General features: G+C 32.1%; 75 protein-coding genes, 2 tRNA genes and 3 pseudogenes (1 of these 80 only partly in view). 53 read left to right on the top strand and 27 right to left on the bottom strand.

The window, feature by feature from the left end:
- Positions 1-3,505 precede the first annotated feature (3,505 nt).
- Both WOVOC_RS01840 and rpmG read right to left on the bottom strand, forming a co-directional pair.
- The gene (locus tag WOVOC_RS01840) at positions 3,506-3,781 is read right to left on the bottom strand and encodes a helix-turn-helix domain-containing protein (RefSeq protein WP_014869208.1); all 276 of its coding nucleotides are present in this window, start codon (positions 3,779-3,781) and stop codon (positions 3,506-3,508) included.
- Positions 3,782-3,805: 24 nt separating this feature from the next.
- Complete coding sequence (gene rpmG / locus WOVOC_RS01835; protein WP_014869207.1) at positions 3,806-4,006, bottom strand: 50S ribosomal protein L33; 201 nt, start codon at positions 4,004-4,006, stop codon at positions 3,806-3,808.
- 147 nt (positions 4,007-4,153) lie between these two features.
- On the opposite strand from rpmG, the gene WOVOC_RS01830 reads away from it, so the two are divergent.
- From WOVOC_RS01830 to WOVOC_RS01765, 13 genes and pseudogenes are all read left to right on the top strand, one after another.
- On the top strand, positions 4,154-5,926 hold the full coding sequence (locus WOVOC_RS01830; RefSeq protein WP_025264143.1) for an Rne/Rng family ribonuclease: 1,773 nt from the start codon (positions 4,154-4,156) through the stop codon (positions 5,924-5,926).
- 87 nt (positions 5,927-6,013) lie between these two features.
- Positions 6,014-7,933, top strand: a complete 1,920-nt coding sequence (gene dnaK / locus WOVOC_RS01825; protein WP_025264142.1) for a molecular chaperone DnaK — start codon at positions 6,014-6,016, stop codon at positions 7,931-7,933.
- 295 nt (positions 7,934-8,228) lie between these two features.
- Positions 8,229-9,653, top strand: coding sequence for an Asp-tRNA(Asn)/Glu-tRNA(Gln) amidotransferase subunit GatB (gene gatB / locus WOVOC_RS01820; RefSeq protein ID WP_025264141.1), 1,425 nt, complete (start codon positions 8,229-8,231; stop codon positions 9,651-9,653).
- 1,263 nt (positions 9,654-10,916) lie between these two features.
- Complete coding sequence (gene rplU, locus WOVOC_RS01810; protein WP_014869203.1) at positions 10,917-11,225, top strand: 50S ribosomal protein L21; 309 nt, start codon at positions 10,917-10,919, stop codon at positions 11,223-11,225.
- Between the two features lie 3 nt (positions 11,226-11,228).
- Entirely contained in the window at positions 11,229-11,498 is a 270-nt protein-coding gene (rpmA, locus tag WOVOC_RS01805) for a 50S ribosomal protein L27 (protein ID WP_014869202.1), read from the top strand.
- 9 nt (positions 11,499-11,507) lie between these two features.
- A tRNA-Ile gene (locus WOVOC_RS01800) sits at positions 11,508-11,584 on the top strand.
- 2,335 nt (positions 11,585-13,919) lie between these two features.
- Positions 13,920-15,101: a methionine adenosyltransferase gene (metK, locus tag WOVOC_RS01790; RefSeq protein WP_014869201.1), complete on the top strand. Its 1,182-nt coding sequence runs from the start codon at positions 13,920-13,922 to the stop codon at positions 15,099-15,101.
- Between the two features lie 1,278 nt (positions 15,102-16,379).
- The gene (locus WOVOC_RS01785) at positions 16,380-17,207 is read left to right on the top strand and encodes a cytochrome c oxidase subunit 3 (RefSeq protein WP_025264140.1); all 828 of its coding nucleotides are present in this window, start codon (positions 16,380-16,382) and stop codon (positions 17,205-17,207) included.
- Positions 17,208-17,251: 44 nt separating this feature from the next.
- Positions 17,252-17,687 (top strand): annotated as a pseudogene (locus tag WOVOC_RS04980) (crossover junction endodeoxyribonuclease RuvC).
- Positions 17,688-17,723: 36 nt separating this feature from the next.
- Positions 17,724-18,008: a BolA/IbaG family iron-sulfur metabolism protein gene (locus tag WOVOC_RS01780; RefSeq protein ID WP_014869199.1), complete on the top strand. Its 285-nt coding sequence runs from the start codon at positions 17,724-17,726 to the stop codon at positions 18,006-18,008.
- A gap of 7 nt (positions 18,009-18,015) precedes the next feature.
- Positions 18,016-19,215, top strand: coding sequence for a cystathionine beta-lyase (metC, locus tag WOVOC_RS01775; RefSeq protein ID WP_025264139.1), 1,200 nt, complete (start codon positions 18,016-18,018; stop codon positions 19,213-19,215).
- 16 nt (positions 19,216-19,231) lie between these two features.
- On the top strand, positions 19,232-20,629 hold the full coding sequence (locus WOVOC_RS01770; RefSeq protein WP_025264138.1) for a UDP-N-acetylmuramoyl-L-alanyl-D-glutamate--2,6-diaminopimelate ligase: 1,398 nt from the start codon (positions 19,232-19,234) through the stop codon (positions 20,627-20,629).
- Positions 20,630-20,799: 170 nt separating this feature from the next.
- Positions 20,800-22,071, top strand: a complete 1,272-nt coding sequence (locus WOVOC_RS01765; protein WP_029784313.1) for an MFS transporter — start codon at positions 20,800-20,802, stop codon at positions 22,069-22,071.
- A gap of 720 nt (positions 22,072-22,791) precedes the next feature.
- Here WOVOC_RS01765 and WOVOC_RS01760 read toward each other — a convergent pair.
- From WOVOC_RS01760 to WOVOC_RS01745, 4 genes are all read right to left on the bottom strand, one after another.
- Positions 22,792-23,208 (bottom strand): nucleoside deaminase, encoded by a 417-nt coding sequence (locus WOVOC_RS01760; RefSeq protein WP_025264136.1) that lies wholly within the window; start codon positions 23,206-23,208, stop codon positions 22,792-22,794.
- 10 nt (positions 23,209-23,218) lie between these two features.
- Entirely contained in the window at positions 23,219-24,853 is a 1,635-nt protein-coding gene (locus WOVOC_RS01755; RefSeq protein WP_014869194.1) for a CTP synthase, read from the bottom strand.
- A complete protein-coding gene (secG, locus tag WOVOC_RS01750; RefSeq protein ID WP_025264135.1) occupies positions 24,853-25,173 on the bottom strand; it encodes a preprotein translocase subunit SecG in 321 nt (106 codons plus the stop codon). The genes WOVOC_RS01755 and secG overlap by 1 nt, the downstream gene beginning before the upstream one ends.
- Positions 25,174-26,071: 898 nt before the next feature.
- Positions 26,072-29,452 (bottom strand): UvrD-helicase domain-containing protein, encoded by a 3,381-nt coding sequence (locus WOVOC_RS01745; protein ID WP_025264134.1) that lies wholly within the window; start codon positions 29,450-29,452, stop codon positions 26,072-26,074.
- 84 nt (positions 29,453-29,536) lie between these two features.
- Here WOVOC_RS01745 and WOVOC_RS01740 point away from each other — a divergent pair, with 84 nt between their 5' ends.
- From WOVOC_RS01740 to pstB, 6 genes are all read left to right on the top strand, one after another.
- The gene (locus tag WOVOC_RS01740; protein ID WP_025264133.1) at positions 29,537-30,403 is read left to right on the top strand and encodes a 4-(cytidine 5'-diphospho)-2-C-methyl-D-erythritol kinase; all 867 of its coding nucleotides are present in this window, start codon (positions 29,537-29,539) and stop codon (positions 30,401-30,403) included.
- A gap of 3 nt (positions 30,404-30,406) precedes the next feature.
- Positions 30,407-30,772: an Mth938-like domain-containing protein gene (locus WOVOC_RS01735; protein ID WP_029784312.1), complete on the top strand. Its 366-nt coding sequence runs from the start codon at positions 30,407-30,409 to the stop codon at positions 30,770-30,772.
- 1 nt (position 30,773) lies between these two features.
- The gene (locus tag WOVOC_RS01730) at positions 30,774-31,583 is read left to right on the top strand and encodes a metal ABC transporter permease (RefSeq protein WP_025264131.1); all 810 of its coding nucleotides are present in this window, start codon (positions 30,774-30,776) and stop codon (positions 31,581-31,583) included.
- Between the two features lie 297 nt (positions 31,584-31,880).
- Positions 31,881-32,879: a DNA polymerase III subunit delta gene (holA, locus tag WOVOC_RS01725; RefSeq protein ID WP_025264130.1), complete on the top strand. Its 999-nt coding sequence runs from the start codon at positions 31,881-31,883 to the stop codon at positions 32,877-32,879.
- 1,218 nt (positions 32,880-34,097) lie between these two features.
- Positions 34,098-34,892 (top strand): 4-hydroxy-tetrahydrodipicolinate reductase, encoded by a 795-nt coding sequence (gene dapB / locus WOVOC_RS01720; RefSeq protein WP_014869187.1) that lies wholly within the window; start codon positions 34,098-34,100, stop codon positions 34,890-34,892.
- Positions 34,889-35,647, top strand: coding sequence for a phosphate ABC transporter ATP-binding protein PstB (gene pstB, locus WOVOC_RS01715; RefSeq protein WP_025264129.1), 759 nt, complete (start codon positions 34,889-34,891; stop codon positions 35,645-35,647). Before dapB ends, pstB begins: the two co-directional genes overlap by 4 nt.
- Positions 35,648-35,654: 7 nt before the next feature.
- Here pstB and WOVOC_RS04170 read toward each other — a convergent pair.
- The 3 genes and pseudogenes from WOVOC_RS04170 to hemJ form a co-directional block, all read right to left on the bottom strand.
- Positions 35,655-36,719 (bottom strand): annotated as a pseudogene (locus tag WOVOC_RS04170) (1-deoxy-D-xylulose-5-phosphate reductoisomerase); the annotation flags it as partial.
- A gap of 71 nt (positions 36,720-36,790) precedes the next feature.
- On the bottom strand, positions 36,791-37,300 hold the full coding sequence (locus tag WOVOC_RS01705; RefSeq protein ID WP_025264128.1) for a hypothetical protein: 510 nt from the start codon (positions 37,298-37,300) through the stop codon (positions 36,791-36,793).
- A 95-nt stretch (positions 37,301-37,395) separates the two neighbouring features.
- On the bottom strand, positions 37,396-37,827 hold the full coding sequence (gene hemJ / locus WOVOC_RS01700; protein WP_014869184.1) for a protoporphyrinogen oxidase HemJ: 432 nt from the start codon (positions 37,825-37,827) through the stop codon (positions 37,396-37,398).
- 55 nt (positions 37,828-37,882) lie between these two features.
- On the opposite strand from hemJ, the gene pdhA reads away from it, so the two are divergent.
- On the top strand, positions 37,883-38,866 hold the full coding sequence (gene pdhA, locus WOVOC_RS01695; RefSeq protein ID WP_025264127.1) for a pyruvate dehydrogenase (acetyl-transferring) E1 component subunit alpha: 984 nt from the start codon (positions 37,883-37,885) through the stop codon (positions 38,864-38,866).
- Positions 38,867-39,140: 274 nt separating this feature from the next.
- Here pdhA and WOVOC_RS01690 read toward each other — a convergent pair whose 3' ends face one another.
- The gene (locus WOVOC_RS01690; protein WP_025264126.1) at positions 39,141-40,067 is read right to left on the bottom strand and encodes an RluA family pseudouridine synthase; all 927 of its coding nucleotides are present in this window, start codon (positions 40,065-40,067) and stop codon (positions 39,141-39,143) included.
- A 269-nt stretch (positions 40,068-40,336) separates the two neighbouring features.
- On the opposite strand from WOVOC_RS01690, the gene WOVOC_RS01685 reads away from it, so the two are divergent.
- Positions 40,337-41,632 carry a Na+/H+ antiporter NhaC family protein gene (locus WOVOC_RS01685; protein ID WP_025264125.1) on the top strand — a complete coding sequence of 432 codons (1,296 nt, stop codon included), beginning with the start codon at positions 40,337-40,339 and terminating at the stop codon, positions 41,630-41,632.
- Positions 41,633-41,676: 44 nt separating this feature from the next.
- On the opposite strand, the gene argS is transcribed toward WOVOC_RS01685, so the two are convergent.
- The 3 genes from argS to ubiE all read right to left on the bottom strand — a co-directional run bounded on the left by argS (position 41,677) and on the right by ubiE (position 49,180).
- The gene (gene argS, locus WOVOC_RS01680; protein WP_025264124.1) at positions 41,677-43,383 is read right to left on the bottom strand and encodes an arginine--tRNA ligase; all 1,707 of its coding nucleotides are present in this window, start codon (positions 43,381-43,383) and stop codon (positions 41,677-41,679) included.
- Between the two features lie 1,790 nt (positions 43,384-45,173).
- Positions 45,174-46,880: an ABC transporter ATP-binding protein gene (locus tag WOVOC_RS01665; RefSeq protein WP_025264122.1), complete on the bottom strand. Its 1,707-nt coding sequence runs from the start codon at positions 46,878-46,880 to the stop codon at positions 45,174-45,176.
- 1,601 nt (positions 46,881-48,481) lie between these two features.
- Positions 48,482-49,180, bottom strand: coding sequence for a bifunctional demethylmenaquinone methyltransferase/2-methoxy-6-polyprenyl-1,4-benzoquinol methylase UbiE (gene ubiE, locus WOVOC_RS01655; RefSeq protein ID WP_014869176.1), 699 nt, complete (start codon positions 49,178-49,180; stop codon positions 48,482-48,484).
- 1,188 nt (positions 49,181-50,368) lie between these two features.
- On the opposite strand from ubiE, the gene atpH reads away from it, so the two are divergent.
- The 5 genes and pseudogenes from atpH (at position 50,369) to WOVOC_RS01630 (ending at position 54,961) form a co-directional block, all read left to right on the top strand.
- Positions 50,369-50,935: an ATP synthase F1 subunit delta gene (atpH, locus tag WOVOC_RS01650; RefSeq protein ID WP_025264121.1), complete on the top strand. Its 567-nt coding sequence runs from the start codon at positions 50,369-50,371 to the stop codon at positions 50,933-50,935.
- Positions 50,925-52,466, top strand: a complete 1,542-nt coding sequence (gene atpA / locus WOVOC_RS01645) for a F0F1 ATP synthase subunit alpha (RefSeq protein WP_025264120.1) — start codon at positions 50,925-50,927, stop codon at positions 52,464-52,466. Before atpH ends, atpA begins: the two co-directional genes overlap by 11 nt.
- A gap of 9 nt (positions 52,467-52,475) precedes the next feature.
- Positions 52,476-52,970 (top strand): transcription elongation factor GreA, encoded by a 495-nt coding sequence (greA, locus tag WOVOC_RS01640; RefSeq protein ID WP_014869173.1) that lies wholly within the window; start codon positions 52,476-52,478, stop codon positions 52,968-52,970.
- 3 nt (positions 52,971-52,973) lie between these two features.
- Positions 52,974-53,604, top strand: a pseudogene (gene ribB / locus WOVOC_RS04165) (3,4-dihydroxy-2-butanone-4-phosphate synthase).
- Positions 53,605-53,680: 76 nt separating this feature from the next.
- Positions 53,681-54,961, top strand: coding sequence for a M48 family metalloprotease (locus WOVOC_RS01630; protein WP_029784311.1), 1,281 nt, complete (start codon positions 53,681-53,683; stop codon positions 54,959-54,961).
- Positions 54,962-54,989: 28 nt separating this feature from the next.
- Here the strand turns inward: WOVOC_RS01630 and WOVOC_RS01625 are convergent, their stop codons facing one another.
- A complete protein-coding gene (locus tag WOVOC_RS01625) occupies positions 54,990-55,337 on the bottom strand; it encodes a TrbC/VirB2 family protein (protein ID WP_014869171.1) in 348 nt (115 codons plus the stop codon).
- A gap of 101 nt (positions 55,338-55,438) precedes the next feature.
- The gene (fabG, locus tag WOVOC_RS01620) at positions 55,439-56,173 is read right to left on the bottom strand and encodes a 3-oxoacyl-[acyl-carrier-protein] reductase (protein ID WP_025264118.1); all 735 of its coding nucleotides are present in this window, start codon (positions 56,171-56,173) and stop codon (positions 55,439-55,441) included.
- A gap of 307 nt (positions 56,174-56,480) precedes the next feature.
- On the opposite strand from fabG, the gene WOVOC_RS01615 reads away from it, so the two are divergent.
- The 6 genes from WOVOC_RS01615 to dapA all read left to right on the top strand — a co-directional run bounded on the left by WOVOC_RS01615 (position 56,481) and on the right by dapA (position 67,356).
- Entirely contained in the window at positions 56,481-57,920 is a 1,440-nt protein-coding gene (locus WOVOC_RS01615) for an HlyD family type I secretion periplasmic adaptor subunit (protein WP_242368935.1), read from the top strand.
- Positions 57,921-58,770: 850 nt separating this feature from the next.
- Positions 58,771-59,778 carry a tRNA (adenosine(37)-N6)-threonylcarbamoyltransferase complex transferase subunit TsaD gene (gene tsaD / locus WOVOC_RS01610; RefSeq protein WP_025264116.1) on the top strand — a complete coding sequence of 336 codons (1,008 nt, stop codon included), beginning with the start codon at positions 58,771-58,773 and terminating at the stop codon, positions 59,776-59,778.
- A gap of 172 nt (positions 59,779-59,950) precedes the next feature.
- Positions 59,951-61,696, top strand: a complete 1,746-nt coding sequence (locus WOVOC_RS01605) for a type I secretion system permease/ATPase (RefSeq protein ID WP_025264115.1) — start codon at positions 59,951-59,953, stop codon at positions 61,694-61,696.
- A 4,083-nt stretch (positions 61,697-65,779) separates the two neighbouring features.
- Positions 65,780-65,853 (top strand) — tRNA-Arg (locus tag WOVOC_RS01595).
- 69 nt (positions 65,854-65,922) lie between these two features.
- Entirely contained in the window at positions 65,923-66,399 is a 477-nt protein-coding gene (gene ssb, locus WOVOC_RS01590; protein WP_025264114.1) for a single-stranded DNA-binding protein, read from the top strand.
- A 9-nt stretch (positions 66,400-66,408) separates the two neighbouring features.
- Positions 66,409-67,356 (top strand): 4-hydroxy-tetrahydrodipicolinate synthase, encoded by a 948-nt coding sequence (dapA, locus tag WOVOC_RS01585; RefSeq protein WP_014869165.1) that lies wholly within the window; start codon positions 66,409-66,411, stop codon positions 67,354-67,356.
- A gap of 678 nt (positions 67,357-68,034) precedes the next feature.
- On the opposite strand, the gene hemB is transcribed toward dapA, so the two are convergent.
- A complete protein-coding gene (hemB, locus tag WOVOC_RS01580; RefSeq protein ID WP_014869164.1) occupies positions 68,035-69,039 on the bottom strand; it encodes a porphobilinogen synthase in 1,005 nt (334 codons plus the stop codon).
- 1,000 nt (positions 69,040-70,039) lie between these two features.
- Entirely contained in the window at positions 70,040-71,287 is a 1,248-nt protein-coding gene (locus WOVOC_RS01575) for an IscS subfamily cysteine desulfurase (protein WP_025264112.1), read from the bottom strand.
- A gap of 879 nt (positions 71,288-72,166) precedes the next feature.
- On the opposite strand from WOVOC_RS01575, the gene acnA reads away from it, so the two are divergent.
- The 6 genes from acnA (at position 72,167) to ubiA (ending at position 84,175) form a co-directional block, all read left to right on the top strand.
- Entirely contained in the window at positions 72,167-74,791 is a 2,625-nt protein-coding gene (gene acnA / locus WOVOC_RS01570; RefSeq protein WP_025264111.1) for an aconitate hydratase AcnA, read from the top strand.
- A gap of 111 nt (positions 74,792-74,902) precedes the next feature.
- Positions 74,903-78,043 (top strand): bifunctional proline dehydrogenase/L-glutamate gamma-semialdehyde dehydrogenase PutA, encoded by a 3,141-nt coding sequence (gene putA / locus WOVOC_RS01565; protein WP_025264110.1) that lies wholly within the window; start codon positions 74,903-74,905, stop codon positions 78,041-78,043.
- A 1,023-nt stretch (positions 78,044-79,066) separates the two neighbouring features.
- On the top strand, positions 79,067-80,629 hold the full coding sequence (nusA, locus tag WOVOC_RS01555) for a transcription termination factor NusA (RefSeq protein WP_025264109.1): 1,563 nt from the start codon (positions 79,067-79,069) through the stop codon (positions 80,627-80,629).
- A 9-nt stretch (positions 80,630-80,638) separates the two neighbouring features.
- The gene (gene infB / locus WOVOC_RS01550; RefSeq protein ID WP_025264108.1) at positions 80,639-82,957 is read left to right on the top strand and encodes a translation initiation factor IF-2; all 2,319 of its coding nucleotides are present in this window, start codon (positions 80,639-80,641) and stop codon (positions 82,955-82,957) included.
- A gap of 9 nt (positions 82,958-82,966) precedes the next feature.
- Positions 82,967-83,314 (top strand): ribosome-binding factor A, encoded by a 348-nt coding sequence (locus tag WOVOC_RS01545; protein ID WP_014869158.1) that lies wholly within the window; start codon positions 82,967-82,969, stop codon positions 83,312-83,314.
- 3 nt (positions 83,315-83,317) lie between these two features.
- The gene (gene ubiA / locus WOVOC_RS01540; protein WP_014869157.1) at positions 83,318-84,175 is read left to right on the top strand and encodes a 4-hydroxybenzoate octaprenyltransferase; all 858 of its coding nucleotides are present in this window, start codon (positions 83,318-83,320) and stop codon (positions 84,173-84,175) included.
- A 574-nt stretch (positions 84,176-84,749) separates the two neighbouring features.
- On the opposite strand, the gene WOVOC_RS01535 is transcribed toward ubiA, so the two are convergent.
- The gene (locus WOVOC_RS01535) at positions 84,750-86,558 is read right to left on the bottom strand and encodes a peptidylprolyl isomerase (protein WP_025264107.1); all 1,809 of its coding nucleotides are present in this window, start codon (positions 86,556-86,558) and stop codon (positions 84,750-84,752) included.
- Positions 86,559-86,877: 319 nt separating this feature from the next.
- Here WOVOC_RS01535 and WOVOC_RS01530 point away from each other — a divergent pair, with 319 nt between their 5' ends.
- Positions 86,878-87,501: a cell cycle transcriptional regulator TrcR gene (locus WOVOC_RS01530; protein WP_014869155.1), complete on the top strand. Its 624-nt coding sequence runs from the start codon at positions 86,878-86,880 to the stop codon at positions 87,499-87,501.
- A 200-nt stretch (positions 87,502-87,701) separates the two neighbouring features.
- On the top strand, positions 87,702-89,117 hold the full coding sequence (rho, locus tag WOVOC_RS01525; protein ID WP_014869154.1) for a transcription termination factor Rho: 1,416 nt from the start codon (positions 87,702-87,704) through the stop codon (positions 89,115-89,117).
- A 170-nt stretch (positions 89,118-89,287) separates the two neighbouring features.
- On the opposite strand, the gene WOVOC_RS01520 is transcribed toward rho, so the two are convergent.
- The 4 genes from WOVOC_RS01520 to WOVOC_RS01505 all read right to left on the bottom strand — a co-directional run bounded on the left by WOVOC_RS01520 (position 89,288) and on the right by WOVOC_RS01505 (position 93,060).
- On the bottom strand, positions 89,288-90,751 hold the full coding sequence (locus WOVOC_RS01520; RefSeq protein WP_025264106.1) for a leucyl aminopeptidase: 1,464 nt from the start codon (positions 90,749-90,751) through the stop codon (positions 89,288-89,290).
- Between the two features lie 59 nt (positions 90,752-90,810).
- Complete coding sequence (locus WOVOC_RS01515) at positions 90,811-91,461, bottom strand: protocatechuate 3,4-dioxygenase (protein WP_025264105.1); 651 nt, start codon at positions 91,459-91,461, stop codon at positions 90,811-90,813.
- Positions 91,462-92,035: 574 nt separating this feature from the next.
- Positions 92,036-92,164, bottom strand: a complete 129-nt coding sequence (locus WOVOC_RS01510) for a ribosomal protein bL36 (RefSeq protein WP_025264104.1) — start codon at positions 92,162-92,164, stop codon at positions 92,036-92,038.
- Between the two features lie 62 nt (positions 92,165-92,226).
- Positions 92,227-93,060, bottom strand: a complete 834-nt coding sequence (locus WOVOC_RS01505; protein ID WP_014869151.1) for a pyruvate, water dikinase regulatory protein — start codon at positions 93,058-93,060, stop codon at positions 92,227-92,229.
- Between the two features lie 157 nt (positions 93,061-93,217).
- Here WOVOC_RS01505 and ccmC point away from each other — a divergent pair, with 157 nt between their 5' ends.
- Positions 93,218-93,940, top strand: a complete 723-nt coding sequence (gene ccmC / locus WOVOC_RS01500; RefSeq protein ID WP_025264103.1) for a heme ABC transporter permease CcmC — start codon at positions 93,218-93,220, stop codon at positions 93,938-93,940.
- A gap of 1,649 nt (positions 93,941-95,589) precedes the next feature.
- Here the strand turns inward: ccmC and WOVOC_RS04645 are convergent.
- Entirely contained in the window at positions 95,590-95,763 is a 174-nt protein-coding gene (locus WOVOC_RS04645; RefSeq protein ID WP_155981146.1) for a hypothetical protein, read from the bottom strand.
- A gap of 1,009 nt (positions 95,764-96,772) precedes the next feature.
- Here WOVOC_RS04645 and WOVOC_RS01490 point away from each other — a divergent pair.
- The 12 genes from WOVOC_RS01490 (at position 96,773) to WOVOC_RS01435 (ending at position 110,124) form a co-directional block, all read left to right on the top strand.
- Positions 96,773-98,638, top strand: coding sequence for a WD0745 family porin (locus WOVOC_RS01490; protein WP_025264102.1), 1,866 nt, complete (start codon positions 96,773-96,775; stop codon positions 98,636-98,638).
- A gap of 863 nt (positions 98,639-99,501) precedes the next feature.
- Positions 99,502-100,089 carry an NADH-quinone oxidoreductase subunit J gene (locus tag WOVOC_RS01485; RefSeq protein ID WP_025264101.1) on the top strand — a complete coding sequence of 196 codons (588 nt, stop codon included), beginning with the start codon at positions 99,502-99,504 and terminating at the stop codon, positions 100,087-100,089.
- Positions 100,080-100,388, top strand: coding sequence for an NADH-quinone oxidoreductase subunit NuoK (nuoK, locus tag WOVOC_RS01480; protein WP_025264100.1), 309 nt, complete (start codon positions 100,080-100,082; stop codon positions 100,386-100,388). The genes WOVOC_RS01485 and nuoK overlap by 10 nt, the downstream gene beginning before the upstream one ends.
- 4 nt (positions 100,389-100,392) lie before the next feature.
- The gene (gene nuoL, locus WOVOC_RS01475; protein WP_025264099.1) at positions 100,393-102,249 is read left to right on the top strand and encodes an NADH-quinone oxidoreductase subunit L; all 1,857 of its coding nucleotides are present in this window, start codon (positions 100,393-100,395) and stop codon (positions 102,247-102,249) included.
- Positions 102,250-102,252: 3 nt separating this feature from the next.
- A complete protein-coding gene (locus tag WOVOC_RS01470; RefSeq protein ID WP_025264098.1) occupies positions 102,253-103,695 on the top strand; it encodes a complex I subunit 4 family protein in 1,443 nt (480 codons plus the stop codon).
- On the top strand, positions 103,692-105,086 hold the full coding sequence (locus tag WOVOC_RS01465; protein ID WP_025264097.1) for an NADH-quinone oxidoreductase subunit N: 1,395 nt from the start codon (positions 103,692-103,694) through the stop codon (positions 105,084-105,086). The genes WOVOC_RS01470 and WOVOC_RS01465 overlap by 4 nt, the downstream gene beginning before the upstream one ends.
- 1 nt (position 105,087) lies before the next feature.
- On the top strand, positions 105,088-105,879 hold the full coding sequence (locus WOVOC_RS01460; RefSeq protein WP_025264096.1) for a biotin--[acetyl-CoA-carboxylase] ligase: 792 nt from the start codon (positions 105,088-105,090) through the stop codon (positions 105,877-105,879).
- A complete protein-coding gene (locus tag WOVOC_RS05010) occupies positions 105,876-106,013 on the top strand; it encodes a CcmD-like small membrane protein (RefSeq protein ID WP_014869142.1) in 138 nt (45 codons plus the stop codon). The genes WOVOC_RS01460 and WOVOC_RS05010 overlap by 4 nt, the downstream gene beginning before the upstream one ends.
- Positions 105,997-106,383 carry a cytochrome c maturation protein CcmE gene (gene ccmE, locus WOVOC_RS01450; protein WP_014869141.1) on the top strand — a complete coding sequence of 129 codons (387 nt, stop codon included), beginning with the start codon at positions 105,997-105,999 and terminating at the stop codon, positions 106,381-106,383. The genes WOVOC_RS05010 and ccmE overlap by 17 nt, the downstream gene beginning before the upstream one ends.
- Positions 106,384-107,913: 1,530 nt before the next feature.
- Positions 107,914-108,096 carry a 50S ribosomal protein L32 gene (gene rpmF, locus WOVOC_RS01445; protein WP_025264095.1) on the top strand — a complete coding sequence of 61 codons (183 nt, stop codon included), beginning with the start codon at positions 107,914-107,916 and terminating at the stop codon, positions 108,094-108,096.
- Positions 108,097-108,113: 17 nt separating this feature from the next.
- On the top strand, positions 108,114-109,151 hold the full coding sequence (plsX, locus tag WOVOC_RS01440; protein WP_025264094.1) for a phosphate acyltransferase PlsX: 1,038 nt from the start codon (positions 108,114-108,116) through the stop codon (positions 109,149-109,151).
- On the top strand, positions 109,144-110,124 hold the full coding sequence (locus WOVOC_RS01435; RefSeq protein WP_025264093.1) for a beta-ketoacyl-ACP synthase III: 981 nt from the start codon (positions 109,144-109,146) through the stop codon (positions 110,122-110,124). The genes plsX and WOVOC_RS01435 overlap by 8 nt, the downstream gene beginning before the upstream one ends.
- A 14-nt stretch (positions 110,125-110,138) precedes the next feature.
- Here the strand turns inward: WOVOC_RS01435 and WOVOC_RS01430 are convergent, their stop codons facing one another.
- From WOVOC_RS01430 to WOVOC_RS01405, 4 genes are all read right to left on the bottom strand, one after another.
- Positions 110,139-110,510, bottom strand: coding sequence for a hypothetical protein (locus WOVOC_RS01430; RefSeq protein WP_025264092.1), 372 nt, complete (start codon positions 110,508-110,510; stop codon positions 110,139-110,141).
- Positions 110,511-110,634: 124 nt separating this feature from the next.
- Positions 110,635-112,458: an aminopeptidase P family protein gene (locus WOVOC_RS01420; protein WP_025264091.1), complete on the bottom strand. Its 1,824-nt coding sequence runs from the start codon at positions 112,456-112,458 to the stop codon at positions 110,635-110,637.
- 8 nt (positions 112,459-112,466) lie between these two features.
- Entirely contained in the window at positions 112,467-114,392 is a 1,926-nt protein-coding gene (gene mnmG / locus WOVOC_RS01415) for a tRNA uridine-5-carboxymethylaminomethyl(34) synthesis enzyme MnmG (RefSeq protein ID WP_014869136.1), read from the bottom strand.
- A gap of 921 nt (positions 114,393-115,313) precedes the next feature.
- On the bottom strand, positions 115,314-115,343 hold the end of the coding sequence (locus WOVOC_RS01405; protein ID WP_014869135.1) for a deoxyguanosinetriphosphate triphosphohydrolase. The gene runs 1,170 nt beyond the window's last position; the window shows 30 of its 1,200 coding nt (coding positions 1,171-1,200); its start codon lies off the right edge, out of view — the gene reads right to left on this strand; it ends in the stop codon at positions 115,314-115,316.

Below are 115,343 nucleotides of genomic sequence, written 5' to 3'. Positions count from 1 at the left end.
ATGATACTTTAGTACATATGTTGCTTGTTCTAATATTATAAAGGATTATCTTATCAATAGGTGTAAGGATTATTTATTTATTCAGTTTCTCTTTTTCCAATGATCATGATGCAGCAGCCAAAGCCTAAGAATTTAGTACAAAACATCTTGCTGATCAGGTAGTAGCTTATTTTTTAAAGCTGAAAACTTGAGAGACAAATTGTGAAACCTTGAATTTAACACAGGTAACTTAGCTACACAATTATGCTGACAATTTTAGGTAGCAAAATACAATGATGAGTTCAAAGGAAGAGCTTTTGAAACAAGAGTTAATTACCTTTGCTACATGCAACCTGTTTTTCCTAACACATCAAGATTACGTATTATACTCAGTATGAATAACACTAAAAGTAACGTAAATTATTCAATAAATATTCTTTCAAAAAACATAAACTACAACTTTGTATTTCGTCATGGATATGATGATTGGTCACAAGTTTTTCTACCTTCTTATAAATGAATGATTTTTTTAAACTTTCCACTATCGTTTAAATCTTAGTTCTTTTGAAAAAGAAAATCTAGATCTGTCAGAGGATAGTATATCTATTAGTATTAGGTATGTTCTCAGACTAATGAAGCTAACCTCCTTAAGTGGAAAGTTGAATATATTTACCAACGTTCAAGCTTTTATCAATTTTCTGAGATTTGACTTTGTGATTACGCAAAAATCACAAATAGATTAAAAGCAACGATACAAAGCTTTAAGATGGATACGTGTAAGCAAAAAATTACACATTTTCTCAATGTGGCTGCAAAAGAAGTACATATAAGGTAGTTTTTTAGCAAAGCAAGCTCATCCTATTATTGAAAATTTGTTTTTTTGGATTTTATCCACGATATGCTTGAGATTTGAAAACAGATATAGAACATGTTGCAAAGAGAAGTTGAATTCATCTTAGGCAAGATAGAAACGCTAGATCTTAGTTTTCACGCCTTGTCATTTTGAACTTACCACTCCAGTAAATAAGAAGTTTAAAAAATAGTAAAAAAATCATACAGTAATCCAGATGTTTTCGCTTTCCTTTTACATTTACTGAGTAGTTCATCCAATAAATGAACTAGAATTTTTATGAAGTCCTCATTTACCTGTACTAACTTATTAGTATTTACCTAAACAAGAATTGGAAAGCTATCTACCTTACCTAGAGCTAAAAGGGTGTTTTTTTAATTCATAAGAATTTACATTGTATTTTCCAAGCACAAGTGCATTTATCAGGTATCTTGGAAATTTGTGACAAATTTGGTAATTAAATAATTCTTTTGCCTGATCTGAAAAGAATAATTCAAAGACTATGCAAATAAGGTCAATGCTACTTATAAAATATTTTCTTTGAAATTTTGAGTAAGTGCGGATATTTCAAAAAAAAACAGGCTAGTGTTAGTAAAACTATTGTAAGCAATTATCTTTGCTTGTAAGTTTGATATTTATATTTCAAAATTATCTAGACTGAAGCTATTCTAAGTACAATATAGTGATCAAATAAGCGGCTTGATTAACGTAAATATTAATAAAAAAGTTTCATTCATAAAGAATATCTATCTTCTCACTTAGCAACATTGTTTAGCAATGGATAATATCGATATTGATAAGATTAGGTTTGCTTAAAATACATAACTTAATTATAGAAGGTGCTAGAGAAATTTTAGTTAACAGAACTCTATGCTGATGATTGATCTAATCAAAAAAACTTATCATTCCGAGAGTTCTAGTTGCCAGATCTACACTTTATACAGTCTAATCACCGTTGCTAAATCTGAAAGCTCTACGTGCTAGAAATGCTCCTATTCTAGGAATGGTTCTAAACGGATCACCTAGTTTCATGGATAATTTTGAAGCATAGAATTGTCATGACGGAGTAAAGGTCTTAAAGCATCAGTACTTAAATTATAGCTGATCAATAACGAAACATCTAATGCAAATACCTCTCTCGAGTAAATTAAAGAGCCGTTTCATGGTTAAATAATGATGAATTTAAGCAAATATAATAAAAAATTACATGGTATCCTTTTATAGTAACTGAACTTCCAATTGCGATTAAGAAAACTAGTGAATCACATCCATGGTGATAAAATAGTAAGTTACATCCGAATCTGATTTCCATTTGGTAAGTAAATTTGCACACTCATGCTCACTACAGACTGTCGAAGCCATATATCAACAGAGTATAACTTTTGAGTATGTAATTTTGCAAGATTCACCCATAACCATTATAGTAACTCTTCGCGAAAAGTTGAAAACTTTATGCATTTTTAAATCCATTATTTTCTGTTTTTAAAGAGCCTTTTCCTGGAACCTGAGACGGAGATGAAGGAATAGAAAATAAAGAAAAACATTCCTTTGAATGTGCTAAGGAGTTACTTATACACCGGTTCTCGCAAAATTGCTGTATTAGCCTTTAGTACAGGAGCAGTGGTATAAAAATATGCCGTCCAGAGTTTATTGAAAAAGTTGTTAAATTAGTACTTAATATGGAATCTTAACAATCTATGACAAAGTTATAACTGGCTTTAGATAAACGGTACTTATTTTATTTTCGAACAAGCTTAAATCATATAATGCTTTTTATGTACCTTCAAAGAATTATAACTGGAGATTTTCTTCTACTTGTTCTTACAATTACTATCGAAAAAGTCTACTCAGCGTTTTTAAGTGAGCCTTTTATTGAGGCATTTACTCATGATCACCCTTACACTGCTAATTTCTTGGTTTGTGCAGTTACAATTGTTTCTTTTTCATAGGATTCATAATATATTCATATATCCAAAAAGGAACTAGTAAATATTTATCAAAAGCTTGTAGAAACATTCAGCATGTACGTAGTACTGATGTGTAATAGCAACTTTTGATGTTTATGATATGCAAGTACTGAAGATAAAATTTTCAGGGCGAAGGCTTTTAATTAGTCCTTTATAATTCGGTTTATTTATTATCATCTTTTCAATAACAACTTTAGGACTTGGAGAAGCTTCTAATAATATTAGAAGTATCACCTTCACTAAGTACATCTTAATTCTAGTTTATATCTTCAAGAAGTAACGCACGGCAGTATATAAAAATAGAAAAACTATATATAGAAATTTAATTAAAGCTAAAGATAATAAAAATCTTTTACTGACTCAATTTATCCTGTAAGTTTTTTATAAATTTATCAACTAGTATATGCCTTTACATAAAAAAAGGTTGATAAAGAATGTACCCAGTAAACTAGTTTTATCAAGCTAACAAGCACGTGTAAGAAAAGTTCGTTTTTTACGTTATTAACTCACTCAAGCTAAGGTATATCAGCAAAGTATTCAAACAAGTTATAGAGCTGTAAATGTATCCCGTTTTAAAATATAATAATACAGTGTTCTTATATGCTTGATCTATTGTTAGTAACCTAAAAAACTATTAAGTATAGATTTTGGAAATTCTTGTTAGTATTATCGGCATATCTTCCTAAATAAGAGCGAATAGGAAACCTTATTATATAGATTTAGAACTATACCTTATTTCCATATCTATATCTTGACCAAGTGCAACTAGTAAGTTAAACAGGTACTCTAAAGAAAACCCTTCGATTTTTGACTTATTAATTTGAGATACTTTAGGTTGATCAATTTTTAGAGCAGTTGCTGCTTTTTTTTGTGTTCTATATTTCTTACTTATTAGCTGTGCGATAACCTTCATTAATTTCAGTTTTGTGTCTTTTATGTCACCCAACTCTATCACTATTGGATAACTTAATTGTAAATTTTGCATGACAAAAAACTTCCTTATAGAAAACTACTTTAATTTTTCTTCCTTAAACAATACATGCTTTCTGGCTACTGGATCATATTTCCTAAACTCTAGTTTTCTAATGAGCTTTTTTGGATTACGCTTTTTTGTGTAAAAATAGCCCGTTAATTTTTCTTCACCGGTACTTGTTTTTTTAATTGCACTACTAACTAGCTTAACAAGCAAAGAAACATTCTTTTTTGCCATACTTAATAAGTATAAGTTCCTTTTAAGTTTATTACAAGAAACACTAAAAGTCAACTATTTTGTATCCTTTAAACAGTATAGATCGTAAGATTCTTGACAATCTACGGTATATTAATAATATAGAGTTAAGTTTAGAATGAAAGGCAAGTGGTAAATAATAGTAAAAGGTTACTATTGATAGAAAATTCTATCTGCTCTGATGAAGTAAGGGTTGCTTTATCAGTCAATAATAAGGTTGTAGAGTTTGAACAAGAATTTAAAGAGAAAAGGCAGTTAAGAGGAAATATATACGTTGCTTATGTAAAGCGTATAAAGCCTTCTTTGCAGGCTGTATTTATTGAATATGGAAAAAATAAGCAAGGGTTTTTATCTTTTTCCGAAATATCTCCAGATTATTTTAATATTTCAGAAAAAGAAAAGGAAGCTTTTTTTGAAAGTTGTTCAAATGGTGATTACACAGAGGAAAATAGTAGTGTATCAACAAATGTTTCTTCAGATTCTGCAGCTAATAAAAATATTAATGAATCGAGTAGTAGCTTTGTAAGGGAAGTATCTTTGTATAAGAAGTACAAGTTACAGGATGTTATTGCGGTTAATCAAAAAATATTAGTTCAACTGACTAAAGAGGAACGAGGTAATAAGGGAGCTTCATTTACAACTTACATAACTTTAGTGGGTAGATACTGTATTTTCATGCCCAATTCCATGAGCAAAGGTGGAATATCTCGCAAAATTGAAGATGCCAATATCAGAAAGCAATTAAAGGACATACTTGATTCAATAAACTTGCCAAAAAAGTCATGTTTAATAATAAGGACCATTGGCTCAGGAAAAAGTAAAAAAGAAATTGAGCAGGATTATAATTATCTATTTTCACTGTGGCAGAACATTCAAAAAAATGCTTCCTCTACAAATGTTCCATCGTTGATCTATAACGAAGCAGACTTGATTATGAGATCTATTCGTGATTTTTGTAGCAATGATGTGGAAATTATAGTATCTGGAAAAGAAGCTTTTGAAGTAGTAAAACAATATACTGAAAATGCATTAAAGGGTAGTAAGTTACGCTATAGGCTGTATAGAGGTTTTGTTCCGATATTTACTTACTACGGAATTGAGGATCAAGTTTCTGAGCTATATAGCAATAGGGTAAAATTACCATCTGGTGGGTCTTTAATAATAACTTTAACTGAAGCGTTTGTTTCAATAGATGTAAACTCGGGGAAAATGATGGAGGAAGATAGTATAGAAGAAACAGCTTATAGAACCAACATGGAAGCAGTACCTGAAATATCAAGACAAGTAAATTTAAGAGGCTTGTCAGGGTTAATAGTAGTAGATTTTATTGGTATGTTAAAATATCAATATTGCAGAGCTGTTGAATTTGCCGTTAGGCAGGCATTTAAAGATGATAAAGCTAAAGTTCAGTTTAGCTATATAAATGACTTTGGTTTAATGGTATTTTCAAGGCAAAGGATTAAACCAAGCATACAGGAAATCAATACTATAGAATGTTTACACTGTAGGGGAGTTGGTAAAGTAAAATCAAATGAAGTAATTGTTGCATCAGTATTAAGAGAATTACAATATGTTGCTAGTAGAAACCGAAATGGATCATTTGATTTATTGGCACATAGCTCAATTATTACACACATTTTTAATAATAAGCGTGATACAGTTTCTACGATTGAAAAAGAATTCAATATTAAATTGAACGTTAATGCTGATAATAATTTAAGTGTAGATGCATTCATTTTAAAACGAGGAGATAATGTTAATTTAAATGATTGTAAGCCACTGCAAAATTCTGGTTATAAAACCGAGGGTAACGACAATGAGAAGGTTAATTACTCAGGTGGATTGCAAAATAACTTTTGGTTAACTAGATGGCTTTCACGTCTTTTGAGCTCTAATAGCTAACCAGAAATCCTGAGTGGGACTTGTAATTGGCAAGTTCCATACTTATATATCCTTATGTTAAGTAATATTTACAAGGGAGTATTCATTATGGGGAGAGCAATAGGTATAGATCTTGGAACAACAAATTCTTGTGTTGCGATAATGCATAGTAAAGATACGAAGGTAATAGAAAATAAAGAAGGAGCAAGAACTACTCCATCCATAGTTGCGTTTACTTCATCAGGAGAGAGATTGATTGGCGCTCCTGCAAAAAGACAAGCAACTACAAATGCAAGTAATACCTTTTTTGCTACTAAGAGATTAATAGGCCGTCAACATAGTGATCCTGAGATAAAAAATCTCAATGTTCCATATAAAGTGTTTGCAGCAAAAAATGGCGATGCATGGGTTAAAACATCTAGTAATAAAGAATACTCTCCTAGTCAAATTGGTGCATTTATACTGCAAAACATGAAAGAAGCAGCGGAAGCTTATCTTGGAGAAGAGGTAAAGGATGCTGTAATAACAGTGCCAGCATATTTTAACGACTCACAACGCCAAGCAACAAAGGATGCAGGAAAAATTGCTGGGTTAAATGTACTCAGGATAGTTAATGAGCCTACTGCTGCAGCACTTGCTTATGGTCTTGATAAAAAACATGGACACACAATAGTAGTATATGACCTTGGTGGTGGTACATTTGATGTTTCAATACTCGAAATAGGTGATGGGGTTTTTGAGGTAAAAGCAACAAACGGTGATACTCATCTTGGCGGTGAAGACTTTGATGATGCAGTAGTAAGTTATTTATTGGATGAGTTTAAAAGAAATACTGGCATTAGCTTAAGAAATGATCCGATGGCTATGCAGAGGGTCAAAGAAGCTGCGGAAAAAGCGAAAATTGAGTTATCAAGCGCAATGGAAACAGAAATAAATCTGCCGTTTATTACAGCTGATACAAGTGGCCCAAAACATTTAAATATGAAGTTAACAAGGGCTAAACTTGAAAGTTTAGTGAATGATTTAATTAAAAAGACTATGATCCCTTGTAAAAAAGCTCTTGAAGATGCTGGTATATCTGCTAGTCAAATCGGTGAAGTGGTGCTTGTTGGTGGCATGACTCGTATGCCAAAAGTAATTGAGAAGGTTAAAGAATTCTTTGGCAAAGATCCACATAGAGGAGTAAATCCTGATGAAGTTGTGGCAATTGGGGCTGCAATACAAGCAGGAATTGTTCAAGGTGATGTAAGAGATGTGTTATTGCTTGATGTGACACCACTTTCTCTTGGTATCGAAACTTTAGGGGGAGTATTTACTCCACTTATTGAACGTAATACTACAATTCCTACTAAAAAATCTCAGATATTTTCAACTGCAGAAGATAATCAAGCTGCTGTTACTATTAAAGTACATCAAGGTGAGAGGAAACTGGCAGCCGATAATAAGTTGCTTGGCCAATTCAGTTTAGAAGGAATACCACCTGCTCCTCGTGGGATCCCTCAGATTGAGGTGACATTCGATATAGATGCGAATGGAATAGTACACGTTTCTGCAAAAGATAAAGCTACTGGGAAAGAGCAAAAAATACGTATTCAGTCTTCAGGTGGTCTATCTGATGACGAAATAAGTCGTATGGTGAGAGAAGCTGAAGAGAAAGCACAAGAAGATGAGGAGCGTAAGAAATTTATTGAAGTAAAAAATCAGGCAGATAGTCTAATTCATCATACAGAAAAATCTTTGAAGGAATATGGTGATAAAGTTTCATCAAGCGATAAATCTGCTATTGAAAATGCGATCAATGAGTTAAAGGAAGCTAGCAAATCTAGTAACGTTAATGACACTAATTCAATACAGCAGAAGATTACTAACCTCTCTCAATTATCTATGAAGCTTGGAGAAGTTATGTATAAAGAATCTCAACAACATGGTGGAGAAAACTCTACTAGCTCATCCACATCAAATAATGAGGAAGGAAAAGTGGTAGATTCTGATTATCAGGATATAGATAATAAAAAAGAGAATAAATAGAGGTGTGTTTGATTTTTTGTCGTTCCAGTATTATCTAGTTTGGTATTTAAGTTTATCAAATAAAGAAAAAGGTGAATGGAGCCTTACTCACTATCTGTTTTCAGTGTTGACGATACTGTCTTAAACACTTTATTGTATAGTAGAAAGAAACCTGTGGAGGTTGTCAAGTAGTTTTTGCGTTTTTACCTAAAATTGTAATATCCGTTTACAACATGATGATCTTAAATCATAAGTTTTATTTTGACTTTTTATGCTAATTTTACAGAATATTTAAATTATTATTTAAATCAAATGCATGGCAAAAGAGAATTGGGAGGCAGTAATCGGACTTGAGGTGCATGCTCAAGTTTCCTCTAAGACAAAGCTATTTTCTAGTTCATCAACTAAGTTTGGTACTGAGCACAATACTCAAGTTTCTCTATTTGATGCAGCAATGCCAGGTACACTACCAATACTGAATTACTACTCTATAGAACAGGTGATACGCACCGGCCTTGCACTTTCCGCAGAGATTAATAAGTGCTCTTACTTTGACCGAAAAAATTATTTTTATCCTGATTTACCACAAGGTTACCAGATAACTCAATTTTTTGAACCAATAGTTAAGAACGGCATAGTGTTTATTGATAGTAATGAAAAAGGAATAAGAATTGCAAGGATTCATTTAGAGCAAGATGCAGGAAAGAGCATCCATGAAAAAAGCAAAACTTACGTAGATTTAAATCGTGCAGGAGTTCCTTTAATGGAAATCGTTTCAGAGCCGGATCTTAGGTCATCTATAGAAGCTGCAGAATTTATGAAAAAATTGAGGCAGATTTTGCGTTACATTGGTTCATGTGATGGTGATATGGAAAAGGGTTCACTTCGTTGTGATGCAAATGTTTCTGTGCGCCCAAAAGGTAGTAGCACATTTGGCACTCGTTGTGAAGTAAAAAACTTAAATTCAATACGTTACATTATTCAAGCTATAGAGTATGAAATACAAAGGCAAATTGAAGTTTTAGAGAATGGTGAAGAGGTAAATCAAGATGCCTTATTGTTTGATATCGCTTTAGGAAAAACAAAAGTGATGCGGAATAAAGAGGATGCAAGCGACTACAGGTATTTCCCTGAACCTGATTTATTGCCTATCGAAGTAAGCCAGGATAAAATCGACTCTATTAAGTCATCTTTACCAGAATTACCAGATCAAAAAAAACTACGATATATCAAGGAATTGGGTATCAGCGAATATGACGCGGACGTCATTATTTCTGATAAAGCAATTGCTGATTACTTTGAGGAGTTAACAAAAAAGCACGATTCAAAGCTCGCAGTTACTTGGCTAACCGTAGAACTTTTAGGTCGTTTGAATAAAGCAGATATTGATATTACGAACTCTCCAGTCAAAGCAAATGCCCTATCAAAACTTTTGGATTTTATCGTTGATGAAACAATATCCGCTAAACTTGGTAAGCAGGTTTTTGATATTATGTTTGAGACTGGTAAACCTGCATCTCTTATTATAGAAGAGCAGGACCTGAAACAAATAGCTGATAAAGAACAAATATCAAAAATTATCAGCAAAATCATCAATGACAACCAAGATAAAGTTCAAGAATACAAAAGCGGTAAGATAAAATTATACGGATTTTTTGTTGGCGAAGTTATGAAACTTACTAAAGGAAAAGCTAACCCTAATGTTGTGAATTTGATTTTAAGTGAAAGATTAAGTAATTAATTACTTATATTAACAACATATCTTGTAATACTTTTAAATCTATGCTCTGATATCTGTATATTGGAACTTATAGGTTGATTACTTTTTTCACTATTTATTGATATTATTGACAAAATTATACAAGGTTGGAGATATCTAAAAATTACTCTACCTGGGACATAAACCGTTGTCTTTACCTCTTGGTATTACCTATCAAGAGTTGTATTTAGGTGTCATTTTCTACGTGTTATGGGGTAAAAAACGTCCTTGCTACACAGAATTTGAGCTAATTTCAGGTCTTGATGATGTTGTTTTGCAGTGTAAAAGAAACAAGTCAAATAGGATAGACAAAGAAACAGCATGGAGATTTATACAAATCAAGTACACATAAAATAGAAATGCAAGAATCTATATAAGTAGATTATTAACAAAAAATGGTAAATTTAGCTTAGTAAAATATTTTATTGCTTGTTTAAAAAAGCAAGAGTAGTAAAAAGTTCAATGTGAAATAAAGAATTTTATTATTGCTACAAGCATTGATTTTGATCCAGTGGGATTTAACACAATATGAAGTAAGGAGACTGAGAGTAATATTAAGTAGAAAGAATCAAGGAGAGAAAATTTAGTTTATAAAGATAAACATAGAAGGTAAGTTCCTGGATATAGGTAATGCTAGAAGTGGCAATAGGGATAAGGTGCAAAAGAAAGATAAAAAAAATAGGGAAAGATTTTAATGGTAATTAAAAAATTGATAAATTATAATACAATGTGAGGTATATTATACCTACAATGAACAAAAATATACGTCATTACATTTGCTTGTTAAAAGTAGCAATTGTAAGATAATTGGCGCATATTAAAAGATATGGAAAGAAAAAATTCTTGAGTAGATTTAATGATTTAATTATGTTGTTGATGCTGAAGATAAAAGATAATTAGATGTAGCACAATGTCTTATTAAATAAAGATACCTAATATCAACATTAAAGATAAAAATAACAACACTCCGCTATACTTGGTTGATTAAGGAAAGCAAATTACATAGCAAAAATGTTACCAACACATAACATGAATGTTGACGCTGAAAATAATGAAAGTATGACAAGATTATATTGTGACGTGAGACATAACACTAAGAGCTCATGGAATTGCTGTAGCTTATGGTACATTCGTATATTTACTGGAGGCGTTTAATGTAACTTAGGTAGAATCATTTGTCTTGACAGCATATATGACATCCTTTACGATTACAATCAAAATTAACAGTAAAAGTGTATATTTGATATGTTTGCAGTGATTGAAACAGGCGGAAAGCAGTACTTAGTAAAAAAGGGTAGTGTGATAAAAATAGAAAAATTAGAGGCTGAGGAAGGAAAGGAGGTAGAGGTCGGTAAAGTAATTTATCTTTCAGATAACGATTTATCTTATTCACTTAATGCCACTGTTAAAGCTAAAGTACTTGAACAACGTAAAGAAGAAAAGGTCATAATTTTTAAAAAGAAGAGAAGAAAAAATTACCGTAGAAAAACTGGCCATAGACAGCATGTGACTGTTCTTTGCATTAATGAAATTAACTTCAAGGGTAAGAGGTAGGATATGGCAACCAAAAAATCAGGTGGTAGTTCCTGTAATGGTAGAAATTCTGCAGGTCGTAGGTTAGGAATAAAAAAAAACGGGAAAGTTACTCCTGGTAATATAATTGTCCGTCAAAGGGGAACAAAATTTCACCCTGGAAAAAATGTTGGTATGGGTAAAGATCATACGATTTTTGCTAAAGTGGAAGGCTGGGTTAAATTTAGAAAATCAATGAATAAAAAAACTTTTATTGACATTTTGCCTGCGAATAATGTGCAAGTTTCAGCTTGAGTAAATCAGGGGTCTGTAGCTCAGCTGGTTAGAGCACACGTCTGATAAGCGTGAGGTCGGAAGTTCAACTCTCCCCAGGCCCACCAATCTTTTTTCTCTGAACTTTTCTCTATAATTAGTTTGCTATAGCTCAAAACCTGCTACAATAATAACTTTTACTTCTCAAAATATTCATTTTTCAAAAGAATAATCGCTTCCTTTCAAATTTCCTTTTTTTCTTCTCTTTTGCTACTACTCGCTACACAACAAAGCCTGCGACTGATATATCACTATATAAAGCCTGGTTTACCCGATTTCCCTGTTTTTTTATTTTCTTCTAATCAAAACTAGAAGTTAGAATAATTTTGCAGATTTAAAGTGACAACAGTATGATATATTCACCAGTAAGAAGTATTAAATAAAAACAGTGTGACAAAAAATATTAGGAACTTGGCTGTCCACTGTTAGATCATTTAGATGAGTCTCATGTTTATCATCTGCTTTCTTAGACAATTAGCTTCCTAATCGGATTAGACCAGTAAAAAAATCAGCAATGAGCTTGTTGCTATAAAATTAATTGCTTCTTTCAAACCGGCTTTCCCAATAAAAATTGTTTCTATGTGTCTGCTCTGCTTCTTCAAGCTTGCGTTTCAAGCCTTCAAAAAAAATTGATCTTATTCTTACATTACTCTCCTATATTCTCTCTATTTTCCAAGTCACAAAGATATTCTCTAGTATTAAAATTGTATAACAATACTCTAGATAACCAGACCAAGCTCCTTATCTTATTCTCCTAGAAATTAACACTTTACCTTAATCTTGTTTGCTGAAATTTACCTATCTTCACTGAATGATTTACTATTAACTTTATTAACACCAAAGTGTTCGACAAAGTAAGCCTTTGCCCCCTATTTCAAAGTTAGCAGATTTTACTCATTTTCTATAATTTCCATAAATTGACCGGTACTTTCAAATCTAAAGATGGATACTGAATTACTATTAAAATAAGCAAGTTTATTACCAGTCCTATTATAAATAGGAACAATGTGATTACTTGTACTAAGTGAATAGCAAAATTACTTTTAGTTTCAGTTTATAGCTTGATGCTCACTGGGTATCTTATAACTAAGCCTGAATTAGGCTCAGATGTAAACTGTTCGTTAAAGTCTATCTGTTTTTCAAAGTTATTAAGTAACTTACTCAAAGCGAAAGTTTCTCTCACTTTTTCGATGTTCATTTACCCTGTGGCGATACGCTTATGAATTTTAGTTAAGGTTTCTAAGTTTTTTAGAAGCAATTTGCTGCCTTGTGATAATAAAGTTTGAAATAAGCTACGTGTAATTACTGTATGTTCACTATACATTTTAGCTCCATGCTCCTTTAAAAAAAGTAAATTAGAGAACTTATTTTATATCTGCATTAAAAATGCTACATAAAAACCTTTCTTGTTGCTTTTTCTTAAAATGTGTTAATAGTATGATATAGCTTTTTATAAGGAGAAAGTAATACCGCATCACTTGAATAACTCTTTCTGACAGTGTCGAGTGATCTTCTTGAGTAGCAAAGTATAATAGTGTAAACCTATTTCTCTGGTAATATTAATATTTGCTCCTTTTCTAATAAAGAGTTTTACAACTTTTAAATATTTCCCTTGAGCAAGTGAAATACAAAGATGTTCAAACTCTCTTTATCAGTATCATTAACACATTTGATCCTTTTGATTGAGGAGAAATTCTACTATGACATTCTTATCTCCATTTAAAGCGGTAATATGTATAAAGCCTCAGATCCATCAATGCTAAACGCAACATAAGCATTTATCCTCCTCCACAAAGAGAATCTTATAACCTCCAATTCATCATAACAGGAAGCGTAATACAGCGGTGTATAATGATTTATACTAATATAAGTATAGTAATACCTACTTCTTAACGCACAGAAAGCTTAGAAAAGTTAGAAACATTTACATATGCACTATAATACTCTCATCTAGAAAAATTTCTATAATATCTCAATAACCATTTATAACAGCCACATGAAAAGTATTAGCCTTATCAGTATTTTATAGTATAAACATTAGCCTATTGGTTAATGTATTTTTTTGACTTTACTAAGGTATCGCTCACAAACTAGAAAAGATCATCTAAGTTTTAACCTCTCATTTAGTAGAGTTTGATTGGAGCTAGTGACAATAAAAAATCTTTTATTGACTTAATTAAACTTTATTCTGTAAGTTTAGATTAATTTTTCTGTTAACTCTCAACACAGTAGATACCTTAACTGAATAGAAGGCGGTAAAAAACGCATCCTATATAGTCTAGTTTATCAAATTAGTAAGCAAGGCCATGAGAAATAGCTTTTGTACCATAAGGTCCATTCGTCTAGCAATTACTAACTATATTTTCTATAATAACTCTTATTGTATAAATAAAAAACTAAAGAATGAGTTTACATAAAAACTTAATAACTAGTGAATCAGTTGCAGCTGGTCATCCAGATAAAGTGGCAGATCAAATTTCAGATGCAATACTTGACGAATACCTTTTCTCTGACCCCCACTCACGAACTGCAATAGAAACTTTAGTTACCAAAGGTAATGTTATTATAGCGGGAGAGGTATTTGGACCTAATATTGAAAATGGTAGAATTGAAAATATCGTAAGGAATACAATAAAAAATATTGGTTACGAGCACGATGGTTTCCACTGGAGAAAGGTGGAAGTAAATATATTGTTACATAAACAATCAAATGATATTGCAGCAGGAGTGGATCAAGGCGCTGGGGATCAGGGCATAATGTATGGCTATGCAACAACAGAGACAGAGAGCCTTATGCCGGCACCCATTTTTTATGCGCATTCAATTCTGAAAAACATCATGAATGCGGTTAGAAAAGAAAAACTTGGGCCAGATGCAAAATCGCAGGTCACCTTAGTGTATGAGAACAATCTTCCAGTGCGTGCTGAAAGTATTGTTGTTTCAATACAACATCCAGAAGACCTGGATCAGTTAAAAGTAAGAAAAACAATTTACCCTTACATAGTTTCGTCTTTACCTAAAGGGTGGATGTGCCCTGAGGAGAATCTCCTAGTCAATCCAACTGGTAGGTTCGTTGTTGGTGGACCTGCTGGCGATTGTGGATTAACCGGACGAAAAATTATGGTTGATACTTATGGAGGGCATATCCCACATGGTGGAGGAGCGTTTTCCGGAAAAGATGCAACAAAAGTTGATAGATCTGCAGCTTATATGGCAAGATATCTTGCTAAAAATATTGTTTTTGCAGGTTTAGCTGAGCGTTGTCTTGTGCAGCTTTCTTATGCAATTGGTATATCAAAACCTACTTCATTCTACATTGATACATTTGGTACAAATATGGTGGACGAAAAAAGGATTAAAAAGTTTATTGAAAGTAATATAGATTTATCGACTAAAGGTATCATTAAACATTTATCCCTTAACCGTCCTATATATAAACGTACATCCTATTATGGACACTTCGGTAAAAAATCAGGAAAAGATGGTAGATTTTCTTGGGAAGACACAAATTTGTCTAGTGCTCTTCATAAAGAATTTAATATAGAAAGCAATAAAAAGATTTCTTTAGACTACCAAAGTTTTTGATTTAACTTAACATTGATATACTATACTAGCTTAGTATAATTAGCACTTTTATAATAATAATGCTATACTAACAGCAATTTTCATTTATGAGGCAATGAAGTGCATAACAAAACAAAGGAAGGATTATATGACATAGCTATAAAAGAATCATCAAATTCTATCGATGGAAAAGAACATCCTTTTCAAGATTGAGTTAGCAAACAACGCGTTAGACTATAAAAAATTCAAATCCTACTACCAGCAGTTTTTTTTATATATAGTTAAATCATTGCACTCGTGCTTTATTAACTATTGTAACTAAAGTTGATACATTGAGATAATAAATAGGCCAACTTATATAGTTGGTAGTACTTTTGCTCACAAGTTGTAACTTATCTGATAACTATGAAAAGTCATGGTCTTGCTTAGTAGCTTTTATTAGCTTCCTTATGCATATTACATATCATAATTCTGTTACTGAAAGTTGAGCAGCACCTTGCTCATGCTTCTTTATACATTAAAGAGTTATTTTGCCATATTGTGAAAGGTAACACTACTACTAACAACAAATATCAGAAATGGATATAGACTTTTTTAGCACTGATATAATAAATAACATAATCGATAATACGAGATAATATGATTAAGATCACGAACAGTCTGTCTGTATAAAAAAAATACAATAATGATGAACGAAAAAACATGTTAGAATCTTTTGTAATAGGCTGCAGCTTGAAATAGAGTTTTAGAACGAAATAATGGTTGTAGCACAACTTATTAATGCTAACCTAGCATAGAATTATTCATATCAAAACCCTAGTTTTTTTAGTATTTTTATATGCCTAATAATATAACCAAGAATTGCTGTTAGTTAACTTTTTAATATTAAATTAATGAGCAGTATTTTAAAGTATTCTAAACATGGAAAATTTTAAGTTCTATTACCAAAGTGACACAAGGATCAATATATAAGAGATATTTGTGAAACTATAATAGTTTTGTAGTCTTACAGATTTATATGCAAGATTATCATTGATAATATAGAAAGTAGATTTAAGAAAATAATAGATATGAAGAGGATAGACGGATGTATCACTTTAGGAAATATTGTTGGTGGGTATTATAAAAATTTAGTAAGAATGAAAGAAACAGAATGCTTGAGCTATTTAAAATAAGTATACAATATGAATTAGATTATTAACAATACACATGCAATTTCCTAAAATTTAATCAATTTCTTAAGCAACGTTGACAATTTTAAGTTAATTTGTATGCTTAATATCTATTCTTGAAGATGGTATGAGAAGTAAAGAACATGATTTTCATTTAGTGGATCCAAGTCCTTGGCCAATTGCTATATCAGCAGCAATTCTTATTCTTGTGCTTGGATTAGTTAGCACGTTCCATAAACAAATTTCTGGAATATTTGGTTTAGTTTTAGGAATCTCTACTATATCAGGAGTGTTGTTTTATTGGTGGAAGGACGTAATAAAAGAAGCTATTTACGATAAATGCCATACTGCAATTGTAAAACATGGACTCAAGATTGCAATGTATTTATTTATCCTTTCAGAAGTCATGTTTTTTGTGTCGTTCTTTTGTTCATTCTTTAAAGCCTGGCTTGATCCAGTTTTTTTGTTTGAAGGATTTTCTCCCACAGATAAAGTTAAATGGCCTCCTAAAGGAATTTTACCTCTTAATCCGTGGTCATTACCGTTCATGAATACATTAGTATTATTACTTTCTAGTACAACAATCACCTCGGCACATCACTTTTTACTTAAAAATGATAAAGAGAATATGGTTAAAATGTTGTCTATAACTATATTGCTTGGGGTATTTTTTACAATAGTGCAAGCAATAGAGTATCATGAGGCAAGTTTTTCTCTACAAGAAACAGGAGAAAAGCTAATCTATGTATCCAATTTTTATATGATTACTGGATTTCACTGTGTGCACGTTATAATAGGAATAATATTCTTATTAGTGTGTTTATTTAGAGCGCAGAAAGATCAATTTACACCTCAGGACCATTTATGCTTTGAATTTGCTTCTTGGTACTGGCATTTTGTAGATATAGTCTGGATATTTGTGTTTGTGTTTGTATATTGGTTAAGCGTTTATTGAATAGTTAAAATAATAGATCTTGATCACGGATAAATAAAGACTAGATGATTATTATTAATTTAAGTAAAAAAAGTAGTATTGAATTTTGGGTAGTAACATTACATCACCAACAGAAGCTCAGCGTAGGTAAACACACCTGCATATAGTTTTTGAATAATTAAAAAGTTAATTTCTTTATATTCTCCAAATGAAGCTCAGTGGAGAGAATTTTTGTTAATAAAAATCTAAAAATCTTCGCTAATTTTACAATATGCAAGAGAAATCATAATTTTAGTGTTAGAAATGACAGAGCTGATCATAAATGAATATGACGTAAATTATGTAAAAAAGTATTACTGAAATGGCCACACTAATAAAGATCAGATTATATTTATAGTGAGATAGGTGGTTGACAACTTAAATATAAAGTGTCACCATGCTGCTGATGTTCTTGCTATAGCAATTTGTCTTTTTTATACGAAAGGTTCTAATTTTTATTAAATAGTTTTACATGAGGTTCAACATTTCAACAACAATATGAGTATCATTAAAGTGATAAAAGAAAAAATAAGAAATTCAATAGATATAATTGATATTGATATTATTGATGAGTCTATAGAACATGCAGATCATTATTTTGCTTCATCTTCAGCATTACCTTCACACATCAGGCTAATATTGATATCTAATAGCTTTATCGGAATGAACGCTTTAAAAAGACACAGATTGATTTATGGATTACTAAAAAGCGAAATAGAGCTAATACATGCAATTTCTCTTCATTTCTATACGCAAAGCGAATACAATGTTAAAAACAAATAGCAAAAGTATGAAAGAAGAATCTTTATTGATTAAAGCAGGAAGAAAATTCAATGACTATAAAGGTTCTATGAACCCTCCAATTTATCATTCTTCTACTATATTATTTCCTACTTACAAGGACTACTTAAATGCAGCAAACGGAAAGAGCATATATGATGTAATCAACGATGGTGTGTTAAGGGATTATAGTTATAGTAATGTTGGTACTCCCACTGTTCATTATCTTTCAAATGCGCTTGCTGAAGTTGAAGGTAGGGGACAAGCATTGATCTACCCTTCTGGGTTGTTTGTGCTTGCTTTTGCTATTCTGACTTTTGCTAAGGCAGGCTCGCATATTCTGGTTCAAGATAATAGTTATTACCGAGTTAGAAGATTTGTTGAAAGTGAGCTACCAAAAAGAGGAGTAAAAGTAACTTTTTATGATCCAACGCAGAGTATAACCAGTTTGATTAGGAATAATACTTCATTGATAATGATTGAAACTCCAGGTTCTGTGACGTTTGAGATTTCGGATGTAGAGCATATAGTAAAAATTGCTAAGGAACATAAAATCATAACCGTTTGTGACAATTCATGGGCTACTCCCTTGTTATTTAAACCCCTTGATTATGGGATTGATGTTGCTCTATACGCACTTACAAAGTATATAGCCGGTCACTCAGATTTATTGATGGGAGCCGTTGTTGCAGAAGGTGAAATTTTTAAATTACTTTATGAAAGCTATAAGAATTATGGAGTCACCGTTCAGTCGCACGATTGTTACCTTGCACACAGGGGACTTAGAACATTGCATATACGCATAAAAAGGCATCAAAGCACAGCCATGAAAGTAGCAAAATGGTTAGAGAAGCATCCAAAAGTGAAAAAGGTTTTATATCCAGCGCTTCCTTCTCATCCTCAGCACGAGTTGTGGAAAAATTACTTCAAAGGAGCAAGTAGCGTATTTAGCATAGTACTAGATAGAGAGTATTTATGTGAAGAGCTCAGTTACATGGTTGATCATATGAAAATTTTTAGTATTGGTGCTTCTTGGGGAGGGTGCGATAGTTTAATGTTACCAATAAATCGTACATCTATGCCAAGATCTATAATGCATTTGGATTATGATGGAAGTTTCGTGCGGATATTTTGTGGACTAGAAGATCCTGAAGATCTAATCTCTGACTTAGATGCCGCACTAGCTAGGCTGCCATGTTTAGCTTTTTAAGCTGATGAAGTAAGGCATGAAACTGAGGGAGTTACTGTATAACATTATTGATGTTACTTTTGATATTGAAATCAAAGGTGTCACGTGTAACCCTAAGAGAGTCAAAGAAGGCTACCTTTTTGTTTGTATATCAAAGGAACATGAAAAGTGTATAAGTGATATAAAAACTTCAGCTATAATAGCAAATTTTATGGTACATGACTCTCGAGTTTATATTCTTCACCCAAATCCTCAAGAAATATATAGCAAAATAGTTAGCAGATTTTATCAATTCAAACAGCCTAAATATGTTGCTGCTGTAACAGGCACGAATGGCAAAACTTCAGTGGTAGAGTTTTGCTGTCAGATCTGGCAAAATGCTGGCTATAATGCGGCGTCTATTGGAACACTTGGAATGTATACTAATAATGAAAGGAAAGCTAATCATAATAGCCTTACCACTCCAGATGCAGATGACTTTTATGCACCACTATGTGGTATAAATAGTAAAGGTATAGAGTATTTAGCATTAGAGGCTTCAAGTCATGGAATTGATCAGTACAGAATTCATGGACTTGAGTTAACCGCTGCGGCTTTTACAAATCTCTCACAAGATCATTTAGATTATCATCAGAACATCAGCAAATATTTTAAGGCTAAGAAAAGGTTATTTCATGAGGTACTATCAAAAGAAAAAACAGTAATTTTAAATGCAAATACAGATAAGTACTATGCATTACTTAAGATAGCTAAAAAACGTGGCAACAAAGTTATAACTTATGGGAAAAAAAGCTCTAACATTACTTTAATAAAGCAAGTACCAGCACTAAATGGCCAATACCTAACGATTAGAATCAGTAATGAGGTTTATAACGTGTTTTTTCCAGTTTTTGGACAATTTCAAGCATGCAATTTAATGTGTGCAATCGGTATAGCTATCTCGTCTGGGTTGGATTACAAAAAAATGTGTATAGATAAGCTTATTTCTCCACCGGGAAGAATGGAAAAGGTAAAACCTTTTGTGTTTGTGGACTACGCACACACTCCAAGTGCACTTAAACAAGCGATATTGTCTTTAAAATGGCACTTCAATAAAAAAATAGTTCTAGTTTTTGGTTGTGGTGGTAATCGCGATCAGGCAAAACGTGCAGAAATGGGTAAAATAGCACAAACGTATGCAGAGAAAGTTATAATCACAAATGATAATCCACGTGATGAAAATCCAACAGAAATTCGTCGTGATATTTTGCTACATTGTCCTGATGCAGTAGAGGTAGAAGATAGGAAAGAAGCTATAGAAAAAGGTATAGATATTTCTTACAATAAAGGCATGATCCTGTTGATCGCAGGAAAAGGACACGAAAGATTCCAAATCATAAATGGTCAAGCTCTTGAATTCAGTGATGTTGAGGTTGTTAGAAACTATGCTTCATAATACTGATTTTTTACAATTGGCTCATCTCTTAACCTTACTACTAAATTTTTAATAACCTCAATTATTACATACTATAATAAAAAGTTAATTCCACAACCTAAGGTTGTAGCTTTACTAAATTCTAAAAAACAGCCACAATGGAATAGGCAAATATTTATAAGTTGAATTTAGTGTATAATCAGCAAACAAAAACGTTGTTAGCAACAATACTCTGCAAAGTCACAATATGGTATGATCATATGCTCTTTATTGATCTGGTTAATATAATCAGCAGGGAGTTTTGTTCTGCAAAGGATGTTTACTACAACATACTCCAATTATTTGGAATTGCAGGTTTGGGTGCGATGGTAAGACCACTTGGCGCATCTGCATTCGGTCATATTGGTGATAGGTACGGAAGGAAAATGGCATTAATGATTGCCATCTTGTTAATATCGATTCCATCTAGCCTCATTGCATTTATTCCAAGTTATAATCAAATAGGTATAACTTCTACTATATTGCTTCTTGCAATCCATGTAACACAAGGAATTGCGTTCGGTGCTGAACAAGGAGGCAGTTCTGTTTATCTAATAGAGCACTTACCTGATAAGAAAAAGCTAGGGGCGTTTTGTGGAATAACAAGTTTAGGTCGCTCTATTGGCATCTTGCTTTCTGTAATGATAGTAATCATCTGCAAGAAAAACACTGATTTTAACACTTGGGGTTGGAGACTGCCGTTCACTTTCTCAGCCATTTTAGGGTTAATCAGCACATGTAGTATATATACATTGGAAGAAACTTTAGAGTATGAAAAGGATCAAAAGCAAAAAAATCTACCAAATTTACCAATAATAGAGCTTATAAAACACTATAAGAGAGGTCTTATACTTGCTGTTTTAATATCAGTACCAGTTAATGTTATTGTTGGATTTACCATATTTCTCCGAACTCTTGCAAAAGAGACAGCATCAGTTAAAACATATGTAACAACATACGTCAATGAGATTATGTTGATTATAACCAGTATACTAATGCCAATATTCGCAATAGCGCTTGGAATGTTAGCCGACAGAATAGGCAAAGAACGCACTGCGATTTTGTTTATAGTGATTACAATGGTACTATGTTGCCCTATATTATCTATTGCGTACTGCTATAAAAGTTATCTCATAATTATGCTTAGTATAATGGTTCTTTCTGCAGTAGAAAAAGGTATAAGCCCTATAGGAATAGTTGCATCTGAACTTTTTCCTACCAATGTTAGATTCAGTGGAGTGAGTTTATCACGCAATATCTCTTTTGCTTTTCATGGTGGATTTACTCCTATGATATGCACTTGGTTTACTATAACATTTCCTCAAGTAAACTTTGCAGCTGGGCTTTATATAGTTTTCTGTTTATTAGTCGGTTTAGTGGCAATATTACAAATAAAACCGCAGGATAAAAAATGCGACTGGTAAAATTCTGATATAAACTATACACGTTATAAGTTAATTCAAAATTGCAAGTTAAAAAATGTGATTAAATGTTTATAGAAAGTATCATATTATTGATAGTACTTTTTAAACTGGTTTAGTGTAACCTTTTCAAAATTCCTCGATCCAAAACTGGGTCTGAAGTTCAAAAAAGTCTTTGTTACAGAGAAAAAAAATGTCCTTGTTCATCTTTTGAACGATATTTTAAGGTATACTGATATCAAGGTTTTGTTGATAACAGATTTATGGTCAGAAATATAGCTTACTCATAATAAAAGCTTTAAAAACGCACTCAATATTACGCTGCCACAGCTTATTTTAAGAGGTCTTCTTTATTGAACCTCGAGCTGTGTTTTATTTTCTGAGATAATAAAACTAATAAGTACAGCTTACAAGATTTTCAATTTATATCTATTGAATTACCTAAATTCCCTTAAAATGAAGCAAAACAATTAACAAGCTAGTAGAGCACTGTTGCTCTTTTAAAAGAATATAGAAAAAACAATAAAGGAAGATATAGAAATCGGTATAGAGAAAGGAAAAACTGAAGTAGCAATACCACTTGCTAATGGTATAAACGTTGTTACCGTTGCTAAGTTAACAGGGTCGCGAAATTGAAAATTATAAAATTGAGAACACTCATCAATTGATTTTAACCAGTGCGTTGAAGTGACAGAAAAATTTAATGATAATTGGTAACCTAAACTAAGTCCTTAACTTTTCAAAAAAATCCCTTAACAAAAAAGAGCATTCTGTTTCTAATATCCCACCGTAAACTTCAGGTACATGGCTGCAAAATTGAAATATTTTAGCACCATTCTCAATTCCTCCACCTTTAGGATTATAAGCTCCAAAGTATACCCTTCTAACTCTTGCAAAAGAGATGGCTTGAGCACACATCGGACACGGTTCCAATGTCACATACATATCGACATCACAAAGTATTGGTGTTGAAAGCAATTTACATGCTTGTCTGATTGCTAACATTTCTGCATGCGCAGTTGGATCATTGTATATATTGTGTGCAAAAGAAACTATATTGCTTCCACTGACTATTACAGCTCCTATAGGAATTTCGTCATTTTTCTGAGCAATTTTTGCTTGCTCTACGGCAAGCTCCATGTATCGATATTTAAACATTTTCTCTTTTAGTCTTCTTTCTTTTAATTTTATTGACTGCTGCTTTAATAAAGGATACAAAAAGAGGGTGAGGAGAAAAAGGCTTTGATTGAAATTCTGGGTGGAATTGTACACCAGTAAACCATGGGTGATTATCTAACACTACTGCTTCTATGCATGTTCCATCTTCTGATATACAGCTGCATGTTAGCCCATTTTTTTCTAAATCATCTTTATAATCCAAATTAACTATATATCTGTGCCTATGCCTTTCGGAGATAGTGGTATTACCATATACATCTGCCATTTTAGAATTTGCTCTTATATTACATTTATACGCTCCAAGTCTCATAGTTCCACCAATATCAACGCCCTTATCACCAGCTAGCTTAATAATTGGGTGCTTACAGGTACAAAATTCTTCAGAGTGTACATCCTCAAGCTTAATGACATTGCGAGCAAATTCAATAACTGCAAGCTGCATACCAAGACATATTCCAAAAAATGGGATATTATGCCTACGGGCGTAACTTATTGCTGATATTTTACCCTCTACTCCATCGTCACCAAACCCTCCTGGCACAAGGATTGAATGAGAGTTTTGTAGCTTTTCTCCTATAAATTTTTCATCAATAGGTTCTTTACTTTTTTCCCTCGAGTTAACCCAATTTATCTTTACTTTGACTTTGTTACTAATTGCACCATGATTCAATGCTTCAACCAATGATTTATATGCGTCAGGGAATTCAGTGTATTTTCCTACTATAGATACAGTGACTTCTTGTGTTGAGTTTCTTATAGAAAGTACTATTTGATCCCATTCAGTTAAGCTTGGTTGTGGTTTACTTAAATGAAAGTGTTCTAGAATTTGTGTACCAAGCCCAGATTGATTATATAAGACCGGCAACTCATATATATGATTCACGTCAGGAGCAGATATTACATTAGATAATGAGACATTACAAAGGTTAGCTATTTTTCTTTTTTGATCATCAGAGGTTTTCTTCTCACTACGACATAATATAATATCTGGTTGTAACCCAGCAAAATTTAACTCTCGAACTGAATGCTGTGTTGGTTTTGTCTTTAGTTCTTGCGCTGCAGTTAGATATGGTACTAAGGTTAGGTGAATAAGGATAACTCTTTGTTTTCCAAACTTATAACTGGTTTGACGTATGGCTTCTAAAAACGGTTGGCTTTCAATATCGCCTACAGTTCCACCTATTTCACATATTACAAAATCTAAGTCCTCCGTACCATTAAAAATAAATGATTTAATCAAATCTATTACATGAGGAATAACTTGTACAGTTTTACCTAAATAATCACCACGCCTCTCTTTCTTCAGCAACTCGTGATATACTTTACCAGTTGTTATATTGTCGTCTTTAGTTGCTTTAATTCCAGTAAAACGTTCATAATGCCCAAGATCTAAATCAGTTTCAGCACCATCTTCGGTAACGAACACCTCCCCATGCTGAGTTGGACTCATTGTTCCAGGATCAATATTCAAATATGGATCAAGCTTTCTAATACATACCTTAAAACCATAAGCTTGAAGAAGCGCACCTATACTTGAAGAAACTAAACCCTTGCCAATGGATGAAACAACCCCACCTGTCACAAAGATAAATTTAGCTTCTTTCATTAATCTTCAAAAGGAACGGAAGTAGATTCATTTTCTTGTTTCTTTTCCGATATAATTTTCTCTACAATCGACTTTTTGTGTACATTTTTTGAACACAATCCTGACAACAATAATGTGTTTGCTATAAATAGCCCAACAACTATAGCCGTTATTTTGCTAAGCAGATTTGCTGAATGTTTTACTGAAACCATTAAATTGAGTCCATGTTGTGAGTTATTAAAACCACTTAATGAACTACTCCCAGGAGGACGCGAAAGCACTAAGGTTGCTAAAATGACAACCAATATTATTTGTAGTATACTTAATACTGTTATTGACATTATGAGTAAGACTAAAACAAAGATTCTAGGAATGTAAAGTACATAAGTCAAGTTTTTATCGATATCTTAAAATAACAAAGAAACTTATTTATTATTTTATTCAATAATCTTATTTATTACTGTAAAAGATATATAGCAAATAATTTATTAATAGTGAAAAATTACAAAAGATAATATAGAAAACTCCTAAGAGAGAAAATTAACCTAGATGATGAACAATTACTGCTTGATTATACAGTTCTAAAGCATATTTTGTATTCAGCATACAGAAAAGAGCATTATAAAAAACTTTAGTAATTTAAATAAAATTTTTAATGCTAATTCTAGAAAGAACTATAAAATCCTAATAGTCAACAATACGTCTATACCTCTATCATCTTTTGTTCGAAATAAGCCTTCGCTCGTTTTATAAGAAAGAAAATAAAGAACCTACCTATGATCAATAACTGGAAAAATTACTTAATTATTTAAAGTAAGTATTAAGTATAGAAAGCCTAAGTAAAAAAATTTTCGTGTTACCTTACACATAAGTAAAAAGTATTGTCTAATAATGAAAGACCTTCAAAACACTAGTACAATACGTTAAACTATTTATCTTGTGTAAATAGATTATAAAATGTGCACTCTTTTGATTAGCTAAATGTCCTTGTGCTATTATTATATAGTGTTCAAATGTCAACATATCTATAAATGTATTTTTATACAGTCCTTCTTTTTGATTTATTTTGTGTCTAAAAGAACGTTTAATTAAAAAAAGCCATTTTTATACACCCTTTTTATAAGGTTATATATTATATTTAGTATAACATAGAGGATAACAACCTTAAGCTTGATACTATAAACTCTCAAAAAAAGGAAATGCATGTATATTAATTGGTAAATAGCATTTCAAGTTTCATCAAAAATCAGATTGCAGGGTTAAATCTTCTATCCAAATAACCATACACTCTATTTGCTTATTCGGATATACCTCTTGTACTAGGGTTTTGTAGGTCAACATTTGCTTTTTTATTTCATTTAATGAAGAAGCAGAAATGTTACGGTGTAATTTGTAATCAATTATGATTGCTTTATCCTGCGTTATGCACAACCTATCCAATCGTGCTAGTACTGGTTTACCATCGATCATTCCACTCAGCATAATCTCCGATTTACCTTCTAAGTCAAATAGGTAATCATATTTTTTATTAAAGGCTAATATTTTACTGTAGATCTCATCTTTTTTTTCTCTAGTGCTTATATTATCAAGGTACTTCTTAATCCAATTCTTTCTTCTATCTTTCTCTATCTTAGGCATATACTGCAACATACTGTGAATTATTAAGCCTCTTGTACAACCGTCTGTCATCCCAATGCTCTTTCCTCTATCATTCCAAGTAGCTACCACTGGGATCCGAGCTTCTTTTTCTTTGGATTCCAGTGTCACACGCTGAAACAGGGAAGGAGAGTAAATAGTTGACACTAATTCTCCTTCTTTTTTTCTAGATTCTTGAAATGATATCGCCAGTGTTGACGGAAGCGAAATCACTGAGTCATCAAAATAATCTAGTTTTTTATAAGCGTAAGGATAGTTTGCATTTATGCATAATACTTCAATTTTTTTTTTAAATATCGGCTGTAACCAAGCTTGTTTCTTTTCATATAACTCTTGACGCTTAGTAATCAGATCATACCAAGAACCTTTTTGCACTGGCTCTTTACCTAAAATATATAATTCATCTTCAGCACGTGTAAGTGCTACATATAGCAAACGCAGATATTCATCATAGTCTTCCACTCTCCTCTCTCTCTTTACTCGATCGCAATAAACGTTGCTATTCTTTCCACACCAAAATGGTGCTTCCATTGCATCGAAAATAATATTTTCATTATTTCTTGGTACTGTGTTTGTATCAACCAAGAACACTATAGGAGCCTGGAGACCTTTTGACTTGTGGATTGTCATTATTCGCACAGCATTGCGCTTTGATTGCATATCATTTTTAATTTCCGGGTTATTCTCCTTAATCCACTGAATAAATGCTTGAAGAGACGGGTTTTCAAATTGTAACACAAGGTTTATGAACTCGTCCAGAACCTCAAAGTACTCGAGACCAAGCCTTGCAGCAAATTTTTTCTTACCTGTACGCATTACATGCGTAAACAACGTAAGAGGCGATTCTGTACGAGATAAATTGATTAGATAACTTAATTCGCTATAGATAACCCCGCAATAATCACGAAGTCTTTCCCATAACGACTGTCCTTTACGATTATATGCAATATTAAATAAATCATCTTCAGTAAAGTCAAATAGCGGTGATTTTAAAACATTTGCAAGAGCCAAATCATTTGTAGGAAGAAGTAAAAATTCAGCTAAAGCTACTAAATCCTGCACAACTATGTAGTCCATAATCCTAAAATAGTCCCGTCCTACAACCGGCACGTTTACTTTTCTAAGCTCATTTATTATATAATCAACTAACACATTTCTTTGTCGAACTAGGATCATAATGTCTCTTGGTTCTATATGGCGATCTTTAGCAACTAAAATCCGCCTTCTGCTTAACCAATTATGAATTTTATAAGCTATTGTTTGAGCAAGTAGTCGGTCTGATATCACATGATCTTTCTTATCTGTTAAGTGGATTTGTAAGGCCTGTTGTTCTTCCTCCTTACATCTTGGTAATAACGGCCAAATTTCAATGTACCCTTGATCATTTTTTCTATGCGGAATATGTTTTATTTCACTATTAATAAAAGATACCTCCTCACGAAAGTTGTTAAATATTCTATCTACAAAGACTAAAATTTCTGGAGCTGAGCGAAATGATTTTTTAAGTTGGCATGATATCCAGTCTCTGTCACCAGTTTTTGCATGGAAGTATTGTTGCATATAGTTGAACAGATGAGGATTTGCTCCTTGAAATCTATAAATAGATTGTTTTATGTCGCCAACAACAAATAAGGTTCGTTTTTCCTTACCACCAGTAAAAAATTCATCACAGAGATTTGTTATAATTTCCCATTGACCAATACTATTATCTTGCGCTTCATCAACAAGAATGTGATCTATTTTTTGATCTAGGCTAAACAATGCCCAATTTTTATACTCTGGATCGCTCAGAAGGTTTGTTGCTAAATCAATTATATCATTGTAGTCGAGCAATGCATTTTTTGCTTTTTCACTGTTATACAAGTTAGTGTATACTTTAAATATATTGAGTAAGTTGCTAGTTCTCTTGAATATTTTGTAAGAGTTAACATTACTTATATAAGTGAATACTATATTCTGAATATTCTCTACTATCCATTCTGCATCTCTGAATTTCTCTGAGGTACCCTTTGTTATTATAGATGATATACTTTTTTTTTCATACGACTCTGATTTTAAAAAAATCTTAGCTAGGTTTTCTATTTTACAATCATCCCAGTGTATAACTCCGAAATCTATACTTTTTTTCTGTATCTCAGTGTCAGCTACTTGAATAGTAGATAGTTTTATGCCGTTACACCAATTAGAAAGTATCACACTATAACTTCGATCTCTTTTACTGCCCTTACTTAATATTTCGACCAATCTTTTTACATACTCAATTATCTCATTCCTTGAATCATGAATTTCATCTAGAACGTTCAGCTTACCTTTGATATATTCCAAATCAGTTGATAACAATGGCCTTCTTACACATAAAGTGTAAAGCAAATCACGTAGTCTATTCTCATCAATTTCCACTGCAATAGAGTTTATACTATCTTGCACGGCCTCATTGTGAAGTGTTTTTTCAAACACTATGGAATGTAATTCTTTGCACTCACTCAGCATATAATTTGGAGCGATACCAGCCTCCATAGGAGAGCTAGAGATCAATTTGTAACAAAAAGCATGTATGGTCTGTATAGTTAAGCCCAGATTTTCCAATTCAGAAAAAAGCTTTCTTGCTTGAATTACATAACGATTAAGTACTTCACTTTTTTTAGATCTTAGTGTTGAATACTGGGATAACATCAAAGAATGGGATGGTGAGTGGTGACACTTAGGTAGCAATAAGGAAAGACCTAGTTGTTCCAAATGTGTAATTAATTCGCTATTTGAGCACATTGCCCATTTACTGAGTATAGTGTGAATGCGGTTCGCCATTTCATTCGCTGCAGCATTAGTAAGTGTTAAGCAAAGAATATTTCTCTTATTTTCTAATAAAAGTCTTAATACTCTATCTATTAAGATTTTTGTTTTGCCTGTACCAGCAGATGCATTTATCCATACAGAAAAATTAGGATTTATGATATTCAATCTCATCAAAAGAGCAAAATTGTATAAAATTTGACTAAAATGGCATTGTAAAATATACTGTAAAAGTAGTGTTAGTGAAAAGATATATAAATGAAAAGTTTTTGTGTAAAGGCTCCTGCAAAGATTAATCTTTTTTTACATGTTATGGAAAAAAAAGAAATAGGATATCATTTAGTTGAAGGCTTACTTGTTTTTGCTAATCTTTCAAATTTCTTAGAAATAAAGGTAGGTGAAAAGGAATTCAGATACGATAACTCTATAGTCGAATTCATAAATTCTGAACTCAAAATAAGTAACAGGTACAACACCGTAATGAAAGCAATTAATTTACTGCTCAGATATGCTCCTGTACGTACTAAAGTCGTTATAAAAGTTGTAAAAAATGTGCCAACTGCTGCAGGTTTAGGTAGCGGTTCCTCAGATGCTGGAGCTGTAATACGTACACTAGGAAAGTTATGGCGAATTGACAGATCAATCTTAAACGAAATAGCTGTAAGCATTGGTGCTGACGTTCCTGCAAGCATAGATAGTAAGCCAGTTTTGGTTAGAGGTATTGGTGAAGAGTTATATCCCATAAAAAAATTTTCTTTGCCCAGAAGTGTAGTACTTGTGAAACCAAAAAAAAAGTTTTTGAGCACACCAGAAGTATTTTCAAAATATAAAGGAAATTTTTCTAAACCAATTGAATGGAGCGATGACCTTGGAAAGGATATATTAAGACTCCTTAAAGAAACTAGAAATGATCTTCAAGAAATAGCGGTAAGTCTTGTACCTGAAATTAAGGATGTGATATTAGCATTAGAGTCTCAAAAAGGTTCTGTACTATCTCGCATGTCAGGTAGTGGTGTAGCATGTTTTGGAGTGTTTGATAGTGAAAAAAATGCAAAAGCTGCTGTAGCAAATATCAGAGAAAAGCAGCCAGAATGGTGGGTATGTGGTACCCAGTTAATAGTTTAATTTATGATTATAATCCCTTTAATTCCTCAAAGTAAAAACTTTATATATAGTTACGAGATAGGAAAATTCTTGGTAAAGAATCAAGAATATTGTAGCTCGGTTATAGTTTTCCCTGAAAAAGTGATTGAACTTAAAGAAAGTAATATAAATAGTAAGAAACATTTTATGTCTTTTTTAACAGAGGAAATAGAAATTTTATTAGTAGGCACTGGTATAACACGTAAGACAACAAATGTTTCAGTAAAGTCTTACCTTACAGAACAAAAGGGCTTGAACTTTGAGTTTATGACAACTGATGCAGCATGTAGAACACATAATGTCCTGATATCTGAAAACAGATTTGTTGTTACTTACCTAAAAGTAATGTAGTATGTTTGAAATATTTATGCAAGGCTTCTTTATTAATAGCCTGATTGCAATACTTATAATTAGCTCGGTGACAGGTATATTAGGATCATTTATGATATGGCAAAGATTATCATATTTAGGTGATAGCTTATCACATTCTTCGTTACTTGGTATTGCACTAGCTTTGATCTTTAGAATTAGTCCATCAATTAGCATAATGCTTATAGCAATTGCTTTTGCAATACTACTTTCCCTTAATTTTAATAGATTATATTCTGTTGATACGATATTAAATATCGTTACTAATGTAGTTTTATCATCAAGTTTAATATTGATGTCCTTTTTTCCATCTAGCAATAGTAGTATTATTAATTCCCTATTTGGCGATATATTAACATTGGAACAGAGTGATATAGTATTAATTTTTCTAATCTCAGTAGTAGTTACTCTGATATTAGCATTTAGATGGCGCTACTGGCTAATGATTTCAATCGATCAAGATTTAGCAATAGTTGAGAAAGTAAACGTGAGTTTGGTTAGACTAGAATTCTTAATTACTCTTGCTATATTTATAGCAGTGTCTGCTCAATTAATAGGAATATTACTCATCGCTGCATTTTTATTGATACCAGCCTCATCTGCAAGGCTTATCTCAAAAACTCCAGTACAGATGATTATTGCCGCAACAGGTTTCTCTGTGATCTCTGGAATATCAGGCCTGATATTATCTGCAAGTTTTGATTTACTAACAGGACCTACAATTATACTTGTAGCAGCTACATACTTAATTATTGCTTATTTTATAAGGTTGATATCAAATAGATTGGCTTAATTCCGTTTTAGGCTATCAATGATCTATCTAATGGTTATTAGATGTATATTCCAGTTGCTTTATGGTAAAATAATTTTTATTATATATATGTGGTTATAGTTATTAATTTATGAGTAAGTAATATGACTGAAGGAGAACTTTTTCTAAATACATGCCTGACCCTTATAAAAAAATTTTATTATAAATATATTCTCAGAGAGACAGATTAATCAGATAACACGCAGAATACAGCAAGTAATGCATATGATGCTATACAACAATTTTTTAATTAAGCAAAAATGATATCATGTAAAAGATATGAGGATTACACCATCTAAGATTAAAAAGTTCTTAGAGAAGCCTGATGCTTTAAGTGGTGTATTAATTTATGGAAGCGATAATAACAGAGTAGATTTTTTTGCACAAGAAGTAATTGCTAGCTTAAATGAATATTCAGTTCAGGTAATGGACTTTGCGATAGTAGATAAATCACCTGGTTTATTATCTTCTGAGCTGGTAAATATTTCGATGTTTACTAACAAGAAATTAATTAAACTGATAAATATAAATAGGAGAATCTCTAAAGAGTTGAAGAATGTGTTGAATTATAATACAAATGGTCATTATGTAGTAATGGTAGCAAGCGATCTCCCGTATAACTCTACAACTAAAGGTTATATGGAAAGCTCAAAAAATTTTGGTGTCATTGCTTGCTATAAGGACAGCAATAGTAACCCTTGCGATATAATACTAAATTATTTGAAACGAAATGGCATAAAATATACAACTGAAATAATCTATCATTTGCAATCTTACTTTAAGTATAGTAATTTGCCTATATATTCAGAGCTTGAGAAATTAGTTTTATATCTGGGAGAAAGAAAAGATCTTAAACCTGCTGATATAGAACTATGCCTTTCAACTTCTAGCAATAGTTATGTTACACTCAATAACCTATTCTCTGCTATAGCAAACAGAGATATGGCACAATTCATCAAAGTTTCCGATACATTAATATTACAAGAAAATTTTTCACCAATAGCACTGATTCGTATTATATCAAATTATTTCCTACATCTTGAAAATGTTTTACTGTTAATCCAAAGTGGAATGAATGAACAAGCCGCAATTAACCAACTGCATCCCCCGTTACTCTTTAAACAATTACGAAGTTTTAAATCTCATCTAAAAATTTTCCAACTTTTAGAACTCAAGAAGTTTATAGAGAAATTAATAAGTTTGGAAATTACCTGTAAAACAAACGATTTAGATCATAGAATGATTTTTCAGCATATCCTGCAAATTAGCTGGTGTTAAGTCCTAGTTTTTCTTATAATCTTATCATAAGATAATATTTTATACCTATTAACTTTAAGTGCACTCTCTACGTTTTTATACTATTACTAATAGGCTATAATTAAATATAGCTAGACAAAAGTGCAAATATGCCTAATATTTCAAAAATCATAGTAATATCGAAATGCTAAAATTAGCTACTGAAATTGGTCAGTTTAAGGAGGTATCGTAATTGTTAGTAATTAAGCCCTTAAGAGAAGGTATAAGTACTCAAGAAAATTACTACAATTAGAAGTATTTGTCCTTTTTTATTCACATTGAAGGAGCAAAACTATTAGATCGTGAAGTTGATTAATTACTATCTAAACTTGATACATAGTCATTTCGTTCTCGGGGTGAACAAGAAATAGCTCTAGATATGCGCATTTATGTAAAGAGGTATTTCAAAATCTTGAAATATGCCATTTACAGAAAAATTATAGAGCAATTTCATATCTGGTTTATAAATTTTCATATAAAGATTAAAGTTATATGAGAAATAAAGAATATAAAAAACCTCCTAATTATATTTAGGCATTTGACAAACCTGAAAAAAGTTTAAGCATAATTTTTGAAACAGTGATAAAGATGCAAGAACTTATTTATTGAATCAGCTAGCAATATTAGAATTTGAATTATTACACCCTTTGTTAATTATTGTTATCTTTACAGTTACTTTTTTAGCTATCCACCTCTTTAGAGGTATTAGGGCATGTCTACTTGACTTACAGTTTTCTCGAGAGAATAACTAAAAGTAACAAGGGATATTACTCAACTTTGCATTGTACTTAACGTCTCTAAAGAGAATGCAGATGTAACTTTAGCATACGGCTTACCTTCTTTTAAAGGTCACTACAAAAGCAGAAGTCTCATTTTAAAAAAAGGCGCACATGAAAAAGTATTGAATTCCTGTTTGCCGCTACTTTCAGCTAAAATGTCAATTTTACTTGGTAAACACCATGTACGTCTTATAATTAAGAATTTAGAAAACATCACTAAAGTAAGCCATAGTGCCTTAAAAAGGCATGTATCTAATCTTGTAAAGAAAATCACACATTTGACAACGAAAAAAGCATGGCAGTTTAACATATATTTCGATAAAATATATACTTATTTTAAATTGTAAGTAGATCTATTTAGATTATAGCTTACAACAATGACAAAGTTTCAAAAAAGGTCTAATGTAACATAAAAAGCTTTATGAAAATCAGAGTTGGAGTAGTAGGCTGCTTAGGAAGGATGGGCAAAAAAATACTTAGTGAATTAGTTACAAATACTAAAGTAGAGATAGCAGGCGCTGTTACCCGCTTTGGTAGCAAATACATAGGTTTGGATATTGGGCAAATCATAGGTCACAGTTCTATTTTAGGAATCAAAATTACACATTCCATTAGTGATGTATTCGAGTCATCAGATATTGTAATAGATTTTACAACTAAAGAATGTATGTTAGATTGCCTTAAAGCGGCTGTGAAATTCAAAACACCTCTGATTAGTGGAACAACTGGAATAGAAGATATCAATTTAAAAGAGTATGCTGCTGAGATCCCGATATTGTGGTCAGCGAACATGAGTGTTGGAATTAATGTGCTGCTAAAATTGGTAAAAAAGGCTACTGAGCTTTTGGGAGATAAATATGACGCTGAGATTTGGGAAATGCATCATAGCTTAAAAAAAGGTTCACCATCTGGAACAGCTATAGAACTTGGTAATGCGATTGCTAACGCTCTAAAAAGAGATTTAAAGTTCAATCAATATTTACTTAATAGTTCAAATATAAGAGAAAAGAGTGGAATAGGTTTTGCAGTGTCTCGTGGAGGTGGAGTAATAGGAGATCATAGCGTAATGTTTATTAATTCTGATGAACGAATAGAATTAAATCACAAAGCAATCGATCGAACAGCGTTTGCTAAAGGCGCTATTCAAGCAGCAATATGGCTATACGAGAACAAGAGGAAAACTCCAGGGCTCTATTCAATGCAGAGTGTAATATGAGTGATATACGTGCCTCCATTAAAAACTTAAATCTTTGGTATAGCTCTAAACAAGTCTTGTTCAATATAAACCTAGATATTCGTAAAAAAAAAGTTACTACTTTTATTGGACCATCTGGATGCGGTAAATCAACATTTTTGCGTTGTTTCAATCGCATGAATGATTACGTACCAGGATGCAAAGTTATTGGTGGACTGATTATCGATGGACTAGGTAATATATATTCACGTGATATGGATGTTGTACTGCTCAGAGCAAAAGTCGGTATGGTATTTCAAAAGCCAAACCCTTTTCCAAAATCAATATATGACAACGTTGCTTATGGTCCTAAATTACATGGCATGGTAAAAAATAAGGAAAAATTAGATGAAATAGTCGAAAATAGTTTAACCAAAGTTGGTTTATGGGAAGAGTTAAAAGATAGATTACGAGATAGTGCATTAGATTTATCTGGCGGTCAACAACAAAGGCTATGCATCGCTCGCGCAATTGCAGTAAAACCGACCATTTTATTGATGGATGAACCATGTTCCGCACTTGATCCAATGGCAACCAATGCAATCGAAAATCTTATACAAGAGTTGAAATTAAGATTTACCATAATTATGGTAACTCATTCAATGAAACAAGCTAAAAAATTAGCTGATAGTGTAATTTTCTTTCACAATGGCAAAATTGTTGAATCTGGAAGCGTCCAAGAAGTATTTGAAAACGCTCGGTTTTCTTTAACAAAAGAGTATATTCTGGATCATTAAAATTTTTAGCTATACATAATAAGGGTTTTACATCGATAATTCCTTTAGCAATAACATGGCTTTCACGGTCAATATCTATTTATTATATTAAGTAATGAATTGATGTTAATATAGCTATCAAAATTTTCTATTGTTAACTCTACCACTTTCACTATCCCCAGAAAAATCAACGCATGATTTCAGAAATTCATTGACAGCTACTTTGTTTGCAGCATTGAGCACAATACTGTTTGTGGTGTGGCAAAAAGAAATTTAATACTCCCATGCTAAGCTTTAGTGCAGGAAAGCATTTGTAGTCAGGCTCTTAAAAGGTCAATTTCTTTTGCTTTGTTAAACTAAGTTATAACTTAAAGCTGATCTTTCTGGCCAAGACAGAACCTATAAATAGGAACTACCATATCAGTTTTCGCAAGTACAGTAAAGTTGAAATCATCTTTATAAACTACAACTCCATGTATTACCGATTCAGGGTGTACTATTGCTTCAACTTTATTTGGCGAGACTTTCCCATGCTCCAAATAGAACGATTTAATGCTTAATCTACTATAACAATTCTTAATTGCTCAAAGCTATAATTTAAGAATGCCCTGCAAGAAGCAGCAAGCATAATCTTCTCTATGCATTTGTCATCATTTTGCAAAACTTTAAAAATTGTATTGTGTTCAGAATCAATAGTAAATTATTATATATTTTTTTCTTTAGCTTTCTTAAGTAGTAATTTCCTACTGTAAACAATACTTTCTTTATTTGCTAATGCCAATGACTTTAGTGCCACTTTCTATAACTATTACATTAACTGAGAGATCAATAGCCAAAGAAGCAACATTTGCTTTAGACCTTTAATTTAACATCTTGTACCAAGCAAACTTTCTTTTAAACCTTTATAAAACCTTTCATCAGAGATAGTTACGTTACATATTTTGCGCCTCAATTTTGCTTAATTTACTAGCAAAGCGAAACTCGAGTAGGTACTGAGTACTTCTTACCTGATATTTTCTCCTTTTCTTCAGTAATAAATCTACAGTTTTTTCTCGATACTTCCTCTTGATCCTAAAATTGAAACCTTTTTCACTAAAACTAATTCGTGTCAATTATGATAAATTAAAGAAAAATATTACTCCTCAACTGTTATTTAACCAATTCTTAGACACTAAGCTCATATCCATGGTCATCATCAACAGAAGGTGAAGGAGAAGGTGAAAAAGAACAATCATGATAATCACCTGAATTATGTATACCATGTAAACCATCAGCGCTATGAGCTATTTCGCTGCTAGAGTTAGAGTAATCATCTAGGTGAGAACCTTTATTACTATAACCCATATCCGTTTCTTCTAATGTTATACCTTCACCATCTCCTCCTCCACCTGAAAAATGTTCTGCAAGACCTTCAAGAAATTTTATGTCAAACATATTACCTGATTTTCCAAACAATGTTACCAAACTACTACCACTTATCAAACCTTCAAATACGTTATTGTAGGAAGTAATTGCTCCTTCATGAAAGCTGAACAGCCATTTCATTCCATCTACAATCGTAGCAACAGAGTCACTATGACCAAGACCAAAACCACTCTTTCCTCCTTGATATTCTTGGTGTTGTTGTTGAGCTTGCCACTCTGCAATGTTTGGACCTTGAACTTCACTACTCATAAGTTTTTACTTTAAACCCTTGAACACTATACATTTTATCACAGATATTAAAAAATGTCAATAAGACTCTTAAATAACCGTTTCTTGAATAAAGGCTAGCGAAACGGTTTCACAATCACTGCAATAATTATAACTATTATTAGTACTGTGATTACCTCATTTAGGACACGAAAATAAACATGAGCTTTCTTATTTAAACCCATTGCAAAATTTTTCCTATGTTTTGCAAGTAGCACATGAATAGCAAACATAAAGAATAATGCTAATACTTTTACATGAAACCATCCCTCGTAGTAGGCCTCTCTTATCATCATTAGTGTAACACCAAAACCGAGCGAAAAAAGCATTGCAGGGTTCACAATATATTTAAGTAGCCTTTTTTCCATTGTTTGAAGTAAGCTATCGTTTTCTGATCCTAGCTTTACAGCTGCATGATAGACATAAAGCCTAGGCAAGTAGAGCATACCTGCCATCCACATAATGACAGAAATAACATGAAAAGCTTCGAGCCAACGGTAATAATCCATTATAAAATGTTAGAAATTTCTGATATTATCTGAGTTTAATAAAAAAGAAATCGATATGAAAGCAAAAAATCTCACTAAAGAACAGGTAATTGGATTTTACAGAAAAATGTTACTAGTGCGCAGATTTGAGGAAAAAACAGGACAATTATATGGAATGGGATTAATAGGTGGATTTTGTCACCTATCGATAGGGCAGGAGGCAGTTGTAGTTGGAACTCACGCTGCATCAAATCCTGGCGATGCTTTTATCACAAGTTATAGAGATCACGGGTTAATGCTTGCATGTGATTCTGATCCGAATATTATAATGGCAGAACTAATTGGTAAAGAAACGGGGTGCTCAAAAGGTAAAGGTGGTTCAATGCATATATTTGATATTGAAAGAAAATTCTTTGGTGGACATGGAATAGTTGGTGCACAAGTTCCAATTGGTACAGGAATAGCCTTTGCTAATAAATATAAGAAAAAAGACAACGTAGTATTTACATATTTTGGTGACGGTGCTGCAAATCAGGGACAAGTATATGAATCGTTTAATATGGCATCTCTGTGGCAATTGCCAGTGATTTATATTATAGAGAACAACGGATACGCAATGGGAACCTCCGTTCAGAGATCAACTCTAGTAACTGAGTTATATAAAAGAGGAGAGAGTTTCGGTATTCCTGGAAAGCAGATTGATGGAATGGATTGCTTTTCTGTTTATGAAGCAACAGCTGAAGCAGCTAAGCACGTTCGTTGCGGTAAAGGTCCTATTCTGCTTGAAATGAAGACGTATCGATATCGTGGCCATTCAATGTCGGATCCTGCTACTTATCGTTCGAAAGAAAAAGTTGAAGATATGAAGCAAAATCGTGACCCCATAAGCACTTTAAAAAAATACATGATAGATAATAAGGTTGCTTCAGAGGAAGAATGCAAGACAATCGATAAGGAAATACGTGATTTAGTAAAAAAATCGGAGGACTTTGCCAAAAATAGCAAAGAACCAAGCATTGATGAGTTATGTACTGACGTTTACAAATCTATTGAATACTAGCTATTAGTAAAACGCAAAAAAATTGCTTAATAAGGTTTTAAAGAACTTTACTATTACCATGCTAAAGCTATTTTATAGCCTGAAACTTATTTCTCCTGTAGAGCTTTTCATTATTTCTGTTCCATGTCTACTGTATTTTTCTTGATCATTATTTATTGAGTGTTCATCATATAAAAGATCAGTCACATTTCTAGTCTAGATTAGAAAACAGGGGGGAGTGCTTATATCTGTATGTTTTTTCCTTTTTAAAAGGCAACTATCTCGTAATCACCCCTTAAGAGGGGAGGTACAACACCTCAATGGACTTTTTAAAGTTCTCAGGGAGAGGAGCAATGATAGTGATCTCTTTGTTACTTGGCAATTTAAAAGATAAAGAATACGAATGGAGATGAATTTTATTTGCTATTCCATTAACAAAAGCTTTTTTACCACCGTATTTACCATCACCAAGAATAGGACAGTTTATATAGGCTAGATGTGCCCTTAACTGATGAGTCCTGCCGGTAATTGGTTGCAGTTTTACGTAAGCAACATTTTGTTCTAACCTCGCTATGACCGAAAAGTGTGTAGTGGCACTCTGAGGTGAATATTTGTCAACAACCACTTTTTCTTGACCTGAAATACACTTTTTTATCAATGGATAATCTATTACTCCTTTATTTTTACTTGGCATGCCGGAAGTTAATGCTAAATAAGTTTTTTTTACTCTTTGCTCTTTAAACTCCTCCATAAGGTACCTGGCAACATTAGCATTGTGCGCAAATATTATCACTCCGCTTGTATCTTTATCTAACCTATGGACAATCTTAAATATTTTTCCTTCTCTGATTCGGTCAAGTAAATCACTAATGCTGACTTTTCCCTTTATACCACCTTGAACAATTACTCCTGTAGGTTTATTTACAGCTAGTATATATTTATCTTCATATAAAATATTATCTTTCAATATATTCACTAACTCTTGATTATATCTGCGGTCAGAATTAGCATTTTTAATATAATTTAAGTATTTTATTGTTATAGTTTGTCCATAGTACACTCTATCACTTGATTTCGCTTTACAAGCGTCAACTTCGATCAACCTTCTTCTTAAAGATTTCTCAATTGTAGACTGTCTCAGGTCTGGGAAAATTCTTCTTATATATCTATCCAGCCTAATATTATTATCTTCTATTGATATGGTTGTAATACTTTGAGACATTTCATTATTTGTAATAAACATCCAATAAAATGTCAATTGTCGTTTTCATTCTAATATTCCTTCCTAATATTATCCAATTAGCAAGCATTGAGATCAGATTTTTATACAATTTTATTAGAATTAGCATAAGGACAGCTACTTTCGTGTTACTTAAGTAAATTAAATATAAAATTTCAAAACTCCACTATCAACTTTCTACAGAAGTAGTGAAACCAGACTTGCTTAAAATTATTTAATTAGTTATAGTTTAAACTTTCAATTGTAATAGAATGATTGCTTTTATCCCTTTATTTATTTTTTTAATCTTCCATCTTGGAAGTGGCATTTATTTTTTCTTTATCGGAACTGATAATCCACTTCGTCAGATTTCTCCGGTAGTTTGTTTACTGCCAGCACTATTTTTTGCTATCTCACGTAAAACAGATAAAATTCAACATAACATCGATACCGTCATCGAAGGCATGGGTAACAAAAACACCCTTACTATGTGCTTAATTTTCTTGTTTTCAGGAGCATTTTCTTCTGTTAGTCAATCAATTGGTAGCGCAGACACTGTTGCCAATCTGATTCTCAACTTTCTTCCAGCAAGGTTATTATTACCTGGACTATTCTTGGCTTCTGCTTTTATTTCAACTGCAATTGGCACATCCATGGGAGTTGTTGCACTGATGGTGCCAATTGCTGTTAACTTAGCAAAAAGTGGAGCTTTTGATCTCGAAATAGGAACTGCAACTGTAGTTGGAGGTGCCGTATTTGGTGACAACCTCTCAATGATATCTGACACCACTATTGCATCTGTTTCTTCACAAGACGCTACAATAAAAGATAAATTTCAAGTGAACTCTAAAGTAGCGTTTATTGCAAGCATTATAACACTTATCTACCTAGTAATAACTGCAGGTAGTACAAGAATTGTTACTATATCAAATTTAGATTATTTATCGATAATAAAGGTTATTCCCTATATTTCTTTAATAGTCATGGCCCTATTTGAAGTCACTACACTAGTAACAATAACTGTAAACATAATTATTGCCGGTATACTAGGAATAGCTTTTTCTGACTATTCTATTATTCAATTCTCTAATGACATATATAGGGGATTCAAAAAAGTAAATGAGATAGTAATGTTTGCCCTATTTATTGGTGGATTGAGCAATATAATGTATAAACAAGGTCAAAAAACATTACATAAACTCATCGATGAAAGCAGTATTACAAAAACTAAAGCTGAATTTTTAATAGCAGGAATAGCATCTATGTTTACTATTTTAGTTGCTAATAATACTATTGCTATTCTACTAAGTGGTAGCATTGCAAAAAGACTTGCAAAAAAGCATAATATTGCACCATACCGTAGTGCATACTTATTAGATGTTTTTGCTTGTTCTACAAAAGGCATTTTACCTTACGGGTCCCAACTATTGCTAGCGGGTAGCATAGCCTCTGTATCTCCTATTTCCTTATCAACACAGGTACATTACTGCTTTATTTTAGCAGTAGTAACAATAGGAGAAATAATTATCAACAGCAGGAAAGAAAAGGGTTATGCTACTGTAACTTAATGTACAGGAAGATTGGAGTTTCTCTTATTTCCATATCTTTTTACTTATTTCATCTCTTCTAATGGCTCTATGTTAAAAACAGAAAGCCCAGAAGCAATGATATGTGCTAAGGCCCGGACAAGGAATATCCTTGCAGCAGTAAGATCTAAATTATCTTTTAGTATAAACCGCATGCTCAAGTCGTTTTTACCATATCCCCATAAAGTATGGAATGCTTCTGCAACTTCAAGTAAGTAAAAAGTAATTCTGTGTGGCTCATAAAGCCTTGCCGCTATTTCTACCACACTTGGCCACTTTGCTAAGATTTTTATAAGTAATAGTTCTCCATCGGTCTTTAAAAGTGAAGTATCTGCATTTGGAAGTCCTTTTGGAGCGTTACGCATCAACGAATGAGCACGGGCATATGCATATTGCACATAAAAAATAGGATTGCCTTTTGACTGTTCCTTCACTTTAGCAAAATCAAAATCGAGAACCACGTCATTTCTTTGTGTTAACATCATAAAACGGGTAATATCTCTACCAACTTTCTCAACTACATCTTTTACTGTCAGAAAATTTCCTGACCTTTTAGACATCTTAACAGGTTTTCCGTTTTCGAAGAAATTCACAATATTATGCAGTTTTACTTCTATCTTCGCTTTATTATCACTGAGCGCAGAAACAACTGCTTTAAGCCTTTTGATATAACCACTATGATCACTACCAAGTTCTACTATTATATTGTTAAAGCCGCGTGATATCTTATCAAAATGATAGGCTACGTCTGATGCAAAATAAGTCCAGCTACCGTCTTCTTTTTTAAGTGCACGATCAACATCATCACCAAATTTTGTTGAGCAAAACAACATCTCCTTTCTAGAGGTCCAATTTTCACTTTCTTTACCCTTTGGTTTTCCTAGATATCCTTCATATATTAAACCTTTGTTAGACAATATCTTTATGCTCTCCTCAATTTTGCCACTTTTTTGCAACTCATATTCTGAAGTAAAAATATCATGATTTACTCCAAGTAAGTGCATATCTTCTTTTATGAGTTCTAAGATAGAACTTAAAGCATAATCTCTAATTATTTGATAATCTTGCTTTTCTAGAAGACCTTTACCATATTTTTTGGCTAGCTCTTTTCCTATTTTTTTTAAATATTCGCCTGGATATAAACCTTTTTCAATACTAATCTTTTCTCCAAGAGCTTCCTTATATCGCAAATATACTGACCGAATTAGTGTATCTATCTGTGTTCCAGCATCATTAATATAATATTCCTTAGTGGCTTGATAACCAACTTTTTTTAACAAATTTGCTAAAACGTCACCGAATACTGCTCCTCTTGCATGTCCAATATGTAATGGACCAGTTGGATTTGCAGATACAAATTCAACATTAACGGCCTGGTTATTCCCAATGTTTAGAGTACCAAACTCTGTTTTAAGTTCATTTATTTGCTTGAGAAGCTTGTGCCATACTTCTATTTTAAAGTGCATGTTAATGAAGCCAGGGCCAGCTACTTCTATTTTTGCGATTTCATTAAAAAGCTTAAATTCTTCTGCTAACATCTCTGCAATCTCAACGGAATTTTTTCTTTCATACCTTGCGAGCACCATAGCAATATTTGTATAAACATCCCCATGTGCTTTATTACTTGGAGGTTCTAAGATAAAATTTTCTACATTAGCATTTATGACGCTCCTTTGCTTTAACTCATCTAATTTACTAAGAATTAGCGAGGAAATTCGTTTAAAAATGTTCATCAATCAAAAAGTTATAAATCCTGTAGATTATAAAGTTAACCCTCTTTACCCTCTCTTTTACACAAGTTTATTGAGTTTAAATAGCCTTTTATATCTATAATAACAATTAAAAACATCGTAACCTTGGTCATATATATTAGTACAGGCTTATATAAATCAAAGAGTTTTATATGACCTCTAATTTTTACTATAAGCAACCTACCTTTCCAACCATAAAGCATTAACTACTGTATTTCTAGAATCATAGGTATAATAACATGCAGTTGTAGTAACCACTGTAACATAGATATTCATATACAGGAATTGCATTTTACTTTCCCAGCCCACTACAAAAATATAAAACTTGACATTATTTCAGATTAATAGTATAGTAAAAAAGGAAAGAAAAGTCACACAATCAAATAAGCTATCAAGATTATAAGCCAACGACACAGGCACGTGATGTATGTTATATTATATTTAATATATTAAATCACTACTCTCGATCATCTACACATCTTTTATATCTTTCATCACCTTCGCTATAAATTAGCTTATAAAGTTCTATTATCTTTGAACTATTCCAGCAGTAGAAACAGCCTCTGCATGATCTTGTACTATTTTAGTTTCTGCAATTTCTGTTGCTCTAGTTCTGTTTTTTTAACTTCCAGTCCAATATGCTAGTATATTTCAGCACCACTATGTACTAGATTTATGAATATGACAATATGCTACATTATTAGAACATAAATTGTAATAATACTTAAAAGATGAAATATAGCGACGCTCGAGAAACTTAGAAATACAGTAATCATTGCCTATAGGAAAATTTTTATTCAGTTATGAAGGTCTTATTTTAATAGATCCTGTTATCAAATTTATCAGATATGTATCACGGGTTTACAATCTGAGAAATAAGGTTCATCTATATTATGAAAATAGACATTGTGTAGTTATGAAATTGAGAATAACAAGCTATAAAGATCCTTTTTAAAATAACTATTAGATTATTATAAGGTAAAATTGATCAGTTATTTTATAATATAGAGATTAAAATTAGCATATCTTGAATCCTGAATCTATAATGCATTTTAAAATACAACTTCAATAGTAATGCAATTAAAATAACTATGCTTAACAAACTTACTTCTATGGCTGGCAGATTTATTATGCTGTGTATGGGTAAGCAGCTATTACACAAAATTATTAGAGTTCAGAGGTTTTACTACGATCAAAAGATGATAAAATTTCAAAAGAGAGCTATAGATATAGTTAAATTAGTTGTGTTATTGATAGTATAAAACTGCTATGTAGGTAATAAGTAGTAAGCTATTTGCTTATGAACTTTCTTTATTAAGCAAAGTGTAAAGTGCGTAGTATTTGTTTAAATAATGCCCATATGCTCTCAGAAAGACATAAGGCTACGCTTAAAGCAATACTATGTACATATATAAATTATTTTAAATAATTTTCTAATAAATAGAGCTAGTGCATTACGATGATTTTGCTTTACGTTAAGCAGGTAATAACATGAGTTAAAGTGACTATAATACAAATTAACAACATAAAGTATATATGTAGACATATAAAAAGTGTACATTGATAAAATTAGTGCTGATAATAGGCAATTACATATTGTTGGCATGGTAAAAAACATGAGCGTAAATCATAGTAATCCTTAAAAAGGAATGTTGGTTTATTGTAAGTTAAAATATTTAAGAATTAACCCTAAATTTAGGGTGTCAATCTGACTTGTAACAGTATGATTTAAATTTTTTAAATTTATATTATATTTCAGTAAACTATATCCGCTATATTTTCGCTAATTTTGCATACAGTCCATTCTTATTTATAAGGGAATCGTGAGTTCCTACTTCTTCTATTTCTCCATGATTAATTACTACGATCTTATCGGTTTTGAGTATAGATGACAGCCTGTGTGTAATCATAATCGTTGTTCTGTTTTGCATTAATTCATTCAGTGCTTTTTGCACAAGGTTCTCACTTTTATAGTCAAGAGCGGAAGTTGCCTCATCCAATATTAAAATCTGAGGATTTTTGAGTATAGCTCTTGCTATTATAATACGTTGTTTTTGCCCTTCAGAGAGCTTTAATCCTCTTTTCCCTACAAATGTATCGAATTTATTAGGTAACTTATCAATAAACTCCATCGCATAAGCACTGATAGCTGCTTGTCTCACTTCCTCATACTTAGCACCTGGTTTACCGTATAGTATATTTTCCATTATTGAGCAGGAAAATATCGTATGATCTTGTGGTACTAAACCAAATAACAATCTAAGGTTACTTAATGCGATTAACTTAATGTTGTGCCCATCAATGGTAATGCTGCCTTTGTTTGGATCATGAAAGCGAAGCAGAAGTTTTAAAATAGTACTTTTACCACTACCAGATGGTCCAACAATTGAGACAGATTGACCTACCTTTATAGAAAAGGACACATTGTTTAATGCTGGTCTATCAAGCTGAGATTCATAAAAAAACGTTACATCATTAAATGCAATTTCTTTTTGAACACTATGAATTTTTATAGGGTTGCTAGCATCCACTATAGAGCTTTTCATATCTTTGAGTTCAAGTAAACGCTCTACCACCCCAAGACCTCGTTGTAAATCACTGATATTATCACTCAAATTATTTACAGCTCCTGCTGCAAGCGCTGAATAGAACACAAATGAGGAAAGCTCTCCAATAGTCATATTACTGCTTAAGACCTCCTTGATACCAAAAAAGAGCAAAACAACTAACGAACCTATTACACATGAGATAATCAAAGTTACTAAAATAGCACGTAAGAGCACTAACCTTACGTATGATTTCGATACTAAGTTTAGGTACTCCTTAAAACGTGCTTTCTCATTTCCTTCCAACACGAATGATTTAATAGTTGCTATAGATCTGAAATTTTCCTCACTAAATGATGCAAGTTCACTCAGTTTACTCTGAGCAAAACGTGCATAACTGCGCACCTTTTTTCCAAGTGATGTCATAATGATCAATAATATTGGTACTATTGCGGCTGTATACGTGGTTAAGTGTAGATTTGTATATAATAACATGGTAATACTGCCAATCAGTATTACAAAATTTCGCAATATGGTGAGTAAGCTGCTATTTATTATTGATTGTAGCACAGAGGTATCAGTAATTAACGCTGAGATAACATCTTGTACGCCAGTATTCTCAAAAAAACTTGGTTGTAAATCAGTAATATTGCTATATAAGTCATATCTAATTCTCGCAATAACTTTCTCACTACCAATTCCCATAAAATACAGTTTAACAAATGCAGCAAGAGAGATGGCTAAAACTATAAATATAGTCACTACTAATTTAATAGCAAAATTATGCCCTGCACTAGAGTCAATTATGCTACTCAAACCTCTACCAAAAAGGAGAATCATTAAAGAGGAAGATAGAACTGCAATAAAAGCTATAATAAAATAATGTAGATTAGGTTTTATATAGTAAAATAATTGCCTAATACCGGATCGCATTTTATTTCAAAGTTTCTAAAATTAAGTATATGGATTTTAGTTTCAGGAAAAAGAGGAAAAAGATATAGTTTGCGAGATCAGAACAACCTTACTAAAATGGCGATAAGTTAGTTTATAGTGCTTCATAGAGGACTCAAATATAAAGAAGGTTGAATATTTGTACAGAATAGGCATGCTATTTCCTGATAAAGCTGAGTACAAATCAAGACATACTATCCAAGATAAAAGAATATCAATGAACATGATTAGAAGGATTTTTATTTTGTATTTATAATTACCAAAATTTTTGAAAACGAAGAAAAATCAACTCTCAAATACAGCTGAGAAGTGGATGTATTTTCTTGGGTACGCTAACGAAACAAGTAAAGAAAAATTAGGAGGAAAGATCATTAAGAAGTTGTTTAATGATTAAAAGATCATGTAAAAAGCAAATAGACTCAATTAGTCAAAAAAGAATTTATTGCCTAGGAACACAAAGTGAAGCGGATTTATGATGAAAATAGAATTTACTCTTGCTCAAGAACTTGATGATGCTACTAAAAAAGAAGGAGATAAAGATAAAAAAGAAAAAAATCGAAGTGCAAAAAATCTATTCAACTAGTACTCCTAGTGAAGTTATTTCTCAAATAACTAAAGATTCCCTAAAGTTGAGGTAAAGCAACTCCAAGAAGGAATAATCTAATGTCTCTGTGATCTTTTTGGTTAACTACTCATTTTTATATCACCTAAGCAATTGAGTTACTAACTGTTACTCAACTAATAGTTTCTAATTTGAATTTAAAAGGCAATATTATGTCAATGGCAATACTAGAAGATAAAGGAGAGGAACCGCATAACTAAGCAATGATAGAGTTATGCCGATAGTGTGAGAAATGCTCAACGTCACTCCTATGTTTATTTATAAATTGTGTAATAAATTGAATTGAAATATCAAAAATCGTCAATAAGTTAAATAATTTACTCTATATACGTAAAACATAAAGCAAAAGAGCGGTAATGGTACTAAACAACACTAAAGGTTTTTGTGCTACTTTTTTATTTAGTACATCTCCAATTAGTTAACCTACTTTGAATATTTTTAATAATCTCATGACTTGAAAAGTGTTGTGCTGCACAAAAAAAAGAAAATTGCAAATTTTTTGTTCATGTGTAAAGAACAAGTAACTGTCGTGATTCCAGCATAACTATTTCTGCTATACACGGAAAGTACAGAAGCGGTATTCACTATGAACATTTGACCAATAAAAGAATACGTTGAAAGCATGGATATACTAAATTAGGCTGCAAAAGTAATAATGCGAAAATCGATCGTTTGCACCTTTTTTCCCATGCTAAGTATTATTGCAGCCACCATTAAAATAAAAAATATTAACTTATTTATAAATAAAAGATTAAGTATATTTTTTATATTGATAAAAGAGAATGTTACTAATGTTACTAAAGTAATCAACAATAGAATTACATAAGTAATATAATATTATATAAAATAATTCTTGTGACAAAGAAAAAAGACGCTGTGTAATTGTAAAACTTGTTGAGTGAAGAAGAAACTTACTAAAATAACGAAATAATGTTTAGTACTCTATACTAGGGTTTGATGTTCATTTTGTTCCAATATGTAATGTTACTATTCCATAGCTCATATCATGAAATTCAACATTATGAAAGCCTATCTCTTCAATTTCCATTTGAAACTCAGCCTGAGTTGGAAACTCTCTAATGCTTCTTACTAAATATTTATAAGAGTTTTTATCTTTAGCAACTATGCTGCCGATTTTGGGAATTACTTTAAATGAATATAAGTTATAGAATTTAGTAAATACCTCATTTTGGTAATGCATAGGAGCAAACTCTAAGCAGATGAATTTCCCATTTAGTTTCAATACTCTATACGCCTCACTTAAAGCCTTTTTGCGATCAGAAACGTTTCGAATACCGAAAGCTATTGTACAATAATCAAATGTAGAGTCTTCAAATGGCAAATTTTCTGCATTTGCGCACACCCAATTGAAATTAAGTTGGTTTGAATTTATAGCTTTATCAATTCCCCTGCTTAGCATGTTTTGATTTATATCGCATACTGTAACTTGAATGCTTGGTTCTCTCCTTGCTATTCTTATTGCTATATCGCCGGTTCCTCCAGCAATGTCCAAAACCTTAGAGTCTTTTGTAAAATGCGTAATATTTATCATCTTGTTCTTCCATAGCCTATGTATCCCAAAGCTCATTATATCATTCATAATGTCGTAGTGACCTGCTACGGAATCAAATACCTCCTTAATTAATTGTGATTTATCCATTTCCTTTGCGATTGTTATATAGCATGCAATTTTTTGTCATTTATTATAAGTTAAGTCAATTCGAGTACAATTGAAATTCTTTCTTTAAATAAGCAAGAATTCTTCTTAATTAAGTGTTAGCAACATATGAACTACTTTATCAAAAATTTAAGAAATGTTATACTATAGCTATAATAGTGAACGTCAGTAAAACTTTTATAGATTCAGGAATCAATATAGTTCTTGATAGAAAAACTTCAAAGTATCCTACTGAATTATCTAGCTTTATGAAGTAGCATAATTCAAGAACAAGTAGAAAAGAGCTATTCAAAGAAGTAGTTAGCTTGAAATAAAGAGTTTTTTGGTATCTAAAATTTCTGATGAGCGTGATGTTTAAAGTTGTGTTAAGCAGGATTAGAGCAGAATAAGATTAATTTTTTAAAGGAATTTTACCAAAAGGAATTTACTTACTCTCCTAAGAAAAATAAAGTTAAGAGTTTTAAAAGCCATAAAAGAACGCGCCTTATTTTGATAGAGAAGTTTGGTGAACTCGCCCCTATATATTATAGAGTAAAAAAATGCAAAAGGCTAAGTAAGTAACTATATTTGTATAGTTTACAAAGTAAATCAATCAGAACGCAAGTAATTATTATGGAGATAGGACATAAAGATAACCTTTACAAAGAAGGAGCGTATTTTTCATAAGTATTAAATATATATTTCTGTATAACCTTCTCTCCTGATCTATGTTCTTTATTCAAAAATTTAAAGCAAAGAGAAAAGGGATAAGCAGGTATTGATGGAAAAGTTAGCCTTAAATTTAAAGAGAAAGTAAAACCATCAAGATGTTTTTAGATCATAGTGTCCGCTATTTAAGTTGCTTGAATAATATTCTCTTAGAATAGATTTAAATCAAAATGCTTGTACAGCTATATACCAGCTGTTTAGATAACACACTTCCTGCCTAATAAAAGGCAAAGATAAATAGAAAGTATTTCCTTTCTCTAAGAAATCTATTATAATTACTTTAACTACTAGTTCTCATTTTCTGACACGTTTTTCTTTAACAGTTAAGAGCTGTTTTGTAATGAATTTTGTCAATAATTATGAGTTTTAGTTGCTATACTCTCTGAGATCTAAGCCTTTCTAGGCTAGACCCTTATTGGTTAGGCTTAAAGATGTTTAACTCTATATATTAGGTAATTTAATGTGAAAAGGACCCAATACAATAATTTAATTTCATCTTATGCTAAGGCGCTGTTTTACGTCTCAAAAAGTAAGTCAAGTACTATAAGAAAAGAAGTAAAGTTTCTATTGACTTTTTTAAAAAATCAACGTGACGTTTTTATGTATCTGTCCAGTCCTATGATCTCCCTCTCACATAAGAAAGAAGTAATATTTTGTATAAATGAAGATTTGAGTAGAAACTTGGTGAAATTTATTATGGTGACATTTGCAAACAGGCGCTCTAGTTTATTACTCCTTATATTAGAAAAATTTTTGAATCTTATAAGAGAAAATGAAAATGAATTAGAAGTTACTATAAAATCAGCAAAGGCTTTAAAGAAAACCGATATAAAAATAATTACTAAATCTTTAAGCTTTCTTGGTAAGATAGTAAAAGTAGATAATGTGGTTGACCCTTCCATACTAGGTGGTTTTATAGTAAAGTACGGTTTTAATTTAATCGATGCTTCGCTGAAAAGTTACTTAGATAGACTGGTTAGTTTAAGCAAAATGGAAATATTGAAAATAGGAAATTGTAATGAAAAATAGTATAAATACTTCTGAGGTAGTAAACATAATACGGAAAAAAATTGAGGCATTTGATAACCCTATAAAACGAGAAAATATAGGTGAAGTAACTTCAGTAACTGATGGTATTGCACTAGTTTATGGGCTTGAAGAAGCAAAGTTCGGTGAAAAGGTATTTTTTGCAAGTGGTGTAGAAGGAATAGTTCTTGATTTAGACCATGATATAGCTGGAATAGTGGTGCTTGGTAATGACCGTGATGTAAAAGAAGGAGATATTGTAAGATGCAGTGGTGACGTTGTACAGATACCTGTAGGACACGAATCCCTTGGAAGGGTTGTAAACGCACTGGGCTATCCTATAGACAAAGGTGGAGAAATTAGAGCCAAGAGTAGAATGGACATAGAATCTAAGGCGCCAGGCATTATTGACCGCAAATCTGTACATGAACCTCTACAGACTGGAATTAAGATTATAGATTTACTAATTCCGATAGGCAGAGGACAGCGTGAGTTAATTATTGGTGATAGGCAAACCGGAAAAACTACTATTGCACTTGATACTATCATAAATCAGCGGAAGATTAATGATGAAGTAAATGAAGATCAAAAAGTTTACTGTGTTTATGTTGCTATCGGGCAAAAAATTTCAGTAGTAGCAAAAGTGGTAAATAAGCTAAAAGAAAGTGGAGCATTAAAGTATACAACTGTAGTTGTTGCTAGTGCATCTGAATGTGCACCTATGCAATTTTTAGCACCTTATGCTGGTTGCACTATTGGAGAATTTTTTCGTAATAATGGAATGCATTGCTTAGTCGTGTACGATGATTTGTCTAAACATGCTGTAGCATATAGGCAAATGTCCTTACTGCTAAGACGTCCTCCTGGCCGCGAAGCTTATCCTGGAGATATATTCTATGTACATTCTCGTTTGCTTGAGAGAGCTGCTAAGATGTCTGATGGAAAAGGACAAGGGTCTTTAACTGCTTTGCCAATTATTGAAACTCAAGCCGGTGATGTATCTGCGTATGTCCCAACTAATGTAATTTCAATTACTGATGGACAGATTTTCCTTGAGTCTGAATTATTTCACAAAGGATTTCGTCCTGCAGTAAATATAGGTTTATCAGTTTCGCGGATTGGTTCTGCCGCACAATTAAAGTCTGTGAAAAAAGTTGCTGGCTCTATAAAGTTAAGTTTAGCTCAATATAGAGAATTAGAAGACTTTGCAAAATTTAGTTCTGACCTTGATGCCAGTGTTCAATCGTCCTTAAACAAGGGTAGATATCTTATTGAACTGTTAAAGCAAAAACAGCACTCACCTATGCCAATAGAAGAACAGTTAATACTGATGTATATCTTCTCTAATTTGTATGATCAGTTAAGTAAGATACAAATAAACAACATCAATAAATTTGAATATGATCTTATCAATTATTTCCATAATGCATACCCTGAAATTTTAAAAAAGTTGTCAAACAACATGAATAATGGTATAAAAAACGATATTTTAAGTATCGTGAGTAATTTTATTACTCAATTTAATTGCGTGTAGGTGGTGATTATGGCTTCATCCGTCGTTAAGAAGTTTCCTATAACAAAAGAAGGTTTTGGATGCATGCAAGCTGAGCTTGAGAAATTAAAAGAAGAGAAACCTTCCATTATACAGGCCATTTCTGATGCCCGTGATCAAGGTGATTTATCTGAGAGTGCAGAATATCACATTGCACGAGAAAGATTAGGTTTCATCGAAGGTCGTATAATGGAGCTAGAAAGCAAGCTTTCACATGCAGAAGTAATAGAAGTGAAAAGCTTGTCTGGCGATTCGGTAATGTTTGGTGCAACCGTAACATTAAGCATGTTAAATGATGATGGTAGTGAAGTAGAATATATTTATAAAATTGTAGGTGAGTACGAAGCTGACGTTTCAAAACAGTTAATATCTACTAGTTCACCTTTGGGTAGTGCTTTAATTGGCAAAAAAATTGGCGAATGTGTGGAAGTAATAGTACCAAGTGGAGAGAAATTATATAAAATAGTTAAGATTGAATTTAAATAAACTATGGTACAGGCCACTTATGCATCGATTAACCTATCCTGTATTTCTCCTGTTGAAGGTATATTGGAAGATGCTTAGTCTGGTAAATTGTTTATTTTAGTTGATAACGAAAATAGGGAAAATGAAGGTGATTTAATTATCTTAGCTGAAAAGCTAAAGCCAAAACACGTAGCCTTTATGATTAGATATGGAACTGGCATCGTATTTTTAGCTATGACAAAGCTTCATATGAATAAATAGACTAGGTCTTGAGTTTATGAAAAGAAGTAATGTAGATGAAAAGCTTACTTATCACACTGCATTTACTACATCAATTGATGCACGTCATGATATTACAACAGGTGTTTCTGCTAATGATAGAACGCATACAATACTTATTGCCATTGATGAAAAGAGTACTAAGGATGACATTATCACTCCTGGTCATGTTTTTCCTATTATTGCAAACAATAGAGGAGTTTTAGCATGCAATGGTCATACTGAAGCAAGTGTTGAGATAGCAAAGCTAGTTGACCCTAATCATGCAGCTGTAGGGTGTGAGCTAGTGAATGATGATGGCTCTATGATGCGTCTACCTCAGTTGCTTGAATTTGCTGAACAACATAAGATTAAGTTAACTACGTCAAAAAGTTAAGCTAACGTTTATAAATTCATATAATTTAAGTGTTAAGATGTAAAACCCATAAAAATTATGCAAATACAGAATTCTTATGTTTAAAATTATCAAAGTTTTTACCTTATTATTTTTTTTTGCATGTTACGATAATGTTTACTCTGTTAATATTATAGAAGACAGTGAAGTAGAAGCAATGGTGAAAGAACTAGCACAGCCACTATTTTCTGCTGCGGGTATTGATGGTGACCAGGTAAGAGTTTTCATAGTTAATGACAATTCAATTAATGCTTTTATTATTGACAATAATAATATTTTCATTCACTTAGGACTTTTACGATACTCAACTGAACCATACGTTTTGCTTGGCATATTAGCACATGAGATCGCTCATATATCTGCTGGTCATATATTACAGATGAGTGTTACTGTAAGTCATTTACAATCAATAGCAATGATTGGCTATATGATGGGACTGGTTTCGACTATTATTATTAATCCTCAGGTTACTAATACAATTTTGCTAAGTGGTATAGCACTCGGCTCAAGATTGTTTTTTAAATATTCTCAAGAGCAAGAAAGTGCAGCAGATAGGTATGCGTTAAGGTACCTTGATAAATCCGGTTATGATAATTCAGGTATGAAAAAGATTTTTGGCTACTTAAAGAGTGTTGAGCACGAAAATACCAAAGGGTACTTTCGCACTCATCCACTTAGTGATAAGCGCATAATTGCTGTACAGAATTATAAGGTTAAAAACGATGTAAAGCCAATTCTCGCAGATAAATTATTAAAATTCAAGCATATAGTCGCAAAGCTAGATTCTTTCTTTTCTCCTATCCATGTATTATCTGATAAATATGAAGATAATTCTGAATGCGTAAATGCTATAGTTCACTACAGGCAAGGAAAGATAAAAGAGGCCATTGCTATAATTGATTCGTTAGCTCAGAAGTCACATAGTGACCCATATCTATATGAATTAAAAGCAGAAATGTTGTATAAGGCTGGAAATCTAAGTGAAGCAATAAAAACTTATGAAGAATCACTAAAGTATTTATCTGAGAGGAACAGCTATCTGGTGAAACTTGCATTATCTCATACTCTACTATTATACGGAGATGTAAAGAGGGCAATTTTTTACCTAGAGCAAATCGCAAGTACAGAACCGAGTAACGCCTTTATTTGGAAGTATTTAAGTATTGCATACAAACGTAATGCTGATATAGCAATGCATTATTTTGCTTTAACAAAAAAAGCTTATATTGAAGGTAATTTAGAACAATTCATAAAATATGCTAAGTTAGCTATTAAAACTTTACCAAAAGCTAGTCCCTACTTATTACAAATTGAAGATATGAGACAATTTAATAAATAATAAGCATTTTAATACATTATCAATTTTACTATTTTTTCGTTCCACAGTTTTCCAGCATAACTTTTACACTATCATTCATATTAGGTATAACCTTCATTATGATTGTCTTAGCGCCAAAAAAAACACCACAAAACACGCCTAAAGCAAAGAGAGCTGGCCAAGGCATTCTCCCAAATATTGCAAGCAAGGATGCACCGATTATTACCACGGTCATCAGCGGACCACCTATCCCCCAAATATAACCAATAATGTTACATATCACTTGAGCAGTTGTATCATCTATATCAGTACCTCCACCACCAGAAGTAGTTGGATAACCTAAGAAAAGCAATATCACATATAAGATATTTAAAAATTTTCTTATTATAGAGCCCATTTTTTTGCCTTTGATAATAAACTAATGTAGTAAAACTAATTTTAGTTTATGTATACTTATTTTAAAGTAAAGTCTATAGCTTGTCCATAAGTAAGATTTTACTACATAAATAAACCGCCATTAATATTTAGCACATGTCCTGTAATATATTTTGCCTCATCACTTGCTAAAAATAGAACCCCTGCTGCTACTTCTTCTACTGTTCCCATTTTTTTCATTGGAATATTATCTAATATTTTTTTCTTTTGTTCTTTAGTTAAAACTTCAGTCATCTTAGTGACTATAAACCCAGGAGCAACACAATTAACTGTTATATTCCGACTTGCAACCTCTTTCGCTATAGATTTGCTCATAGCTATTATTCCAGCTTTTGACGCTGCATAATTTGCTTGTCCAACATTCCCTGTTAATCCTACTATTGAAGAAATATTTATAATCCTTCCCCAGTTATTTTTAATTAGTTTCCTACACGCTTCTCTACTCAACTTAAACGTGGAGTTTAGGTTAATATCAATTACTTTTTGCCATGCTTCGTCTGTCATTCTCAATAGCAGACCATCCCGTGTAATACCTGCATTGCATACAAGCCCATCAAAACCTGCCATCAACTCGCTTGCTTTGTTTACTAGTTGATTTACTTCCTCAGCATTTGATAAGTTACAAGGAAGTACATGCATGTTCTTTTTATACTGCTTAGCAATTCCTTCGAGAATCTCTCTTTTTGTACCAGAGATACATAAAATTGCTCCGGCTTTATGCATAACTTCTACAATTGCTCGACCTATCCCACCTGAAGCACCAGTAACAAGAAACTTTCTACTTTCCAATTGAAACATAATAACTTCATTTTTCTGATTACTAGCAGAACATTGTTTAGTTAGCAATGGGTTTCTTATATGCATAAACAGCTTTGGTACTCACTAAAAGTCTTAGTTTAGATAAAATATAGCAAAATTGTTGTTATTAAACGATTGATTCTGATGCTCCAGTCTAAATTAGATGCTTAAGTCATGAATTTCTTAGTTTTTGCATATTACCTTAGTACTAATATAAGCCCACAGTAATGTATAATAAGTAAGTTAAAAAAAACTGAGCACTGGATTTTCTTTGACAGGGTTCCTTGGCCATAGTGATAATATAAATATGCAAGAGATAAGAAAGAAAAAAAATCCAAAGTTTTTAAATAGAACTTTCATATTAATTGATATGATGACAACTTTTATTTTAAAACGTAAGGGAAATAACGTAAATGAAGTCCTGAGAATAACATGGGGACCGCTATTTTTTGGCTTGGTGGTAATATTCATCTTTTTTGGAGTAGGAGGCATTTGGTCAGCTGTAGCTCCAATTGATGGAGCAGTACGTGCAAGCGGAGAAGTTATTGTATCTTCAAGCAGAAAAGTAGTTCAGCATTTAGGAGGAGGAATAATAAGCAAAATTTTAGTCAAAGAGGGTCAAGCAGTCAAAAAAAATGAGCCTTTAGTTTTACTAAACGATGTTAATGAGAAGGCAAATTTAAGTATAGCCAAAGAGAAGCTCTTATCGCTTTTGACAACTGAAGCAAGATTGATTGCTATTAGGGCAGGATTAGACAAAATTGAGTTTCCTGATGAAGTTAAAAAGTTGTCTAACAGTGAGCTTATAAACAGAGTGGTAAAAAATCAGATAGAATTATTTTATTCTCAGCGCAAGAGTGAATTAGGAAAAACTGGTGTACTGCAACAACGCATAAAACAGCTACATGACGAATTAGTAGGACTGAATTATCAACTAGATGCAGCTCTTAAACAATACAGCTTAATAGCTGAGGAACTGGAAATAAAAAAACAGCTTCTTAGCAATGGCTATATAGGCAAGTCGCATATCTTCGCTTTGAAAAAACAGCTTGCTGAAATTGAAGGTAGAGTCGGTCATTACCGCGCTGCAATATCTCGAGCACAGCAAAAAATCGGAGAAAATGAATTAGAGATCGTAAACGTAAGAAACGATTCTCAAGAAAAAGCAAACACCGAACTTAAGGAAATCAGTACATCTATCGCTGACTTAAGAGAGAGGTTAATGGTTGCAGAAGACACGTTAGCGCGCACAGTAATTAGATCGCCTCAAGATGGAATAGTTACAGACATAAGATACCATACTGAAGGCGGTGTTATACAATCTGGAGTTCCAGTTATGAGTGTAGTGCCGTCTAATGATGATTTAATAATAGATACTAAAATTCAGACTAGAAATATAGAGGAAATAATATCAGCACAAAAAAAAGGTACCAATATGGTCTCCATTGACGGATTAGAAGGGTTAAAAGTCAAAGTAAGGCTGAGTGCTTACAGTGCGCGTCGTTTAAGTTTAATTAATGGTATAGTAAGCCATATTTCTCCTGATGCTCTTGATGACCCAAAATTAGGACGTTATTACTCAGTACGTGTAGTGATACCAAAATCAGAGCTTGCTCAATTTAAGAATGTATATCTATATCCTGGTATGCCAGCAGAAGCATATATAGTTACCCAATCCCGCACTCTTTTATCATTCTTATTTGCACCTATAATTGCAACAGTTGATAGATCTTTTATAGAAAGGTAGATAACTCGTTAGAGTAAATAGACTTTTTTCGTAATACTATTTAAGTACCGCTTAGCTATTTTGATAATAGCCTTCTTATAGGTCTATGTTCATAGAATCAAATTATGTTTAGTATTTCAACTACATCTATAATAACTCTTCTGAAAACTCTTTATAATGGATCAATTCCTAAGTGTGAAAAGTATTTAATTTAGTAATAAAATAGGTAACTTGAGTAGAAAATAGTGAGAATGCAGTGTAATATACTGAGTATCTTTACTAATTTAAGAAATTTAAAGCACATTAAGCCTCACCTTATCTCCTTTAATAAGGCCAAATAGACTCTCGCTTGAAGTGTATCTTGAAAAGGACTAGCGAATATGAAAAAGGAGTATATAAGACAATCTAGTCCTTAGTGTAGATAGATATATTCTTGTTCTGGAAAAATAAATCCATACTACAGTATATAAACTTTTATATATGGTTGAAAACAAGTTTAACTTAACCTGGAGCAAGAGTTTTCTCAATAAAGTTTATTAAGGATCGAGCAAAACCTGAAACAAGTAGTAGATGTTCTCTGCACGAATAATTGCTGATTAAGCCATATTAAAGGGAATATAAGCCTATCAAACTGCAAAATCACGTGCACATAAATTATCTAAGAGTAAATATAGGTAATGAAGTAAATAAATATAGTAGCAAATTAACGTTAAAGATGTAGCTAAAGTGCAAAGCAGCTGAACTAGTAAACTTTTTTTCCTGGAAATAAAAAATTAGCCCTATATTTGAAAATAATGATTAATTTATCAGAATGCAGTTAACTTTTAAGGCATTTCAAAGTATAGTTTAGTAATACAGTAACCAAACACAAATGAAGACCATTTTAGCTGTTGAAACAAGCTGCGATGAAACCGCAGTAGTAATTATAAATAGTGCTAAGCAAGTCCTCACTCATCAAATTCTTTCTCAAACAGAGCATAAAGAGCGTGGTGGAACAATCCCTGAAATAGCGTCACGTGCTCATATGGAACATTTAAGTGATCTAATAAAAAGTGCTATAAACAAGTCTAACATTAACTTTTGCGATTTGGATGCAGTTGCGGCGACATCAGGACCAGGACTCATAGGTGGATTAATAGTCGGTACAATGATGACTAAAGCGATTGCGCATGTAACACAAAAACCGTTCATTGCTGTTAATCACTTAGAAGCACATGCATTGGTTATTAGGTTACTTTATGAGGTCGAATTTCCATTTTTGGTTTTGTTAATATCAGGTGGTCACTGTCAACTTTTAATCGCGCAAGATGTAGGTAAATATATTAAACTCGGAGAAACATTAGATGATTCGTTAGGTGAAGCGTTTGATAAAGTTGCCAAGATGCTAAACTTAAACTATCCGGGGGGACCATTGATAGAAAAATTGGCTAAGAAAGGTGATAGTACAAGATTTAAGCTTCCAAGGGCAATGATAAAACGTTCTGGATGTAATTTTTCTTTTTCTGGAATCAAGACATCAGTAAAAAACTTAGTGCAGAAGCTTAAGATGGACGAGCAAGACGCGTATGATGTATGTGCTTCGTTTCAAGAGTGTATTAGTGATATACTACTTGATAGAGTCAAAAATGCGATTATTATGGCTGCATCTTTAAATATTAAAATCAAAGATCTTGTAATTACTGGTGGGGTTGCAGCAAATAACTTTCTAAAAGGAAAATTAAAAAAATACATAAACTTAAACATATTTTCCCCCCCAAGTAATCTATGTACAGACAATGCAATAATGGTTGGATGGGCAGGAATTGAAAGATTGAAGAGGAACTATATAGATCCGCTCAATTTTGCGCCAAGGCCAAAATGGGAATTGGAAAATTATTGAAAGTCTTCAGCTCTAGATTAGGCAATAAAAAAAATCTATCTCTTTTGATTACTGTTGTTTATATTTTTTATTTATGTATATTAATATTTTATTAACTTAAAGTTAACCAACTTCTGTTAATATTTTTGCAATAAAAACTATATATGCGGTGCATGTAATTAAAAGAAAGACTGTGGAAATCACCCCATCAATAAAAAAAGAATTGAAGCAAAGTACTCTATATATTTGCCTAGAAAAGTGCAAGAGTGCATTTTGGTTTATTTTTTGGTTTAGTTCAGGAATTAACTTGTTAATGTTATTCTTGCCACTTTATACCTCTCAAGTGCTTGATCGGGTAATATCAAGCGGAAGCGTATCGACGCTAGTTATGTTAACAATTATTACCTTATCCGCATTTGCCTGTTCTGCAATGCTTGAAATCTGTCGATGCTTAGCTATGGCAAAAATCGGTGATTGGATTGATAGAACTGCAACACCAGATCTAATAATAAGATCAATCAGGCTAACATCAGTGCAGAGCTTGACTTCCAGCGGTGAAGCAATACGGGATCTTGGGGTGATAAAGAATTTTATTGTAGGAAATGGTATATTTTCGTTATTTGATACTCCATGGTCATTGATTTACCTTGGTGTGATCTTTATGATACATACCTCTACGGGATTTATAGCTATTGCTGGAATCGTTATATTGATCTCCATGGCAATGTGGAATGAACTCGCTACTAAACGCATATTGCAAGAAACCAACGAAGAAACTATACGGAATATCAATGCCATAGATGTTGCAACAAGAAATGCAGAAGTAGTTGAAGCTATGGGTATGTCAGAATTCATAGTTTCTGATTGGTGTAAACGGAATGATCAAACCCGCATGATGCAAATCAAAGCACAGAATCGTTCTAATGTAATTACTGGAATTACTAAGTTTTTACGCTCGACTCTACAAATATCAGTAATTGGAACAGGCGCGCTACTCGCAATTACATCTCATAAGACTGCTGGTAGCATCATTGCTGCCTCCATTTTAATGGGCAGGGTATTAGCTCCATTTGATGCAGCAGTCCATACTTGGAAGTTTTTAAATCAAGCCATAATATCTTATGATAGGCTGCAAAGACTTATATTAACATCGCCAAAAAGGGAACAGACTCTGTCTCTACCAGAGCCTAAAGGAAAATTAGAATTTGATAGAGTATTTTTTACTCCTTATGGGAGCAATAAATCAACGATAAAGGGTATATCGTTTGTAATAGAACCAGGAGATATAGTTGGTGTTATCGGTACAAGTGCCTCTGGTAAATCAACCATCGCAAAATTAACTGTTGGTATATGGAAACCTATATCTGGTGTAGTAAAGCTGGATGGTGCTGATGTATATACTTGGAACCGAGAAAATTTTGGTAACTATGTTGGCTATTTACCTCAAGATATTGAACTATTCAACACCAGCGTTAAAGCTAATATTGCACGTATGAGACCAAATCCAAATCCTGAGGAAATAATTAAAGCAGCAAAAATTACAGGAATACATGAATTAATACTAAGTTTACCAAACGGATATGATACAACAATAGGAAGCTTTGGAGTGACACTTTCTGGTGGACAGAAACAGCTACTTGGTCTTGCAAGAGCTTTTTATGGTAATACGAAACTTTTAGTACTTGATGAGCCAAATGCTAACTTAGACAGTAATGGAGAAGCATGCTTAATTAAAGCGATCAACGCTGCAAAAAAGCAAAACACCACTACTATAATTATAACTCATAAGCTACTGTTATTATCCGTGGTTGATAAAGTTATTCTTATGTCAGATGGTACTATTTATAGTATGGGGCCAAAAGACGAGATTTTAAGCAAATTAGTTGCTTCATCGTCAAACAACACTACAGAAAGTGAACAGTCTTCAGCAAATGGCTAAAAAAAAAGGAAAGTGTAGTACTTTCCCTTTACCTTATAATCTCTTTTATTTATTAACGCACTCAGATGTTTTTTGATTACCCTTTAAAAAGAAAATAAGCTTTTTCGATTCACTATTCCCCCACTGGAATCACGTTACTACTTTCTACTACAAGAGGTTTATTAGCAATTGTTGTGCTAGTTAATTATGAGGATCGAATATGCTAATACTTATCTAAATAAGAAGAATGTTACTATTTCCTTCTTTTTTTACGTTAATTACCAACTCTCATGGATACCTTCTAAAATTACATAACAAACAGAATTATTAGTTACTCTGATTTTGTATCCTCCGTTTTTGGCATTGCTATTATCACCTTTTTAGTTTTCACATCCCAATTCTTTCATAGGATTTCATATCTGCTTACTTTTGCTATATTTTTTCCTTTATCTTCTGCAACCTTTCTTTCAACTACTTCTGAAAAAAACTTTTATTGTGGCTTTTGAGTTTAGTAATAGAGGAATTTTTTAGTACATTGCTACCAAGAGGTTTTCCGCTTAGGAGAAGAGGTGACGGTGGTGGTAAATTCACGCTTTGACTTAGTAAATAAGAAGGATGATATAAGCGTTACACTCGCATTTTTACTTGTGGCAAAAGAAGGAAAGAGAAAGGTGTAAGCAGTGTGCCAACTGAGAAGACTGAAGTAATGTAACTGTAGAAAATAACAATGGAGTAGAGATTGGTACACTGGTTATAGTAGACTCTTTTAAACATAAAGCAGATAAAGACGAAGATATAGCTGTTACTGCTGGCATTTGTGTGCTAACGCCATTACCATTTAATCTTTTTTCAAGAAGATTACATATGACCTCTGCTTTTTATTATTTATTGCATAAAAAGTCGTCTTAGAAAGATATATTACTAAGCTCAATGCAACAACAATTACGAAAATAGAGGTAATTACCACATGAAGCGTTGGTGCTATAGTAGTACTACAAATTGCTAGACTCATAGGATAAATACCCCACTTGTGAGAACAAATGCACATAGCAAAAAAGTAATAATTAAATGCTTTAACGAGGGTGAGATTGTAAAAGAACCGATTTTACCTTACATATTAATACTATGTTAATAGTAACTAGGTTAATGTTCCATGTCAATTAAAATTGTAAAATAAATTTTCTTGTTTACATTATATAAGTATGCTAATACTGCACTAAATTCATCAAAAAATCATACTATGAATAGCATAGCTGTGGAAATTTATAACAATACTTCCTACAATGTTTAATGAATTCCAATAAATTGCTTTTTAGTTATAGATGAATACAAGTTCTATTAATATGTTTAATTCGAAATCTAAAAGTAAGCTCGTGATTTCTATTGAAGAAAGAAGTACAATGTCACTATATTTCAAGAATAATGTTTTAAATAAAAGACATTTTGTTAGGACAAAAACAATAAAACAGTATCTGAATTAAGTTCATGCCTTATGTCAAATAAGAAAGTACCTTTACATCTAATACTCAATCATACAGATCAGAACTACTTGCTACAGTCCATTTCAAGAATAAATAGAATCAGCTCCTATTTATCAGAAAAGCAAAGATGAAGCATTTTGCTTGTAAAATAATATAAGCTCAATTTTCTTAGTTAAGGATCAAGCAAAATCAATCAGAACTGGTATTATTTCTCCTTATTTGATCAAAAGCAAAGCACTTGTTGAATATATTGCCTCTAACTTTAAGTAAGTATTAATATTTTCTATAAAAATAAGTAATACAGTAAAAAAGGTTTTCTATCTCAGAACTATGATAATTGGAAAGTCATAGTTGTTATAATTAAAAGACTAAAAGCACAGGCAGATGGTTTTTAAAGAGAATAAAGTTGGCATCCATGCGTTTAGTGTAGTTTATTAATAATAATCTACCAGAAATTAAGGCTAGTTTTATTAATTAAAAATTTCTAAAGAAAAATATTAAAATATTAACTTCACATGAGTTAAGCAAATTACTAGAATGAGAATTAAATGTGGGTGAAAAAGACAGTTTCTCTGTGAGATCACATAACTCTATTTCACAGCTTTAAAAGTAAACAGCAGCTATTTTCAACATAAAAGAAACTAAAGAATTTTATCTGTTGAATTATCTTTATTCAAACTCTCCCTAAATCTTTCTATGCTTTACTTTAACTCTTATTATAATCAACATCATTTGTCTATTGAATTTACATTTAAATCTTAATGTTGCTGATAACTTATCAGTAAAAAAGTAAACCTTAAAAATTAATCAATAAAGTACAACCAAAGCCATAATGTAAAAAATAGATGAATTTATGATTTTATTAATATTAAAAGCATTTTGTTTAAGGTAGAATGTCTTCTTCTTATATAAGTTAGATATGTAGAAAAATTGAAAGTACCAGGTTGTAGTGCAGAATTTTGCTCATTTAAGTAAAATTATAATGAGGCAAAAGATTATATTACTACAGCTTCAAAGTTCAATTTTTAACCTAATAAAGATGTTTCTTATTAAGACAAGAACTGCAGAAAAATTAAGCAATAATTTTCATACTATGACATTGATATTTCCGGTTTACCTGTCATTAAAGAGCAAAATATATTTATTGATGTTCAAATAGAGAGACTACGTAAGCAACAACCATTTTCTGATTAAAAGGAAGAGCTACAATTTGGTTTGTATTTTGCTTGTTATTTGCTCATTGGGTTAATAGTTTTTTAGTCCATGTTGTTGTTTATAACAAGAAAGTCTATAGTAAAAATCAAAATTCTATTGATGAGATACATTCTATAAATTTACAAATTACTGAGGTTCAAAAAAAAAGGAAGTTATTTTAAGTAAAAGCCTAAATTTGTAGAAAAATTTTTTCTTCAAGTTTACACAGCAGTGGATACATTGCAAATTTCAGTTTTGAGCTCAGTAAGTTGCATAAAAGATACTACATGCTTGAAACTGAAGTGTCGATTTCTATACCTGAGAAAGTAAGATTACACAGTAAAAGTAAACACACAAAAGCAATAAAAAAGTGAAATTAACTAAGTTTTAGTTCAACTAGAAATAAACATATTTTTTATCTTTACAATCTGTCTAAGTTTGCCTGGTTATGTCATGATTAAACCTCTTATTTCTGAAAAAAGAGAGGAATATTGATACTGTAACTATGAATTAGATTTTGGACGGTAATATGGTAAAATAGTGAAGAGCTAATATAGTTCTCAACTGGCACACTATAATGAAGTAGATGAAATAATGAAGGTAAAAGAGCTATCTTTTGTTTTTACTATACTATTTTTCAAGGTTAATGCGTATTGCGACTGTAAAAGCAGTCTAGAAAATATAGAAACTTGTAAAAAATATGCCTGTCGGTAATATACTATTAATGATGAAGACCTCATCTAGCATAGAATGCTATAATTAAATAGTAGAGGTTTGTATGTATATTAGAAAAACAAGATAATGACGAAATAGTTTATATTATTACTCTAAGCGGGAGTGATGATAAAAAAAATATTTCGAAAGTATTTTCAAAATTAACAATCAAGAAATCGATAATTTTACTGATATACGAAATTTACTTGCAAAGGAATGTTTCTTTATAAGCAACCGAAAGATAAAGGTATGTATAGAGTCATATAAATCAGAATGAGATAATAAGGGAAGCAGTAGAGAGTGATTTTGATGTTTTATCACAATATTATAATATAAAAAGTATTCTTTTAATGAGAAATTAGTCAGTAAGATAGTCAGCAAAATGGAAAAGTTTTACTTACGTTCTTCAAGAGAAATGATATTAGATGATTTCAATCATAAGATAGTGAGTTTAGTTAAATTTAATATTTTTTTCTAATACACTGAAAATGTGAGTAAAATGGGAAACTGTTTACAGGCATTAAGGACTTAAAAAGTCACTTAATAACCGGAAACTACATAATTTTTATGTGGACTGTAGATCAGAACATGATGAAAACCAAACAAGTAATTCAAAAGATATGTGTATTGACAGCATGAAAATGCTATGTTTGTGATTTATCCGAATCAAAAATTTAACTTAGTTAGCTTATCTACTAGGTAATTTAATATATGTGCGCTTGTAGTTCAGTTGGATAGAGCGTTGCCCTCCGGAGGCAAAGGTAGAGGGTTCGAATCCCTCCAAGCGCATTTCCTATCAGATTTGACAATTGTATTTTAACATAAGATAATATAGGGAGTTTATTTTAAAGTACAATTATGTCCGCTGGTACAGTAAACAAAGTTATATTAGTTGGTAATTTAGGAAGAGATCCTGAAATTAGAACTATGCAGAGTGGGAAAGAAATGGCAAGTTTTTCAATAGCTACATCTGAAAATTGGACCGATAAGTTTTCTGGTATACGCTCTGAAAAAACGGAGTGGCATAATATTGTAGTGTTTAGTGAAGGATTAGTAAAAATCATCAAAGATCTCGTACGTAAAGGCAGTAAAGTTTACATTGAAGGTTCTTTAAGAACTAGAAAATATACTGACCAAAATGGGAGTGAAAGATATACCACAGAGGTAATGTTGCAGAATTTTAACAGCACTCTTGCAGTTTTAGATTCACGGTCAAATTCTGATTGTAAATCAAACGAATATAAGCAACGTGAAGTAGAACAAAAAAATCAGCATAGAGATTTTTTTGACAGTGAAATAAAGGAAGAGCTAATTGATGATGAAATACCATTTTAATAACTTCAATTGAAATTACTATCTCCATTTCTATGGACTGCCTGTGTTACTCCTTTTAATGATAAAGGAGATAGTATAGATTATAGCAGTTTACAGCTTTTACTTACAATGCAAGCTGAAGCCGAAAACGGTGTGGTGTTATTAGGTAGCACTGGTGAAAGTTTGTCACTTACTGATCATGAAAGGCGTACATTAGTTAACTTTCTATGTGGACTGAAATTAAGTACGAAAATCATAATTGGTGTACCAGGAGTGAATTTATATCAAACTCTTGAATGGCTTGATTTTTGCAAAGGCATGCCCATTTACGGCTATTTAATAACCACCCCAATTTATACAAAGCCTGGAATTATGGGGCAGACTTTATGGTTTGAAAAGCTACTCGAAAAAGCACATGTACCAGCTATGCTTTATAATATTCCATCAAGAGCAGGAGTAAGTCTTCATGTAGAAACTGTACGTAATTTGTCTAGCCACGAAAAGTTTTGGGCTATTAAAGATTCAAGTGGAACTATTGATACTTTAATCAAGTACAAAAAAGTTGCACCAAATATTAAAGTTTTTTGTGGTGATGATAATATGATACTTGATATGGCCGCTTATGGTGCAGATGGCTTAGTTTCTGTTGCTTCTAATCTTTGGCCATGTATAGTACATAAGTATGTTAAGCAATGCTTACTGTTATTCCAGCGTTATGCGCTGGAATCTAAAAAGGAAGCAACTACTAAAGTAATAGAAAATGAAGTAAAAAGTTCAACAAGTATCTGGCAGCAAGTCTGTAAAACACTGTGTATTACTAGTAATCCAATACCCACTAAAGCACTCTTGCATGATATTGGAATCATAAAGCACAAAACTGTCCGCCTACCACTCAGCACAGAAGACTTATCTTCTATTGAAGCACTAAGGCAAGCCAATGTAATGGTTTCCAAATGGAAAAAATTAATTAACAACTAAAAACAAAAGCAACAACTTAAGCCTTTTTTAATCAAAAACGATAATCCTTTTATTATTACATAATTCTGTAGCCAATGTCAATCATACAATTAAGGTTCTTTAATTAGTTTTCAACACGCTATAGTCTGTACAGCTCTGATGTCCTAAACTAACGGATATATCTAATCTTCAGCTGAACCGAAACTTAGGTTTATTGATGACTTAAAAAATCTTCATAAATGTCATTTAAATGGTGAACACTGTGAAATGACATTTTTTTACGGAGCTTTTTAAATTGCTTTAGCTACAAACACTTTAAAAGCTTACCAAATGAAAAAAAAAGATAAGGTAAAACCTGATTAATACCTGCTTAAAAAACTAGCATTCTACACTGCCTTAAATGTTTTATAAGTGCACTTTAACTCATATAATAAAAACCTAGAAATCTAAGTGAAATTAACAAAGATATTAAGCATATATAGTGTAAAGAATTAAACATCAGATATATCAACTACGCAATATTCTTATTACTTTAACTTGCATAAATTGAAAATAACTAAATAACCTTAGTTTGAGGTAAAGAAGCTAAAACGAACGTTTATCAAGTAGTTTTTTGTTTCTATTTAAATATAGACCTAGTGTACTGCCAAAAACTACATAAGAAGTCTACTTAATTTATTACAGCAAACACAGTTCACATTAGGTCTTTTGTGTCATTAAAATTTTTACAACATCAAGCGCTGCATAGGTGATTATTGCGCTTGCACCAGCACGCTTAAAACCAACTAAAGACTCATAAATTACTTTATCATAATTCAGCCAGCCGTTATTTGTTGCAGCTTTTATCATTGCATATTCACCACTTACTTGATAAGCAAAAATCGGAAAATTAAACTTATCACTTGCTGTTTTAATTATATCTAAGTATGGCATACCTGGTTTTATCATAATAAGATCTGCACCTTCGTTTATATCCATTTCAATTTCACAAATTGTCTCTTTTGCATTTCTATAGTCCATTTGATAACTACTTTTGTCGATAAAATTTGATGGTATACATGAACCAACAATTTGTCTAAATGGTGCATAGAAGCTTGAACAGTATTTTACTGCATAAGACAATATCAACACATCTTGAAAGTTATTATCATCCAATGTCCTTCTTATTTTTCCTATTCTACCATCCATCATATCAGAAGGAGCCACTATATTACATCCTGCTTTTGCTAAAGCGAGCGCTTGCTTACATAATACTGACACAGTTTCATCGTTTTCCACATCTATCAGATCCCCTTTTAAAAGGCCATCATGACCATGAGTAGTATATGGATCTAGCGCAACGTCTGCAATAATACCAATACCAGGTACCTTTAATTTTACAGCATAAATTGCTTTGCAGATTAAATTGTCTTGATTATATGCTTCCTCAGCATTTTTAGATTTTAATTTACTGTCAACTACAGGAAAAACCGCAATAGCATTGATCCCCAAATCCTCAGCTTTTTGAGCTACAGAAACCAATTCATCTATTGAATAACATTTCATGCCGGGTAAACCTGGAATTGATTCAGTTGTTTCTTTTTTGTCATGAACAAAAAGAGGGAAAATCAAATCATTTACTGATAAAATGCTTTCACTCGTTAAATTGCGAATCCATTTACTTGAGCGCCTACGCCTTAAACGTGTGTTCGGAAAATTAAACATCATACCTTCTCTAAGATTGTCTTAACAAAAGTAAGTATCTATAGCATTTCTATAGTTTCTCTTCAAATTTTATTCTTATGAAAAAGGAGTATATAATTTGTCCGTTTATATCAATAATACATTCCCATTTCATGCAATTTTTTTATTTCATCTACTGAACGCCAGTAATTTTAGTAACAATATTTACAGAGACACTGGCCTTAAGTAAGTTTTTAGCCACAACTATTTTAACCTATTCTTATCTTCCATTAACCTTTATATGTTACTGATTCTTCTCATCAATAAAACTTGTCTAATTACCTCTTCATTAAGCTTTTTAATTACTCTACTCGACTTTTTGTAAATTTAGGCAACTCAATAAAAACAAATAAAAAGTTCTTTAAATAAGATTCATTAAAGAAAAACCTTTTTGACCAATGTGATTACCAGACTGCCTTGAATAAGCTTTAGCAGCGTAAAGTTAAGCACGTCTTCAAAGCTCTTATTCCCATAGAGCTGCGCTCCACAATTTATCTGTTTTTCGTGAAAACCACCTTGCAAAAAATATTAACAATACTCTGCTCATCACAGAAGTGATTTTAGGATTTATAATGGTGCTATGGGAATTCAACTTTTTGTGTTAATTTAACATTAATGAAGTCTAGAATGTCGTTTTGAAAAATAGGGTAGGTGAGAATATTCTCATTTTTCTCATATTGAAGATTTTTTTTTAAAGATTAATCCTATACAGCATATTTTTAATACTTCCCAATGTCATTAAACCTTTATTTACCTTCATTTTTGTTCTAAATTTCTACAGAATCCCATAACTTGCTTTTACACACCTATTTCACTACTCTGCTAAGAGCAATACTTTAAAAACTACTCCTCCCCCCCTCATTTTTTATCCTAAGCCAAGTTTCTTGAACTTTTATCACTTTCGTTCCTTAAAAAAAGAATCAACCTTTTTTACTATTAGATTTCTTATTTTCTCTATTTTGCTATTCTGCTAAATAGAGTTTTAATGAAAGTCCCATTTTACTGTGCTTAAATCTACCCCTTCTTGCACCATTTCCCAAAGCGGGCTCATTTCTCTTAGCCGCCCAACATTCTTAGCAACAAGATCCGCCGCGTATAAAATTTCATCTTTAGTTGTAAATCGGCCAAGACCAAATCTAATTGATGAATGTTCAAGGTCATGACCATTATTTAGTGATCGTATAACGTAAGAAGGCTCAAGAGATGCAGATGTACATGCAGAACCAGAACTTACCGCTAAATCCTTGATTGCCATGATGAGAGATTCACCTTCAATATAGGGGAAACTTAAGTTTAAATTGCCAGGAATTCTATTTTTATAATCGCCATTTAAAACAACATCAGGAAATGCTTCTTTTATCTTGTTATACAAAATATCTCTTAGTTCTTCCAACTTGATTGCTTCTATTTCCATTTCTTCTTTAGCAATACGCGCTGCTTCACCAAAACCGACCGAAAGAGGAGTTGGAACTGTTCCAGAACGCATACCTCTTTCCTGCCCACCACCACTAATCAATGGTGTTAACCTAACACGAGGATTTTTTCTACGAACATATAATGCACCTATTCCCATAGGTCCATAAATTTTATGGCTAGAAAGGCTCATGAGATCAATGTTCATTTCATTAACATCAATTGGCACTTTTCCAAAGCTTTGGGCAGCATCTGTGTGAAAAAATATATTATGCTTTCTGCATATCGCACCAATTTCTTTAACAGGTTGCACTACTCCAATTTCATTGTTTACCATCATCACTGAAACCAGAATTGTTCTGTTAGTAATTGCTTTTTTTAGCTTCGATAAATCGATAATTCCATTTTGCTTAACAGGTAAATATGTAACTTTAAAGCCTTCACTTTCCAAGTGCCGACAAGAATCCAAAACGCACTTATGCTCTGTGCAGACAGTTATTATATGATCCCCTTTATTTTTATAAAAGTGAGCAACACCTTTAATCGCCATATTGTTTGACTCAGTTGCACCTGAGGTAAAGACAATTTCCTTACTATTTGCGTTCACTAGATCCGCAATATGCTTCCTTGCTTTTCCCACTGCTTCTTCAGCAATCCAACCGAACGAATGACTACGGGAATGTGCATTACTAAATTCACCAAAATAAGGTATCATCACCTCTAAGACACGAGGATCTACTTTAGTAGTAGATTGGTAATCAAGAAATATCGGTAACTTTACTTCAATATTGTGTGTTTTCTCATCCTTTACATTCATAGTTATTATAAAAATTTGAGTGCGGAATCTATACTTTATAACACTAACACTTAACTTTTTCAAGACATAATTTTGTCTCGAATACAAAATCTAACTGCTAAATATTGTTAGCATAAAGATAACTATTTATTATAAGAACAAATATTCGTTGATGAATTGCTTTTAAAAAATTTACCAGACAAAAAAAGGCAAAAAAAAATCATAGGCAGATAATTATTTATTAACTTCAAAATATTGGCGTCCTTGTTCTAAGCGCTATATTTAACTACATTTTAAATGCAACTAGCTAAATTATAGATATTAAGGAGCTTACTAAGCAAAAAAAAACAGAATGGACCTAAAACAAAACAACTAGTACTCTAATTCTCATTTATATCTATTTAATGTCTTTGCTGTCCAAAAATACTATACAAGTATGTTTCAACTTGCAAAAGTCTAGTGTTTTAAAAGATATAAGACGTACACAATGCAAAAAATTAAACATAACATACATCAAATACATTAAGTTTTTTATCACTAATTTACTACAAAATTATAAAAATAAGTAAATAATTCCAACCTTATGGTGAAAGAAGCAATAAGACTCACTAAGCAGCTTTCGTAGCTAATACACTTCCATGCTATCCTGCTAATGAAAATTTTTCTTTACCAAGCTTCACATAAAATGATGCCTATTTTAGAAAGGTTTACCTCAGTCTATTATTGACAATCATGATATTTGTTCCTAAAGTTTTTGCAGCAAATAATGGCTTATTAAACACCGACTGCATAATATAAATTGGTGATCATACTTATTTTACTACAATATAGAGAAATTTATACCATTTTATAGTGATATCAAGATTGTGGTTCTTTTCATTTAAATAATGGCTATACGAGATGAATAATTCTTTAAACTCAAAAACAGTTTTAAACATCAACAAAAAGTTGTATAGCTACTTTAGCCTCAGTGCTGCTGGTGAATTTTTAGGAATAGATCTAACTAAACTACCTTGCTCACTAAAGGTCTTACTTGAGAATTTATTACGTAACGAAGATGGAGTGAATGTAAGATTTGATGACATAAAAATACTAGCAAGTTGTGTGGAAAAACACGTTAATCATGAAATTAGCTACAAACCGGCAAGAGTGTTGATGCAAGATTTTACAGGAGTTCCTGCTATTGTTGATTTAGCCTCAATGCGTAGTTATATAAAAAAAAGTGGAGGTGACCCAAGTAAAATAAATCTATCCGTACCTGTTGATCTTGTAATTGACCATTCTGTTCAAGTAGACAGTTATGGAAGCATTTCTGCGTTTAATAAAAATGTTGAATTGGAAGTAAAAAGAAATTTGGAGAGGTATAAGCTTTTGAAGTGGGGAGAGTCATCCTTCAAAAATTTTAGAGTAGTGCCACCTGGAACAGGAATTTGTCACCAAGTAAATATCGAGTATTTGGCACAAGTTGTGTGTAACAAAAATGGGGTTGTGTACCCTGATACTGTAGTCGGCACAGATAGCCACACTACTATGGTTAATAGTTTATCAATTCTTGGTTGGGGTGTTGGTGGAATAGAAGCTGAATCTGTAATGCTTGATCAACCAATTAGCATGATGATCCCAGAGGTAGTGGGATTTAAATTAACTGGAAAACTCTCAGAAGGAGTAACTGCAACTGATCTAGTACTGACAATTACAAATATCTTGAGAAAAAAAAGTGTTGTTGGTAAGTTTGTAGAATTTTATGGTAGTGGGTTGGATCATTTATCTATAGAAGACAGAGCAACCATAGCTAATATGGCTCCAGAGTATGGTGCAACTTGTGGCTTTTTCCCAATTGATCAAAAAACACTAGATTATTTAAATTTAACTGGAAGGCCAGAGGAGTTAATCAAATTAGTTGAAGTCTATGCAAAAGAACAAGGATTGTTGCGAAACAGTAACGAGTTAGCGTTTTTTGACATGTTGGAGCTTGATTTATCAAGTGTAAAACCAGTAATGGCCGGTCCTAAAAGACCACAAGATAAAGTTTTTCTTCCACAAATTTCAGAATCTTTTTCTCAATCGTTTCCAGTTAGTAAACTAGAGAAAAGCGATAAACTTCAAGACGGAAGTGTGGTTATTGCTGCAATAACCAGCTGCACCAATACCTCAAATCCAAGCACGATGATTGCTGCTGGTCTTGTAGCACGTAATGCAGTCAAACTTGGAATAAAATCAAAACCTTGGGTTAAAACTTCTCTTGCCCCAGGATCACAAGTTGTAACGGAGTACTTAGAAAAATCAGGATTACAAGAAGATCTAAATGCTTTAGGTTTTAATTTAGTTGGGTATGGCTGCACGACTTGCATTGGAAATTCCGGTCCACTTGATAAAGATATAGAAGATGATATAAAAAGCAAAAACTTAACTGTCACTACAGTTTTATCTGGTAATCGTAATTTTGAAGGAAGGATTCATCCTTTAGCCAAAGCTAACTACTTAGCATCTCCGATGCTTGTTGTTATATATGCACTTGCAGGTACTATACGAATTGATTTAACAAAAGATCCTATATGTAAAAATAAAGATGGAAACAACGTTTATCTAAAAGATTTATGGCCAACAAACAGTGAAATTGAAAACTGTGTCAGAAGTATTGTAACACGTGAAATGTTCATACAAAAGTATAAAAATGTTTTTTCTGGTAACAAGTATTGGCAAAAAGTAAAATGTAGAAAAAGTAAAATCTATAGTTGGGATACAAAAAGCACTTATATACAAAATCCTCCTTATTTTATTAGTTCATCAATGAAGAGTAATAAAAACAATGTAATTAACATAAAAAACGCGCAGATACTAGCAATATTTGGTGATAGTATAACCACTGATCACATTTCTCCTGCTGGAAATATTGCCTTAAATAGTCCTGCGGGCATATATTTAAAAGATCTTGAAATTGAACCACAAGATTTTAATTCATATGGATCTCGTCGTGGTAACCACAACGTGATGATGCGTGCAACCTTTGCTAATATCAAAATAAAAAACGAAATGGTGAGTATCAATGGTGGATACACAAAGCATATTCCCTCTCAAGAAATCATGCCAATTTTTGATGTGGCAATGCGCTATAAGAAAGAAGCTGTCCCATTAATTGTTGTTGCAGGAAAAGAATATGGTACAGGTTCAAGTAGAGATTGGGCAGCAAAGGGTACTGCATTACTGGGAGTCAAAGTTGTAATTGCAGAGAGCTTCGAGCGCATACATAGGTCCAACTTAATTGGTATGGGTGTTCTTCCACTTATATTTCAAAACGGAATAACTAGAAAAGCATTTTGCGGTAGTGAAATAATAGACATAGAAGGTAAAATAGTGCCAAATGGAAATCTAGAATGCGTTATCAAAAGAAAAGATAATTCAAAGCAATCAATTCAACTCAAATGCTGCGTGCAAACTGCAACTGAATTAAAGTATTTAATAAGTGGTGGAATATTAAACTACATACTTGTACACTCTTCTCAACTTAGCAAAGTTATTGAGTAATTACTAAACTTTCTTTATTCGGTTCTAGCCTTTTATATAAATAAAGGTTTATTATATGCGGAGTTATGGTATAATTTTGCCTTATATAGTAAAGGTGTTTTATAGGTAATTATGATCAGTTCTATACAAGAACCTAACGAACTGCGAAAGCGTTTGCAGGGGTTTTATCGTACTGACGAAAGAAACTGTATGCGTTATCTTGTAGAAAAGATAGAACTTTCAGCTGATTCGAGAAACAGAATTTACAATATTGCAAAACAAGTTATCGAGAAAATTAAAGGTAGCAAGCTAGGTATCATAGATTCTTTTATGCAACAGTACTCATTTTCCAATGATGAAGGAGTGGCGCTAATGTGTATTGTTGAATCACTACTTAGAATACCAGACGATTATACAATAAACCAACTAATCAAAGATAAAATTGCTAATCAAGAATGGAGTAAGCACTTAGGGCGTTCTTCTTCATTGTTTATCAATGCTTCTACGTGGAGTTTAGTAATAGGAAGCAATATTCTGAAAAGAAACAGAGAAGATCCAAAATTCTATCATGCAATTTCTAGGTTACTTAAAAATTTAGGGGAGCCAGTAATCCGTAAAGCAGTAAAACAAGCGATGTTAATGCTTGGTAAGCACTTTATTATTGGAGAGAGTATAGAAAAAGCATTAGAAAGTATAAAGTTAGATGATCACAGCAGATATTTATGCTCTTTTGATATGATTGGTAAAACTGTTTGCACAGCTGAGAATGCAGAAGAATATTTTAATTCTTGTATGCATTCAATAAAAACCATAGGCGTGTCTACTGATACTAGTAATTGCTTTAAATCTCATGGAATTTCGATCAAGTTGTCTTCATTACACCCACGTTATGAATTCAGCCAATTTGATAATGTAGCTGAAGAACTAAGAATTAAGGTATTGAAGCTTTGTCATGAAGCAAAGAAATATAACATTTCATTGTGTATAGATGCAGAAGAATCAGAAAGACTCGAGATGTCATTAGTCTTATTCGAGCAATTACGTCTTGATGAATCACTTTCTCAGTGGAATGGACTTGGTTTTGCTGTACAAGCATATCAAAAACGTGCTTTATCTGTTCTTGATTTTATTGAAGATATTGCTATTCGATCAAAACATAAAATTATGGTAAAGCTTGTGAAAGGAGCATATTGGGACTCAGAAATTAAGCACACGCAGGAATTAGGATTAATTGGGTATCCAGTGTTTACTAGAAAAAGCTATACAGATGTGTGCTACCTTGCCTGCGCACAGAAACTTTTAAACAAAGCAAGTCATTTTTATCCATGCTTTGGAACTCATAACGCTTATACTTTTGCTACTATAATGGAACTTGCTGACAAAAACCACCCTGGATTTGAGTTTCAGCGCTTACATGGAATGGGTAAGCGCTTATATGATTATGCAATGTCAGAACTTGCAACAAGTATTAATTGCCGTGTATATGCTCCAATTGGCAAACATAGTGATTTATTGCCGTACCTTATTAGACGCCTTCTTGAAAATGGAGCTAACAGTTCATTTGTTCATCAAATAAATGATTCCAATATTAAAATTGAAGAGTTAATTTCAGATCCATTAGAAAAAGCTAAAAGCTTAGAGTACGAACCTCATCCAAGCATTCCGTTGCCACAAGATATTTTTGGAAAGGAAAGAAAGAATTCCTTAGGTATTGATATTAGTGATTCAGTTACAATTTCACAACTTGCAAATGATATGAAAGAACTTAGCAAAAAGAAATGGCAAGTTGGACCGGTAATTAACGGAGAGTTACTATTTGACAGTACTGAGTCTACCAAAGTAGTTAATCCAGCACATTTAGAAAATATAATCGGGAAAGTGTCTAATACAACAAATAATCAGGCTTTGAACGCTCTCGAAATAGCACATAATGCTTTTGCTAAGTGGCAGAATGTTTCAGCAGAAGAACGTGCTGAGTACCTTGAAAGAGCTGCAGATTTACTTGAAGAAAGAATGAAAAAGCTGATTTACATTCTGATTGTGGAAACAGGAAAGATTTTACCTGACGCAGTAGCAGAAGTAAGAGAGGCAGTTGATTTTTTACGTTACTATGCAATGATAGCAAAAAATAAACTGAATAACTGGAAAAAGTTATCAGGTCCAACGGGTGAAGATAATTTCATTTTTTTTGAAGGTAGAGGAGTTTTTTTATGTATATCACCGTGGAGCTTTCCACTTTCTATCTTTATTGGACAAGTTTCAGCTGCACTTGCAGCAGGTAATGTGGTGCTGGCAAAGCCAGCGAAGCAAACACCAATTATTGCTTATGAAGCTGTTAGAATACTGCACGAAGCTAAAATACCTAAAAATGTACTGCATCTTATTCCAGGAGACGGTCAGTACTTAAGTAAGATATTGGTACCAGATAATAGAATTTCCGGTGTAGCTTTTACTGGTTCAATACAAACTGCTCAGGTAATTAATAGAATGCTTGCTAGCAGAGATGGTCCTATTGTACCGCTTATCGCTGAAACTGGTGGACTAAATGCTATGATTGTCGACAGCTCAGCTCTCCTAGAACAAGTAACTTCAGACGTTTTACTTTCCGCATTTCGAAGTAGCGGTCAACGCTGTTCTGCTCTTAGAGTGCTATTTATTCAAGATGATATAGCAGAAAAACAGATAAAGATGATATGCGATGCGGCTCAAGAATTAAAGATTGGTGATCCAATGCAGCTTAGCACTGATGTTGGTCCGATAATTGATAAAGCATCTGTTGACATGCTAACTAAATACACAGAAAAGATGTCAATGGACAAAAATTCAAACCTTTTATCTAAAGTACCCATAAGTATAAATTCTCATAGTGGTTATTTCTTTCCCCCATATATTTATGAGGTGCAGAAAATTTCGCAATTAAAGGAGGAAATATTCGGTCCAATTTTGCATATCATACGCTTTGACAAGTCTCAATTAAGTGAGGTTATAAATGATATAAACAGCACAGGATATGGACTTACGTTTTCTTTACAGAGCCGCATACAAAGCCAAATCAATTTAATAAGTAAGAAAGTATCAGTTGGAAATGTGTACATAAATCGCAATCAGATAGGTGCAGTAGTTGGCGTACAACCATTTGGCGGTAGGGGATTATCCGGCACTGGACCAAAAGCTGGTGGTCCTAATTATTTGCAACGTTTTTCTACAGAAAAGGTTATAAGTATCAATACTACAGCATTTGGTGGTAATACTAAGCTTATGTGTTTAGGTTGATTTACAGATATTTTTCTTGTTTTTAAAAGATTAAAATTTTAGCTAAAATAAATTCAACTTATTTTACTTTTGCCTTTTATCATATTTAAAATTGCATTCATAGCAACCCTTAAATATTATACTATAGCTAACATGTAGAATCTTTTTGTAAGAGTCAATTAATATATAATGCACTTCGGATACACTGTTCACAAAAGTATGAATATTCAATAAAGTATTAATATGAAAAGCTTGCTTGTAGAAAAAATATGACAATAGTGATTTTATTTTTAGTTCATATATTATCTATAAAAGGCATCAGATGAAAGCAACCATGACATACAAATTCCTATAGTTAAGTGTGTTTATTGAACTTTTTAGAATTTTCGTTGAAGATAGTGAAAAGCCATCAGCTCTTTCAATAAAGAGTGAACTTAGGTTTCATAAAAGAGGCAAAGGATTACAGGTTCTAGTAGCTAAAGGTTAATTTTGAAGTTAATAAAAGAAATCAGCAAAGATTCGTCAGTTTTTTTGTTAGAGACTTTTCCTATATTAAGAACTATATTAATAACATTAGTATCATTGATATATTTTAATAGTGTACATCATACATTTATTGTAATGACAGCAATATTTTTATCTATACATGTAAGTTTTTTATTTTCTTCCTTGTTAATAAAGTTCTTATAATTGTTATATGTGTGGTAGGAGAATTGCTTTAGTTGGAAAAATTATAGTGGTGAAACATAATATACTATTACTTAATGCTTTGTGATAGTAATAGTTACTAAGCTAAATATTAATTTTTTTTCATTACAAATTATATATGACACGCCATCAAGCGGTAATAAAGTTGACATTCTAAATGATTATGGCATGCGGAATATTAACTGCAAGCAGTTTTAACCTTATTTTTATTCTTGCATTGCTTGTAATATAAAGATATGAAAAAACTTGACTTAAATTAGTAATTATTTACTATTAGAAATAGCGTTTCTTTCCATTAAAGATATAGTTATAACTGATTGTATAGGATTTATTTGTATGATTGCTAATCGTAAGAGTAGTACTAAACAGAAAAGTGACAAAGGTGACTTAGTTGGGAGCATTGATATAATAAAAACAGCAGCGGAACTTTCACTTCAGAAAGGTCTAGATTTTGAAGTGATAATAAAGGCATTAGAAAGTGCAATAGAAGCAGTTGCTTATCAAAAATACGGTAGTAAGAATAAAATTGTAGTTAATATAGATAGAAACACAGGAAAGGTTATTTCATACAGAGAATTAAAGGTCATTGATGATAAGCCAAATATAGAGGGAAATTCTGGATATGAATCAATTACTCTTACGCAGGCTAAGTTAATAAAGGAAGATGCAAAAATTGGAGATACCATTAATGAATTGCTCTCTCTTAATACTGATCTTGCTTCAGCAAGAATTGCCCAACAAAGAATTGCTCAAGTAATTAAATACGAAGAATTAAAGAAAGAATATGGAGAATTTAGGGATAAAGTAGGAGAGATAAGATATGGTGTTGTTAAGCAAGTAGAATATTCAGACTTGATTATAGATATAAATGGTACGAGGGCATACCTTCCATTTCGAAATTTAATTGGTGGTGAATCATTTCGCGAAGGTGATAAGGTTAAAGCTTATATACAAACTGTTAAGCGTTCTGATGACGGACGTCAAATTATTCTTTCTAGAGCCCATGAAGGTTTTTTGGAGGCATTGCTAAATCAAGAAATACCGGAAATTGCTGATGGGTTAGTGATAATTAAAGGCATAGCTAGAGATGCTGGTTCAAGATCTAAAGTTGCTGTTTTTTCTCCTGATAAAAATATTGATCCAGTAGGTGCTTGTGTCGGAGTTAAGGGAGAAAGGATAAAAACTATAATACATGAATTAAATGGAGAAAAGATTGATGTCATACACTACTCTTCAGACCTGGGCCAGTTTGTTATTAAAGCAATTACTCCTGCAGAAGTATCAAAGGTTATTATTGATGAAAATGAAAATTGCGTAGAGTTAATAGTTCATGAAGATCAGTTGAGCTTAGCTATAGGGAAAAAAGGTCAAAATGTAAGATTAGCCTCAGAGCTTGTTGGATGGAAGATTGAAATACTGAGTACTCAGCAAGAGTCAGAAAGGCGGAGTAAAGAGCTTAATCAATGTTCAGCTCTGTTTGCTGAAGCTTTAAATTTAGAAGAGATCATGGGTCAATTGTTAGTTACAGAAGGCTTTTCAAGCGTAGAAGATATATCCGATGCTTCAATTAAAGAACTTGCTTCAATAGAAGGCTTTAATGAGGATATTGCAAATGAACTACGTAGCAGAGCAGCCAAGTACCTAAAGGTAAAAAATGATAAAAGAATAGAAGAGTTAAAAGCTTCAGGTATGGAAGATGATGTAATCAACCTACCTTTATCAATAGATGGTAAAATTGCTCTCAGCAAACATGGTATTAAAACATTAGATAGTATAGCAGATTTATCGAGTTATGAGTTTTGCAGTATACTTTCTAATTCAGAAAACAGTAAAAAAGATTTGAAAGATACAGTAGACTTAATAATCATGGAAGCACGCAAGAAGCTAGGTGTAATATAACAAAATGATATGAATAATGAAGAAGGTATCAGTAGTAAGAAACTAACACTTCAAGGCTTTAACAAGCTTAAATTTGGTCTTGATTTAAGTTATCCAGTAAGTCCAAATATAGGGGCTACAATAGTAAAAAAAAGAAGAAGAAAAATCCGTGAGCCAGAAGGGCAAAGCGAGAGTAAACTAGGCTCCTTAACAGAAAAAGAGCAGATTTTTCGTATTAATGCCGTACAAAATGCTGTTTTGCTAAAAGAGAAAAACCTAAAGAAAGAAAAGGAAGTAATTACGAAAGAAGATAATAATAGGAAAATTGATGAAGATAGCATTTCATGCTCTTTACTTAAAGAGAATAAAGAAAAAGGCTCAAGTGGTGTTAGCTTAGTTAAGCTGATGGAAGAGAGAATTGATGACGAATTCGTTAATAAAAAGCCCTTAAAGACTAATAAAGATGTATATTCTAAATATTCTAAGCTAATAATTGCACAGTCAATAGACGATAAAGTTGAACAAACTTTAGTGTTCAAACAAAGGTTTGGCATAAGAAATAAAAGGTCAAAGTTTATCAAAGGTAAGAATATATCAAGGGAAGTTATTATACCAGATAAGATTACAATTAAAGAGTTATCTATTCGTATGGCAGAGGAGAGCAAAGGTGTGCTAAAAATGTTAGAAGAAGAAATAGGTGAGTCTTGCACAGTGGACGATTTCGTGAATCCAGATATAGCATGTAAAATAGTAGAGAAATTCAATCATGTAGCTAAACGAGTAAGTAATGTTGACAAGGAAAGGGATTTATTATTTGTAGAAAATAAGAAAAGCTTACCTAAAAAACCCAAGCCACCGGTCGTTACATTTATGGGACATGTTGATCATGGTAAAACCTCATTGCTTGATGCATTTCGTGACTCTAATATCGCAGAAAAAGAATCAGGTGGAATAACTCAACATATAGGTGCTTATCAGATAGTTACAAAAAATAAACAGAAAATTACTTTTATTGATACACCAGGGCATGAAGCGTTCACTGCAATGCGTGCATGTAGTGCCAACATTACCGACATAGTCGTAATAGTGATTGCAGCCGATGATGGGGTGATGAAACAAACAATTGAAGCTATAAATCATGCAAAGTCTGCAAATGTTTCTATCATAGTTGCTATTAACAAAATTGATAGGTCACAGCCTGGAGATGTAGAGAGGATAATTAGTAGTTTACCTAGGTATGGCCTCATCCCTGAGGAACTTGGTGGTGACGTTATAGTTGTACCGATATCAGCAAAAAAGAGAATTAACTTAGATAAGTTAGAAGAAGCAATCTTGTTAGTTGCTGAGTTAATGAAACTTGAAGCAATAGAAGATTGTCGAGCACTTGGGTGGGTGATAGAATCTAAAATTGATAAAGCTAAAGGAATATCAGCAACATTAATAGTTGAAGAAGGAACGCTAAAGGTTGGTGATATATTAGTACTAGGCACAACATATGGCAAAGTACGCAATATGGTCAATCATTTTGGAGAAAGAGAAAATATAGCTCTACCTTCCACTGCAGTTGAAATTACCGGTCTAAACGGTATACCAAACGCTGGAGATAAGTTTGTCGTTGTAAGTTCTGAAAAGCAGACCCGTGAAATTATTGAGTACAGATTAGATCTAGTCAGAAAAAAGAAAGGAAATTCAAACGATAATAATCCAAATATATTTAATCATGGCGATAGCAAGATAGAAGAGATATCTTTACTTTTAAAGTGCGATGTTACTGGTTCTATTGAAGCAATATTAAATTCAATTAATAAACTCAGTAAAAATCAAGTAAAATTAAATATCCTACACAAAGCAGTAGGGGGAATAACAGATTCAGATGTACTGCTTGCAGAAGCATCAAATGCAATAATTTTAGCGTTTAACGTTAAAACAGATTCAAAAATAAGAGATATGGCAAAACAAAAAGGTGTAGAGATACACACTTATAATATAATATACGAACTTATTGATGATATGAAAATGTACTTAACTAAAATATTGAAGCCTATAACACGAGAAGTACGCATTGGCTCTGCATCTGTGAGGCAGATATTTAGTACATCTAAAGCTAGCAATATCATTGGATGTTATATAAGTGATGGAGTCGCAAAAAAGGATTCTTTAATTAAGGTAATGCGCAACAGTAAATTAATATGCAAAGGAAAGTTAAAAGCTTTACGTAGATTTAAAGATGATGTTAAAGAAGTAGTTACAGATTTTGAGTGTGGAATGTCTCTTGATGGTAATGTCGATGTTAAAGTTGGAGATATTCTAGAAGTTTATCAATTAGTTCAGGAAGGAAGGATATTATAGTAGTCAAGTATGAAAAAAGAAATTAGAAGACTGAAAATAGCATCTGTATTGCATAGAGCAATATCTAGAATCTTAATGAAAGGTAAAGTGTACAGTAATAAAGGTATAATAGTATCTTACGTAAAATTAAGTAAAGATTTTAAAAAAGCGGATGTATATATCGTGTCATCTTCATTAAACGAAAAAAATTACAGTACTAATACTATTATTAATGAAGTTAACCAATCTGCATGGTTGATACACAAATCTATATTGTGTTATGTTAATTTACGGTTTGTACCTAAGTTAGTTTTTAAACCTGACTTAGCATTCGATAATTTTATTAATGTAAACAAAATACTAAGTAATCATACTTAATTGATGCATTTCAATCACTACTTTTTATTGATTAGGTTGCATAGTTTAACAGGTTTATGGCTTATATTATTTCCGAGTTTAAGTGGTATTACTCTAGCCTCAACTTCTATATCATGGCAGACTTTTTTCCTCTTTATCTTGTTCACTATAGGCTCATTTTTAATGAGGTCTGCAGGTTGCGTAATCAATGACATTCTTGATAAAGAAATAGATATACATGTTGAGCGAACAAAGCATAGACCACTTGCAAGCGATGCATTAAACGTAAAGCAAGCCTTGGCTTTACTTTCCCTGTTATTATCTATTGCACTGGTAATCCTATTACTCACCAATAAAACTACGCTTATGTTGGGAATAATCTCTATATGTATGATAATTATTTATCCCTTATTAAAACGTCATGTTTGGTGGCCACAGTTGTTTCTAGGATTTACTTTTAATATGGGATCACTCATGGGTTGGACGGTAGTAAAAAACAAGATCAGTATAGAACCTGTACTCTTTTATACAGGATGCATCTTTTGGACGCTGAGCTACGACACTATATATGCTCATCAAGATAAGAGAGATGATGAAAAATTAGGAATAAAGTCAACTGCATTGCATTTTGGTAATGCAACAAAATGTTGGTTAAAAAAGTTTTATCTAATTTCTCTTATGATGTGGCTATGTGCTGGTATCTTATCATCATTAAATAACATTTTTTATATTGCTCTACTTGCTATAGGATTCATGTTTTACTACCAATATAAAAATCTTAATCTTGATAACCCTAGTCAATGTATGTCCATATTCAAAAACAATTCTTACGTGGGGCTACTGCTTTTTTCCAGCATTCTTTTAGACAGAGTGATAAACTGAATATACCTGAAAAAAGCTCCTGCACAGATACTAAGTACTTTTTTTATAGCTCTAGCCTCTAGAAAAGATTTCCAAAAGCAGTGTGTAAGGTAGTATTAAGGTTCTGTTTTTAGCGCTTGAAGAAATTTTATATATCTTAGGCTACAAAACCGTATATTCTCTATATTAAAAATAATATATAAAGCTACTCAACAAATTTTACCAATCTCATGTTTTGACAACTAGGTTATTTCTAACTCAGAACCTATTTTTAATCTTCTCAAACTTAATAGTAAATTGAGCATAAATTTAAAATATTTTTTTATAGACTGCATGAAGTATAGTAACTACATGTTTTTTAAATCCTTTCTACATTCAGCAAAATCATACTTAAAATATAAACATCAGCAAGAGTAAAAAGTTAAAGCAGATGAGGTTTTTTGCCTTTGCCCTATGCCCTAAGGGCTATAGGTTAAACTATCCACTATAAAACCTGTTTTTTCATTTCTTCCTGTTATTCCAGCGCTTCTTTTTTATTATTCGAGTAGTAGGCACTAAAATGACATCGTGCACTTTAGGTAAAACAGGTTTTTAATTATATGTCATCAAGTATAGCATGGTTAACCTCTACTTTATATTTTGACTTCAGGTAACTCATTAATTGCTCTTTTAGTGATATCATCACTCTTCTTCCAGTATCAAACGTATTTAATTTGCCATTTGATGAATATATTTCTTTTAAAAGACCTATTATAATATCATTATCATATTGAATAGGATCTGTTACTGAATTAGTTGTTTTCATATCAAAAATCTCTTCTATAAAAGAAGAAGGATAATTCTGTTGCCCAACATCATTGCGTTGTACCTGCTGGTCTTTAATTAGTTCTACACCTTCAGTTTTCTCAAAATCTACTTTCTCTTTTAATTGAGTTATAATTCTTTGTCCAATTTTAAACATTTGTTCTTTTATAAACTCATTACGCCAAAGATCTATCACTGATGCCTTACCTTCTTCAAAACTTTGCATCTTAGATGGAATAATATCGATGATCTTTACACTAACAACAGTATCTCCAATACTCTTAAAATAACCTTTTTGATCTTTTTTCCGTGAAAAAATAAAGGAAATCAAATCATTAGAATTTCTCTCATTATTTACGCTTTGATCTTCTCCACTAGCATCTACTGGACCGATAGTTTGAATAGGCAAATTGTACTCACTAGAAATCTCTTCAATCGTCGCACCATTATATATCTTATAATTTACTTGATTTATAAAATCATTAACTTTTTCAAAAGACTTTTGGTTGATTAAAATTAATTTTATGTCCCTCTTTAAATCAGCCAAGCTTTCATCAGAGATTTGATGCACATTGTCCACCTTTATTATATGCCAGCCAAAATTGCTCACTAAAACTTCGCTTACTTCACCTGCTTTAAGAGCAAATACCTTTTCTCTCATATCTTCTGGTAGAAAATCCTTAGTCACATTATTTATTCTAATTTCCTCAAGTTTTATTTTACCAAACTTTTCTACTATCTGTTCAAAGCTTACTTTGCCATCATCAAGTGCCTTTTTTACTACTTTGACCTCTTCCTCATTATGAAGTACTAGATTAAATATATCTCTTTGATCTTTAAGCTCTTGTTGTTCTATTATACTGTTAACCTCTTCATCTGAAATGTGAACCTGATCTTCAAAATATTTTTGACCTAAAGAAATATATTGTGCAGTTCGACGTTCAGGATAATAAAAGTAGGACTTATTTTCTTCATACAAGTTAAATAAAGTTTCATCATTTGGCTTTGGAATATCTGTAACTGCATCTTTAGTTATCTTAATAACATCGACTATCCTGGTTTGATAGCGACTTTTATATATCTGTTCATCAATTTTCTCACCAAAAGTTATTGGATAACCACCTTTAAACAATGAGGTCATGAACATCATTGCAGGTAGAATTTTTTTCAGCTTTGCTATATAATCTTCCTCTATCATATGCAAATCATTTAGCATTTCATAAAATTTCTCTCTATCAAATTCCCCTTTATTGTTTTGAAGGTACTTGATGTTTCTAATATGGTCTTTTACAGATTCTTCTCCAACTACCAATCCCAGATCATTAGTTAGGTTGAATAATAGTTTTTGCTCTATAAGAGCATTAAGTAAATCGTATTTCAGTCTTTTCGTTTGTTCTATACTAATATCAGACCCAGGAGTTTTATTTCCATAATTTTTATATAACAACTTATACTCATCTAATGTTATAACTTCTTTTCCAACTCTCGCTATTTCCTTTTTCTCACTATTATCTAATAGAAAACTACCAACCCCCATGAAGATTAATAAAAAGGCCAAAGTGACAATGGTTACTTTAGTGAAAAAATTTTTAACACTCATAAACACAAAAGTTAATTAGTGTTAATTATAACAGGAATTTAGTTCTTGTAAATTTACTAATTCATTAGTTATGATATATAATATTATAATATATTAAGCTTAAAAATTCAATTTTTCTCGAATTGAAATATACATTTAAGTCAAGCAATTGCATCCAAAGAGAGTTAATATTCCTTCAGGTCTCTTAAAAGAGACCTAGTTACTTACTTGATCAAATCAAAGGATTGTAAATTAAGAAATTATTAAGTGGTAAAATTAATGCTTTTTTAATTTTAATAGCTTATATTTTAGCTCTATATAACAGCAAAGAATATTTTAAATGGTAGATGTTTTCCTGATGTCATCAGAACTTTCTAAAAGAAATAATAATAAAAGTAAACAGCTTCTTATGCAAATTGCTGCTTGGTTAGTGGATAACACTGCTTTAACTTTTAGCCAGATAGCTCAATGTTGTGAGTTAACTCTTGAAGAAGTGCAAGATATAGCTGATGAAAAAATAGATGCTGAAAGATTTAATCCTATTATCTCTGGAATAATAACTGAAAAAGAAATTGATGACTGCAAAAAAAATCTGGATCGTATTCCAAACTTGGTTACAAAAACCTTTAAAAAAAGGAGGAATAAACCAATCGGTAACATTTTTAGGCTTAACTCTGTAGTGAGACGTAAAGATAAACCTGATGCAATTTATTACTTAATAAGAAAATTTCCTATTTTGGATAATAATGTCATAGCTAAATTAATCAGTACAACAAATCATACAGTAGAGCAGATAAAAAATGGATCCCATTATAATATGCAAAATATAAAACCTCAAGATCCTGTGCTGCTTGGCTTATGTAGCCAAGAAGATTTAGAGACAGAAATAGAAAAAGCGAAAGTAAAAGAAGAGAGAAGAGAAAGGTTAAAGAACATAAAAGAAAATTATCGAAGCACTCTTTAAATTGCTTATTTATTTTTATACCTTATTAACATCAAATTAACTTGACTTGTTAATGTATATTAGTATAACTAGCTAAAGTATTTAACTTAATGGCAATTAAGTTTGGTACTTCCTAAAAGCTAACTAAGCTTAATTTTATTATCTTGTATCGCATTTTAAGTTAGTAAGCATCAATTAAAATTTTTGGAGGACTATGGTATATGGTAACAATCAATGAAGATGTTTTAGCAAAGGAAAAGGTTGCAGCTAAACCAGAACCAGTAAAAAAAAGTGAACAAATTCCTAACAATGATATGGCAAAGCAAACAACAAACGGAGGTGTAAAAGAAAACAGAAAAACGCTAGATTTGAGTGAATTAAGAAAAAAAACAGCAGAAGAACTATTGGGTCTAGCTGAAGAAAGAAAAATCTCAACTAATGGTAAAAGTAATGGCAGAATGCTGAAGCAAGAGATGATATTCAGTTTAATGAAAAAAATGAGCGAAGAAGGAGGAGTTACTACAGGAAGCGGGGTAGTAGAAATATTACCTGATGGTTTCGGCTTTTTGCGCTCAGCAAGTGCAAATTATGCTACAAGTACTGATGATATTTATATTTCTAATGGACAAATAAAAAAGTTCAACTTGCGTACTGGAGATATGGTATGCGGAGAAATAAGGCCACCTGGAGATAAAGAAAGATATTTTACTTTAACTAAGGTTCAAAGCATAAACTCTACTGAGATAAATGAACTAAGAAAGTATGTCCATTTTGATAATTTGCTTCCCCTTTACCCTGAAGAGAGTTTAATTCTTGAAAACAACATTAGTGAAGATAATAAAAAAAATATAAATATGCGTGCTGTTGACATAGTTGCACCCCTTGGAAAAGGACAAAGGGCGTTAATAGTTGCTCCACCTCGTACAGGAAAAACAATATTGCTTCAGCAAATGGCTCATTCTATAGCTACAAATCATCCTGAGATAGAATTGATAGTGTTACTTATAGATGAAAGACCTGAGGAAGTGACAGATATGATACGCTCTGTAAAAGGTGAGGTAGTGAGCTCCACATTTGATGAACCTGCCTACCGGCATGTACAACTCGCTGAAATAGTAATAGAAAAAGCCAAAAGAATGGTTGAACATAAAAAGAATGTTGTAATTTTGCTTGATTCCATAACTCGCCTTGCACGAGCCTATAATGCAGTTATTCCTTCATCCGGTAAGGTTCTTACTGGTGGTGTAGACTCAAACGCGCTGCAAAGGCCGAAGCGCTTTTTTGGAGCAGCTCGCAATATTGAAAATGGCGGTTCTTTAACGATCATTGCTACCGCTCTTATAGAAACTGGCTCAAAAATGGATGAAGTTATTTTCGAAGAGTTTAAAGGTACAGGTAACGCTGAAATTATACTCGATAGAAAACTTGCAGATAAGAGAATATTCCCAGCTATCGATATTACAAAATCTGGAACTAGGAAGGAAGAGCTATTAATTGATAAAGCTATATTAAATAAAATATGGGTGCTGCGTAGGATACTTAATCCTATGGGATCAGTTGAAGCAATGGAGTTCTTGCGTGACAAACTACTTTTAACAAAAAGTAATGCTGATTTTTTTAACTCCATGAATAATTAGTCATAGATTAGCAATAGAAATTCTAAAAAATTGGTATATGATAGGCTATTATATAAGTAGCTTTTTAGGTCACCTTATCTACTTTATTTTGCCACTTCACTAAAAAACGATACCAATGAAAAAAATCATACTGGAAATTTAGGAAGACTAAATTTCCAGTACCCAAGGTGTTAATTACTCATTTCGTAGTACTTCTCAACCAATTTATTGAGCAACCTTACACCAAAACCTACTGCTCCTCTTGGAGAAATGTCAGTGCCTTTTTCATGCCAAGCAGTTCCTGCAATGTCTAGATGTGCCCAGCAAGTTTCGTTCACAAAACGCTGCAAAAACTGCGCAGCTATTATACTATCCCCACCAGAACCTACAGGGGCTATGTTTTGCATATCAGCAATCGGTGAATCAATAATTTTATTATAAGTCTCGTTCATAGGAAAACGCCATAGTTTCTCATTTACTTCATTTCCTGCATTAATAAGATAATTTGCTAATTCATCATTATTGGAAAAAAGACCAGCATACTCGTTATTCCCAAGTGCGACTACTATAGCACCAGTCAAAGTTGCAATGTCAATCATGAACTTTGGCGAAAACCTGTCTTGCGTATACCATAAAGCATCCGCAAGCATGAGCCTTCCTTCTGCATCAGTATTTAACACTTCTATTGTCTGACCAGACATTGAGGTAACTATATCACTTGGTCTTTGGGCATTACCACCTATTGAATTCTCTGCAAGTGCAACTACACCAATTGCATTTACTTTTGCTTTTCGCCCTGCTAGAGCACACATTACCCCAACTACAGCAGCAGAACCTGCCATATCATATTTCATTAACTCCATACCGCGTGAAGATTTAAGTGATATTCCACCAGTATCAAACGTTATACCTTTACCCACGAAAGCTATCGGTTTTTGTTCTAAAGCTCCATTCCATTTTATCACTACTAATTTTGGCTCTTTACTACTTCCTTGTGCTACTCCAAGCAATGCTTTCATTTTTTTCTCTTCTATCTGCTTTTTACCAAGTACTTCAACCTCAAGGCCAAGCTTAGTAAGTTCAGCTTTTATACGGTCAGCATAAAACTCTGGATATAAAACGTTAGGTGGCTCAGTGATAAAAGAACGCGCAAGAAATATACCTCTACCTTCTTGTCTTAAACATTCAAACGTTTTTTCAGCACTACTTAATTGCTCATTTTTTACTAACACTATGATCTTTTCTACTTCTGTAATTTTCTCATCCTTTTTAGTTCTATACTTATCAAACTTAAAGCTACGTAAAAGCGCACCGTATGCGATATTTGCTGCATTACCTTCAATTGAAATCACCGCTTGCTTAATTCTTAACCTGCTTAATTCACAATATATCTTGCCACCAATATTTAATTCTTTATTTTCATCCCATTCACTCCTCTTACCAAGCCCAATAATTATGATATTTTTCCCCTCTAATGAAGTAACGGAGAAAAACTCACCAAAGTCTCCATTGAAGTCACTAAATTGTTTTATATTGTCTATAATCCACTTTTCTTGCAAAACACTATAGTTACTATTCACAACTTCGTTACCTTCAAATAAACCTGTAACTATTGTTTTTAAATCAGGTGGAATTCTAGAAATTATTATCTTCATTATTTATAACTCTATACAACCAGAATAATATTTACCAAAATGACTGAAAAATACAAGTCTTATCTCTTACCAGAAAACCTATTATATCCACCTAAAGTAATATTAAACGTGTAAGTTTTAATGGCTTGGTCATTATAAACAAATGATGCTATCAAAAGGTTCGCAAGTCCACTATCAATAAAATCACTAAGGACAGAATCAACATAATTATTGCAATAATAGTCAGCAAAAAACATTTGAGTTGTGAATTCTGGAAAATCTGGATGCTGAACCAAAAAGTTAACATGTGGAGCTCTATCGCCAGATTTACCAGGTGCTACCGTAATAAAACTATAATAGCCAAGGTTATTTACTATAAATTTTCCTGACTCAGCAAAATTCAGATCAAGTTTATCTTCCTCTATATCTTCATCATAATGACTCATGCCGTATGAATTTGCATGCCATATAGAAACCACAGCATTTTGTATTGGTAGACAGTTTATATCAGTAATTCTACCCACTATATTTATTAATTCTCCTGTTGCACTAACTGGAGAACCAGGTTTCCTTCTCAAGTTATTTGAAAAATTAAAGTTTCTCGGCTGTGGGTCAAGATTATAAATTTCTGGCGTTTTAATACAATTAATCAGAATAGGATCAGCCGCAAACAATGACAATCCAAACATACTTTGTATTAAAAGCACCAATAAAATATCTTTCACTCTCACCTCATTTATAATGTTTTTATTTAGATTATAGCGGCTTTTTTTCTTTCATTAAAGGTAGAACTTCTTTGCTACTTCGTATCACCAAGCATAACCATTAGATCTTTAGAGCTCACATTAGAGATCACATAACCTAAAGTATTTTTTACCTGTTCATTAAGTGAATCCAAACTCGAGCTTTTTTATATAAGCAGAACACTTCATTACTTAACTTTTCCTTTTTAAAAGAAATATTCTTAAGCAAAAGCTTATTGTATTTTTTTAAAAAGTCCATTAATACTAATAAGCCATATTTACCTATAATTGCACTAATGCTGAAATATAGTGAAAAGAAGAAATAAGCAAAACTGTATCTAAACACAGCAACTTTTTCTTTTTTTTCTAGAGATAACTACCGTGCTTATTACATATAATAAACTAAAAAACGTGTAACAAAAGAAGATGAACAAAAAAATAAATACATCTGCTGCAATTTAGCCACTTTATTTCACAGTAGGCATTCACATTAGAACATACATAGCTGTCCCATTATACTTGTAGTTATTGTAAATTACCACCTTGTTTCAAAGCAGCATATTTAAGAACCCTGGCGAGCTTTGCATCTTGGCTTTACTTTATTTATAATGTAAACTTTACTACCTCTTCTCACAACTTTACAGTTTTTATCCCTGCTGCGATAAGATTTTAGTGAGCCTTTAACTTTCATATCTATAACAAGAACTAAAATAGCTTACCTTACATTGTGGATTCCTACAAGAAATTAGTCAATTAATAAATTCCTCGCATTTTATTAAAATGCTGTATGATTGTTGCTGACACTTCTTCAATTGACTTTTGTGTAACATCAATAATTAGCCAGTTATTTTGTTTGAAAAGTTCCTCTGCTTTTTTAATTTCCTTTTCTACTTTTTTAGGATCAGCATATATATTATTACCTTCGTTATTGATTGAAGTAAGTCTATTTTTACGTATTTCTACTAGCCTATTTACGTCTATTGTTAACCCTATTGTCAGCTTATTCTCTAATTTTGTTAAATCGACATGAAAAGGCACCTCACTAACAAAAGGAATATTTGCAACCCTATAACCTCGATAAGCTAAATATATGCTAGTAGGAGATTTTGATGTACGCGAAACTCCAACCAAAATTATGTCTGCTTTATTGATGTCTTGAATATTTTGCCCATCATCATGGTTAATAGTGTAGTTTATTACTTCAATACGCTGAAAATACTCGTTATTTATCTCAGTATGTAAATCAAGTTTCTCGTCTTTTTCAATTTCAAGATATGAGGAAATTTCTCTAATAATATGTGACAGTATTGCTCTATAAGGAATTGATAATTTTATACAATAATCTTTTAAATATTTTCTTAGTTTATCATCAGTAATAGTGCATATAACGAAATGGCATTCATCATTTTTCTTATTGACTCCTTTCAAAATTTTATCGATTTGTTCTTCTTTTTTCACAAAAGACCAAACATATTCAATAGTTTCTACAGAACGAAAGTGCTTTAAAGCTGATTTTGCAACTGATATAACAGTTTCACCACTTGAATCTGATACTAAATATAGATTAAGCTTCTTTTTAAGAGCCATGATTTATATAGGTATTATACTAAATAATAGTACAGATTTAAACAACTTGCTACTAAAATTACGTTAATTTATTAGTTTACATAAATAGAGGAAAACTATCTTGTTGATAAAGCTTAAACCAATTGATAAATTTTTAATATAATTATTATTGAAACAAGTGTTTTTATTAAAGCCTACAAATTTTTCTTATTTCTCTAAGAAAGCTCTACCTTGGCTTGAGGTTATGTGTTTCACGTGTTTTTTAGTTGGAGCATTTTTAGCTTTAATCTTCTCTCCAGAGGATTATAAACAAGGAGAAATTGTGCGAATTATGTACCTTCATGTACCTTCTGCATGGCTTTCTCTTGGAATATATGGACTCGTTGCATTGCTAAGTTTTATCTCTTTAGTATGGAATAATAGCATTGCTAGTGTTTTAGCACATGCTGCTGCTCCTGCAGGAACAGTCTTTTCTGCAATATGTTTAATCACAGGTAGTATCTGGGGAAAAGGAACCTGGGGTACTTGGTGGGTATGGGATGCAAGGCTTACTTCAATGTTAATCTTATTTTTTCTATATATTGGGTACCTTTCACTATGGAGTGTTTTTGATAATGAAGAAAGAGCTGAAAAATCAGCAGCAGTATTTGCCATCTTTAGTACTATAAATATTCCTGTAGTAAAATTTTCTGTGAACTTGTGGGCTACTCTTCATCAGCCAACAAGCATTTTTAGAAGTGGTGGAATAGCAATAGAAGGTTCCTTACTGTTGCCATTAGTTGTGATGTCTATGTTTTATGCAACATTTTTTTTAGTCGTATGGATATTGTATTCACACTATTTGATTAATTTGTATAAAATAAAGAGAAAAATTAATATGCAGTACCAGATAACTTTGTAACTATATAAAAGAATATGTTGGAGGAAGTTAGATCAAACAATTTTAATTGCTTAAGGTATCTACCTAAAGCTATGGGTCTTAGTGTAAAACAGACCAGGATCTTATAGTAATTAACATAGATTTAGCATCAATGTTTTTCACATTATTTATATGGTGATTGTCACACAGAAAAAGCTTAAGAGTGTGTCGTAAAAGAGTTTAAGAGTTTGGCTTTCTGTATGGTGAGTTAGCCAATCAATTAGGTCAAAAACATTAAACAGAAAATTGCCTGAAGCATAGCCCCTCATTATTAAAAATAAAGAATGTACTATATGGTACTTAATCTAACTAACTTTGAAGGCAGCAACGATTAACTTATCAGAATAAAGCAAGTGTTAAATTCAAATTGACTTAGGCACTTTATTAAAGTTCTTAAAACATATTATATAACGGCATATTATTTTTACAGTAAATTTATAGAGCTTATTACTTAACCAACAAGAAAAATCGTTCATTAGGTATAAGGAAACTTGCTATGATCACTAAATGATAACTCATCTTATTATGGATAACTTAAAAAGTTGTGATATATAAGGCATGCAGCTCTCTCTGTGCCAAGTGGATTTATTATATCGAGTTTATAAACCCTAGAAGATTTCATACGTTTGTTTAATTAAAGTGCTTTGATGCTTTGAATAGAGGAACTAAAGGTAAAAATTGAACACCCTAATCCACAAATAATAGAGATATTGGATTCTTGCTTAAACAATTAATAAAAAGAGCTAATAAAAGTGCGTATAACCTTTCACTTTTTTTGTTCATAGTGACACTAAACAAATTATCGCAGGCTGCTGATTAGGATTGAGAAATACACTGTAAAATAGTAACTTTTACAACCATAGATTTTTAGATAGAGAGAGATCTCCATGAAAAACTTTGATATGAATGTGATCTTAAACATTCAGGTTATGTTGATGGAACAGCATGTACATTTTCAGAGAGCATATTGTAATGCATAATAATATAGCACTTATAGTATTAGTAATGCTATATAGATTTTTCCATAGAGAACCTAAACAAAATTTTCCCTCCAGTGCCCTAAATTCCACAAAAAAACTTATACCTATTCAACTTGGAACGGTAGATAGTGTAATTTTCTAACTTATGCTAAACATATACACAACAGAAGCAAACAATAAGCTTTACCTTCCTTCATAGGATACAAAAACTTAACCCTCCATGTCATCCCCTGAAGAGTTATTTTAATCATATATTTAAATGTTAATTACTTAGCCTCATCATAGCAGGTAACTTCTATGTGACTCAACTCCTACTTACCTTTTGAACAAGACTTTTAAGTTTATCTTCTGCTTGTCTAGTTTGAAAAGAATTTTTGTGCTTACCTTTTACTTTTTCAGAGAAATTTGATTAATCAAAATCATATTCAACTAAATTAATAGCATAATTAAGCACTACCCAAAGCCGCACAGTTGATTTCACCTAGCATTCTCAGAGGTTAGTAAATAGAGAAACGGCACACTATTTATTTGATTAAAAATCAACTTCGTGCATTATCTTAATATCCCTATAATGGCATTATTTATCTTATAAGCAGAATATTCTTCTAATTTTAGGTTAATTTCTTAATTATACACTTTACATAAGCGTGATCAAACGAACCAAGTATTTACTCTACTAGCACTGGATCTTGTCTGTGTTGAGTTACCACCTAATAGTTCGTTCTCGAAAAGAACGTTATTATGAAATTCACTAGTAGTGAAGTCGAAAACCACCAAATCGACAAAAATTACAACACAAGCATCTTTTAGCATCTTCGGTTTCATTAAGATATAAAATAGCTATTTTAGTAACACTCTTCCTATACTATAACCTGCAAGATTAATTTTAAAATCTTTAATTTTTGACCCTTATTCTTCAGCATAAGATTTAAAAATATTATGAAGAAATTAGACCGCAAATCTATAAGTGAGTTATAGAAATTACAATGAATTCTTCTGTAATCAGATGAAAGTTCTGAATAGCAAAAATGCACCTATATCGATATTATATAATTAAAACTTTTTATAATAGAGTACAGAAATAAGCTATGGCTATTATGTTCCTATCTTTCACAAAAACAAAATTAGCACACTTTTCACCACCATAATAAAATGAATAATACTATTATGATCCCTCTTCAATAAACTTGGCTCTAATTTTGTATCCTATGCTAGAAGATATCGGATTGTTATTACAATAAATAATCTAGACAAGTAAAGGATGATTTGATTTAAGTTATAAGTATTTATAAATACATAACCTTCAATAATCTCAAATTCATTGCCACATTTTTCATCTTGCATTTACCGGTATCTAATGAGATGGAGCTTGATTTGTTCAGTATTACCTGATTTTGGAGCTTGCATAACTTATACTGGTGTTTGCAATATTAAACTAATTTCATAGAAGGCTTAAAATCTATATAAAATATCTGGATTTATCTAAGTAACTTTACCTACTGACTATGAACCTATGTTATTATCAATAATTATTTTAATACTTATTAAAGTATTTTATAAGAGTTTTTCATTCTTAATCTATTATTCTATCATGAAAAGTCTCACTTCACAAGGTAGACAGCTAGATTATAATACAGATAACAAGCAAAGAATACTTAACCTCCACATTGAGTTTTGATTAACACATACGTTAGCATATTAAAAAAAGTTGCTCTTAAAGATGTTGCATTTTACTTTTGTTTCAGCTATAAGGTTGCTTTGAGTTGAATTTTCAACACTTTTATACTATTTTACATTTAGAATAATGATTTTGAAATTTTTTGGGGGCACTTTCATGAAAAAATCTACCTACACTAAAACTGCTCTAGCTTCTTTATTAGCTTTATATTCTTTCAGCAGTTTTGCTGCTGACTTTTCTAATGAAAATATGAAGGAAGTAAAAAAGCAAGAGGGTACAACAACTTCTGCAAGAATGGAAGTTATGAAAACATCAAATAAAAAACTAAAAGAGAAAATGGACCGGATATGTAATGCTGATCCAAGAAAAGAAGCTGAAGAGCTTAAGAAGAGTGAGGAACTGAAGCTAGCAGCTAAAAAAAAGAAAGAAAAGGAAAAGCTAGTAAATGAGAAAAAAGCAAAGGTTCTAAATGTTGAGAATTCCAACTTAGAAAGCTCTAAAACTAAGAAGACTAAAATCGAAGCAAAAGTTACAAAAGATAATATAAAAGTTATTAATCAGCATACAGGAGAAAAAGGTAATGCAAATCCTGTAGTCTCAATCGGTGACGTTGATATTATCAATACCAACCGAGGGAAAAGTGGTTTGAAAATAACTTTCGGTGGTGCTGTTGATGCTCAAGGCTATGGCAAAACAGGACCAAGTGGTGAAGATTATAAGTGTTATAACAATATGATAAATTGCTATACTAATCCTAACAATCAGACAACAGGGTTGCATCCAATATTTGGGCAGACAGAAAATATCGGTGATTATAGCAATGATACAGGTATGATTACAGATGCAATGTTGCACTTAAAAGCAGAAAATAAAAATGAGGATTTAGGACTTCTTTATGGTGCTGACGTGCAACTCCAAGTTCCACTTACTGAAGGCAAAGGAGCTTCACAAGGTGTTAATGTGGTAAGAGGTAGAAGTGCACACTTATTTTTGAATTCAAAATATGGTGACTTGAAACTTGGTTATCAGTTTGGTCCTGAAGCTTTGATGAGGCTTGACGCAACGAGAATTGCAACCGTTGACGGAGCTGCAGATAGCAATTGGTTTAGAAAAGTAAACTTAGAAGGGATTAACAAAAATTTTCCATTTTATGTGACACCACGTCTTCATACTGAAAGTTTTTCAAGTGGAAGTGAAACTTTCTCTTTCTATATGGCAGGAAAATACCATAAAGATGTTATGACTACACTGCCGTTTAGAGTTGCTTATTACTCGCCAAGTTATATGGGTGCAAAACTCGGCATTGGCTATTCACCTCGCTATGATAGTAGTTTATTTGTTATAGAGAATAAGAAACATATCGGTCCAGATTATGAGCATATAGTAAGTGCTGGTGTATCGTATGAATATGATTTCAATAAATATAATGTAAAAATCAAAACTTCTATGACTGGTGAATATGGGCTACCGAGACAACTAAATGAAAATCAACTCTTTTATAATGAATATGTAGAATACAATAATCTGATAGGCGTTAATTTAGGTGTAAGTGCTGACTATAAAATTAATGAGGATAGGGATATAAAATTTGCTACATCTTTTGCATACTTAGGCAAATCTGACCAACCAAAGAATATTAAAAAATTAATTAATGGCAACTATCAGAAAATTGAGATTGAAAGTACTATTGGTAACAATAGAGAAAAAATGGAAGAGTCAGAGACTAAATTTGAAAGAAATGATAAAAGCACCATGTATTGGACTACGGGTACTGGTTATCAGTATGAGAACTTCTACACAAGCTTGACTTACTTTGGTAGTAAAGCAGGTGATGGAAATAAGCTTCATGATATTGCACTTGGCGTTCAATATGATCTCTCCTCTACTTGCAGTAAAAGTAAGTTTGTCCCTTATGCAGTTGTTCATTATTTTATGACTGATGACAAAGGATACAAAGAGAAGCTTACCGCTGCGTCTAATCAGGGAATGCTTTTCCTTACTGGTATAAGGTTTTCCTTCTAATTGGCGAAAATACACGCCATATTTAAAATGTGGTGTGTATTTTAAATGTTCATTATAGCACTATCAAGTGTTATTAAAAAAAATTCCAGCATATCGAGCAGTAGCTTAAGATATGGATAATAATATCATGGTAAGGAATTTGAAAAAATAACACAATTTTTTTAATATTCCAAAGTTGTTCTGTATCACAAAAAACCAAACATTAGGTTAACAGCTAGTTAAATTACTGAAGGTATCCAAAAGGTCATTTGCTCACAAGTAAACTGATTTGATTTGGTAAGCATAAAAAAACAGCTGATCTTGTGTTATGCTAGTAGCTAAATTTTCTTATGTTATGCCGTTATAGCATTAATAAATAGCTAAGCAAAAGCTGTTAGTACTACTCTAGTTATTAATATTTAAAAAATTTATTAAATAGAAAAAATAGGAAGAAACTTAGAGCGTTTTTTTTTAGCCTTCAATATACAATTCAACCGTATTTGAAATACAACTGACCTCTAGCCCCTAACTCTAATATTAAAAGAAACTTACTAAGCAGAGAAAAAAACAAAGAAAACCCACAAGCTAATCATCTTATTCTCTATTTTAAAATTTAGCGTTAGATAATGTCTTGAGTACTTTATAAATAAGTATACTTCAGCTTATATAGATAAAAGCTTAGAATCTAAGAGAATTTATAAAAACATAAAAGCAAACATAGTATAAAAAACTAAACAGTCATACATTAAATATAAACTTTTTACCGTTTTAATCTGCCAAAATTGAAAAGTTAAACGAAATAACTTTATGCCATGTGAGAAGTTTATTGACTTCATAATAATAGTTACTTTAAATTAGTGACTATTGTTGCAATTAAAGTACCAATGGCTTTTTTCTTTTATCTTTTTGCAATCCTCAGCATTCTATCTGCTATTTATGTGATCAGTGTAAGGAATCCTGTTCATGCAGTGTTATTTTTAATTTTCACCTTTGTTAACTCTACAGTTCTTTTTATCCTTCTTGGAGCTGAGTTTATTGCTATGATACTACTAATAGTATATATAGGCGCAGTTGCAGTGTTATTTCTCTTTGTAGTTATGATGCTCGATATTGACTATATAAAACTGCGTCAGGGTTTCACGAAACATTTAGTCCTTAGTACCATATTATCTGTTGTATTTTTTCTGGTTATCAGTTTTATAATTCTCAACTCAGCGTTAAATATAAACAATGGTATAAACTATAGCATGAATAATATGAAAGCTATCGGTGATTTGCTGTATACTGATTACATGTACGCCTTTCATCTTTCTGGCATTCTGCTACTCACCGCAATTGTAGGCACAATTGCTCTTGCCTCGCAAGATAAGAAAAAAGGAATTAAAAGACAAAATGTGTTAAAACAATTAACACAATCCTCATCTGTAAGATTAGTTAAGGCTAAATTTGGAAAAGGAGTGAAATGGAAATAGGATTAAATCATTTCTTGGTAGTTGCTGCTATTTTATTCACTATTGGAGTGTGTGGTATTTTTATCAACCGCAAGAGCATAATCAACATATTATTATCAATAGAAATATTATTACTAGCAATTAACATCAATCTAGTTGCTTTTTCTGCTTTTATGAATAACATAATCGGGCAAATTTTTGTCATGTTTGTATTAACTGTTGCAGCAGCTGAGTCAGGAATAGGACTTGCAATATTAGTTGTATACCATAGAAATCACGGCAACATAGATGTTGAGCAGGTAAACTTAATGAAGGAATAAAAATATGACGAATATATTAAAATTAATAGTGTTTTTGCCACTTTTTGCTTCATTGTTTGCAGCCCTTTTTAAAAAGGATATTTTCAGTCAGTTAATTACAACTGTAGGAGTCGGAATGTCTGCAGTTTTATCTTGGTATGTTTTTCTTGCTTTCTCTGAAAATTACCACTTAAGTTTATTTCCTCTACTTTCATTAAGTAAATTAAAAGTGAATTGGGCAATTAATATGGATGCTCTTTCATCTTTAATGCTGGTTGTTGTTACCACTGTTTCTCTAGTAGTTCACCTCTACTCTATCGGTTATATGAAACACGATAAAGGAAAATCAAGGTTTTTCTCTTATTTGTCGTTATTTACATTTTGTATGATTATGTTAGTTGTAAGTGACAATTTCGTGCAGCTTTTCTTTGGTTGGGAAGGAGTTGGTTTATGCTCTTATTTGCTTATAGGGTTTTGGTTTCAAAAATACTCTGCGAATAATGCGGCACTCAAAGCATTTGTTACAAATAGAGTAGGAGACTTTGTACTATTAATTGGAGTTTTTCTAATTTATTACACATTTCATTCTTTGAGATTCACTGAAATTTTTGATACAGCTCATCTTCTTGGTACAAGGAACATTAGGGCATTCTGCTGTGAACTAAAAATAATCGATGTAATATGTGTACTGCTTTTTATTGGCTGTATGGGAAAATCTGCTCAGCTCGGCCTACATGTTTGGTTACCAGATGCAATGGAAGGGCCAACTCCTGTCTCTGCGCTTATTCATGCGGCAACAATGGTAACAGCAGGTGTATTCTTAGTAGCAAAATGTTCTCCACTGTTTGAACTATCAAAAGTAGCAAGAGAATTAATAGTTATTGTTGGTGAACTTACTGCTTTTTTTGCAGCTACCGTTGCAATCACTCAAAATGATATAAAGAAAGTAATTGCTTATTCAACCTGTAGTCAACTTGGTTATATGTTCATAGCGTGTGGCCTTTCTGCTTACAATATTGCTGTTTTTCATTTGATGACACACGCTTTTTTGAAAGCTTTGCTATTCCTTAGCGCAGGTAATGTGATTTACGCAATGCATCATGAACAGAACATTCAAAAAATGGAAAATTGCTGGAAGAAAATTCCCTATACCTACACTTCTATGTGGATTGGCTCTCTTGCGCTTTCTGGAATATTTCCATTTGCAGGTTTTTATTCAAAGGATTTGATAATTAAGCATGCTTATGATACAGACAGCTTTGCTTTTATAATAAGTTTAGTTGTTGCATTCTTTACAGCGCTTTACTCTTGGAGAGTATTACTTCTGGTATTTCATAGCCGAAAGCAAAGTAAAATTGACATACATGAAGCACCAGTAGTTATGCTTATACCGTTATCAATACTTACTTTTGGATCGGCGTTTTCTGGAATATGGGGAGTAAATATTTTAAACATAACTAATAATGTATTTTGGAGGTCAAGCTTAGTGGTTGCTGATGAGCATGAAGTTCATGATTTCTTTATAAAACTACTACCAATTTTAATAAGCCTGAGTGGGATAGCATTTGCGTACTTGACTTATTATTATCAAACAATTAAACAAATTAAAAGTGAATTTTTACTTAAATTTCTGCAGAATAAATGGTACTTTGATGAGATATACGAACTTTTTATAGTTGTACCAACGAGGTTTATATCTGAACTTCTATACAAATTTGATGTCAAGATCATTGATTCATTCGGACCAAACGGTGTTATAAAATTAGTTAGTGAATGTTCGAAAAATTCTATAAAATTACAAACTGGCTACATATTCGATTATGCATTCATTATGTTCATTGCTTTAATAATCAGTGCTTTATATATTATTGGAATTAAATAGAAAGTGTTATTACTTAGTATATTCTCACTTCCACTAATGGGAGCATTAATTTTATCTTTAATAAAGATTCGTCATAAATCTATATACCTAAGGTTCCTTGCCTTATTTTTTGTTGCTCTTCCATTTTTGCTTAGCATTGTGGCTTGTATAAAATACAATTATACCAATGCTGGTTTTCAGTTTGTTAGCTATCCGATTAGAAATGTTGGAATAGGGGTAGATGGTATATCGTTATTTTTCCTTCTACTCACAACTTTCTTGTTTGGTACCTGTATACTCTACAATTGCAAAATAAGTTATAAAACTCTAAAGCCATATATGGCATTGTTTTTACTGCTTGAAAGTTTTATAATCGGTTTTTTTATTTCACTAAATGCTATAAGTTTTTATGTATTCTTTGAGGCTGTTTTAGTACCAATGTTCTTTATTATTGGCATTTGGGGAGGGAAATACAGAATATATGCAACGTTTAAATTGTTCCTATATACACTTACCGGTTCATTATTGTTTCTGCTTGGGTTAGTATATATTTATAGCGTTTTTGAAACGTACGACATACAGAAACTGATCACGTTAATGCCAAGCCTTGATTTTAGAGTGCAATCATTGTTATGGATCGCATTTTTTATTTCTTTTGCAATAAAAGTACCAATGTTCCCATTTCATACTTGGCTTCCTGACGCGCATGTGCAATCGCCAACTTCTGGATCTGTGGTTTTAGCTGGTTTGCTTATTAAAATGGGAGGATACGGATTTTTAAGATTCTCTATTCCAATGCTTCCCCAGGCAAGTTTATATTTTTCAAATTTCGTTGTTATACTCAGCATTATTACAGGAATCTATACCTCACTAGTTGCGTTTGCTCAAGACGATATAAAAAAGTTAATAGCTTATTCTTCTATAGCGCATATGGGAATTGTTACTGCTGGTCTCTTTTCATTTTGCGAAGAGGGTATACTTGGTGCTATATTCCAGATGATTAGCCATGGTCTTATTTCTGCTGCTTTATTTTTATGCGTAGGAATGCTACATACTAGAACTGGAACACTAAAAATTGCAAAGTATTTTGGCATAGTAAACACAATGCCAAAATTTGGCTTTATGTTCATTTTATTTTCAATGGCTTCAATAGGACTACCTGGAACATCTGGATTTATAGGTGAGTTTTTGGTTATGATTGGAATGTTTAAAAAAATAAAGTTTTTTACAGGACTTATTGCACTTAGCACTATTTTAAGCGCAGTTTATATGTTGAATTTATGCAAACGGATAATATGGGGAAGTAGCTGTTCCAAATTGTTAAATAACCGTCTAGATAGCATAGAATTTTCTATTCTAATTTTACTTGCAGTATTTATTGTTTTGCTCGGATTTTACCCAACTTTTGCACTAAATTATTTGAAGCCATGTATGGCAAGTTTATTAATCAAATATAATATTCCATGAATTACATACAGGTATTACCAGAAACTTTTTCTATTATCTCCTCACTGGTGTTGCTGCTACTTGGAATTGTGTCTAGCCGCCGCATTATTAACTTACTAGCACTTAGTTGTACAGTGGCAACTTTAATAATTTTAATTCTTTCAATAGAAAACAGTGAAGTTTTTTCCTTTAATTCGTTATTAAAACTTAATTTATATACTAGATCAGCCCAAGGGTTAATCCTTATTATAGGAATTTTAGTACTTTTGCTACTGGATTTATCAAAATACAACTACAAATATGAGTTTTCAGTACTGATTCTTTTTGCTCTATTCAGCATGATAACTTTAGTTTCAACAAATAGTTTAATTTCTTTTTATTTAGCTTTTGAGCTGATGAGTATATCTCTATATGTTCTTACAAGCTTTAATAAAAATTCAGCATATTCATCTGAAGCAGGAGCAAAATATTTTACACTTAGTGCACTATCTTCTTGCATTATGCTATATGGCATGTCACTACTTTATGGATATACAGGAAAAATCGATTTTTTTCAGTTAAGTTTATTTGTACAAAACCATCAGGTAACTTACGGAATAGTTTTTGGGTTAGTCTTTATTCTCATTGGTTTGTGTTTCAAACTTGCCATTGTTCCTTTTCATATGTGGGCTCCAGATGTATATCAAGGTGCACCCACTATAGTAACTATGTTTTTTTCTACCGCTCCAAAGGCTGCACTTATAACATTTTTAATTCGATTAATGAATGAAGAGTTGGCAAATGTAAAAAATTATGTTCAACCTATTCTCTTATGCTTTTCAACATTATCTGTGCTTATCTCCACTTTCGGGGCTTTGCGCCAAAAAAACCTAAAAAGGCTGCTTGCTTACAGTTCAATTGGTCATGTTGGTTTCATGATTGTTTCACTTTCTACCTTTACACGGACAGGAATAGATAGTTCCTTGATGTATTTAATGATATATATCATTACAAGTATAGGGTTATTCTCGTGTTTTATACAAATTGACGACGACAATTGCAATGTTGCTAATTTAGCTGGTGTTGGAAAAAAACACCCAATTTTGGCTTTTCATCTTTCTGTACTATTACTTTCAATGGCGGGAATACCACCACTCGCAGGTTTTTTAGCTAAACTTTTTATATTTAGAAGTTTAATAAGCTCAGGTTTTATCAGTTTGTCTTTGATCCTTGTAGTAGCAAGTATTATATCATGTTACTATTACCTAAATATTATAAAAGCTATGTATTTTGATAAAGCTAGTAACAGTAAGATTACTTATCCTAAGGGTCTATTAATCATCACTTCAGCTTCTTCCTTGATCAATATTGTTCTTTTTATGTACATAGAAAATTTATACTCGTTAATTCATTTAGTAACTAAAGGATTATGAAGTGTTCCCTAAAACATTTGAAGGTTTTCATATTTATCATTATAAAGAAGTCTCTAGTACCAATGGAAAAGCATTGGACTTAATTGATAAAGGGATATCAAACGAATCTGTTATTATTGCCGACAAGCAAACAGATGGTAGAGGACGCACTGGAAAAAGCTGGATTTCTCCAAAGGGTAATTTTTATGTAAGTTTAATCATAGATTTTTTATATAATCACACTAGTATCATTCCAATAATGAATTACAACATTACACGTTGGAATAACAGAGAAAGTTTAAGTAAATTGACAGAATTGACTTTTGTTACTGCTCTTGCTGTTGGCAACACGTTATCATCATCTATAGATGACGGTAACATTCAATATAAATGGCCAAATGACATTCTGGTAGATGGTAGAAAAATAAGCGGGATATTACTTGAAAAAAAATCCAATTCAAATTGGCTAGTTATAGGAATTGGAATTAACATTAATCATGCACCGTTTTCATGGACAACATGCATTAGCAGTTACGGTGAGTCTTCATCTAACATAGATCTATTAAAAGAATTGATAATAAATTTTAATGAGTTAAGAAAGCAGTGGATATTTGACGGGTTTTGTGCTATAAGAAACATGTGGTTAAAAAAAGCATTCAAAATGAACAAGCAAATCAGCGTAAAATTAGCTGGCAAGTTGTATGAGGGAATTTTTATTGGTATAGATAAAAACGGTAAGTTGGCACTACAACAAAAAGATGGAGGTTTACTTTATTTCGACGCAGGTCAATTGTTTATTGGTAATACACTATGAATACGTATGTAATTTTTGCTTACCTTATTAGTTTTGTATTGATTGCTGGGGAGTTAATTTTTACTATTTCTTGCTATATTAAGAGTAAAGAAACTTTGGAGGGCCTTAAAAATAATAATGAAGAGAAAACATAAGCGATTACTTATAGCTTCAGGAATCTCCTTCTTTTTAAACTGCGTAGTTTTTCTTATCTTAATAGCACTCAAAGAAAATATCTCATTTTTTTATACAGTAAGTGAAGCGATAGTTTTACCAAACAATCAAAAGTTAATTCGTATCGGTGGAATGGTTGTTGAGAATAGTGTAATACACAACGAGAATGAAGTAATCTTCCAAGTGACAGATTTTAATAAAAGTGTTTTAATAAAATATCAAGGGGTACTTCCACCAATGTTTTCAGAAAAAAGTGGTGTTGTTGTGCAAGGTAAAATGTTCGACAATGGAACCTTTTTAGCAGACACAGTATTTGCAAAGCATGATGAGAATTATATGCCTCGAAAGTAAGCAATAAAAATAGAGATTTTTCATTTTGTACACACATAGCAAATAAGTTTCTTTATATATATCCACTTTTAGTGTTTTTTATTTCTTGAACAGTCCCGTAAAAATTGATATTTCCCTCATATAGTTTTATAGGATATCTTTAAATATACTTGTAAATACCATGTGCAGTTGCAATAATAGGAATCAGAATTTTCTGATAGTTCTATCACTATCTCATTTTCTATATCTAATATGAAATTGGTCCATTCTAAAAAACATCATTCAATTTCTCAATTAATAATTGCTTTACCTCTTTTTTGCCAATACTAAAGTAACTTTTATAGTTAAAAAATATTACTTTTCTAAACTGTAAAGCAGTTAAGTAAAGTGAAACCTTGAAAGATACTCTAAGTTTATTTTAGTCTTTACTATTTATTTCAATAAATAATGAATCTGACATCAGCAAGCTAATGGTTATTTTTATTAATACAGATTTGTTACTTCCTGAGCTACCAAGTATAACCAGTAATTCCTATTTTAATATATTGAGATTTAGATCTTTTAGTAAAGATAAGCTTAAGTTTGATATTATAAGGCTATGCATGTATCAAAGTAATTAAGCAGTTTGCTGCTAAAATAATCAAAAATGTTATAGCAAATAACTTACTTTCCATCATTTGTATACCTCCTCTATAAGAGGAACCGTAATAGCAACTTAAAACAGAAATTATAGCAGCAAAAGCAATTTCCTCTACTAGATACTACCCCCGGTAATAAAATCTTACATATTAAAGAATTGGGCCTACACATTTTACTTATATATTATATTCTTGTGGCTAAATTTGAAAACTGCAGTGATATCTTCTAAGTATTCCTATTAAATCTGCATTGTTATAAGTATATGGAATACTATAACTGATATTAAAATTCTCGGTACGGTTAAATATTTGAAGAAGTTAATACTTAAAGTTATAAGTACATCCATTTATTCAGTAATATACAATCGTACCAGTTTCTGCTATAATTGATAGTACAGCCTTTCCAGCATTATTAGATTAATTAAAACTGGACTAATTAATGAACAGCTCAGAATTTTTTTGCACAAAGCTATTACTACTCCCATAAAAATTCCTGTGAGTCCAAGAAGAATCGGTAAAGAGAAAAAGCCTGCTTCTATGATCTACTTTGTTGCTATGTTACCTTAATATATGGCAGTGATACAAAGACTGAAAAATATAAATACCACACACTACCAAGCATTAATAGAAAGTCAGTAAGGTACCTACAAATCATTCTAACACCATATTTATATTGGAAAAATCACTTCCGCACTTACCTTAGCATAAAATTAGTTTTACTAAAATTTTCATTAATTTTATTATATAGTAAAGTATCTTCTAAATTCAATATATTTTAACTGAAATGTTTCAGTTTAAAACTTACAGGAATTAATTGCATGGCAAACCTTACTTATTTTACTATCACTGTTTACTTCCTGTAAAAAATATGTTACTAATAGATTAAATTTTTATAGTAGAATGGAGAAAAGTTTTGGCAGTACCAAAGAAAAAAAAGTCAAAATCAAGGCGTAATATGCATCGTTCTCACCATGCCATTAAGCTTAAGAATATTGCGGTATGCACAACAACTGGGGAATTTATGTTACCTCACAATATAGCAATTGATGGCAGTTATAAAGGAAAACGTGTTTTCATCAAACAACAGAAAGAATAGCTATCATGTATCATGATATGTTACCTACTGTTAACCATAACATAGTTGTCGCACTTGACGCTATGGGAGGTGATTTTGCACCTCTCTCAGTAATTCAAGGTGCTAGTTTTTTTTTGGATAACCTTATTGACCCAGGAGTTAAAATTTTTTTTCGTATTTATGGAGACCAAAAAGAAGTATCTCCTTTACTTTTAAAATATAAGAAGGTAAGTAATAATTCTGAGTTGATCCATTGTTCTGACAGTGTTCTTGCGAATGATAAACCATCCTTTGCACTGAGGCATCGTAAAGATTCGAGCATGAAAGCAGCCATTGAAGCAGTAAGAAAAGGTAAGGCTTCTGGGGCAGTATCTTCAGGCAACACTGGAGCATTAATGGCTATTTCTAGGTTTATTCTAGGAATACTGCCAAATATCTATCGTCCTGCTATTGTGACTGTCTGTCCAACTAAGGCAAAAAGCTTTGTACTACTTGATCTTGGTGCAAATGTTGATTGTAATGCTGACTCATTATTTCAATTTGCGTTGATGGGGAGTACATTCGCAAAAATAGCATTAAAAGTTGACAATCCTGAAGTTGCTTTATTAAATATTGGTACAGAAGAAATTAAAGGTACTGACTCAATAAGAGGAGCTTTTGAATTGCTCAAAAATACCTCAAATATTAATTTTAAGGGATATATAGAGGCAAGTGAATTTTTAGATGGCAGTATTGATGTGATTGTCGCTGATGGTTTTGTTGGCAATGTAATGCTTAAAACAGCTGAGGCAACCGCTAGTGCTTTTATTAATTTAATAAAGCAAGAAATATTCAACTCGTGGACAACAAAAGTGCTTATTGGTGTATTATTGAAATCCAAACTTAGTAAGGTATTAACGCGTTTTAATCCCAAAGTTAGAAGTGGAGCTATGTTTTTAGGGCTCAATGGCGTAGTCATCAAGAGCCATGGAAATTCCGATGCTGTTTCTTTTGCCCACGCTATAAAATTTGCAGTAAGTGCTATTAGTGAAAACTTAAACCAAAAGATAGTTAGTGAGGTAGGTCATATTGAATAAAAGTTTCATATTAAGCACTGGATCTTACTTACCAAAAAAAATATTGAGTAACAATGATGTTGCATCGATAGTTGAAACAAGTGATGAATGGATTAGACAGAGAACAGGAATAACTCAAAGACATATAGCAGATAAAGAAGAATTAACATCAGATTTAGCTGTTAATGCAGCAAGAAATGCTATAGAAAAAGCTAAAATTTTAGTAAATGAAATTAATTTAATCATAGTAGCAACAACAACACCTGACAAAACTCTTCCTAGCTGTGCAACTATTGTGCAAAGCAGATTAAAATGTAGGAATGCGTTTGCTTTTGATGTACAAGCCGCATGCTCTGGTTTTATATATGCAATTACAGTCGCTGACTCGCTTATTAAAGCCAATAATAGCATTAAATATGCACTAGTTATAGGTGCTGAAATAATGTCTAGAATTGTTGATTGGAAAGATAGATCAACTTGTGTACTATTTGGTGATGGCGCCGGCGCAATAATAATGAAATCAGTGCATTGTAGTGAAGCAGTAAAGAAATCCATAAATGGTGGCATAGTATCAACTAACCTATACTCTGATGGCAATATAGATATATTGTGCACGAATGGAGGAGTATCCTCAACCGGTAATCCTGGAAAAATATGCATGAAAGGAAGAGAAATATTCAAACATGCAGTAGATAAATTAACAGCTTCAGTAAAGAAAGCACTGAAATTCAATAATTTAGAGATTACTGATATTGATTGGTTAACTCCTCATCAAGCAAACATTCGTATTGTTGAAGCAGTAGTGAAGAAGTTAGATTTGCCTATAGAAAAAGTGATTAATACGGTTGATCAACACGCAAACACCTCAGCAGCATCAATTCCACTAGCACTTGATCATGCAATACAAAAATCGAAAATAAAACCAGGGAGCCTTGGACTACTAATTGCAATAGGTGCAGGTCTGACCTGGGGTTCTGTTTTACTACGCTACTGACAACTCTAACTCTACTATTTATTGCTTTCAATTCTTTCTATCAGCTTTCTAACTAAGCCTCTCAGTTTTCTACTGGATTCATCAAGCTCTTGAATCTGCGAACTATCTTCTTTCATGAGTCCCTTGTAGTTGCTTTTTATGTAATCAATCATTTCCTTCATCTGAGCAAGCACCTTAGTAATATCCATACTACTCAAATTAGATACTATATTATTAGGCATAGATCCATCTAACATACTACTAGCCATAAGCTGCTGAGACATTTGCATAAATGGTTTTAAGGTTTGATTAAGTAACTCAGGATCCTTAGCTAATTTTTCTATTTGTTCTTTACAAGTATCCATGTACTGTTTCATAAACTCATCTTCCTGAACTTTATCTATCATAATTACACCTACCTGGAAATACGTACTTTTTATTATATATTGTTTTTAATTTAAAAACAATATATAATACCTCTTTTACACCTGTATTAATACTCATTTAAAGAGTAAAAAGCTTTCCCTTTATTTATAAAGGGGCACATGTTTTCTCTAACCATTCCTTATTGTTGATATCGTTTTCTAAGTTTTCATAAGCAAACTGATGATAGCTATTTATCCAATTAATTTCATTTTTAGTAAGCATGTGTATATTTATTAGCTTTCTATCGTATGGAACAGAAGTAAGTTGCTTAAAGTTTAAGAAGCCATTTTCTTGTCTGTCAATATACATCAGATTCTCAATCCTTATTCCGTATTTTCCTGGAATATAATAACCAGGTTCATTGGAAAGTATCATTCCTGGCATAAGTTTTACCTTATTCCCTTTTGATATTGCTTGTGGTCCTTCATGGACTGACAAATAATTTCCTACTCCATGTCCTGTACTATGCATGTAATCTATTCCAAATTTCCATAAATGAGTGCGTGCCAATATATCTAGCTCCCCACCAGTAGTATTAGAAGGAAAGACTACACTTGCTATAGCAATATGAGCTTTCAATACTATTGTATAATGAGTTATTTGTTCGTTAGTTGGCCTTCCAATTGCTACAGTTCTTGTAATATCAGTTGTACCATTAAGGTATTGGCCACCAGAATCAATCAAGTACAATCCATCTTTCTGAATTATTTTATTCGTCTTACTGCTTGAACGGTAATGAATTACTGCTCCATTTTCATTAAATGCGGAAATTGTTGGAAAGCTTAATTGCTTAAATAAATCCTGTTCTTTTCTATATTCTAAGAGTTTCTCTTCAGCACTAAGTTCGGTGATCACACTAGATCCACCATATAATGGTTGTTCAAGCAAAAAATCAGGATCCTTTTTTATGTCATTCCAGCGCATGATGCTGGAATCTGCGTTTTTTTTCTGAGTCTCAGTATCAGTTACCTGGATAATATTTGAATTTATAAGAGGCTTATTAATACTACTTTCAAGCCAATATAGAAAATTTGTTACTGCTATTCCATCCCGAATATGCGCATTTATAGCTCCAGCTATTTCAGTTTGATTTTTCACTGCTTTGTAAATTAAACAAGGATCATCTCTTTCAACTACCAGCTTACTTTGTATTATAGCCATAATACTCATTGGAGTTATGCTTGGATCTATCATTACCGAATTTAGTTTGCACAGTGAACTCTCTAGCTTGCTAATATCAAAAACACTTATATGGTTATCTAAATTTGCCTGTATAGTTGAATATTCTTTGTCTTGAACAAATAAATCAACATTACCATTTTTATATAGTATAACACGGCCTAATACACATGGAGTATACTTAGCATTTTCATTTCTTAGATTTAATAACCATGAAATTGAATTTGGATCAGTTAGGAGAACCGCTTCAATTTCTTTATTTATACTTTTAGTCACTTTTTCACATTTACTCTTACTACTTTCACCTGAGTACTCAACTGCATATGAAACTATAGTTTGTTCTTTATGATTACTTTCTTTTTTAATTGAATAGGATACTGATACTAATCTACAAATATTTTCGTATCTCCTTATCTCTTTTACAGTAAAATGCTGCGAGTAATAACCTAATGAAGTGGTCAATGTTAAATTTGCTTTCACCCATTCACACGGATTCTCTTCTTGCATATTATATACTTGAAAAGTATCTCGATCGAGCTGGTTATGGGCTTGTATGATATAACGTCCATCTGTAAAAAACGGGCACTTGTTGTCTTTTGTAACAATGAGCAGTCCATTTGTCCCTGTAAAACCACATAATTTGATTAAGTCATCTGAATGTTCATTTAAATATTCATCTTTAGTGTGCAGCATAAATACATCTACATTTACTTTACGCATAAAAGAACGAAATTCCTCGATTTTTAACATAGAATACCTTACACAGAATTAGTAGCAGCTATTTTCATTTTCTTATTTCTCAAATACACCAATATGCTAACTATTGCTGCTGGAGTAATGCCTTGTATTTGCTTTGCAATGCCAATTGTTGCTGGTTTTATTGCCTGCAATTTTTCTATTACTTCGCTTGATAGACCTTGAACTTGTGAATAATCGAAGCTAATTGGAATTTGAGTATTAGTTTCCTCTCGTAAAAACTTCATATCTGCTTCTTGTCTTATCAAATAAGGTTTGTACTTTGCTTCAATTGTAACTGCCTCACGTATCTCATTCTCATTTACATCATTTATTATGGTATCATTCCAGTGCATAACACTACCCAATTCCAACCATATCTCTTGTAATTTATTCCAGTTGATATTGGGGTAGCTAAGTAGATCTAGTGCTGTTTTTCTCATTCCATCATAAGATGTTTTTATACCATAAAACCTAAGTTGCTCAGGAGTAATTGTTAAGCTCTCTAAATTTTTCTTAAGTTGCTTAATAGACTTAAGTTTACTTTGTAAAACAGAGTATCTCTCATGCGATACAAGGGAAATATCATAACCCTTTTGTGTTAATCTTCTGTCTGCATTGTCTGATCTGATCGCTAGTCTATATTCTGCACGTGAGGTGAATAACCTATAAGGTTCTATTACACCTTTAGTAACTAAATCATCTATCATTACACCGATATACGAGTCTGTGCGATGAAGAACAAATCCTCCTTTCTTTCCAGCTGCAGAAAGTGCTGCATTAGTTCCAGCAACAATTCCCTGTCCTGCTGCTTCTTCATATCCAGTAGTTCCATTAATTTGACCGGCAAAATATAGCCCTTTAATTTTTTTAGTTTCTAGAGTATGAAACAACTCTCGTGGATCAATATAATTATACTCAATTGCATATCCAGGTTTTAATATCTCTGCATTTTCAAGTCCTTTGATACTCCTTATCATTTTGTACTGTACTTCAATAGGCAATGAATTTGAAATTCCATTCGGATATATAGTATTATCGTCAAGTCCTTCCGGTTCTAGAAATATTTGGTGACTATTTTTTTCTGCAAACTTTTTAACTTTAGCTTCAATCGATGGGCAATATCTTGGTGCAACAATGTCATTCAAGTATGAAGAAGCTGATCTGTGCAGATTCTCTCGAATTATTCTGTGTGTATTTTCATTAGTATAAGTAATAAAACATGAAACTTGAGGGTGGGTAGTTCTTTCTGTAAGATAAGAAAACGGCGTAGGTGGATTATCACCTACTTGTTCTTGCAATATTGAGCAGTTTATAGTATTACGATCAAGTCTTGGTGGAGTTCCGGTACGTAATCTACCTAATCCAAAATTATATTTTTTTAATGTATTTGCAAGTTCTATTGAAGACTTATCCCCCATTCTTCCTGAAGGAATTGTCTGTTCACCTATATGAATCACACCTTGCAGAAAAGTTCCTGTAGTTAAAACAACTCTACTTGTCAATATACGCTCGCCTAAGCTTGTTACAACGGCCTTAATATACGACTCTCCATTGCTATCATTTTCAATAAGAAAATCGTCAACCGACTCTTCTTTTACTGTCAAATTGTTGTAATTTAGAATAATTTCCTGTATTGCTCTCTTGTATAGTTTTCGATCTGCCTGTGCACGTGGTCCCCACACTGCTGCACCTCTGCTACCGTTTAAAATAACTGAGTGTATGCTTGCTTGATCGATTGCTCTTCCCATTATTCCATCAAGAGCATCAATCTCTCTAACTACAACACCTTTTGCAATTCCTCCAATCGCTGGATTGCAGGACATTTCTCCTATAGTTGAAATTTTATGGGTTATGAGTAGTGTATTTGCACCAAGGCGAACTGCAGCCGCAGCTGCTTCACACCCAGCATGACCACCACCTACTACCACTACGTCATACGTATACATACTTTCTTAAGTAATTTTACTCTGCTAATATTCTAGTCATCAGCAATGAATGTCAAATTTTATAATAATTCAGTATCTAAGTAACTAACAGACATCCATACTTTTTCAATCATAGAAATAAGACTGAAGACCATTTAACAAATTCTACCAACTTCTTTATTATGATAATAAAGGTATTTAATTATCTTCAATCTGTGCAAATTGAACAATGAAAGCGTTCAAGAAAGTATAAAACATCAGCTCATAAAACCAGAAGAATAACTAGCTATTATGGGATTCCTCTCATCTTCATTCTCCATTTATTAAATCTTTAATATTAAAAGCTAAAAATTTTAGAAAGATATTTAAATTAGCTAAATTGCGACTATTAAACGTTTAAAAATATAAAAAATGCTAACACTTTCAAATAGATATTAACTAATATTTTTTTATTTTTTCCAATTTAGTAGATTTCTTAGCTATAAATAGCTGAAAGTTAGTTGCAAAAAATATAGTTGCTCGCACAATTGTGGTATAGCCATGATTTCAAAATTCTCTCAGCCTACTTGCATGGTTATTGGTTTATTAAAATTCAGCCAGCTGTTTATAGTTATTAGCAGTTTAGAAAACAGATCTATGCTAGAAATTATATTTGCAAAAAAAATAGCTTGATTATGTATGCTAACATCTATCATGTTTAATTTATTATTAAACTCAATTAAAAAGAGGTCTATTAAAGGTTATTATAAATAAAAACATATATAGAAGTGGAGAAACACAGTATACATAACAAAAATTAGTATTGAAGGTATAGTTGCACTTGCATCTTTAGCGGTAGCAATAATAACAACCAGTATTGATTGCTAAGAAAGTAATCGTTATACCCAAATCTTTCGCTTTGCATAAGCTTCAGTGCTATCAATATAAAATAGTCATCTGCCATTAAAAAGAGGTCATTTCGTATGAGGTGTC

The organism is Wolbachia endosymbiont of Onchocerca volvulus str. Cameroon (assembly GCF_000530755.1).
In the GTDB taxonomy this organism is placed as follows: Bacteria; Pseudomonadota; Alphaproteobacteria; order Rickettsiales; family Anaplasmataceae; genus Wolbachia.
This window is presented reverse-complemented; position numbering and strand designations above follow the sequence as displayed.

Excerpts from the sequence above, each read along its gene's own strand:
- WOVOC_RS01840 (WP_014869208.1), bottom strand. The coding sequence starts at position 3,781 with ATGCAAAATTTACAATTAAGTTATCCAATAGTGATAGAGTTGGGTGAC.
- rpmG (WP_014869207.1), bottom strand. The coding sequence starts at position 4,006 with ATGGCAAAAAAGAATGTTTCTTTGCTTGTTAAGCTAGTTAGTAGTGCA.
- dnaK (WP_025264142.1), top strand. The coding sequence starts at position 6,014 with ATGGGGAGAGCAATAGGTATAGATCTTGGAACAACAAATTCTTGTGTT.
- gatB (WP_025264141.1), top strand. The coding sequence starts at position 8,229 with ATGGCAAAAGAGAATTGGGAGGCAGTAATCGGACTTGAGGTGCATGCT.
- rplU (WP_014869203.1), top strand. The coding sequence starts at position 10,917 with ATGTTTGCAGTGATTGAAACAGGCGGAAAGCAGTACTTAGTAAAAAAG.
- rpmA (WP_014869202.1), top strand. The coding sequence starts at position 11,229 with ATGGCAACCAAAAAATCAGGTGGTAGTTCCTGTAATGGTAGAAATTCT.
- metK (WP_014869201.1), top strand. The coding sequence starts at position 13,920 with ATGAGTTTACATAAAAACTTAATAACTAGTGAATCAGTTGCAGCTGGT.
- WOVOC_RS01785 (WP_025264140.1), top strand. The coding sequence starts at position 16,380 with ATGAGAAGTAAAGAACATGATTTTCATTTAGTGGATCCAAGTCCTTGG.
- WOVOC_RS01780 (WP_014869199.1), top strand. The coding sequence starts at position 17,724 with ATGAGTATCATTAAAGTGATAAAAGAAAAAATAAGAAATTCAATAGAT.
- metC (WP_025264139.1), top strand. The coding sequence starts at position 18,016 with ATGAAAGAAGAATCTTTATTGATTAAAGCAGGAAGAAAATTCAATGAC.
- WOVOC_RS01770 (WP_025264138.1), top strand. The coding sequence starts at position 19,232 with ATGAAACTGAGGGAGTTACTGTATAACATTATTGATGTTACTTTTGAT.
- WOVOC_RS01760 (WP_025264136.1), bottom strand. The coding sequence starts at position 23,208 with ATGGAGCTTGCCGTAGAGCAAGCAAAAATTGCTCAGAAAAATGACGAA.
- WOVOC_RS01755 (WP_014869194.1), bottom strand. The coding sequence starts at position 24,853 with ATGAAAGAAGCTAAATTTATCTTTGTGACAGGTGGGGTTGTTTCATCC.
- secG (WP_025264135.1), bottom strand. The coding sequence starts at position 25,173 with ATGTCAATAACAGTATTAAGTATACTACAAATAATATTGGTTGTCATT.
- WOVOC_RS01745 (WP_025264134.1), bottom strand. The coding sequence starts at position 29,452 with ATGAGATTGAATATCATAAATCCTAATTTTTCTGTATGGATAAATGCA.
- WOVOC_RS01740 (WP_025264133.1), top strand. The coding sequence starts at position 29,537 with ATGAAAAGTTTTTGTGTAAAGGCTCCTGCAAAGATTAATCTTTTTTTA.
- WOVOC_RS01735 (WP_029784312.1), top strand. The coding sequence starts at position 30,407 with ATGATTATAATCCCTTTAATTCCTCAAAGTAAAAACTTTATATATAGT.
- WOVOC_RS01730 (WP_025264131.1), top strand. The coding sequence starts at position 30,774 with ATGTTTGAAATATTTATGCAAGGCTTCTTTATTAATAGCCTGATTGCA.
- holA (WP_025264130.1), top strand. The coding sequence starts at position 31,881 with ATGAGGATTACACCATCTAAGATTAAAAAGTTCTTAGAGAAGCCTGAT.
- dapB (WP_014869187.1), top strand. The coding sequence starts at position 34,098 with ATGAAAATCAGAGTTGGAGTAGTAGGCTGCTTAGGAAGGATGGGCAAA.
- pstB (WP_025264129.1), top strand. The coding sequence starts at position 34,889 with ATGAGTGATATACGTGCCTCCATTAAAAACTTAAATCTTTGGTATAGC.
- WOVOC_RS01705 (WP_025264128.1), bottom strand. The coding sequence starts at position 37,300 with ATGAGTAGTGAAGTTCAAGGTCCAAACATTGCAGAGTGGCAAGCTCAA.
- hemJ (WP_014869184.1), bottom strand. The coding sequence starts at position 37,827 with ATGGATTATTACCGTTGGCTCGAAGCTTTTCATGTTATTTCTGTCATT.
- pdhA (WP_025264127.1), top strand. The coding sequence starts at position 37,883 with ATGAAAGCAAAAAATCTCACTAAAGAACAGGTAATTGGATTTTACAGA.
- WOVOC_RS01690 (WP_025264126.1), bottom strand. The coding sequence starts at position 40,067 with ATGTCTCAAAGTATTACAACCATATCAATAGAAGATAATAATATTAGG.
- WOVOC_RS01685 (WP_025264125.1), top strand. The coding sequence starts at position 40,337 with ATGATTGCTTTTATCCCTTTATTTATTTTTTTAATCTTCCATCTTGGA.
- argS (WP_025264124.1), bottom strand. The coding sequence starts at position 43,383 with ATGAACATTTTTAAACGAATTTCCTCGCTAATTCTTAGTAAATTAGAT.
- WOVOC_RS01665 (WP_025264122.1), bottom strand. The coding sequence starts at position 46,880 with ATGCGATCCGGTATTAGGCAATTATTTTACTATATAAAACCTAATCTA.
- ubiE (WP_014869176.1), bottom strand. The coding sequence starts at position 49,180 with ATGGATAAATCACAATTAATTAAGGAGGTATTTGATTCCGTAGCAGGT.
- atpA (WP_025264120.1), top strand. The coding sequence starts at position 50,925 with ATGAAAAATAGTATAAATACTTCTGAGGTAGTAAACATAATACGGAAA.
- greA (WP_014869173.1), top strand. The coding sequence starts at position 52,476 with ATGGCTTCATCCGTCGTTAAGAAGTTTCCTATAACAAAAGAAGGTTTT.
- WOVOC_RS01630 (WP_029784311.1), top strand. The coding sequence starts at position 53,681 with ATGTTTAAAATTATCAAAGTTTTTACCTTATTATTTTTTTTTGCATGT.
- WOVOC_RS01625 (WP_014869171.1), bottom strand. The coding sequence starts at position 55,337 with ATGGGCTCTATAATAAGAAAATTTTTAAATATCTTATATGTGATATTG.
- fabG (WP_025264118.1), bottom strand. The coding sequence starts at position 56,173 with ATGTTTCAATTGGAAAGTAGAAAGTTTCTTGTTACTGGTGCTTCAGGT.
- WOVOC_RS01615 (WP_242368935.1), top strand. The coding sequence starts at position 56,481 with ATGCAAGAGATAAGAAAGAAAAAAAATCCAAAGTTTTTAAATAGAACT.
- tsaD (WP_025264116.1), top strand. The coding sequence starts at position 58,771 with ATGAAGACCATTTTAGCTGTTGAAACAAGCTGCGATGAAACCGCAGTA.
- ssb (WP_025264114.1), top strand. The coding sequence starts at position 65,923 with ATGTCCGCTGGTACAGTAAACAAAGTTATATTAGTTGGTAATTTAGGA.
- hemB (WP_014869164.1), bottom strand. The coding sequence starts at position 69,039 with ATGTTTAATTTTCCGAACACACGTTTAAGGCGTAGGCGCTCAAGTAAA.
- WOVOC_RS01575 (WP_025264112.1), bottom strand. The coding sequence starts at position 71,287 with ATGAATGTAAAGGATGAGAAAACACACAATATTGAAGTAAAGTTACCG.
- acnA (WP_025264111.1), top strand. The coding sequence starts at position 72,167 with ATGAATAATTCTTTAAACTCAAAAACAGTTTTAAACATCAACAAAAAG.
- putA (WP_025264110.1), top strand. The coding sequence starts at position 74,903 with ATGATCAGTTCTATACAAGAACCTAACGAACTGCGAAAGCGTTTGCAG.
- nusA (WP_025264109.1), top strand. The coding sequence starts at position 79,067 with ATGATTGCTAATCGTAAGAGTAGTACTAAACAGAAAAGTGACAAAGGT.
- infB (WP_025264108.1), top strand. The coding sequence starts at position 80,639 with ATGAATAATGAAGAAGGTATCAGTAGTAAGAAACTAACACTTCAAGGC.
- WOVOC_RS01545 (WP_014869158.1), top strand. The coding sequence starts at position 82,967 with ATGAAAAAAGAAATTAGAAGACTGAAAATAGCATCTGTATTGCATAGA.
- ubiA (WP_014869157.1), top strand. The coding sequence starts at position 83,318 with ATGCATTTCAATCACTACTTTTTATTGATTAGGTTGCATAGTTTAACA.
- WOVOC_RS01535 (WP_025264107.1), bottom strand. The coding sequence starts at position 86,558 with ATGAGTGTTAAAAATTTTTTCACTAAAGTAACCATTGTCACTTTGGCC.
- WOVOC_RS01530 (WP_014869155.1), top strand. The coding sequence starts at position 86,878 with ATGGTAGATGTTTTCCTGATGTCATCAGAACTTTCTAAAAGAAATAAT.
- rho (WP_014869154.1), top strand. The coding sequence starts at position 87,702 with ATGGTAACAATCAATGAAGATGTTTTAGCAAAGGAAAAGGTTGCAGCT.
- WOVOC_RS01520 (WP_025264106.1), bottom strand. The coding sequence starts at position 90,751 with ATGAAGATAATAATTTCTAGAATTCCACCTGATTTAAAAACAATAGTT.
- WOVOC_RS01510 (WP_025264104.1), bottom strand. The coding sequence starts at position 92,164 with ATGAAAGTTAAAGGCTCACTAAAATCTTATCGCAGCAGGGATAAAAAC.
- WOVOC_RS01505 (WP_014869151.1), bottom strand. The coding sequence starts at position 93,060 with ATGGCTCTTAAAAAGAAGCTTAATCTATATTTAGTATCAGATTCAAGT.
- WOVOC_RS04645 (WP_155981146.1), bottom strand. The coding sequence starts at position 95,763 with ATGAAACCGAAGATGCTAAAAGATGCTTGTGTTGTAATTTTTGTCGAT.
- WOVOC_RS01490 (WP_025264102.1), top strand. The coding sequence starts at position 96,773 with ATGAAAAAATCTACCTACACTAAAACTGCTCTAGCTTCTTTATTAGCT.
- WOVOC_RS01485 (WP_025264101.1), top strand. The coding sequence starts at position 99,502 with ATGGCTTTTTTCTTTTATCTTTTTGCAATCCTCAGCATTCTATCTGCT.
- nuoK (WP_025264100.1), top strand. The coding sequence starts at position 100,080 with ATGGAAATAGGATTAAATCATTTCTTGGTAGTTGCTGCTATTTTATTC.
- nuoL (WP_025264099.1), top strand. The coding sequence starts at position 100,393 with ATGACGAATATATTAAAATTAATAGTGTTTTTGCCACTTTTTGCTTCA.
- WOVOC_RS01465 (WP_025264097.1), top strand. The coding sequence starts at position 103,692 with ATGAATTACATACAGGTATTACCAGAAACTTTTTCTATTATCTCCTCA.
- WOVOC_RS05010 (WP_014869142.1), top strand. The coding sequence starts at position 105,876 with ATGAATACGTATGTAATTTTTGCTTACCTTATTAGTTTTGTATTGATT.
- ccmE (WP_014869141.1), top strand. The coding sequence starts at position 105,997 with ATGAAGAGAAAACATAAGCGATTACTTATAGCTTCAGGAATCTCCTTC.
- plsX (WP_025264094.1), top strand. The coding sequence starts at position 108,114 with ATGTTACCTACTGTTAACCATAACATAGTTGTCGCACTTGACGCTATG.
- WOVOC_RS01430 (WP_025264092.1), bottom strand. The coding sequence starts at position 110,510 with ATGATAGATAAAGTTCAGGAAGATGAGTTTATGAAACAGTACATGGAT.
- WOVOC_RS01420 (WP_025264091.1), bottom strand. The coding sequence starts at position 112,458 with ATGTTAAAAATCGAGGAATTTCGTTCTTTTATGCGTAAAGTAAATGTA.
- mnmG (WP_014869136.1), bottom strand. The coding sequence starts at position 114,392 with ATGTATACGTATGACGTAGTGGTAGTAGGTGGTGGTCATGCTGGGTGT.